The organism is Vallitalea longa, from assembly GCF_027923465.1.
GTDB classification, from domain to species: Bacteria; Bacillota; Clostridia; order Lachnospirales; family Vallitaleaceae; genus Vallitalea; species Vallitalea longa.
Window position 1 is genome coordinate 57,672 of sequence record NZ_BRLB01000003.1, and the last position, 115,343, is coordinate 173,014.

Below are 115,343 nucleotides of genomic sequence, written 5' to 3' on the forward strand. Positions count from 1 at the left end.
TGAAATAATTATTGGCTTCGGTCTTTTATTTATTGGTCTTGATTACATGAAAAATGCAATAGAACCTTTTAAAGATGCCCAAGCATTCAAAGATGCATTTAGATTATTCGGTAGAAATCCAGTTCTAGGAATTCTTACAGGTGCAGTCGTAACAGCAATAATTCAAAGTAGTTCAGCTTCAGTTGGTATTTTGCAAGCAGTAGCAAAGGTTGGATTTGTTCCGTGGAGTGCAGGAGTATATATTATACTTGGACAAAACATAGGTACTTGCGTAACAGCTATGCTTTCAAGTATAGGAGCTAATAAAACTGCTAAGAGAGCAGCATATATCCATTTGTTATTTAATGTTATAGGTACGGTGATATTTGCTATACTTTGTGTAATTTATTTCAAATTCATTAATTCTAATTTTGGAAATAATGTAGCAATTGATATGTTGGGTATAAGTATTTTCCATACAGTTTTCAATATCAGTAATACTTTAATCTTATTCCCATTTGCCAATAAACTTGTAGCGCTATCCAATAGAATCGTTAAGGGTAGTGATGATGAGGTTACAGGTGAAGAACAAGTTGCCCTTAGACATTTAGATGATAGAATCCTAGAAACTCCTAGTTTCGCAGTAGAAAATGCAATGAAAGAAGTAATTAATATGGGAAATATTGCAGTAGAAAATGCAAAACTGGCAACTAGTGCAATATTAGAAAAAGATGCCAACAAAATTGGTAGAGTCTTCGAAGTAGAGAAAAACATTAATAATATGGAGAAGCTTATAACGGAGTATCTGATAAAAATAAGCAATTCTGTTATTAATGAAAGTCAGAATGAAATCGTAACCAATCTATTTCACACGGTCAACGATATAGAACGTGTAGGAGACCATGCGGAAAATATTGCTGAACTGGCTAAATACTTTATCGATAATGACCTTACATTCTCTGAGAGTGCCAATAAAGAATTGGTTGACCTATCAAATAGAGCCCTTGAAACTATAGTCCTAGCTATAAAAGCAAGGGAGAACGATGATGTTGATCTGGTAAGGAAAGTGGAGCAGAATGAAGATATGGTAGATGAGTTGGAAGATGAGTTAAGAGAAAAACATATAAGAAGATTAGCTCAAAACATATGTGATTCAACGACAGGAGTGGTTTTCCTTGACTTGATAAGTAATTATGAGAGAATATCAGACCATGCACTTAATATTGCATATTATGTAAGGGATGAATTATTATAGCTGACAATAATTAATAGAATTTGAGATTTTATTTATGGGTAAAGTAAGTGAACTACCTAAAGTATTGAAAAAAAGGTGGTTCACTATTTTTGTATAATAGACAGATATACATGGAAAATTCAGGCTGTTGATAAATCTAATAGAATTTACAGTTATGATATTATATACTGAAAGCTTGTCTTTTTTTAGAGTAATTAAACTTCTATATTAGAAATATTACATATAGTAAGTATATAATATGTTTGCATCATTCCCATTTGGGGTTCTTTGGCTACTACTATTCCTAAACCAGTTCCAGCTACAGTTACATTCATGATACTTTCAAATTGTGATGTTCCTACAGTATCAATTTCTATAGGATTACCAATCGCTTGCAAGTTATCTAATACAAGCCTTAATGGTGCTTCACATACTGCACATTCACCTTCTATATCAGTCGGTGGGGTTAGTCCCGCCAATACATCACTATCTGTAATTTCATTTACGTTAACCGTAAATCTTAATCCTACTAACTGGCACACAGGGATTATGAAGTTTCCAATAGTAAGAATTGAATTAACAATAGGATTTAATGGAGTTTCATTAGTTTCTTGGGCTTGGTTGTGTGTACAAAAATCAACAGTCGTAATACCTAAATCTATTAAATTGTCAACAAAATCTTCCCAAGGTTCTACACAACATGCCGTTAATCCCGCTCCGTTTCCATCTTTATCAAAATCTATTACAGTACTTCCAGAGCAACAACAGTTACATCCCATATCATCACCTCCTTTCATAAATAAGAGTCAATATAAGTATGCATAATATAGATAATGATAGTTTTGTTGAAATAATTTATTAAATAAAATAATAATTACTAAAGGTTCTATGTTACTATTCTAATAAATTACAAGGTAAATTCTAAATAATATTATTTTATAGTTATTTCTAAACTCCATATTATAAATATCTTATATAATATAATATGTAATTAGCAGTCAACTTGTCCATAAAATTGTTAACGGTATCCTTAGAACAAGATAATAAGGTGGGATAGAGATATTTTATAATAGTACATGTTAATATTTTGTTAAAATAGTAAAAAAAACTTGAAATTCTAAACTACATTGTTTATAATATAAGTTGGGATGAATTGTTGGTTTAATTCCTTTTTTTTGAAGGAATAGGGACTTCAATTGTACACAGGGCCCTATAAGGTACCGAAAGGTGATTAGTTATGGAAAAGACCTTATTAACACTTAAGAAAATTATTCCAAAAGAAATCGAAATACTACAACGAAGATATGAGATATTAAAGGGAATACATATTTATCAACCAATAGGAAGAAGAAGTCTATCCCAAAAATTATCTATATCAGAAAAAATTATTAGGAATGAAACTGAATATTTGAAATCTCAAGGATTCATACTAGTATCAGGTGTGGGAATGAGTACTACTGATTATGGAGATACTACTCTTGATGATTTGAAAAATATTATGCATCATGTAAAAGGACTTAATCATTTGGAGAGAAAAGTTAAAGAACTTTTACAATGTGAAGAAGTTGTTGTTGTACCTGGTAATTCATCTGAATTCGAAGAGATAAAAGAAAATATTGGGAAAGCTGCTTCGGATATTTTATTAAAGCATGTAAGAGATGATATTATTATAGCACTTACCGGTGGAAGTACAGTTTATAATGTTGTCAAATCATTAAATAAAACCAATGCATCCTATAAGGACGTACTAGTTGTTCCAGCTAGAGGCAGTTTAAGGAATAATGTTGAATATCAGGCTAATACAATTGTATCCAAGCTTGCAAAAAAACTAAATGCTGATTATGAACTTCTTAATATACCAGACAACCTAAGTAAAAAAGCACTTGATAGCGTAAGGAAAGAACCTGAGATTCAAGAGACTATATCCAATATATTACAAGCTAATATAATTCTATTCGGTATTGGTAATGCTTATGAAATGGCTAGACGAAGAAATCTATCAGAAACGGTAATTGATTTTCTTCATAGAAGAGAGGCTGTTGCAGAAGCTCTTGGTTATTATTTTAACAAAAATGGTGAAATTGTGTATACATCAAGGTCGATTGGTATAAAATTAGAACATATGAATAAAACTCCTTATCCAATAGCTGTAGCAGGAGGAGCTAAAAAAGCAGAAGCTATAATAGCTGTAAAAAATATAATAAAAAATGGTTCACTTATTATTGATGAATTCGCAGCTAATAGAATAATTGAGATTATGAAAAAAATTAAATGAGTTTATTAACTGTTATACAGTTTAATATAAAAATTAAAATTTATAGGAGGAACAAGAATATGGCAAAGATTGCAATTAATGGTTTTGGACGTATCGGTCGTAACGCATTTAAGATAGCTATGGAACAAGGAGTAGACATCGTAGCTATTAATGATTTAACTGATGCTAATACATTAGCTCACTTATTAAAATATGATTCATGTTTTGGTAGATTTGAAGGAACAGTTGAAGTAGGAGATGGCGTATTAGTAGTTAATGGAAAACAAATTAAAGTATTAGCTGAAAGAAATCCTGCAGACCTTCCTTGGAAAGAATTAGGTGTTGATATTGTTATTGAGTCAACTGGTCTATTCAGACAAAAAGAAAAAGCTCAATTACATATTGATGCTGGTGCAAAGAAAGTAATAATCTCAGCTCCTGGTAAAGGAACAAAATCAATTGTAATGGGTGTTAATGAAGAAGAGTATAACCCAGCAGAAGATAATATCATCGATAATGCTTCATGTACAACTAACTGTTTAGCACCATTTGCTAAAGTATTAAATGATACATTTGGTATTAAAAGAGGTATTATGACTACAGTTCACTCATATACTAATGACCAAAGAATCTTAGACTTACCTCACAGTGACTTAAGAAGAGCTCGTGCAGCTGCTGAGTCAATTATCCCAACAACTACTGGAGCAGCTGAAGCAGTAGCTAAAGTTATTCCTTCATTAAAAGGTAAATTAACTGGTATGGCTATGCGTGTACCTACTCCTACAGTATCTGTTGTTGACTTAACTGTAGAATTAGGAAAAGAAGTAACAGTAGAAGAACTTAATGGAGCTTTAAAAGCTGCAGCAGAAGGAAGTAAAGTACTTGGATATTCTGATGAACCATTAGTATCTATTGATTACAGAAAAGATTCTCGTTCATCAATCGTTGATGGTTTAGCAACACTTGTTATGGAAGGAAGCTTAGTTAAAGTAGTTTCTTGGTATGATAATGAGTGGGGTTATTCAAACAGAATCGTTGACTTAGCAAAATATGTTGCTGAAAGACTTTAATCATAATAAGTTTAGATAGATTTTACTAAGGTCCAATAGGGTCCTCTCTTGTAGGTCAGACTATAGGGAGGACTTTTTTATTAAATAGGAAAGTTCTACGCTAGGCAGTTGAAAAACTACTACTTAGTCGTTTTTTATAAATAGTTTGAAATTTCAAATAGAATTGTAATGTATAACAATTAAAATCAAATCGAAGGGAGACGAATACTAATGCTTAACAAAAAGACAGTTGATGATATAAATGTACAAGGTAAAAAAGTTTTAGTAAGATGTGACTTCAATGTACCATTAAAAGATGGTGTTATTACTGATGAAAACAGATTGACTGCTGCATTACCAACTATTAATAAATTAATTAAAGATGGTGCAAAAGTTATACTTTGCTCACACTTAGGAAAACCAAAAGGAGAGCCTAAGCCAGAGCTTTCACTTGCTCCAGTAGCAAAAAGACTTGCTGAATTACTCGATAAAGAAGTAGTTTTTGCAGCTGATGATAATGTAGTTGGTGACAATGCTAAAAAAGCAGTTGCTGATATGAAAGATGGAGACGTAGTTCTTTTACAAAATACTCGTTACAGAAAAGAAGAGACTAAAAATGGTGATGAATTCAGCAAAGATTTAGGAAGTTTAGCTGAAATATTTGTTAATGATGCATTTGGAACTGCTCATAGAGCACATTGTTCTAATGTTGGTGTAACAAAATATGTTGATACTTGCGTTGTTGGATACTTAATGCAAAAAGAAATCGACTTCTTAGGTAACGCTGTAAACAGTCCTAAGAGACCATTCGTAGCTATCCTTGGAGGAGCAAAAGTTTCTGATAAGATTAATGTAATAAACAACCTTCTTGATAAAGTAGATACATTAATTATTGGTGGAGGAATGGCTTATACATTCTTAAAATCAATGGGTAATGAAGTAGGCTTATCTTTACTTGAAGAAGATAAAGTAGATTATGCAAAAGAAATGATAGATAAAGCAAAAGAAAAAGGTGTCAACTTCTTACTTCCAGTTGATACAGTAGTTGCACAAGAATTCAAAAATGACACACCATTCAAAACAGTAGTAAGAGGTAATATCGAGCCTGATTGGGAAGGTCTTGATATTGGAGAAAAAACTAGAGAATTATTCGCTAATGCTGTAAAAGATGCTAAGACAGTTGTATGGAATGGACCAATGGGAGTTTTTGAATTTGAAAATTTCGCAGGTGGAACAATTGCTGTAGCTAAAGCTTTAGCAGAAACTGATGCTACTACTATAATCGGTGGTGGTGATTCTGCAGCAGCAGTTAACCAACTTGGATTTGGAGACAAAATGACTCATATCTCTACAGGTGGAGGAGCTTCACTTGAATTCTTAGAAGGAAAAGAATTACCTGGAGTAGCAGCGGCTGACAACAAATAAAAATATAATAAATGTGGAGGTTTTTTATAATGCGTAAGATGATTATTGCAGGAAACTGGAAGATGAATAAGACTCCAAGAGAAGCATTAGCTTTAATTGAAGAGTTAAAACCATTAGTAAAGAACGATGATGTAGATGTTGTATTTTGTACACCTTATGTATCTTTAGTATTAGCTGTAGAAGCTACTAAAGACAGTAACATTGAAATCGGTGCACAAAATATGTACTATGAAGAAAAAGGAGCTTATACAGGTGAGATTGCTCCAAACATGTTAACTGAAATAGGAGTTAAATACGTTGTATTAGGTCACTCTGAAAGAAGAGAGTACTTTGGAGAAACTAATGAAATAGTTAACAAGAAAGTATTAAAAGCTATAGAACATGGTTTAATACCTATCATCTGTTGTGGTGAAACATTAGAACAGAGAGAACAAGGTATTACAGTTGATCTTATCAGAACTCAAATAAAAGTAGCGTTAAAAGATGTTGCAAAAGAAGATGCTAAAAATGTAGTTTTAGCTTACGAACCAATATGGGCAATAGGAACTGGAAAGACTGCTACATCACAACAAGCTGAAGAAGTATGTGCTGCTATACGTCAAGTAGTAAAAGAAGTATATGACGAAGAAGTAGCTAATGCAGTAAGGATTCAATATGGCGGAAGTGTTAATGCAGGTAATGCAAAAGAACTGTTCGCTATGGAAGATATTGATGGTGGATTAGTTGGTGGAGCAAGCTTAAAAGCTGATTTTGGTAAAGTAGTTAATTATAAATAATAATGATTATCATATAAGGTTATGAATTTATTCATAACCTTCAAGTATATTACTAGGGTAATTGATTCGATATATGTAAAGGAGTTATAAAATGGCAAAAAAACCAACAGTATTAATGATATTAGATGGATTTGGACTAAATGAAAAGACTGAAGCTAATGGGGTAAAACTAGCAAATACACCTATCATCGATAAGATAATGAAAACTTATCCATGCGTTGAAGGTTTTGCAAGTGGACTAGATGTTGGATTACCTCATGGACAGATGGGTAACTCTGAAGTAGGACATCTTAATATTGGTGCTGGTAGAATAGTATATCAGGAACTTACAAGAATCACTAAAGATATTGAAGACGGAAGATTCTTTGAAAATGAAGCTCTATTAGCAGCAATCAGTAATTGCAAAGAAAATAACTCAGCATTACATTTATATGGTTTATTATCAGATGGAGGAGTACACTCTCACAATAAACACTTATATGCTTTGTTAAAATTAGCTAAACAACATAATCTTGAAAAAGTATTTGTGCATGCGTTTTTAGATGGTAGAGATACACCTCCAGCTTCAGGTAAAGATTATATTGAAGAGTTAGAAGAAAAAATGAGAGAAATCGGTGTTGGTAAGATAGCGACTGTAATGGGACGTTACTATTCTATGGATAGAGATAATCGTTGGGAAAGAGAAAAACTTGCTTATGATGCTATGGTTAAAGGTGAAGGGAAATTCGCAAAAAGTGCCCAAGCAGCTGTACAAGGATCATATCAAGATGAAGTATATGATGAATTCGTCCTACCAACAGTTGTTACGTCAGAAGGTGAACCTACTGGACTTATTAAAGAGAACGATTCAATAATATGTTTTAACTTCCGACCTGACAGAGCTAGACAGATTACAAGAGCTTTTTGTGATGAGAAATTTGATAAATTCGATAGAGAATTCTTTAAATTAACATATGTTTGTTTTACAGATTATGATGTAACCATACCTAATAAGATTGTAGCTTTCCATAAAGTTATGCTTCAAAATACATTAGGAGAGTATATTTCTAATAAAGGCTTAAAGCAACTTAGATTAGCTGAAACAGAAAAATACGCTCATGTAACATTCTTCTTCAATGGTGGTATCGAAGAACCTTATAAAGGCGAAGATAGAATATTAGTACCATCACCAAAAGTTGCAACATATGATTTACAACCTGAAATGAGTGCAGTAGAAGTATGTGATAATCTTGTGAATTCTATCAAGAGCAATAAATATGACCTTATAATAATCAATTTCGCTAATCCAGATATGGTTGGTCATACTGGAATAGAAAAAGCAGTAATCAAGGCAGTAGAGACTGTAGATACATGTGTTGGAAGAACACTTGATGCTTTACTTGAAGTAGATGGTCAAATGTTTATCTGTGCCGATCACGGAAACTCAGAACAATTAGTTGATTATAAAACAGGACAGCCATTTACTGCTCATACAACTAATCCAGTTCCATTTATCTTAGTTAACTATAAAGAGAATGTTACACTACGAGAAGGTGGAAAATTAGCTGATATCGCACCTACGTTACTAGAATTGATGGAAGTTGAAAAACCAGCTGAAATGACGGGTGAATCTTTATTAAAAAATAAATAGCCTTAACTACTTTAAAAGTATTAATAAGATATTATTATGGGTAAAATAATGTATAAGATTTATCTTATGAGAGATAATATATGTTGACTTAATTTTTTATCTTATAGGAAGGTACTACTTTTTTAGCATATGAAATAGAAGCGTTTTCATATGCGTCAAGGAAATTTTCCTAACGATAAATTCGCTTGCGGAACGAGGCATAGCCTCTTTTGTTCTCTGGATATTATCATATATTGAATGTTTACCTTTAACTAATATATTTTTTAATAGATATTGAAAGGAGAAAAAGTATGAAAAGTTTTGTAGAAATTATTGATGTTTATGCAAGAGAAATACTTGACTCAAGAGCTAACCCAACAGTAGAAGTAGAAGTAGTGACAGAAGATGGATATTTAGGACGAGCAGCAGTACCTTCAGGAGCATCAACAGGAGCTTTTGAGGCAGTTGAACTTAGAGATGGTGGCGACCGCTACATGGGTAAAGGTGTAGAAAACGCAGTAGATAATGTTAATAACATTATTGCAGAAGAAATAATAGGAATGAATGCATTAGACCAAGTTAGAATTGACAAGAAATTAATAGAACTAGATGGAACTGATAATAAAGGTAAATTAGGAGCTAATGCTATACTTGGAGTTTCAATGGCAGTTGCAAAAGCAGCAGCAGAAGCTGTCGGTGTTTCATTATATCAATATTTAGGTGGATTCAATGCAAAAGTTATGCCTGTACCAATGATGAACATTCTAAATGGTGGAGAGCATGCAGATAATACAGTTGATATACAAGAATTCATGATTATGCCAGTAGGAGCAAAATCTTTTAAAGAAGCCTTAAGAATGTGTTCTGAAGTATATCACAATCTTAAAAAAGTTTTAAAGGAAAAAGGTCTAGCAACTAGCATTGGTGATGAAGGTGGATTTGCACCTGATTTAGCTACATCAGAAGAAGTTATACAGATTATCATGGATGCTATTGAAAGAGCTGGGTATAAACCAGGTGATGACATAAGAATTGCATTAGATGTTGCTGCATCTGAATTATATAACAAAGAAACTGGTAAGTATCACTTCCCAGGTGAAAGCAAGATGAAAGGTGAAGAAGTAATAAGAACAGCTGAAGAATTAGTTGATTATTATGAAGACCTTATCAATAAGTTCCCTATCATTTCAATAGAAGATGGTTTAGATGAAGAAGATTGGGAAGGATGGGAATTATTAACTGAAAGAGTAGGAGAAAGAATACAGTTAGTTGGTGATGATCTATTCGTAACAAATACTGATAGATTATCAAAAGGAATCGAACTAGGTGTAGCTAACTCCATCTTAATAAAAGTTAATCAAATAGGTACACTAACTGAAACATTTAATGCTATAGAGATGGCTAATAGAGCAGGTTATACAGCAGTTGTTTCACACCGTTCTGGTGAAACAGAAGACAATACTATCGCTGATATAGTTGTAGCAGCGAATGCAGGACAAATTAAGACTGGGGCACCTTGTAGATCTGACCGTGTTGCTAAATATAATCAATTATTAAGAATTGAAGAAGAATTAGAAGATGCGGCTGAATTCAGAGGACTTGATGCTTGGTTTAATTTAAAAGATAAATAAAATGTAATAGACCTCGATTATTCGAGGTCTTTATTTTATCTTATATGAAAAGTACTACTTTTTTAACATATGAAATAAGAGCGTTTTCATATGTGCTAAGGAAGCTGTACGATAATTAACTTGATTTTCTATACATAAAGAAGGTGAAATACAGTGTATAAATATGATTTACATGTACATACGAAAGAAACCAGTCCATGTGGTAATGTATCTGCAAAAGACATGATAAAAATATATAAGGAGAATGGTTATTCAGGAGTTGTTGTAACTGATCATTATAGACCTTCATTTTTTGATAATAGTGAGTATTTGACATGGGATGAAAAAATAGATGATTATCTGAAAGGATATAAATTAGCTTATAGCGAAGGTGAAAAATATGATATAGACGTGTTGTTGGGGATAGAACTTGCTTTTAAAGCAGAAGGCGATAAAACTAATGATTATCTGATATATGGTATAACAGAAGAACTATTGAGAAGTAATACTGATATTCTAGAATTAGGAATTACAGGTCTAAGTGAATTTTGCAGAGAAAATGATTTGCTATTATATCAAGCTCATCCATTAAGGAAGTATTGTTATTTGGCAGATATAACTCTTTTAGATGGAATTGAAGTACATAACGGCAATCCAAGACATGATTCACATAATAACGAAATAGAAAAAATAGCAAAAGATAATGATATGCCTATGATATCTGGTTCTGATTATCATGATCCAGGTGATGAAAATAGAGGAGGTATATTTGTTTCAACTAGAATTACAACTAATGAAGAGCTATTGGTGATATTAAAATCAAAGAATTATACTTTATTTAAAGGATAGAGATTAACACCTTGCTAGTCAAGTCTAATTTATTAATCTATTTTTCAAGAATAATATAATAGTTGAATTAATATATAGTTTGTGATAAAATACTAGTGTTAAACTTTAGGAGGTGTAACCGTGGGAGCATTAATAATAATTGTTGAGATAGTATATTTTGTTTTATGCATTGGATTGATTTCTGTAGTGCTTTTGCAAAAAGGAAAAGCAGCAGGATTATCAGGTGCGATTGGTGGAGCTGCTGAAACTTATTGGGGTAAAAACAAAGCTCGTTCTATGGAAGGAAAACTAGAAAAACTTACTAGAATTGGCGCAATACTTTTTATTGTTTTATCAATAGTATTAAGTTTACTAATCAAATACCAATAATATATATAAAGCACTTTGCAGCGAAGCAGGGTGTTTTTTTATTAATATGTTTCTATGGCTAATATTACCTAATTTACTTATTTTTAACTTGATGCAAGTAAATTTTCAGGTTGGTTTGCAGACATTTTAATTAGCTTTTAAGTGTAAAATATTAAAGTGGGAAAATTGAGAAATTATAAATGGATTGGTTTTAGATAAATAATAAAAATAGATTTAACAAATACTATAAGTAAAAATCTTGCTTAACTATATAAATAATGAAGGTTGAGTAAATTGGTTGAAAGATGAATTTTTAGTCAAGAATAAAAATAAATTAATGAAGGTGAAATATGGAGAATACAATTGAAGAAAAAAGACAAGTCATACTAGACATAATTAATCATAAAGATTATAAACCAATGAAAATTAAAGAACTAGGAATTCTATTAGGTATAAATGGAGATGCTGAAAAAAGAAATATGTTAGAAGAAGTACTTCAGGAATTAATAGCTAGTGGAAAACTCATAAAAACAAAGAGAGGTAAATACGCAAGACCTGAAGCAGTAAATATGATAGTTGGTAAGTTTATTGCGCATGCTAAAGGTTTTGGATTTGTTGAGATTGAAGGCGAAGAACAAGATATTTTCATTCCTGCTTCATACGTTAATGGTGCTTTTAATAATGATATGGTTGCTGTAAAACTCATTAAGAGAGATGCCAGAGGTAAGCGTAAAGAAGGGGAGATAATAAAAATTATCAAACGTAATGATAGTGATGTTATTGGAATGTATGATAAAAGTAGAAACTTTGGATTTGTTATTGCTGATAACAAGAAGTTCACTAAGGATATTTTTATTTCAAAAAGTAAGAGTAAAGGTGCTGTTTCTGGACATAAAGTAGTTGTTAAGATAACCGATTGGGGTAATGAAAGAAGAAATCCAGAAGGAGAAATAGTAGAGATAATAGGTCATATAAATGATCCTGGCACGGATATTCTATCTATAGTTAGAAGTTTTGAATTACCTATGCAATTTCCAGATACAGTAATGAATCAACTTGAATATATACCATCTGAAGTATTAAAAGAAGATACAGAAGGTAGATTGGACCTTAGAGATGTGCAGATGGTTACAATAGATGGAGAAGATGCAAAAGATCTTGATGATGCTATAACAATACAGAAAAATGATGATAATACATTTACTCTAGGAGTTCATATTGCGGATGTAACAAATTATGTTACAGAAGGTTCTCCTCTTGATACAGAAGCATTACGTAGAGGAACCAGCGTATATCTAGTTGATAGAGTAATACCTATGTTACCTCATAAGTTATCTAATGGGATTTGTTCATTAAATATGGGGGTAGACCGTTTAGCACTTTCTTGTATTATGGATATAGATAGTAAAGGTAATGTGATAAATCATAAGATAGCTGAGACTTTAGTTAATGTTGATAGGAGAATGACGTATACTAATGTTAAAAAAATATTAGTTGACAAAGACCCTAATGTGGTCACTGAATACAAAGATTTCATTAAGATGTTCGAGAATATGGAAGAACTGGCTTCTGTTCTTAGAGCAAAAAGGAAAAGAAGAGGTTCAATAGATTTTGATTTCCCAGAAGCTAAAGTAATTCTCAATGAAAAAGGTGAACCTATAGATATCATACCATATGACAGAAATGTGGCTACAAGAATCATTGAAGAATTTATGTTGTTAGCTAATGAGACAATAGCAGAAGATTATTACTGGCAGGAACTTCCATTTGTTTATAGAACTCATGAAGAACCAGATCCTGAAAGGGTTTCTGCACTTGCTTCTTTTATACACAATTTCGGATATAATATAAAAGGAGAGGGAGAAATACATCCAAAAGAGATTCAAAAACTTTTGATTGAAGTTGAAGGGAAACCAGAGGAGGGCATAATCAGTAGATTAGCCTTACGTTCAATGAAAAGAGCTTGCTATACTGTAACAGGTGATGGACATTATGGTCTAGCGACTAAGTATTATACTCACTTTACTTCACCTATTAGAAGATATCCAGATTTGCAGATCCATAGAATCATCAAAGAGAATCTGAATGGTAAGATAGAAGATAAACGTATAAGACACTACAATGCTATATTACCTAATGTAACTAAACAAACTTCAGAGGCAGAAAGAACAGCTGAAGAAGCTGAAAGAGAAACAATAAAACTTAAAAAAGTTCAGTATATGGAAAAACATTTAGGTGAAAAATTTGAAGGGGTCATATCTGGTGTTACTGCATGGGGATTATATGTGGAATTACCTAATACTGTTGAAGGACTTGTTCATGTGACAACTTTAGATGACGATTATTATATCTTTGATGATCAAAAGCATATTTTTATAGGTGAGCATACAAGTAAAATATACAGAATGGGAGATACTGTTGAAATATCCGTTACTAGTGTCAATAAAATTGAAAGAACTATTGATTTTGAATTAGTCGAAGAAGAATCTAATGAAGAAGAATAGAATTTTATAAAAAATTGTTAAAAAATGTAAAATTAATATATTTATGTAATAAGTTGTACAAATTTCATCATCACATTACTTGCAATAATTATAATTTATGATATAATATATCTCACGGCAAGTAATGGTGGTGATATTATGGCAAATAACTATAAATTAATAGCACAAAACAAAAAAGCATGGCATGATTATTTTATTGAAAATACCTATGAAGCAGGAATAGTATTAATAGGTACTGAAGTAAAATCCCTTAGAATGGGCAAATGCAGTGTAAAGGAAAGTTTTATTAAGAATATTGATGGAGAGTTATTTATTTTAAATATGCATATTAGTCCTTATGAAAAAGGTAATATATTTAATAAAGATCCTCTCAGGACAAGAAAACTTTTATTGAATCGATATGAAATCAATAAGATTCAAGGTGCTGTTGCTACTAAAGGTTATACTATTGTTCCATTAAAAGTCTATTTAAAAGGTAGTTTAGTAAAAGTTGAGATTGGTATAGCAAAAGGTAAGAAGAAGTATGATAAACGCCAAGATATTGCTAAGAAAGACCAACGTCGTGAAGCAGAGAAAAAGTTTAAAGTTAGTAATTTATAATAAATTACAACAAACCCAGTTAATAATTTAAGATTAATAGCAATAAATAAGATATTTAGCATTTATTTACTATGAATCTTAATTATCATATACGGGGGTGTACTGGTTTCGACGGGGATCACAGAAGTACGAGCAGCCATTCGCAGATCACTGGGCCTGCGTCATCAACCTGGTAAATTAAATTAAACGCAGACGAAAATAATAATAATTTCGCATTTGCTGCCTAATTAGGTAGCTGTCTCACCTTAGTGTCCCGTAGCTAAGACTGAGGCACAAAGATGAACGGGCAACTTCGATTCCAAAGCTTTGAGGAAGAGAAAGATCTTATGAAGCTACTAAAGTCTACAGCCTGTCGTTAGGCGTTAGATGGAGGGAATGTTAAATTAGCGACTGTAATGGGAGATACTCGGATGGATGGATTTTCGGACAGGGGTTCGATTCCCCTCACCTCCATTAAACAAAGTTACAATTAAATCTATCAACTACATTTTAAAGATGGTTATTCTTTTTACAAAAGAGTTAACTATCTTTTTTGTATTTATATGGTTTGCCTTTAATATTCTTATGTTCTACTAGGTAGTTTTTTATTACACGCCTAGTAATTTTTGATCCATAATTAGATTTTATTTTTAATAGCATTAAAAATACGATTTATCATTATGTTAATTTCTTTTATTTTTTTATTAAATATCTCTAGATTATTGTTGGTTTCCCGGATTTTATATTGGAAATATTCAAATATATTATTAGTAAGTGTATCGATATTTTGCGTTATTTCTTTTCCAATTTGTTCAATGACTATATTATCTAAGACTTCTTTGTTTATATCTTTGTTGTTGCATTTCCGTTTGCTTTTTTAAGCACTACACTAGTATCTTATATATTCTTTATTTCCTCCCTCTATACCACTTGATCCAGTTTTTTTATTGAATTTTAATGGAATATAAGCCTTTGATAATCAATCCTTTTGGCTAGAGTTATAAATCTAAAAAAAGTATTAAATTTGACAAAAAATGTGTTTGCTGCATTGAAAGTATAAGTCAGAATAAAAAAGATGTCAAATTTAATAAAATATTGTTATTATATATTATAATAATACTTTTATATAAATTGTTATTTAATTAATTTGAATTATTCATAATTTTGTTGAAAATAAATAAAACATATGATAATATATACTATAACAAGCTTGTTCAAATATGTTTCAAAAAAATAAGGAGGATTATGATGAAAATATTTTTAAAAAATGTATTAATGAAATGCTTAGTATTGACTTTAGTTATGGGATTATCTACTACGTCTTTTGCAGGAGAAGTAATTACAAGTAATGAAACAACTAATAATAATTTTGAAATTGAAATTCAGAGGCAGAACTTAAATGATAACTCAGAAATAATTGTTATTCAAGAAAATGATGGAACTCTTAGAGCAATAAACAACACAGATGCAATGAGTAGGTCAACAGCAGTTTACTGTACAGTTAAGGTTGCTTATTGGTCATCTAGTTATGTTTATATAAATGTATCTGCTAATGCATCAAGTCCTATAAAAAAGGTTACAGGGACATTAAAAGTAACAACTGCAGGTTGGTTTGGAAGTGACCTTGATACAATTAATGTTAATCTGAGAAATAGTGCAGGTAGTACTACTTTAAATGATCAATACTCTGCATGGGTTGGTAATGAAGATGCAATAAAACTTAAATTCTATAACGTTTATGCAACAGATCTATATGGAGAAACAGGCAGTTTAATTTCATGGAACTCAGGAACTATTAATAGACCCTAAGTATAATTCTTGAATGTCTACATAACTACCATAAAGAGAGCCTATATTAGACCCTCTTTTATGGTAGTCATAATTAATTTGGAAAGGAAGAGTGTGACGCATTAATCTATGCACTCGATAACTAAAGATGCTAAAACAAGTGCCTTTACATGAGATACATAACCAAGATACTGATAATGGGAAAATAACTATAGATTGGGATTTAATCAATGCAAATGATATAGGTTGTTTAGATGGTTCTAAGGTAGAAAAGATAATAATAAACAATATAAATATTCAAATATGTTTAGGGATGCTATTTCCTTTTAAAGATTTCGTAGGGAATGATAACTTTAGGGAAAATATTGGATTTATAAGTAATAAGTCAGTTGCACAAAAAATAAATGAAGTTCAAAAAGTTTTTACTAATTTAGTTATAATTAAATACAATGGAGAACCATGTGCAATACAAGTTTCTATACCTAGTAAAGAGGTATTTCAGATTTTTAATAAACTATCAATAGAGAATAAATTAAATCAGTGGGTACGCTATTTTTTGTTGCGTAAGCCGAAAGATGATGTTACAGAGGTTGTAGGTTATGAATTTATTCTACAGAGTCAGTCATCAATTGTATCCACATATCGCAATGACCTTAATAAAGATGAGTTTTTTAACTATTTTAGATTTAATAAACGAAATATGATCAGTAAGAAATGTATTCCTATTAATGGCTTTACTTTAGATGAAGTTATTTGTGATCCATATATCTCAGCTTTTAATAAAATTGTAAAAAAGATGTATGTTTATACTTCAGAAGGAATAATTCCATCAAAATATGATAAATTTATTACATGGATTGAAAATTAATCAAAGAGTTTAGTATGGTCTTTTTTTATTTTACTAAATGTTATGAAAACGTTTAAGAACTCCCTCTCTCAACTTGTTAGCGCTGATAGGTTAGGGGGAGGAGGATAGTTTATTTATAAACAAAAGTATTATTTTGAATTTAAGAGCTATTCCACTAAGGGATAGTTTTTTCTACCCTCCTGCCAATTATCGAAAAAGGAGAGATGTAACTAAATAGAATAATATGTAAGGGGTGAGTCCAATGATATAGCTATTATATCTTTAACATTCAATATGAAAAATTGAAAGGACAAAAATTATGATATAATCCATAAATCTATTATAAGTATCAATATAACTGCAACTATAAAACATATATTAGCATTTTTTATTAGGAGGGGATAAACTTGCAAAGAAAAAAATGCTTTTTGGCAGCACCATTCAAAAGTTTGGTAGATAATATAACATCTAAAATGAAAGATGAAGATATTATAACAATTACTAATTTAATCCAATATCTGGAGAGAAAGGGATATGATGTGCATAATGCTCACAAGAGAGAGTCTTGGGGTAAAAACTTTATGTCGCCAGAAGAATGTACAAAGATTGATTTTGACGAAATTAAAAGTTGTGATTTGTTTATTGCATTCCTTGGCAAGTCTGCATCTCCTGGTACTCATATTGAAATTGGATGGGCATCTGCGTTTGGTAAACCGATTGTTCTTTTACTATTTAACTCCGAGAAAGATTATGCTTACCTTGTTCGTGGACTATATACTATTGGGAATGTTAAAAAAATTATATACAATAGTGAACAAGACTATGTAAATGCTTTGGATGAGTATTTTAAGGAGATAGAAAATGAAGTTTAATAGATTTCAAGATGCATACTTGTATTACTTAAAGAGAGCATACTATGAGCCACAGTTTGAAAATAGTCCCAGAGGTAACAAAAGTAAGGAGATTCTAGGTATTTCATTTACACTTACTAACCCAATTGATAGAGTTTGTTACATTGCAAAGCGAAAAATTAATATTGTATTTAATTTTGCTGAAGCTATATGGTACTTAACAGGGAGTAATTCTCTTGAATATATATCCTATTACGCTCACAATATGAAAAAATACTCTATGGATGATAAGACATTAACAGGAACAGCATACGGTCCTAAGATATTTGCCTATGGATCGGATAATATCAATCAATGGAATAGAATTATTGACTTATTTAACGAAGACCCTGATACAAAAAGAGCATTCATTTCAATATTTGATGTAAATGAAGAACTGGCTTTATCAAATATTGATGTTTCATGTACTATTGGCCTACACTTTTTAATAAGGGATAGCAATCTTTATATGTCTACTTTTATGAGGGCCAACGACGCATATCGAGGCGTTGTAAGTGATATATTCTCATTCTCTTTTATTCAAGAATTTTTAGCTGCACAATTATCTTTAGGAGTTGGTAACTACTATCATAATGTTTCTACTTATCATGTATATGAACCAGATTATAAGCGAGTTGCAGAACTTCTAAATGTTGAGAAGGAAAAATGTCCTAATTATTCATTCCCCTCGATGCCGCGAAAAGATAATTGGGAGGATTTAAATATTGTTGCCGACTATGAACGGCAATTAAGAGAGAATGTCAGAACAGTTAGTGTAAAAGAAATTAACAATTTGGCAGTTGACGCATATTGGAAACAGGTTGTCTTTCTTTTTGCTGTTTACAATAGTATCCAGTATTGCGGAAAAATCAATCGGGATTATTTCAATGAACTTATACCACAATATCAGTATCTGATTAAAAATCGTTGGAGTGATAAACTAGAGGGAGTATGATAAACAATGAAAACCAGTTGGAAATCTAGAGATGTTTCAAGTAAGTTTGATAAGTACAATGACATGCTCGAAAATATATTGGGTTTTAACTTTTTATTTGACATTATTAAAATTGATAAATCTATAAATACTATTCTTGATTATGGTTGCGGGCCGGGTAAGGTTTCAGCTAGGCTTACGGCGTTAAATCCGGAATACAATATTATTGCTGTAGATGAATCTGAAAAAATGCTTAGCATTGCCAAGTCTAAAAGGAATCACCCTGGTATAAGCTATCAACTTATAAGCAATGATTCTCTTTTATTCCTTAATGATAACTATATTGACTGTGCCATTATTTGCTTTGTCATTATAAATAATAGTGATAAGAATCGGATACAGAAAATAATCAATGAGATTCATCGTGTCTTAAAGCCTAATGGCAAGTTGCTTATTTTGGATTCTAACCCAAATGCGATAGGGATAGATTTTACAACCTTCCGTAATGGAGACTTAGGAGTATGTTATGAAAATGGCTCATGTAAAAAACAATATCTAAAAATCAATGGAGAGCAGAATTTGATATTAAATGACTATTATTGGACACGAGAATTATACGAAGATATATTATGCAATGCAGGATTTGAGTTACAAAAGATAATAGAGCCTAAAATCAGTGATATACCCATTGATGAACTCAGAAGCTTTGAGAGTAAATACAACTTTAGTCAATGGTGTAATGAAGATGCACAGGCTCCGTTTATTATATTTCAATCAACAAAAAGAAAGGAGCAAGAAAAATGAAAAATCCAATTTCTCTTTTATTGTACTATATACTACCTATAATACTTATGTTTAGTGGGTGTAGTACCAATCCGCAACCAGAAAGTTCAACTTTAAATGTCGCATTATATGGTTACGTACCCGACCAAGAACGATTTGAAAAAGCAGTAAGCAACGCATGGGCAGAAGTGCATTCTGATGTAGAACTGAACTTCATAAGCTGGGATTGTTACGAAGAGGATCCTACTAATGATTTGGACGTATTTGTGTTTGATTCAATATTCTTGTTAAGTTTTATAGAGAATGATTATTTGTTGCCAATTCCCGATGATAAAATACAGAATAAGGATGATCTCTTATCATTTGCTATTGATGGTTGTACCATTGATGGAGATGTATACGCAATTCCTCAAATTGTGTGTACAAATCTGCTCTACACTAGAAAAAATGACACAGAATTAACACCTGTCAAAGACGTTGTTACATTGCATGAAATAATTGGAGACAGAATTTTGCAAACTGAAATTCCAGAGGAAAACGAAGGCTTGCTTATTGATATGTCTGGTGGAACATCAAAAATTTGTATGTATTTGGATGCTTTAATTGATGTCAATCAAGAGTACACTGATTACTACGAAACACCCGATTTGAATAATATTTCCTCGGATGTTATTGCATCGTTGAGGCTGTTACAGGCTATGGGTGGTAAGGCACAAGTTAATTACTGGCCTGATGATAATAACGCATATGTGCGTGCAAATTGGTTCCAAGATGGTAAAGGACGTGCGTATATTGGATATACCGAAGCTATGTCTGCTATGGATGATTTCGCCAACGATATAAATTTTTGCCTTTATTCCTATACAAAAGGTGAAAATATACCAACGTACTTTGGTGATATTGTAAGCGTGAATTCAAAGATAAACAATGATAAAAAAGACCTTGCTTTTGAGTTGGTCAATGTCATTACTGCCACTGATACTGTTGTTACGGCAATATCAGCAGATGAGAATAACCAATATCCTCAATATCTCTTACCAGCACGATACAGCATTTATGACGCACTTGATAGTACATATCCGATTTATAACAAACTCAAAGAGATTGCTTCGTACTCAGAAAATTGTCTATTTAAGATAGGACCTAACGCAAGAGAATTTATTGAAGATGCAAAAAAAATAATTCCTGGACTTTTAGATACTACTACTTCTTTGGATATACCCGAAGAAGAAGTAGATATGGCAGCTTAAAACTTTTACAATGGGTTTTAATACTTTTGTGGGCATTACACTATTAGTAATGATTCTAGTAAATATTTTATGCATTACTATGAATAAAATTGTTAATAAACAATTGATGAAGAAAGGTGGGGCATATTATGTCAAATAGTAAAATAATAATTCAGAACGGTATTATCGTTACCTTAAATAGTAACATGGAAATAATTGAAAATGGAACAATTGTAATTGAGGGTAATAAAATCATAGCAGTTGGCACAAATGATTGTCTTGGAGAGCAATTTGACAAGAGTGACTATAAGGTTATTGACGCAAAAGGGCATATTGTAATGCCTGGTCTTGTTGATTTGCATTTTCATAGTGCTATTGGCCGAGGCTATGGAGATAATTTACCCCTGTATGAATATTTAATGCAGTTGTGGTATCCAATGATTAGGGCTTTGACACCAGAAGATGCATATTGGGCAGCTTTATGTAGTTATTCAGAGGCTATTCGATCTGGTACAACCTGTGTAAATGACATGTGGAGACAAATGGAATCATGTGGTCAGGCAGCTATTGATATTGGTATGAGGGCTGTGTTGAGTAATGATGTTGCAATACCAGAAGAAAGACTTGATACTCTTGAGGACAATTTGCTTCTTTATAATAATATGCATGGAAAAGCTGAAGGACGTATTGAGGTTTATATTGGAATTGAGTGGTTACCGCTGGCCTCTAAAGACCTTTTAAAAGAGGTATCTAAAATGGCAAATGAACTAAAGACAGGTATTCATATTCACTTGAACGAATCGCTTTCAGAGGTTGAGATATGCAAAGAAAAGTTTGGCAGACGCCCAACTGAGTTGGCTTATGATTGCGGTATATTGGGAAAGAACACCGTTGCAGCTCATTGCGTTTGGCTATCTGATAAAGAAATTGCTCTCATGGCAGCTACTGGTACTAGTATATCGCATAATCCTTCATCTAATGCCAAACTTGGGAATGGGATTGCTCGTGTACCGGAAATGTTGGCGAAGAATATTAATGTTGGTTTTGGACATGACGCAGCAGAATGTAATAATAGCCGCGATATGTTTGAGGTTATTAAATGGGCATCTCTCATACATAAGGCAAATCGTGTTGACGTATCTTTAATGCCTGCCGAAGATGTTTTAAGAATGGCTACTCAAAATAGCGCCAAGGCTCTTAAACATAACACAGGTTCAATAGAAGTAGGCAAATTGGCTGACATAATACTTATTGACACCAAGAACGAGCATTATGTCCCACTGGTTTTAGGTGAGGATACGAACATTTACGCACATTTAGTATATTCGTCATGTGGCGCTGATGTGGTCACATCCATAATAAACGGAGAAGTCGTTATGGAAAACAGAATACTCACCAAAATTGACCAATACCAAGTAATGGAAAAAGCAAATACTGCCTTTAATCGTATTTTATCAAAGATAAGGTAACTCATAGTAAATGCTCAAAAGAAATGCTCTGTTTCATAATTATAATTACCATTTGTGCGGAAAATTGGATTGTAACTTTACAACTTGGTCCAAATACTTGGTCACATCTTATAGGTAATTAAATACTATTGTTAGTTAATATTCAAGAAATAGTAGTTTTGAGAGGGGCTACTATTTCTAGGGGAACTAGCTATTAAAAACTTTAAACTAGAATATCTATATTCCATATTAATTGTAATATTATGTTAAATGAAACAATTTAATAGAAAATGTATTTAGGACTAGACAGAACAAACGTTCGGTAGTATAATATTAAAATGCACTTGGTAATACATGGAAGAGACAGGAGAATGACTATGAAAGAAATAAAGGAAGAGGAATTAATTATTAAAGCTTTACCTAAATTATCAAGACACCAAATAATAAAATTACATAGTATTATAAAGGGAATGATTAGATATAATTTACATAAAAAAAATAGTCCTATTACATAGGATATTTTTTTGCTATTTTTTCTTAATATGTTCTGTTTTAGATTATCTGTTAATATTTATCGGGAAACATTTCTGTTTCGGAGAAATATTCTATTTCTTCCATAATTAATAAAATTAAATAATAAAATATTTTAGGCTTATATTTTAGATGAATACCATATACAGATACTTGAAGTTTTGTCACAAATGTTTTTATATAATATATCTTTTTGTATCTTAATTTTTTTATTCAATATAAAAAGTACAAATACCAGCGACTTAGTGTATTACTATATACAGAAAAATTCTATATTGTTTTTATGGTATAATATCTCTATAGATAAAAATATTAGTTCGTTTTATAGGATATATAAAAAAATAAACTACTAGAGAGGTTAATACTATGAAAAAAGAAACCTATGTACACAAAAGGAAAATACTTACAAAAATAATACTAATAACAATTTATATTACCTTTATTGGATATTTATTAGGTAACGTACAAAGCATCGCAGATTGGAATTATAGTATTCATGAAATGTTATACATACCATGTTATATTGCATATTATTTATTCCCATTAGAACTGTGTATCTGGTTATATTATGCTATCAAATCTATTAAAGAACCTAGAGATAATATGATGAAATATAATAATATAAAAATGTATTTGAGGAACTCATTATTAGTAGTATCTGTAATGGCGATATTATCATTTTTCTATATTCAATCTATGAATATATCAACAACAGGATTATTTGAAGTAGAAAATAAATTTAACAAAACAAATGCTTATTATATTCAGATTAATAATAAAAACATTAAGTGTAGTAAAAATGAATATAATCTGGTTAAAGAAGGAGACTTATATATGGTTGACTTTTCATGGAATAAAAAATGGCCACAAAAAGGTAGTTTGAAATATATTGAACCAACAGACATATCTGAGTAAGTAATGTTGCAATAATATTAAAAATTTAGTTCTGTAACATTGCCATTAGGTTTGAACAGAAATTATATATAATATAATTGGGGGTGTAATATGGTAACAATAAGTAATAGGATACATGGTAATTTAAGCATATTGAGGGTGATCTCTCTTGTTTTTATACCATCGATACTATTAACGTCAATTTATATCTTAACAGGTTATTTACAAAATACGATTCCATCACTTTTGATATTTTTCCTTTTAGCTTTGTTTATTTTGTTTCCAATAGAGTTGTGGGTGGTATTACATGCAAGCAAAAAAGAATACGGAAAATATTCATTAAAAAGTGCTTTTTCGAATCATCAAAAACAACGATGGTGGATTATATTTGCATATGGTGCTTTGCTATGGGCTTTTGCAGGTATTATGTCTGCAACAATCGCACCGCTAGAAAATATGTTATTTGCCCCAATTACAAGTCGACTAGCACAGATTATTCTAGCATTCTTTGATTGGAATAACATGGATTATTTAAAACAATATTCAAAGAATATTTTGGTATTGACTTGTATTGTATATTTTATTTTGAATGGTATTATTGGTCCCATAGTTGAAGAGATATTTTTTAGAGGTTACCTTACATCAAAAATAAGTAGATATGGGAAATATGCTCCAATCATCATAACAGTATTATTTTCCTTGTACCATTTCTGGCTTCCGTTCAATAATTTATTTCGAATTGTGATTTTTTACCCTGTAGCTTATTGTGCTTGGAAGAAGAAAAACATTTACATATCAATAGTATTTCATAGCCTATGCAATATGATATCAGTCTTCAGCTTTATTGTTACAGTATGGAATTAATCAGTCTATGAATCTAGTAAAAGAATAGGACACAATATTTGTGAAATTATAGTTTTGAAAAATAAAGAACGTTATATCTAGTATGACAAGTAGAAAAGCTTGTCTTTTTTTGCGAATTTTGTTATCAATAATTGACATATATTTTATTAATCAAAGTGTAAAATTATTAGTATACAAATTAATATACAAGGAGGATTTTATATGAAAAGAAACAAAAGAATAATTTGTGTACTCTTAGTATTATTTACGGTATTATCAAGCAGTGTTTTGGTTAATGCTGCTTCATGGCCAGTTCTTAAAAGAGGAGACAGTGGGGTTAATGTGGAAAGCTTGCAATACCTATTAGTTTCTAAAGGTTATACGAAAATGAAAGTCGATGGCACTTTTGGTGATGAGACATATAGAAATGTCAAAGGATTTCAAACAGCAAGAGGACTAGAAAGAGATGGAATAGTAGGGGCAAAAACTTGGGAAAAATTAATAGTAACATTAAAACGTGGAGCAAAGAGTAATGCTGTAAAAGCGGTCCAATGCCAATTAGGTATAGATGAAGATGGTGATTTCGGTAAAGGAACAGAAAGTGCAGTCAAAGTCTTCCAAGAAGGTCATGGTCTTAAGGTTGATGGTATAGTTGGTCCAACAACTTGGCGATATCTTCTTAATTACTAAATCTCTAGTACATAGCATAAGCCTGCGTCTGTTTTTCTAAAAAGCCTGCAGGCTTATATCTTATATAAATACCATATCCCAGTATTATTTCATATCTTAATTCATATTATATCTATAATTATCACAATAAAAAAAAAATTTAAAAGGCTGTATAAAATACAAATAAAATGTTATGAATGTATACTAATTAAAAAAATATTTTGTGTAAAAATTAATCAATTGACTAATGAAATATATTAATGGATTATAACTAACATAATACGTACATTTGATTCCTCTAAAGAGATTGAGTTAATACGAGATAAACTGGATATTTAGTATTTATATCAAAACTATAATTTGAAATGGACATAATATTCCACAATTAGTTATGAATCAATTGAAATATTATCAATAATAAAATATAATAAATAGGAAATGGTTTGAGAGAGATCAGGCATAACCTTAAAGAGAGATATTAAAAGTAATTGAAAGTGGGAGGACAGTATGCGTATTATCTATGGCAGCATTTTAATTTGGGTTTCAATAATAATGGTAATAAGTTACCTGTTATTGAATTGTATTAATTTTAAAAATAAAAAATACTTGAGAATAATAATAGGAAGTATTTTATGTATATATGGATTATTAGGTTCTTTTACTTTGCCAAGTTATTTTTTTAATAGAATTAGCCAGGCATCATGGGCTGACATAGAATTTCTAAAGTGGGCATCTGAAAAGTTTAGTTTTTCTGTTAATGTTTTAGCTAGTATCAGTATTTTAGTTATTATCAGCTCACTAATAATAATATATTTTTCATCAATTAATAAGATATCTTTGGAATGGTCTGTAGTAGTTGTTATGTTGAGCCAAATTTCTTTAATTATAATAGCTTTTATAATGGGAATGTATACAATAAATAAAAGATTTGATATCGCGTCTTATATTTTAGGAGTAGGATATTTTAATTTCTTAACGTTATATGGGATTTACGTATGCAGATGGGTTTTTTATTATAATATGGTAGATGATAAAATCCCAAATAAAACTACAGAATGATTTGTTAAATAAAATAATATTTCCATTTATTCTTTGTTAGTAAAATGTTTGCTATATAATTCATACTATAGCAAACATTTTTGAAAAATTATATTCTGGAATTAGTGACTTGTAGATGTTATTTTTAGACCAATAATTCCTAGGAGTATCAACAACAAGAAAAAAACACGTGTTAAGTTACATGGTTCTTTAAAAAAGAGAATACCTACAATAATTGAACCTAGTGCACCTATTCCAGTCCATATTGCATATGCAGTTCCCATTGGTAATGTTTTTGTTGCAATAGATAAAAGATAGAAACTTATTATCATACCTATTACTGTAATTATTGAGGGGTATAAACGGGTAAAACCATTGGAATATTTTAAGGCTGTAGCCCAAATCACTTCAAATACACCAGCAACAGTTAAATAGAACCAAGACATTTTATTACCTCCTTTAACGATTTTTATAGTATAATGACAAAAAAATAAACCCGGAAAGATATTATAATAATATCCTCCCGGGCTTTTATCCCTCCGTGTACACAGTTCCTGTGCGTTTTCTCTTGGACCAGGCCAGTCTATAACTGCGGAACCCTAGAAAACATATAACTGCTTTATTATGCAATATATATCGACAAATGTCAACATAATAATTCATATGTTCATGACAAAATTATATTAAAATAATATTGGTATTTATAGTCTTATTTTGCGAATTTTATGTTCTGAAATTTACAAAATTTTTAATATTTTAGGAGTATTATATTAGAGTACTAATCATAATAAAGGAGGTAATAAAATGAAAAAACAATTATTTGTGTTATCATTAGTAGTATGTGTTGTACTAACAATTAGTCCTATTACTTATGCTAAAAGTTCTGTAAATGTAATGAAACAGACTAATGATGTACAAGCAGTAATGAATTTGCAAAATGAAGGTTTACCTGCACCTGGATATATAAAAGGTGATAATGTACCATTTAAATCGAGAGCAAATGACTCTTCTGTAACATTAGGTATTTTTGAATTTGGTGAAGAAGTAGTTGTAAATTATTTTACAGGAAATTGGGTTTCAGTATACAGAATTGAGACTGGTCAATATGGATATGTTAACAAAAGATATATATCTTTTGGAGCAGTTTAAGAATTAATCAATAAATAATTGATTAGTACATAGTAAGCAGGCTATTATCAGTAATGGTGATTGTCTGCTTTTGATTTTTTGTTTTAATAACGAATCTAATAATAACCGATAAGTAATGCAAAGTTTGGTCTTTAATATTGTTCATTGTCAAATTATCTGATATTATATAAAAAATTAATCTTTTAATATGAAGAAAATATAGGATAAAAAATATAGAGAGATAATTATAAGATAAAGCATATATAGAGTTTATGAATGGATAGATATTCCACAACAACAAACTATATTATGATATGGGAAGAGGTTTATATGAGTAAAAATACTAAATGTTTGATAGATTTGCTAGCATTAGCGATAATATATTTTAGGTTCTTTTATGGAAAATGGAAGATAGACGGAAAAGATAAGTTGATTATAAATACCACTATGTATATATATATTTCTTTTGTATTATATTTTACATTAATGCCTGTAATTGTATCCATTCCATCTATATTTAATCATCGTTATGTTGTGATGAATATGAACCTTTTAGAAGATTATTTTGCAGGCAGGGGTGATACGGTTCGTCAGATTTTACTTAATATAATTATGATGGTTCCCTTTGGATTTTTACTACCCATTATTAAAAAACGAAATTTATGGTTTTGTATATTATGGACATTTTTATTTAGCTTAGGGATAGAAATACTTCAGCCCCTATTTGTTAGGTCTGGGGATATAACCGATTTAGTAACGAATACGATAGGTGGAATATTGGGATATGTAGTATATTCACTTTTCAAACCAATAATTGAAAGGATAATCTTTTTATTTCATCAATAATTACTGAAATATTTTGCGCATTTTTAATAGAATTCTTAATTTTAGTTTTAATAGACAAAAATTTTGCATCAGTAAAAAAATAAAACACCAATAAAAGACTTATTTGTTTTAATATTTAGCATATGGATTGTTTTGAATTTGAAAAATGTAAGATAATTATATGAGATTGTGTTGACTACTCATAATTATATTGGTATACTTATAATATGCAACCGAGTTTCACATAATGAAACTTAATAGAAAACATAAAAAGGAGGAAGTATCCACAATAATTTGTGGTGCGTAAGAAAAATGATTATTAGAGAACCTGCAAATTCAAGAGATTTTAAACATTATACAACAGACAGATTAAGGGAAGAATTTTTAATCCAAGATTTATTTCAAGTAGGAAAGATTCAACGTGTCTACAGTCATATAGATAGGATAATTACAATGGGTTATTGTCCAGGAGATAAACCTCAAGAACTAGGTGAAGGTTTGGATATTTGGAGTACTCTAGGTACAGATTATTTCTTAGAGAGAAGAGAATTAGGTGCTATCAATGTTGGTGGAAAAGGAACAATTAAGGTTGATGGAAAAGAGTTCACTATGAATCATCAAGATGGTATTTATGTAGGTATGGGAGCAAAAGAAGTTGTTTTTTCAAGTGAAGATGTGAAAAATCCAGCTAAATTCTATACATTAAGTGCACCTGCTCATAAAACATATCCAAATGTACATATAGATATTACCAAAGCAAAGCAAGTTAAATTAGGTGACCAGAGTAATTGTAATAAAAGAACAATATTCCAATTCTTACATCCAGATGTATTGGAAACATGTCAATTAAGTATGGGTCTAACAAAAATGGAAAGTGGAAATGTATGGAATACATTGCCTTGCCATACTCACGAAAGAAGAATGGAAGTTTATTTCTACTTTGACTTGTCAGAAGATGATGTTGTATTCCATTTGATGGGAAAACCTGATGAAACAAGACACATTGTTATGCGTAATGAAGAAGCAGTCATTTCACCAAGTTGGTCAATTCATTCAGGTTGTGGTTCAACAAATTACAGTTTCATATGGGGAATGGTTGGAGAAAATAAAGCATTTACTGATATGGACGGAATTGATATGAAGGATTTGAAATAATAATTAAATAAAAGGACATTGCTTTTAATTTAATAATAGGGTAGATATAGAATAGATATTTTAACATAATTTATCTATTCTATATTTTTCTACATAACATTTATAATAAATAGCAAACCTAAATATGAATAAGTTAAATTGTCACAAGCATTTTATTGAGAAACATAAGGGAAAACTGTATCATTACTTATAGAAATCGGGATCTATACGTGCATCAGGGAATCTTTCAATCCAATTTTTTTCTTTATCGGTAACATGCCCAACTGATGCGCATAGAACTGTATACTCATTCTCGCCATCGACTCCAATTAATGCATCGGCTTTATCTTGATAATATCCACCAATAGTACAACAGCCACAACCTATAGTCTCAGTTGCTAAATATAGTTGATGAGAAATATGTCCTAAATCAATTAACATTATCTTATGTGACGTTTCTTTGTACCTCCATTCTCCACGGTACGGAGTGCATGCCCAGAAGAATATGGCTGCTGCTTTTGAAGTGAATATTTGGTCTTGACTTTTATTTGTAAATACTTCTGATGTTTTTTCTGAAATACGGATGATTTGTTTTTCTAGTATTATTTGATTCGACAATGGCAAATATCTCCATATCCCCTTTTCAAGGCCTTGTACGTTGTTTATGGCAATGTAAGTTTCATATGCATTGATACATCCTCCTGCTGCAACTGGACGAAGATAATTTCTGCCTGAACCATCTTTTATATAACGTCTATACCCACCGATGACTTTTTTAACCCCTTGGGTACACCACAGTAAAAAAGACAACTCTTCAAGATTCATTGGTGTTTTTGAGTAAGACCTTCTACTGATTCTACTTGATATGATTTCAAAAAAATCAGCCTTAGGAACTTTATCTGAAGTAATTATTGGTAGATCAACTGTAATTGAATTCTCATTAACTGATTTTTGAAATTCAGGTTGAGGTATACCTTTGGCAATATCTGCAGTAGCAATTATGTCATTATTACCTAATAAAGATTTCATGAAATCTCTGTTCATATTATAATTAATCATAAATTTGCTCCCTTCAAATATGGAATAATCATATTATATTGGAATATGATGGGTAATACAAGTCTATATTTTGATACTAACAAGTGTTATAATATAGATATAGGGAAGTATATATTTTCAGTATAATAATCATATTCTAGCCAGTGGTTTATTCTAATAAGGGAAGGCGAAAGGAATGTTATATATTATGATTAATTTTAAGATTGACAATGGTGTTTTTAATTTTCGTGTAGCTGGAATATTGTTTCATGATAATAAAATACTTGTACATAGGTTGATTAGAGATGATTTTTATGCTTTTCCAGGAGGAAGAGTAGAAATGCATGAAACTACTGAAAATACAATTATTAGAGAAATGAAAGAAGAATTAGGGATTAGTGTTAGTATCAATAGATTACTATGGGTTTTAGAAAGCTTTTTTACTAATAAAGATGATAAGTATCATGAACTATGTTATTATTATCTGATTGAATGTAATGACAAAAGTATTTTAGATAAAGGAGATAAATTCTATATTACTGAAGGTAAGAACGAATTTGAATTCAGATGGATAGATGTGACTAATATCGAAGATATAAATCTATATCCTGAAGTACTGAAAGATAGAATTGATAAACTGCCTTATAATATTGAAAGGATAGTTGATATTAATTAATATGGGGCAAGATTAAAAGTGATTATGTAATTTTCTTAGATAGAGCACAAAGAAGTTGTGCCTCATAAAAGATTACAAGAAAATAGAAAATAGAACTTTCATATCTTATAAAATAAAAGGTGGTAAATATTATACTTACCGCCTTTTTGTAATGCGAATAGGAAAGTTCTTAATTAATTGAATCTCCCCATATTAGAAATATGGAGGCATGGAATCAAATGAGGCCATATAATATTCTTCGGCAGCCTCAGCATCAGCTTTAGTTTTATGAATAGTTCCAGGTGGATGTTCAGGGGGTGCATAGATTGCGTACAATTTGAGTGGTGTATCACCTGTATTGGTGACATTGTGCCATTTACCAGCAGGTACCATAATTGCAAAATCATCAGCAACTTCTTGTTGAAAATACAACATATCTTCTTTGTCTCCCATCTCAACAAGGCCTTCCCCTTCTTCTATACGTATGAATTGATCTACATCCGGATGTAGTTCTAGACCTATGTCTTCTCCAACAGGGATACTCATTAGAGTAACTTGGAAATTTTCCCCTGTCCATAGAGCTGTACGGAAAGTATTGTTTTCTGTAGTGGCTTCCTCAATGTTAATAACGAATGGTTCTGGACCATAATCCATTAACTGGGTATGTCTTGAATTGCGTGGTGAAGCATTGTTTTGATATGCAGGATAAGGTTCATATTCATTGCTTCCTCTAGATGATTCATATATTGGCATATCAATCCAGTAAGGAGACGGATAGGGTTCATAATCTCTATATATGATGATCAGTCCTTTATTCTACTTTACAATATCATATGATTCACAATTATTAGTGGTGAATAATTAAAATTTTTATTGACCAGAGTGGTTTGTTGGTGTATAATTAAAACAAACAACTGACTAACTTGGTCGGTAATTAATTGGAGGTGAATGGCATGGAAGATGTATTAAATCATATGGAACCCGAGAAAAAACTAAGATTGATAAACAGTGCAATGAAAGAATTTGGTGAAAATAGGTTTGACAAAGCATCAACTAATGTAATAGTCAAAGATGCAGGAATTTCAAAAGGATTACTATATTATTATTTTAAATCCAAAGAAGAACTTTTTGAATATCTCATAGCTTTTTCCATGACACTAGTTGGAGAGAAAATTGCCAACGATATTGATTGGGATAAAGGAGATCTGTTTGACAGAATTATTGATATATCAAAAGTTAAAATGAAAATTATGGAACAATATCCATATCTAGTAAGTTTCAGTAAAAATATGTATGAAGGTAAATCTATGGCTGACATCAAGAAACTTGTAGAGACCTATATACCTAATATCTATGTAAAAGCATACACTTACAATATTGATTATTCGCTTTTCCGTGAAGGAGTAGATGTAGAAAGAGTAGTAAAAATGTTCGAATTGTTTTTAAATGGATATGCAGAAGAACTTCTTACCAAACTAAAACATGCTAACATTGGTTTTGATATAAAAGAGATATTCAATGAACTTAATGCTTATTTGAAAATTTACAAGGAGGCTTTTTATAAGTAAAAAATAAAAATCTAGGAGGAATAAAAAATGATATCAGTTAAGAATCTTTCACATTCGTACAATAATGATGGAAAATTGGCAGTTAATAATATTAGTTTTCAGGTTGAAAAAGGAGAAACTTTTGGTTTCCTAGGACCATCAGGTGCTGGGAAATCAACAACTCAAGGTATACTGACTGGATTATTAAAACAACAAGATGGTGAAGTCATAGTTGCAGGCTATGATTTGAAAAAGGTACAAAATGAGCGTTTCAATAAAATAGGTGTTTCTTTTGAACAATCTAATGTATATAGTAAACTGACAGCTCTTGAAAATCTGAAATATTATGCTGATTTGTTTGATGTTCCTACTAGAGACCCTATTGAATTGCTTAAGATGGTAGGTCTAGAAGATAGAAAACATGATCGAGCAGGTGAATTTTCAAAAGGAATGAAACATAGATTGACTTTTGCTCGTTCCATGATTAATAGTCCTGAGTTATGGTTTCTTGATGAACCTACAACTGGACTCGATCCAGCTATTGCAGCTGAGATTAAAGATGTCATAAGAGAGCAAAAATCAAAGGGAATCACTTCTTTTTTGACAACTCATAATATGTATATCGCAGATGAATTATGTGATAGGGTAGCATTCATCATTGATGGTGAGATTAAACTTATTGATACACCTAAGAACTTGAAGTTACAATATGGCAAGAAACTTGTAGAAGTGGAATATGTGGATAATGGTAAACTTATCAAAGAAACTCTTAAGACTATTGATGATAAAGATAAAAACAGAATCGCCAATATAATTAAAAATTATGATATTCAAACAATGCATACGAAAGAGGCAACCCTAGAAGAGATATTCATTCAAGTAACTGGAAGGGGGCTTATATAGCATGAAATTGATGAGTACCTATATAAAAGAAATGAAGATTGCTTTTCGTGGCTTTTATTTCTATATAGAGATTGCTGTAGCCTTAATTCTACTTGTTATTCTGCTAGTGGCTGTAGATACTAAACCAGATAGTGCTGATAAGGAATACGTGTATTATGATATGCCAGAAGAAGTATATGATAGCTTATATGTTGAGGATATACAAGAAGGTAAAATCGTAGATATCAAGGATAAGGAATTTAAACTTAAACCTATTAAGTTCCAATTGACTAATAAGGAAACTGGAGAAGTAACAGAATATGATTTTGTGGATGAGAAAACTATCACTACAGAAGCTAAACAAGCTATAGATAAAGATACTGGTAAAGTTATGAAAACTATATATAGAACCAAAAATGAAGAAGATATGCTTCGCTTATCATACCAGACAGGTAAAATAGGTGCTACAACTACTATGAGTGATACAGGTGAGTTCAGTTACCGTTATATACTACAAGGTTATGAAACAGAGCGTTATTCCGATTTACTATATATTCTGCATACGCTTCCAACAGATGAGATTAGAGCTCAGAGAGATAAACAAGTCATTAGAGAATTAGGGTCAACAGATAGGTTAAATACTAGAGAAGCGGTAGTACCAGTGTTTGTAGCTTTTGCAGGTTCGTTGATGGGATTTTTCATTATAATGTCTTATGTGTTTCTAGATAAGGCAGAAGGAGTCATTCGTGCTTTTGCAGTGACACCATCAGCGGTATGGAAGTATTTGTTAAGTAAGATATTTGTAATATTGACTACAGTGGTCATATCATCAAGCATTATTGTAATTCCTGTAATGGGATTAAAGCCTAACTACATTTGGTTTTACATCTTTTTGCTTATTACAACATTTGGATTTGCAGCATTTGGCTTATTAGTAGCTAGCTTTTTTGATTCTATCAGCAAAGCTTTTGGAGTGTTGTACCTTATCATGATTGCATTGATGTTACCTGGATTCTCCTACTATATTAGTAGTTTCGATCCTCTATGGCTTAGATTTTTCCCAACTTATCCAGTACTTCAAGGTTTTAAAGAAATATTGATTGGTAATCCTGATATAACATATTTGGGAACTTACTCAATTGTATTTTTACTTGGCGGTGCTATATTGTTGTTCCTAGCTAATCTAAGGTTCAAGAAAACATTGACGGTGTAAGGGGGATGAAATGATGAGTAAAATTTTTAGAATATTCCGCAAAGATACTAAAATAGCAACAAGAGATGCGATACTGATATACATTATTATAATCCCAATTATATTAGCCGTAGGTATTCTTTTGTTTGCGCCAGGATTGAATGATAGTAGTGTAAAAATAGCTATGTTGAAAAGTGATGAAGCAGAACATGTTGCATATATGGAGAAATATGCTCAAATAGAGTTGTTCAATAACATTGAAGATCTGGAGAGACGTGTTAACAAAAGAGATGATGTTGTTGGGATAGCCCCTACAGACAATGGATATGAGATAATCGTGCAAGGTAATGAAGCGGAGGGTTTAGCAGATTATCCAGAAATATTGAATTCACTGTATGAATTAGGTGTGACGGAAGAAAATACAACTGCGACTAATTTATCATTTGAGAAAACAGTACCACCTCTTAAGACTAAATTGGTGAATATGCTTATACTATTGGTAGTTATGTTGGCTGGAATGATTATTTCATTAGGCATCGTAGAGGAGAAGTCTGATAATACTATAAGTGCTGTTAATGTAACGCCAGTTTCACAGACAGGTTTTGTTTTAGGTAAAAGTGCTCTCGGTAGTATCACATCACTTGTGAGTATTATTTTGGTACTTTTGATAACTGGATATCATGATGTTAACTGGCTGATGATTATACTTGTAGGTTTCACTTCAATGCTACTAAGCTTGATTATTGGATTCTTACAAGGCTTAAGCTCAAGCGATGTAATTGAAGCAGCGGCAGGAGTTAAAATAATGATGCTACCTATAGCTGGTTCCATAGCAGGATATGAACTGCTATCAGACAAATGGCAATGGACAATGTATTGGAGTCCTTTCTACTTTGCATACAAAGCTAATGATATGATTCTATCAAAAATCGCTGATTGGGGTACAGTAATAATATGCGTAGTAGCAGTTATTGTCTTAACTTTACTGGTTTATTTAATTTCAATACCAAAGATAAGAAGAGGCTTAAGTTAGAATTAATGGTATCTAATTAATTATCAAGAAGGTAAATAAGTACCTTTAAACCTAAATTTAAGAAGGAGAGATATTATGGGTATTGGATATTTGTTAGGAGCAATCTTTTGTTTTTTATATGCCATACTAGTTGGTTATTTTGGAGGCATCAAAAAATCACCAGGATTAATAAGAATAACTAAGATGAAGATAAATAAAAATATGAAGGATGAAACAGCAGCTAAATTATGTATTGGAGCAAGTATCGTCGTATTAGCGATTGGTATATTTCTAATTGTTTATGGAGCTATACAAGGTTAATATATAATTGCATTACTAAAAATAATACGAAAATAAGTAAAGTGAGACATGGAGATATGTCTCACTTTATTTAGGTGAAAAAATTAATGACGATCTTGCTTAGATGCTATTTTAATCATGCTTTTTAACACTATTTTTGTTGATTATAATGGAATTATCTGTTAACATTGAATATGTAAAGATAATTATAGTACTATGGATAGGAAGGGATAGTGGAGAGAAACTACTTATTTGCTTTTTTATCTTATTGTGATAGGTATACTTTTATCAAAATTAGGGAGATATATAGGTTCAAGAATTTCTTTATTATTAAAGAACTGAGACTATACTATTATCAGTCAAGTTGCTTTTAGTTTTAATCAATTTTGCATTTGATAATCTTAATACTTATGAGATTGAAACAGGATGTGTAATTGACAACAGGGTTCTGAAATGGTAATGATGAAATTAGGAATGAAAAAAGATGAAGAATACAAAAAACGACAATTGCTAAAGGGTAAAACTTACGATAGAATTAAATATAAATTAAATATAGAAGAGTGGAAAGAATTGTAATGTATAACTAAAAAATGACTATAGGAGAGATTTTCTTGAAAAGTAAGTTGCTGAGAATAAAAGGAACATGGAGGGATGTAGCTGATTCAGCTAGAACCACAATAAATAAAGAGGCAGGTACTGGAGAACCTAGTTCAAATTGGAAAAGGAGAATGCTTTTATCAGAACATTCACCAATTAGACAAATACTGATTAATGTAAAATGGTATGAATTGAAATATTGGGTATCTGTACATATAACAAGACATAAATATGGAATTGAACATTGGGTTAGGACACAAAGAACAGATAGGACTGGTTTAGATAGAAATGAATTACCCCAAAGTAATTATGTTGAACACGAATTTCTAGCTTCTGCACAAGCGATGATAAATATATCCCGTAAAAGATTATGCATGCAAGCATCAAAAGAAACAAGAGAGGCATGGGAAAACATGTTAGAGACAATAAAAGAAAATGAGCCTGAATTATACAAAGTATGTGTACCTGATTGCATATATCGTGGTTGGTGCTATGAATATAAATCTTGTGGATACCATAAAACTAAGGAGTATCAAAGAAAATTAAAAGAATATAGAGAAGGAATTAATGAATAATAAATAACCTATAATAAATACTGAACTTAAAATTATTATAACTATAAAAAGTAATAATTGTTAATGTGTTTTAGAGAGGAAGTATAAAATGGATGATTTAATAGAATGTATTTTTGATTTAATATTATTACCACTAGAAGGATGGGATGATCTAAAATTAAGACATAAAATTATCATAACATCAATATCTTTAGTCATGATAATTGTTGCTATTAAATTTTATAGTTAAACTAATATCTATTATAGTTGAGAAAAGTTATAATTAGGAATTAATGGAAGGAGATTGAATTATGAGTAGATTTGATATAAATAAAGCTAATGAATATATACATAAGTGGCAAGAAATATTGAGGTTACGAGACTGGGATATCAAATTATATGAAGTCAAACAGGAGTGGAGAAAGACAGGAGATATCAAAATAGATGAGAATGATAGAAAAGCTATAGTAATGCTTAATAACTTTAATCCTAAGCAGGATAATCTAGAGGCATTAATGATTCATGAATTACTACATCTGAAATTATGGGGTATGGACCAAATGATTGAAGAGTTGATAGAAAAAGTATTCGGAAGTGATATTGATGATAAGAAATATGAATTTGCCTACAAGAAATTTATGGAGGTGCTAGAACCAACTGTAGAAGATTTAGCTAAAGGTTATCTATCTTTAGGAGGAGATAAGAAAGAGATTTCATTTGGGAGAGTGCAGAAACAAGTAGATAAGGAATTAGGATTATAACAGGATATCAACTACAGTTTTGAGAAAGGAAATTATGAAGAAATTATTTATTATTATAACGATTATAGTCCTGCTAACAGGTTGCACTAATAGTATGGAAGAAAAATACAATGATTTAAATACAAAATATAACGAACTAAAAGAAGAAAAAGAATTAATGCTTGAAGAACTTCAAACAAAAGAATCAGATGTTCAAATAACTGACCAAGAAAATATTGCAATGGATATTTTAGAAAAACAAACAGCCAGTGAAATTGTTTTTACATGGAGTAACGAGGGAGCACCATTTGGTGAATCAATAGAATATTTTAACGAATGGTTACAAGAACTTCAACAAAAACATGAGTATTTTAATGACGGGTTTAGTCTTGATGTTTTGTCGGATAGTGAAGTGGAAATGTTAAATATATTTAAGCATTTATGCGAAAAAGAATATTCAGTATATGCTAATAATGAGTTGTTAGGGAAGACAAATGGTAAACTGTCGATTGGAGAATATGATGGGTATGAAGGTGTTGAGGCTATAATGACATATGATAATCCCAATCTACATGGTCTTTTTGTAACAGGTGATTATAATCATATACCAACAAAGGTTAATACCATATTGGATACTACTTCAGAGAATGATAAAAATCATATAGTTCCAGAAAGTTCAGAGAGAGTTGAAAAATATAAGGAAGTAGGTAAAAACATTGTACCAAGTAATATGGAGGTAAATATCACTCAGATATTTGAAGGAGATTTAGATGCTGATGGTAAGATAGAGAGAATAGTTAATTATAGTAATGCACCTAAAGATAGCGATGATATTGCTGGAAATTGGAATAACATTGATTTTACTAAGTATTATACTATCATTGTTGCATTAGATGAGAATTACCAATTAATTGATTATGTACATAATATAATTAATATTGAAGATAATATGGTTTACTCTAATTTGTTCACGACTATCGATTATTTTTTAGATATGGATAATAATGGAGAAATGGAAATAATATCTATTAAGCCATCATGGGAAAGCGCATATTTATATGTTGATAAAATACTAAAATACGAAAGAAGAGTTCAAGGGAAAATATATTTTTTTTGAATCATGGAGGTTATACAACCAAACATAGATGACTTAGCTAAAGGTTTTAGGAGGAGATAAGAAAGAGATTTCATTCGGAAGAGTAACAAGTAGACAAGGAATTAGGATTATAGTACATAGGAGCAAGTATAATGGTAATAAGAAATTACAGAAAAACAGATGAAAAAGAATGGTTGAAATGTAGAGTATTATCTTTCTTCGATTGTTCTTACTATGATGATATAGTTAGAAAAAAACCAACATATCAGAATGAGACAATAGATTTAGTAGCTGAAGAAAAGGGAACAATTATTGGTTTTATAGAAGTTGAAATTGAAAAGAAGATAAAAGATGTTTGTTACCTTCATGGAGAACTAGGCGGTGTGATATGGAATTTAGGAGTACTGCCAGAGTATAGAAACAAAAACATCGCAACACTTCTATTAGAAGAAACTAAAAAAATAGCTATAACTAAGAATATAACAAGGTTTGAAGCATGGACTCAAGATGATGTAAGTGCTAATAACTGGTATATTGGCAGAGGATTTAAATATATTGAAGGATACTTGAATGTATATGCATCAGGGAAACAATGTAAAGAGAATAATCTAATAAATAAAGACGAAAGTACTAATTCAATCAGGTCTTTGAATTTTGAAACTACACTTGATAGGAAAACAGAAATGGAACAAAAATATTATAGAGTGCATGAAGTGCGTTTGTACCAATTGGAACTTAATAAATGATTATAAGGATAACACTATAATGTAATCTTTGGAGGTGTATCATTTATGTTTTCTAAGAACAGTAGATTAGGAGAAGTAATGAAGAATCCTCTTGGCGTGGACATAATAGAAATGTTACTAGGTCAAATGAACATAAATAAATTGATAGTTAATAATCTGATAAGACAAATAAAATTGAAAAGTCTTATAAGGTTGAGTAAAGGAAAGATTGATGACAAATTCATTAATATGTTAATAGCTAAACTGAATCATTATGATAATCTGCTTCTACCTAAACAAGCTGAAGAAATTAAACCTACATGGTGGAAAGAAGCAGTTGCATATCAAATATATCCTAGAAGCTTCAAAGATAGTAATCAAGATGGTATTGGTGACTTATGTGGAATCATAGAAAAGCTGGATTACCTACAAGAGTTGGGAATTAATCTAATTTGGCTTTCGCCAATATATGATTCGCCAAATGATGATAATGGCTATGATATCAGGGATTACAAAAAAATTATGCAAGAATTCGGTACAATGCAAGACTTTGATAGATTGCTCTTGGAAACACATAAAAGGGGTATCCGCTTGATAATGGATTTAGTCATTAATCATACGTCAGATGAACATAAATGGTTTGTGGAGTCAAGTAAAAGTAAGGATAATCCTTATAGAGAATATTATATTTGGGAAAAAGGGAAAAACGGGAAAGAACCAAATAACTGGACATCTTTTTTCTCTGGACCAGCTTGGAATTATGACTACAAAACTAATGAATGGTCAATGCATATTTGGTCCAAAAAACAAATGGACCTTAATTGGAATTATAAACCTATGCGTAATGATTTATATGAAATGATAAATTGGTGGCTGGATAAAGGTATAGATGGATTTAGATTAGACGTTATTAATTTCATTTCCAAAGAATCTCAATTACCAGATGGTCACACTATGATTGAAGAGTTAATAGGTGTTTGCGGAGTTGAGAATTATGCTTTCGGACCTCACGTACATAGTTATTTACAGGAATTGAATAAAAACACATTCAGTAATTATGATGTTGTTACAGTTGGTGAAACACCTGGTCTTGGACTTAATACAAGCAAATATTTTACCCATGAAAGCAGAGAAGAGCTAAATATGATTTTCAATTTTGAACATATGGACAATCCAGGTAAAGATAGATTTGATGATTACCAATATGATTTAAACATTCTAAAAAAACAATTGGTAAAATGGCAGATGGATTATGGCAATAGCTGCTGGAATAGTCTTTTCTTAGAGAATCATGATTTTCCACGAATGATATCAAAAATAACTAATGAGTCCAAGTATTATGGTGTTGTCGGGAAATTACTAGCAACATTACTTCTCACTTTAAAAGGAACACCATTCATTTATCAGGGGCAAGAAATAGGTATGATTAATGCGGGTTTTGATTTATTGGAAGAATATAGAGATGTGGAAAGCATCAATATGTACGATAAATTAATAAAAAAGGGTATGACCAAAGAAGAAGCTTTAAGAAGAATAAAAATAGGTTCGAGAGATAATGCAAGAGTTCCTATGCAATGGTCATCCAACAATTTTGCAGGGTTTTCTGATGTCAATCCATGGATTGGTGTAAGTCAGAATTACAAAACAATTAATGTAAAATCTCAATTAAAAGATAACAATTCAGTGTATCATTTTTACAAGAGTTTAGTTGAATATAGGAAAGGATATAAGACCCTAGTTTATGGTGATTTTATTCCATACAAATTGAATAAGAAAAATAGATTTGCATATTATCGTAAAGATAATGAATCAACATTTTACATTGAAATCAATTTATGTTCTGCTAAGCAAAAAAGGCTAAAAGAAATAGATCCAACAAAATTACTTTTAAGTAACTATATTAATCATATCACAGATTTTCTAGAACCTTATGAAGTAGATATATATATGCTTAATAATCACTAGTAAAAGGTTTATTAACTTTAGTGTATATATTATTCTGGGGCTAAAGATTAAAAGGAGATATATTCATGTCTTATAAAGAACATAATAAAACAAAGGATTTTGATAGGAAATCCATGTATAAGGATTATCTTTATTCAATGCAAAAAGAATTAGAATGTACTATTGAAAATGATTGTTCATTTTTACTATTACATGATGAATTCTTGATGGACTACACAAAAAAACTTACAGAACAACATAATCATAAAGAGTTAGCTTCGTTATACGAACTTATTGGAATGCATTATAAAAATACTAACAACTTATTTTTTGATAATTATATCATATCAAATTATATGGCTATCAATCTATTAAATGTTAGCTGTTATTATTACTATGTAATGAAAAATGATTATTATAAAATTCTAGCTCAATTAGTTGTATATTCACAAGAAAAATCTATTAAGCAGTATGAAAATATTGATAATGGGATGGCTACTGAATATGCTATGAACGTAGAATTATTAGGTGATATATTCTTATTGTCGGACCAAGAAAAATCCGATATATATTATTCTAAAGCGAAAGAATTGTTTTCAAAGATAGATGAATGCGATCAATATTCTTGTTATAATGAATTTTGGTGTGATTATTCTTTTATGGAAACCAGAATAGCATTAAAGGCATGTTTTGGTATTGACATTAATTTTGAAGCTTTGGGAATTAAGAGAATTCAACAGAAGAAGGAAATATATGATTTAATACATAATGAGAAAATACTTTAATACTGTAAAACCTTTTAATTAGCTTACCTGCATAGAATATTGAAATGGGAAAGTTGAGTAAATAGGATTTTCCAATTTTGTTTATCATTGACGATATAAGAACCTTCTAGATGTTTTTAATCCAAAAGGTTCTATTTGTTTTTGAAATTAATTCTTTAATAAATGCTATATATCCTTATCCAATTTATCAATAACACTCTTCCAAAATCCAAGCAATGTTTTCTTAGAATCATTATCCAATTTTAGGAACTCTATAATAAATGCTTTATCCAGGTCAGTAGCATCTTGAGTATAATAACCTAAGTCATAGAAAAAATCATCTTCTTTAAACATTTCATTTTGACCAGTTTTCAACCATTCTTCATTTACATTAAATTCTCTAGAAATAAGTTTTATATTTTTATCTGTTAAATTAGCTCTATTATTTTCTATATCGGAATATCCACCTTGCGACATTTCAATTCTGCTAGAAAATTCTTTTTGTGAGAGGTTAAGCTCTTTTCGTAACAATTTCAATCTTTCATTAGATGTCAATATAATCACCTCCAGAACTATAATAACATAAAAAATAACGATATGCTATATTTTTTAATAGACATTAAAAGAATATCGTTTGACATTAAAAGATAATCGTTATATAATGAATTCAAATAATATGTAATCAGAGAAACATATTATTATAACTACAGAAATCGATAGGAAAATTAAAGAGGTGTTTAGTATGGATACAAAAGAAAATATCATGACAGAAATAGAACAAGCAGCCATAATGGCAGCAGATCAAGCAATCAAAAAATATACTATGCAGGAAATGAAAAAGAAAAAAGATTATCGTTTTAGAAATACAAAATTATTACTCAAGAACTATAATTCATTAAAAGCGCATCTTCAAAATGCAAAAGATGACATTAACGAAATCAGTGATATCATTAATGATGATAATATTGAAATAAGTAGAAGGGATGAACTATACATAAAATCCATTAGACAATCTAAATTTCGAACATTAATAATGTTAGCACATATTGATACGGCTATGTCACAGTTAAAGAAAAAAATGAGAACTAAAGATCAATATGACAAATATAGGGCTGTTGAAGAGATATATATGAAAAACAAGACATATGAAAGAACAGCAGAAGAACTCAATTGTGGAAATGCAACAGTCAGAAGATGGGAAAAAGAAGCAACCAATGAATTGAGCATATTATTATTCGGTGTTGATGGCATGAAAATAGACTTGTGATAATAACATGAGAAAAAGATGATATTTTAATGATAAACATAACGTGATAATATGTTATTAGTAAAAAATATAGCAAAGGAAAAATAAGAGCCTAAACAGCTCTTTTTTGTTTCTTATCCATTATTATATTTTTTATAGAAAATGATTAAAGCTATAAGCATCCCCAAAATTCATATGATATCAATCATTATAAAATCATGTTGATAGCTTTAATCATGAAAGCTGCTAAATGTTACTTATAAAATGTTTTTAATCTGAAATTCAAAGATAATTTACTGGATAAAATCATTTTGAAAATAAGGTATTCAAACATTAAGGTAGCTATAAAAAGAACAACAATATAATGAAAGGAGTGGTTGAAAATTAAATCAGTAACTCTAAGGGGGTTATTACATGATTACAAAAGATGTAATTGAAAAATTAAAATCTTCATATCCTGATATTCCAATATATCTTGAAGAATCCACACAGAAATTTGAAGCACCTTGTTTCTATGTGAAACTTCTCGACAGCACTCAGAATCAGTTGATAAGCAATAGATATATCAGGAAGAATAGCTATGAATTACTTTATTATTCTATAAATACAGAAGAGTGTGAAGTAGTAGCTAATGATTTATATGAAAAGATGGAGTTCTTATTTGATATCAAGGCAAAAGGCAGAAATATGCATTATAAAATTGATAATAAGGTACTTCATTTTTTTGTTGAGTACAAAATCAGGTTAATAAAAGAATGTGAAGAAATGCCAAAATTACAAAATATGGAGGTGAATGAATATGGCAGGGAAAACAACCACCAGGAAATATAAAAAAGATCAAATACTAAGAAGTAACCAATTTACAGTTACAGATAAGTATTTGATAGAAGCAATTTTGGAAGATAAAGATTATTCATTAGAGCAAGTCAAAAGCCTATTAGAAAAAGAAAAGAAAAGGAGTGTTAAATAATGGCAGGAGGATCATGGACAACACAAAACAAGGTAAGACCAGGAGCATATATCAATTTTGAATCAAATACAGGTTCATTTGGAACTATGGGAGACAGAGGTATAGTGACTATGCCTATGGTAATGAGTTGGGGAGCTAAAAAACAAGTAATGGAATTAGAACCAACAAATAATTTTCAAGAAATACTAGGATACAGTTTACTAGATGATGAATTACTACTTATAAAAGAAGCTTTCAAATGTGCAAGTAAGATTCTGCTATATCGTGTTAATGGCGGTTCAAAAGCTACTAAAACAGTTGAAAATCTAACAGCTACTGCAAAATATGAAGGTGTAAGAGGTAACGATATCACAGTAAGAATATCTGAGGATATTAATGCAAAAGGAGAATTTATTGTTACTACATATCTTGATAAATCAGTAGTATACGAACAAACAGCTTCAAGTATTGACAGTTTGAAATCCAATCCATACGTTGATTTTACAGGAACAGGAGCATTGTCAGAAAGTGCTGGTATCGTTCTAGAAGGTGGAAGTGATACAACTCCAGTAACACAAGATTATATGGATTATTTTACTGCTATAGAAGTATTCGACTTCAATACAATGGCGTTACCAGTTGATGATGATACTATCAAATCAACTGCGGTATCTTTTATCAAGAGACTAAGAAATGATGAAGGCAAGAAAATACAAGCTGTACTTTCTGATTATACATCAGCAGATTACGAAGGAATAATATCAGTTAAAAATGGTGTCAAACTTGCAGATGGAACTGTAATTGATAAAGTGAAAGCCACTGCATATGTTGCTGGTATAACAGCCGGAGCTGACGTTAATGTTTCTAATACTTATAAATCATATGCTGGAGCTGTGGATGTAGATACCAAATATACCAATTCACAAATTGTCAAAGCACTGAATGCAGGAGAGATAGTGTTCGTAGCCAATGGAGAAAAAGTTGTTATAGAACAGGATATCAATACACTTACATCATTCTCATCTGAAAAAGACAAGAGTTTCAGAAAAAATAGAGTAATAAGAGTTCTTGATTCTATAGCCAATGATATTCAGAAGATATTCAGTAACTATTATATCGGTAAAGTGACTAATGACGATGATGGAAGAAACCTATTCAAATCAGAGGTTGTCAATTACATGAAAACTTTACAGGGAATCAATGCAATACAGAATTTCAATTCAGATAAAGACATAATTGTACAAGCTGCAAACGAGAAAGATTCTATCATTGTTGATGCTTATATACAGCCAACAGATAGTATGGAAAAATTATATATGAAAGTTACATTAAACTAGGAGGATGAACTATGGGATATTTAAGAGCAAGTGATACAATTAGCGGTCAGGAAGCAAGGGCATATATAAAAATTGATGGTCATACGGAAGAAATGTTCTACGCTAAAAATTTTAAAGCAACTGCAGAAAAAAGTAAAACTGAACTTAAGACATTAGGTAAAAGAGGCGTCCAAAACAAAGCGATAGGATGGAAGGGTTCAGGTAGCATGACAATATATTATGCTACAACTAAATTTAGAGATATGATGTATGATTACATCCAAAAAGGTAAAGATTTATATTTTGATATTCTAGTTGTTAATGAAGATCCTATGTCTTCTTTGGGAAAGCAATCTATAGTAATAAAGAATGTTAATCTAAATAGTGTGATACTAGCACAATTTGATGTGGATGCAGAAATTCTAGAAGAAGATATGGAATTCACTTTTGATGATGTAGAAATAGTAAATAGATTCAATGAACCTAAATTAGGATAAGAAGGAGGAATGTAAAATGAGTAATTTACAAGCTTTTTTTGCACAAAATGTAGATCAGACTATAACAATAAAACAAGTTATCTCCACTAGATTCAAAGATGAAGAGGGTAATCCAATTCCTTTTGAATTTCAAGCTATCAGTAGAGAAAGAGAAAAAGAAATCAGAAAATCATGTACCAAAAAAGAAAGAGATAGAAAAAGAGGTATGAAAACCATAATAGACGAAGATTCATTTATTGATAAATTCGTTGCAGCATGTACCGTATTTCCTAATCTAAAAGATTCTGATTTACAAAAAAGTTATGGTGTTATGGGCGAAGTAGATTTGTTAAAAGCTATGCTACTTCCAGGAGAATTCACTGAAGCATTATTGGTGGCTCAAGAAGTAAATGGCTACGATAAAGATATGAATGACCTGGTGGAAGAAGCAAAAAACTAATTAATGAAGGGGATAGTGAGGCTAATTATGCTCATTATGCCCTTCACAAGTTAAGAATACTGCCAAGACAATTTGTAGAAATGGATAGATACGAAAAAGCATATGTAATGGCAAGTATTGATATTCATGTACGAAATGAGAAAAGAGCACAGAAAAAAGCTGAAAGGAAAGGTAGGTGATAACATGTGGCTACGTTAACGCAGAGTTTAAAATTAAATGATGGATTTAATCCTGTGTTGAACAATATTACTCAAAACACAAATGTGGCGATTGCAAATTTTAAGAAATTCAAGCAGGTAACGAAAAACACTTGTAACATAAAAAATTTCAACCTTGCCAATATTAATATAAACGCTATGGGTATAGGGATAAAAGAAGCAGGAGAACGACAAGACGAATTCAATGATAAGGTTGCTGAAGGAGAAAAAAAATCTTTTAAATTACTAAATGTGATTGATGCTGTTAAAAAATTAAAATCTAATGATAAAGTGACAAAATTTATAAATTCAGCAGATGAATATGTAAAGTCACAGAGTAAAATACAGCAAATTAATGATAATTTACAGACTACAGAAGAATTAAATAAAAAAATATTTAAATCAGCAGGTAGAAGCAGAAGTAGTTATTCCCAAATGGTAGATACTGTAAGTAAAATAGGATCTACGGCATCTGGTTCATTTTCTAACAATGATGAAATGATTGCTTTTTCTGAACTAATGACAAAATCATTTAACCTTGCCGGTATAAGTGCTAATGATCAGAGTAAAGCGATGAATCAGTTAGCTGAAGGGATGGCTAAAGGAAGTATACAAGGAAATGCATTTAACACGATTCTTCAGAATTCGCCTGCGCTTGCTCAATCTATTGCTGATGAAATGGGAGTACCTTTAGATAAACTTGATGAAGTAAGTTCTAAAGGGCGTATAACTTCTGATGTAGTAAAATCAGCATTATTTAAATCAGCAGATGATATTAACTCGCAATTTGACCAAATGCCTATGAAATTCAGTGATATTACAACGAATATAAATGATAATATCGCTTATGGATTACAACCAGCGTTTCAAGCGTTTTCTGATTTTATTAACTCAAGTAGTGCTCAAGAGCTATTTACTACTATCGCCAGTGGTTTAAGAGTATGTATGGGTGCTGTTGGTGAATTCATAGATGCGATAGCACTTATAGCTACTTTTTTTATTGATAATTGGTCTCTTATTAGTCCCTTGTTATTTGCAATACTAATACCATTATTGTTATTAAAAGGAACAACAATGGTTCTAAATGGTATTATGGCAATTAGTAATGGTATAAAAGCAGTGGGGACTACTATAAATACTGCTCTATCAATAGCTAATCGTAGAGCGGCAGAAGCTACTATAGAACAGACTACTGCTCAATGGGGATTTAATAGTGCTTTATTAGCATGTCCTATAACATGGATTATACTTGCTGTAATAGTACTTATCGCATTAATATTTTTAGTAGTTAATGCTATCAACCATTTTGCTGGGACTTCAATAAGTGCAATAGGTGTTATATGGGGGGCTATTTGTACATTAGGGGCATTTATTCAAAACCTTTTATTCGGGGTGTTGGAGTTAGCTCTTGGTATGATAAATAGACTGATTAATCCCTACATTAGATTTGCAAATTTCATTGGTAACGTATTTACTAATCCTATATCATCAATTATATATCTGTTTCAGAGTATGGCAGATGGAGTATTAGGTGTTCTAGAAAAAATAGCATCTGCTATGGATTTTATCTTTGGTACTAAAATGGCTGATACGGTTTCAGGTTGGAGAGCAGGACTAAAAGATATGGCAGATGATGTAGTACAGGAATATGCTCCTGACGAAAATTATACTAATATTATCGATGAATTAGATCTTTCCGTTGATGATCTCGGACTGAAAAGAGCAGATTATGGTAAGACATGGAATAGTGCCTATGATTCAGGAGAAAAATTTCAAAATAGTATTGCTGATAAATTCAATTTTGATACTGGTATGGAAGATTCCATAAATGATATATTAAAAGACTCCATAGACAAAGATCTTCTAGATAATTTTGGTAATCAAGAAAATCCAGTATATACTAATTCCACTGTTGATAATACTGTCGATGTATCCAGCGAAGACCTTAAGATTATGAGAGATATAGCAGAGATGCAAGCTATTCAGAATTTCGTTACACTTACACCAACAGTTAAAGTCACTACTGGAGATATCCACAAAGATGTAGATGTAAACACTGTAGTTGATAAAATAACCAACTCTCTTAATGAAGAAGTATCAGCAAATGTAAAGGGGGCGTACAATGTATAGCATAATTCTAAAATCAATTAATAATAATGAAGAACAAGAGATTGAATTACCTGTTTTACCTGAAAAGATAGAGGTTAGAGAAAGTAGTAATAATAAAAATTTTAATCTACAAAATATAGGTGAAATCACAATAATCAATAAAATAAAAGCTCCTACATTAAAAATCAGCAGTATTTTCCCCTCGCATCGTGGACCATATGTAACAAGCATTGATTTCAAAGAGCCTAGTGAATACATAAAACTCATACAAAAATGGAGAGATGGAGATAAGGAAAATAACTTTCAAAAATATCCTTTTGAATTAGTCATAAGTGGTTCAGCTTTCCCATTGAGATGGGTATGTACAATTGAAAACTTTACTTATAGTGAATCAGCAGGTTCTGTTGGAGATATTGAATATAGTATAGAATTTAAAAAATATCGTAAATATGAGTTGAAAATAGCTACTGTTGATGATTTGCATGGTACGTTAAAAAATACAAGAGAAGAACAAAAAAGTACACCTAAGAGTTACACAGTAAAATCTGGAGATACCTTATATGGTATATGCAAGAAACTCTTGGGAGACGGTAATAAATACAAGGAAATAGCATCAAAAAATAACATTAAGAATCCTAACCTAATATTTCCAGGGCAGGTGTTACAGCTATGAAAACACAAATATATGTTGACGACAGATGCGGCAATGTGTATGAAATACCTCATGGACAGATAACACTAAAAAGAGCTCGTAACGGTAGAGCTGCAAGTATGGAATTTGAATATTATGAAGATTCTACAGTAACAGAATTCCCTATTAATACTGGATATGTCGTTCTCATGAAAGCAGATGATATGAGAATCTTTTACGGCTATGTTTTCAAGGTAAGCATGACTAAGATTACATGTTACGACCAATTAAGGTACCTTAAGTTCAAAGATAGCAAAGTCTTTGAAAATAAAACTCTGACGGAAATTGTAAATATCATCGCAGGCGAAAACTTAATGTTACTTGGCAATGTAGCGGATACGAAATATGTTATACCAAAACAAATCAGTGATAATACAGAATATCTGGATATGATAGTGAAAGGTATAGAAACTACACTACTGTCTACAGGTAGATTATATTTTATACAAGACAATGTAGGGTTCTTGGAGCTAATGGATATAGATGATACTAAGCTTGATATTCTGTTAGATGGAAATGGTAATATAACAGATTATGATATAACAACTGACATAGATACAGATACCTATAATTGTATAAAACTCGTACAAGATAATAAGAAGACAGAACCCAGAGAATATCCATATCAAGATTTTGCTAGTATCGCTAAATGGGGTAAATTACAATACTTTGAAGTTGTGGATGAAAAATATAACATGGCACAGATTAATGAAAAAGGAAATAATCTGTTGAAGCTCAAGAATAGGGAGAAGAAAACTTTCAAGCTGAAAAATGCAATAGGCGATATAAGATGTAGATCTGGTTACAGTGTATATATCAATATGCCAGAACAAGGTATTGATGGTTGGTATTTAATTGATTCTGATACACATAAATTCAATGATAACGAACATACGATGGATTTAGAATTGGTGGTGGTTAATTGTATAACAGCATAAAGAAAATAGTAAAAGAGACAATGGATGGGATTAATGCAAGAATACTTGTTGGAACAGTTTCTAGCACTGATCCTTTTTTGGTTAATGTAGAACAGCGTCTCCAATTGCCTTTAGGAGTATTGACTTTTCCCGAACATCTTCAAGAAGTTAAGCTAACAATAAAAGGTTATGAAGATGATGTTGAAATTGAAAAAGAATACATACTAAGGCCGAAACTAACAACTGGAGATAAACTCATTTTAATTAATCTAGGAGAAGAATATATAATATTTGACAAGGTGGGTGATTACGGTGAATCAATCCTTATTACCCAAGAGTAATCTGAAAGACATAAAATTCGTTGATAACATGGCAAGTAAAACATGGTTAATTAAGAACAATAAAATAATAGGGATGGATGATGGATTAGAAGCTGTAAAACAGTCTATCACTATGATGCTGAATATTCCTAGATATGATTATATTATCTATTCATGGGATTATGGTCATGAACTTAATAATTTGATTGGTAAAGATGTTGAATATGCCGAGCTTGAAGCACCAAGGCTAATCAAAGAATGTCTGCTTCAAGATGACCGAATATCCAATGTCAATAATTTCATATTCACTAACACGAATGATGGTCTGCTTGTGAAGTTTGATGTTACAACGATTCATGGAACAGTTGAAAGTGAGGTGACTATCTAACCTATGACTTATGAAGAGATATTGAAAAGAATGCTGAACAAAATACCAAATGACGTAGATAAGAGAGAAGGTTCTATCATATACGATGCCTTCGCTCCTACGGCTTTTGAATTAGCTCAGATGTATGTTGAAATAGAGAGTATGTTAGATATGGCTTTTGCTAATACAAGCTGTGGTAAATACCTTGATTACAGGTGTAACGAAAAAGGAATAGAAAGAAGAAAATCAACGAAAGCAATAAGAAAAGGTGTTTTCAATATAGATGTTCCTATAGGTTCAAGATTTGGTATGGATTCATTGGTTTATACAGTTATTAAAAAACTTAATAAAGAAAGTAATGAATACTCTCTAGAATGTGAAACAACTGGAGAAATCGGTAACAAAAGTTTCGGTACTCTGCTTCCTATCGATTACATAGCTGGTCTTACACAAGCTGTGTTAAGTGATGTAATTGTACCGGGTGAAAATGAAGAATCCGATGAAGAACTGCTAAAAAGATATGATATAGAAGTCAAGAAAACATCTACCAGTGGAAATGCAAACCACTATTGTATATGGTCAAAAGAAGTTCTAGGAGTAGGCGATGCTAAAGTTTTCCCACTAGCAAATGGACCTGGCACAGTTAAAGTTGTAGTGATAGACAGTAACAAAAAATCACCTTCTAGAGAATTGATAGACAAAACATATAAACACATAGAAGAAGTACGACCTATTGGAGCAAAAGTAACAGTAGTCGGCGCAAAGGAAAAGCAAATTGATGTAACTGCAAAAGTAGTTCTGGCTAATGGTTACAATATAGGCAAAGTCCAGCAGAATTTCATTAATCTTGTAGACCAATTTTTAAAAGACATAGCCTTTGAGCTTTCTTACATCAGTATAGCTAAAATAGGAAATATACTTCTGAATACTCCGGGAGTACTTGATTATAGCGAATTAAAAATTAATAATATTACAGTTAATATAGGACTGGAAGATGAAGAAATACCAGTTTTGGGTAGTGTTATATTGGAGGTGTGATAGTTGTACCCTAACGACATAGATGAATTTACAGATAAATTAAATAAAATAGACAATAACGTTTATGTAATAGAAGAAGAAATACAGATTGAAGAAGGTAAATACGAGGGACTACTCGCACATGACAATATTAATACCAACTCAATAAAAGTCTATACAGGTTCTAAATTAACAGGTGAAGAAATCAAAAATGTTATTGTATCCGGGATAAGTGAAACTCCATGGAAACGATTGATTAAGATATACACAAGTGTTTCGCCAGTATATGTAACCTATGAGACACAAGGGGATACTGTTGAAGCAGAAGACATAAACAAAGTTCAGGACAGCATTGTTAATACTGAGAAGGCTCTAAACCAAGAAACTTATAGAGCAGAAAAAGTAGAACAAAGGATTGCGAGTGATCTTGAACAAGAAAAAAATAGAGCAGTAGATAAAGAAAATATCATTAGTAATCAACTGAACCAAGAAGTAGGCAGAGCAAAAGAGGCTGAACATAACATTACTAATGAATTAAATAATGAAATCACTAGAGCCACAGAAAAAGAGCAAGTTCTAAGTACTAGTATAAATAATACTAACACTAATCTGGTAAATGAGAAAAATAGAGCAAAAGAAGCAGAAGTAAATATAAATAAAAGCATTGATAGCATCAATAATGATCTTATTAATGAAAAAGACAGAGCAAAAACAAGAGAAAGTGACATAGAAACCGATTTAGATGACTATAAAGGTATCAATAACACTGAAATCCAAAAGCTAAAAGAAAAAGACATTGAGATAGATAATAAAAAAGCTGCTAAAACATATGTAGATTCAGAATTGAACAAAAGATATCTCAAGCAAGAAATTTTTACCAAAGAAGAAGTGTTGAGAAAAATACAAGATGTTATAGGTACTGCTCCTGAGGCACTAGACACTTTATCAGAAATAGCAAAGTCATTAAATAACGATGCTGATTTTGCAGGTACAATAACTAATCAGTTAAGCAAAAAGGTTGATAAAGCACAAGGAAAAGCTTTGAGTGATGAAAATTATACTGGTAAAGAAAAAGATAAACTTGCAGGTATAGAAACTAATGCTAATAAGTATGTCCATCCATCAAAACATACTGCAAATGTGATTACACAAGATTCCAGTCATAGATTTGTTAATGACAATGAAAAAATCAATTGGAATGATGCTAATAGCAAGAAACATCAACACGATAATAAAGCTGTTATCGATAGTTTATCACAAGCAATCATTGATAAATGGAATAGCAAAGCCGAAGGAGTACATACTCATACCAAAAATGAAGTAGGTCTAGATAAAGTTGATAATACAACTGATTTAGATAAACCTGTATCAAAAGCTGTCCAAACTGCTCTAAATAAAAAAGCAAATAGTCACTCACACCCCTATCTGCCATTGAGTGGTGGTAAATTAACAGGCAATCTTACTATTGCTGATGGGAAAAAGTTAGTGTTCATGGATTCTAATGGTGAAGGAATGGCTATGGATTCCAATGGTGAGAATTGGAGATTATTCGAACCGGAAGACGGAAATAAAACATGGCTTGAGTTCAAAGACGACGATGGTCTATATGTTCTAGGTCAAAAGGCCAGTTTAGTCAATCATAACCACAATAAAACCTATGAACCTAAAAATGATAATATTCAAGCTCATATAAAAACAGCACATGCACCAAGTAATGCTCAAAAAAACAGCGATATCACCAAAGGAGAAATTGAGGCTAAGCTAAGAGGAAATATCACATCACATAGTCATAATCCAAACCATATACATAGCAACAAAAGCGTATTGGATAAAATTTCAATGAGTGGTACTGAAAGTGGTTTTGATCTATCACATTTTGTTACCAATGATGACTTAGGTAATGCAGGATATGGAGATATGCTTAAGTCAGTATATGATAAAAATGGTAACGGAAAAGTTGATAAGGCCGAAAAAGCTGATAGTGTAACATGGACAGGGGTTAGTGGGAAACCGTCAAAATATTCTCCAAGTTCACATACTCATCTGATTAATGATATGAATTACAGAACAATTGATTTTTATGTTGAAGGAAAAGCCAATACATACTATCCAGTTGTTTTGAGTGGAATAAGTGACTACGGTTCTTCAGGATTACCTAGCAAGAAATATTTTGAATTAATTAGAGGTTATTCATGGACCGCTCCTAATACATGGAATACATCTACCCACAAAGGCGGACTACAAATATACATGGATACTTATGCATATGGCTGGGGTGGCATGAATTATTTCATGGAGTTCTCAATGGCTCAATTATATTCTAAGATGGTTGCTGATATAAGGATACCTGAACCAGATACTAATCTAATTATCTTCTGGTTAAGAGGTGGTCATGCATTATATAGAATTATAGCCTATGATAAGGATATCGCAATAACAGCGCATATTGGAGACTTCGTTCATAAGAAAGGTACTAAATACGAAAAAACTCATTCACCAAGAACCAGTATTGAACCAGTCTATAATTTCGTAGGTGGTGACTTCCGTAAATTTTCTACTATAGATTATCAGTATATAGGTGGCTCTTATAGGGATCCTAAAAATGGTTCGAGAGTATGGACAGCCAAGAATCTGAATCCCAATAACTATATAACCAAGAAGGCTTTAACATGGAATCAGCTTAAGGGGGTATATTAATGAGTTATGGAGAATCTATATATGGAATATCAAAATATGGACAAGAACAAGAGAAAGAAAAAGATATCTCTATTTATACTCCTGATTTAATTAGATATTTACCTCCATTTTTACATAACGTTAGAGAAATTATAACTCTTGAAAAAACATCAGCAGATGAAGTAGGGGCATTAAAATACGAGATAGAAGATGTAATCAATCAATTTTTTATCAATACGGCAACATGGGGATTGGACTTGTGGGAGAGTGAACTGGGATTAATGACAGATCCAAGCAAACCTTATAGTCTAAGAAGAGAAATAATAATAGCAAAAATAAGAGGTGCTGGAACTACTACCAAACAATTAATTAAGAATGTAGCTGTTGCTTATTCAGGTGGTGAAGTAGATGTTATTGAATACCCTGATGAGTATAGATTCGAAATCCAGTTCATTGGAATCAAGGGAATCCCTCTGAATATGGCTGGATTAATCAAATCCATAGAAGATATTAAACCGGCTCATCTTACTTACAGCTTCAAATATACTTATACAGTATGGAATATGTTATCAGATCTAAACTGGCAGCAAGCTAATAATAAAACATGGAATGAGATAAAAGTATATGAATAGATAGGAGTGATAAAATGCATACAACAAGTAATCTTAAATTAAAGAAACCAGAAGGAACAGATGTTGTCAATATTGAGGACATCAATAGCAATATGGATAAACTGGATGTAGAAGTTGCGAAGAAAGTTTCTCATTCCACAGATGGAAGAATGTCAAAAGAAGATAAGACCAAATTAGATGGAATAGCTAGTGGAGCAAATAAATATGTTCATCCTAGTACACATTCTATAGATATGATAAGTGAGACATCCAGTAAAAAAGTCATGACTTCAAGTGAGAGATCTAAACTTGCAGGTATAGCATCAGGAGCTAATAAGTATGTACATCCTAGTACACATTCTATAGACATGATAAAGGAGACATCCAGTAAAAAGGTCATGACTTCAAGTGAGAGGTCCAAACTTGCAGGCATAGCATCAGGAGCCAATAAGTATGTACATCCGTCCAAACATAGTGCAGGTGTTATTACACAAGATTCAAGTCATAGATTTGTGACGGATAGCGAAAAGAGTAGTTGGAATAGTAAGGCTGATGGTGCCCCAATAAAAGTGGATGATGATGTTGAGGCTAGAAATACAATAATAGGTTATTCTACGTTTGAGAATAATACTACTGGTGTGTATAATACAGCAATAGGGTACGGTACTCTTAAACACAATACTACCGGTTTTAATAATGATGCATTAGGTGTAAGTGCACTTAATAGCAATACTACTGGTGTGCATAATACAGCAATGGGATCAGTAACGCTTAGTTGCAATACTACTGGTAGGTGTAATACAGCAACAGGGAGTTGTGCACTTAAAAGCAATACTACTGGTACGTATAATACAGCAACAGGACGTTGTGCACTTGAAAACAATACTACTGGTGCGTATAATACAGGAATTGGGTACAATGCACTTGAAAACAATACTACTGGCGATGATAATATAGCAATCGGGTACGATGCACTTGAACACAATACTACTGGTAATAGGAATACAGCAATCGGGTACAATGCTCTTTGGAGTATAATTAATGACAAAATTGAAGAAAATTTTTCAAATTGCAGTGGATTAGGTGCCTTTGCGCGGGTAAGTGCATCTAATCAAGTTCAATTAGGTGATTCTGATACAACGACTTATGCCTTTGGAAGCGTTCAAAACCGTTCTGACAAAAGAGATAAGGCAGATATACAAGACACTAATTTAGGACTAGATTTTATATTGAAATTAAGACCTGTAGAATATCGTTGGGATTATAGAGACAGCTATATCGAAGAAGTAGAAGATGAGAACGGAGATAAAACATTAAAACCTATCCCAAAAGATGGTTCAAAAAAAGGTAAAAGATTCCATCAAGGATTTATAGCCCAAGAAGTAAAAGATGTAATAGATAATACCGGAATAGATTTTGCAGGGTACCAGGATCATAGTATCAATGGTGGCTGTGATGTATTAAGTCTAGGTTATACAGAATTTATTGCTCCAATGGTTAAGGCTATTCAAGAGCAACAACAAATTATAGACGATCTTAAAAAAAGAATAGAAATATTAGAAAGTAGATAAATGGATGAATGGTAAGTGATACATTAATAGATGTATTAGTATATTTAAGGTGAATTAATCAATATTACCCAGACTAATCTATAAAGACATTTATCAAAAGTTAATAATATTCCATAAATAAAAACAATGATGTTCTACGGACAAAATTTATATTACAACAATCTATAAAACAGTAGAAAGTGAGGTGACTATCTCTCAATGACTTACGAACAAATACTAAAAAGAATGCTAAACAAAATACCAAACGACATCGATAAAAGAGAAGGTTCCATTATATACAATGCCATTGCTCCCGCTGCCTTCGAATTAGCCCAGATGTATGTCCAATTAGAATATTTTGATAGCATATCATACGCAGATAAAGCTACTGGAAAATATCTAACATACAGATGTGGTGAACGAGGAATAAACAGAAAAGATGCAACTAAAGCAATAAGAAAAGGTGTATTTAATACTGAAATACCTCTTAACAGCAGATTTGGTATAGAAAACACTACTTACATAGTGATAGAGAAGATTAAGGATAAAGAGTACAAATTACAATGTGAACAAGTTGGAACTATAGGTAACACTTATGCAGGAACATTACTTCCTATAGATTACATAAAAGGACTAGAAAGTGCTGTATTATCAGACATATTAATTCCCGGAGAAGACATTGAAGATGATGAGAGTCTAAGAAAAAGATACTTTGATTCCCTACAAAGTGAATCTTTCGGAGGAAATGTAGCTGATTATAAAAGCAAGACAAAAAAATTAGATGGTGTCGGTGGTGTAAAAGTATATCCAGCTTGGAATGGAGGAGGAACAGTTAAGATTGTTATAATAGACAGTTCCCTTAATAAACCCAATTCCAGTCTAGTGGACAAAGTTCAAACAGACATGGATCCAGTTAAAAATAAGGGCAATGGTGAAGGAATAGCTCCTATCGGACATATTGTAACAGTAGAAGGTGTGGACGAGACTCCAATAACCATTAAGTGCAATCTGACTCTTTTACCAAACTATACTATCAATGATGTAAAATTCCAATTAGAAGAAGTTATAAATGAATACTTCAATGATCTAAAAAAGACATGGGATGATAAGGATAATATAATTGTCCGAATAGCTCATATAGAAACTAGGATATTAGAAATAAAAGAAGTAATTGATATTAATGATACCAAACTTAACGATAAAGCTAAAAATCTAATATTAGAGCCAAATTGCATACCAGAGTTTGATGAAATAATAGGGGTGATATCTAATGACTAACATAAAATCCTATTGGATAGACCAGTTACAGAATATAAGAGAATATCAGGCTATAGCATCCATTGAGGATAAAGAACTCACAGATATAAAAGAACATTTAGATAACCTTATTGATGACCAATTCATCAAAACAGCAACTGAAAAAGGTATCCTAAGACGTGAAAAAATACTCGGTATAGCACCTTATGCAGATCATAGTCTTGAAAGCAGACGTTTCAGAACATTAAGCAGATGGAACAATAAATTACCATATACATTAAAAGCTCTAAAAGAAAAGCTAGATGAATTATGTGGTAAAAACAACTACATCTTTGATTTGCAAAACAATGATTTTATTTTCAAACTTGTAGTTCATCTAGGACTATATGGATCATTGGATGAATTACAGTTGATGTTAAAAAAGGTATTACCCTGCAACCTAGTACTGGATTTAGATAATGTTCTATACGAGAAGAAAGAGAGTGGAATATATTCAGGAAGTTCAATATCCAGTGGAACTCATTATGTTCTTACCTCTGATATTAATGATACATATGATCTGGATGGAGATTCTTATACTGCATCTGCAATGGTCGATTCAGCAGCCTATCAGTTAACCAATGATATCAATGAAGTAATGAATTCAACAGCAACAGTAAGGAATGCAAGTGTTCCAATAACCGGAACACAAATAAAAATTACATAAGAAAGGCGGTATATATATGGCAAGTTTCAAGCCAACTATAATTACTAAAAAAGGTCATGCACTAATGGCAAAAATTGTGGCTGGAAAAGCTACACCCAAGTTCACTAAGATAAGTGTATCAGACCATGAATATTCTAGTTCAACTAATTTTGAATCTGTAACCAATTTGTCAAGTATTAAGCAGACAACTCTCGTTTCATCAGTATCAAAAATTAATAGTGCAGCAGTAAAAGTTAGTGGAGCATTAAGTAATGCTGAATTGTCAACTGGTTATTATTTAAGAACCATAGGACTATATGCAACTGATCCAACAGAAGGTGAAATATTATATTCAATAACCACTGCAACTAAACCTGACTGGATACCACCTAACAATGGTGTCAGCGCATCTAGCATAATGATAGACCTAATCACAGTTGTATCCAATGCCTCAAATGTAAGTATTGACGTAGACCCTAATGCTACAGCAACGGTGGCACAGATAAATGAGTTGAAGGATGAGATGGATAAGAATAAGACTGTTCCTTTTTCGACAGAAGGTAAGTCGGTGACGTCGTATCAAGGGGGGACTAAAGGGTTATTTTATCCTGAGGTTAAAGGGGTAAAACCCATTTATCAATCTATGGAAAATGGAAATTTTTCAGATGGTATCAATGGGTGGAATGCTTCTTTTAGTACATTAGCATTAAATGGAAAAGTTTTAAGTGTTAGTGGTAATGGCACTAGTAACAGAATAAGAACTTATAAGCTTATGCCCTTTAAATCAAATAGTAAATATTTTATTTATGTTAGAGTTAGAATGTTAGATGATAATGCTACAAGTCTACAAGGATATACATCAGGTGCAGAAACTTTACATTTACCTTCAATTGTTAATCCAGAAAAAGATAAATGGTATGAACTGAATGGTATTGTTACTACAGGAACAGGAACAACTTCAGGTAATTTTTTAATGATGTTTAACTATGATGATGCTCAAGCAGCTAATGGTAAAACTATGCAAGTAGATGGAAATACTGGTTTAGTTGTAATTAACATGACTCAAAATGGAATACAAGATTATACAGAAGAACAAATGCTAAAGATTGTTCGTAGAGGATATTGGGAAGGATTAAAAACTCCTGTCCTAAGTTTCGATTTAGTGAGTAGAGGCAAGAACATTTGTCCATCATTTGAAAAATGGAAAATTGATAATGCTACTTTGAATGGTAATCAAGTGGAATTAAATCAAACTACAAGTAAAATTACTTCACCATTTATAGCACTTAATAAAAAATTTCAAGCTTATGCTATATTTACACCTAATATTAGATATATGGCAAATTGTGTTTATTATTCTAGTGATTTCAAAAAAATAGGTTGTAATGGCGAAGCACAATTAACATCAGGAAATGTGCAAAAATTTTTATATTCAATGGGTACTAAAGCTATGGAAGTAAATGCTAAATATATTAAGATTATAATTCAACGAGATCCTAATTACGCAACTAAGAATTATTCAATTAAAGATTTAGTAATTGTAATAGATAATACAACTCCTATTAAATATATAAAATATAATAGTACAAAAACAGGGTTTAGCGTGCCAAGACCGCTTATAAAAATTGATAATGTTAAAGATGAAATACTAGATAATGGAGATTTGGTTTATAGAAATAGTGGTAAAATTGTTTTAGATGGTAGTCAAAATGTAAGGTATGCAAGTAAGACGCCTGATGGACATCAAGTAGAAATCAGCGTAAATAACGCCTTGCCATCAGCAGGAACAGGTGTTCAGACTGCTATTTTAAATAATTATTCATATAAATGGGGAACGATATCTAATAATGTTGGACGAAATTTTAATATGTATGTTGGTGATTTATGGCTCAATTTAGTATCTGATGATACACCTTGGAGTGATACACATATTCCTTCAACTAGCGAGCTAAAATTATATTTTAAATCTTTATTTGATAGTGGAAATCCTTTAATCGTATATTATCAACTTGCAGAACCAGAAATAATCCACCACGGCGAACAAGGCTACCAAGCCCCATCCCCTCTCCCAGCCTACCAAAATGGAGATTTACTCGTGATACCTAAACATCATAAAAAATATCTAATTAAGAATGGTGTCACAATAACCCTCGACGAAGAAATCTGCGACCTAGACTACGCCCGAACCGAAATAAACGGAAAAGTAGTTGACCTAGATTGCACACTAGAATCCGATGGAAAAACAGTCACAATCCCAGAAACAACCGGCTGGGTAGACATAAAAGGAACAGTCCCTTCCAAAAACTGTCTTAACCCCGAAATTTGTGCAGATATGCCAGCTAACCTAGGAACAATAACCAGTGCCAATACTACAAGTATAGCAAACCTACAACAGAAATATGACAAGCATGAAAATATCCAAGATCTTATCAACTTAGAAATGGATTACAGATTAACCATATTAGAAAACAAATAGGAGGAAGCAATAATGAACATTGAATTTAATAGAGTAACAGCAATCAAGAGAGCCTTTGATGGAGGTAAGAAAACTAGAGAAGAACTAGCGAAAATAACACTTGACTATTGTCTATTTAACGCTATAACCGAAGAAGATAAAGAAGAATTACTTGCTTACATGCAATCAGAAGATAATACAGAAGAAGTATAAGACTAGCAGAAAGAGGTTGTAGAATGCCCGATATAGTAACGCAAAAAGAATTCTATGAAACAATGCAAAAAGTAAGCACAGAAATTAATGATCTTACAATAGAAATGGCGGAAACCAAAACACTAATAAGAGATTATAACGGACTTAGAGAAACCATAAATGACGTAGGCAACAGAGTTCAGAAATTAGAAAACAATACAAACAACAAAAAAGAATACAGGCAGTATCTAGGATGGCTAATAGGGTTAATCAGTACCTTGTTGGCCATTGCTGCTTATATCCGGTAAAGGGTGATTAGATGTTTATATATCCAACAAAAAGTAGAAGAGTTACCAGTAGATATGGTGTAAGAGGTTCAGGCTTCCATAATGGAGTGGATTTTGGAGCTGTAAAAGTTGGTGTGGAAGGTGATGCCATATATGCCTCAGCAGATGGAAAAGTTGTAATTTCAAAAGTAAATGGTGGTGGAGTGAATAAAGGATATGGTTATTATGTAATCATACAACATGATAATGGTTACTGTAGTCTGTATGCACACTTACAAAAACTAGAATTGAAGGCAGGTAAAACTGTCAAACAGGGAGAAATCATAGGTCATATGGGAAACACAGGTAATAGTACAGGAGTACACCTTCATTTTGAAATAAGAAAATCCAATTATGATAACAGATTCTTCTATAAAAACTCTAATGGACAATTTATCAGTAGCATAGACCCACTACCATTATTACAAGAAAAAACAACTGGTGAACATACAGAAATACCTTCGTGGTACTTAGACGGTTTCAATGGATTAGTTTCCAAAGACATAATTCAAAGCCCAGAATATTGGAAAGACAAGTTATCACAACCAATAAAAGCAGGAGAGGTATTTGCTGTTATCAACAAAGCAATGACAAGGAGAGATAATAAATGAATTGGGAATCCATTATTAGTTTTATAAAACCAGAATTATTTATTCTTATCATATTTTTATATTGTCTAGGGCTTTTCCTTAAGAAAATACCGATATTTAGAGCAGAATGGCTGATACCTATTATAATACTTGGTGTAAGCCTATTTATTACAATAATTTATATGGCTGTAGTGACAGTAGGGGAATTTACAGGGGAAGTGCTTGTTACAGGTATTATACAATCAGTTATTATTGCAGCATCAGCTGTATTTGCCAATGAAATAATTAATCAGATTACTTACAAAAGACATTTTGATAGATAGTATAGTTATAGGATAAATTAATTGACTCAGTGATAAGCTGATGACTTATTATGTGTGACAAGCCTATATTGTGTCTATAGGCTTGTCAACTACTCTAATTGAATATTACAGGTGTATACTTTACCACTCCCTATAAACCCAATATGATAAATACATCATGAGGCTACTAGGGGTGAATATATTGTATAAGATTTTATTGAGAGAAATTAGAGAGTCGAGGAATATAAGTCAATCAAAACTTTCAAGACTAACGGATATTCCCCAACCTACAATCTCATGTATGGAAAATAGGACTTTAGTTTGTGACCTTGATAGACTTGATAGGATAGCAAAAGCTTTAGGAGTTAGTATAAAAGATCTATTTGTTGAATTATGAAGCGGATGTATTGTCTGATAACTATTAGTATGGTAATAGAACATAGACTGTGGAAGAATAAAAGTCTCATATTCAGAAACCCATGGAGCATTAGCCATGTTATAATATATATACATAACAGCTGTTAATATTATTAAAGAGTTTATTTTATAAATAATTAATTATTTATTGGTGTATATCATAAGATTATAAACTAACACATCATAACTGGAATTAATATACATATGTAAATAATGCAATAGACTTATTCGAATTAATATATATATATGAGGATTAAGTATATCAATAAAATATCTGCTGATTTGAAAATAGACAGGGGAGGTTCCAATGCAGAACAAGGATTCATTAGATGAGGAAATAATCATGAAAGCTCTTTCTAGATTATCTAGAGACCAGTTATTTCAATTATATAGTATAATTATAGGAATGATTACTTATAACAAAAATAAATAATACTAATTGATAGGTAATGTATTTAGAAAAATCACTGAATCTCAATAACGGATTTGGTGATTTTTTTGCATATAGTATTTCTAATAACTCAACTCTCCCACTTCAATATTCTATGTAGATAAGCTAATTAAAAGGTTCTGCAGAATAAAAATATAGGTGTTTCTTCTATCTTTTTTATTCTGCAAACCAACCTATAACCCTTTATTTACCTGCATTAAATTAAAGGTGGGAAAGTTGAGTAATAATTTATTTTGATTGAATAATATTGAAAAAAATAATCCATACTACAATTAACAGTTAAAGGAATATTCAACAATATATAAAAGAACTAAAAATTGTTATTAGACATTAATATTATTGAAACGTATCGAATAAATATGACTATCCTTATTTAAATGTGCTTAAAATAATAATGACGATTAAGGCAAAATATAACAAGTAAAATGATTTTTTAATAAAAAATATATACAAAACATAAAAAAATACTTGCATTATTCAAAATGAGATGTTATTATACTATCAAGCTTTAAAATTTTTTTTGGCTAACAGTTTAAACGTTTCGAAGAAAACATACAATGATATTAAAAGGAGGAAACAATAATGAGTAAAAAATTTTTAGTAGGAGTCCTAAGTTTGTTATTAACTGTATCACTTTTTTCAGGATGTGGTAAAAAAGATGAAAAGACTCCAGACGAAAATGGCTCAAATAATGAAGGTGTAGCAGGTGAAAAAGTTACATTAAATATATGGGGTATGGGTGAAGAAGCAAAGTTATTATCAAAAATCGAACCTGATTTTGAGAAAGCTAATCCTGATATCGATATGGTAGTTCAAGCTATACCTTGGGACCAAGCTCATGATAAGTTATTAATGGCTGTTGCTTCACAAAAAGGTCCAGATGTAATCCAATTAGGTACAACTTGGATTCCAGAATTTGCAGAAGCAGAGGTATTAAAAGATCTAACACCTTATATTGATGAATATCCTAATCTTGACCCTAAGAACTACTTTGAGAGTTCAGTAGGTACTACTAATTTTGATGGAAAATACATCGGTGTTCCTTGGTATGTTGATACTCGTGCATTATTCTACAGAACAGATTTATTAGAAGAAGTAGGATATCCAGAAGGACCAAGCACATGGGATGAATTAAAAGACGCTTCAACTAAATTAGCAGCTAGAGGCGATGGACAATATGGTATAAGTTTTGACCTAAAAGACCAAGTGTTCTCAATTCCTTACGGATGGCAAAATGGTTCAGAAATAATTAAAGATGGTAAACCATTATTCAATGAACCTGAATATGTTGATGCAGTTAAATACTTAGATAGTTTCTTCAAAGAAGAATTATCACCAGTGCAAGATGATATGGATGCAATTCAAGCATTCAAGAATGGTTCAAGACCTATGTTTGTTAGTGGACCTTGGATGATTAATATAATTAAAGACCAAGCTGCAGATATAGATGGTAAATGGGCAGTACGTACTGTTCCAGCAAAAGAGAACAATTTATCTTCTGTAGGTGGTTCTAACCTTGTAGTGTTCGAATACACTAAGCAAGAAGAAGCAGCATTAAAATTCATCAACTACATGACAGAAGTTGAAACACAAGTTAAATGGTTTGATGTAGCAAAATGTTTACCAGCAAGAACTGAAGCTTGGAATGATGAAGCACTTTCAAGTGATCCATTTTTCAGTGCATTCGGAGAGCAAATGAAAAATTCAAAAATAGCACCATTTATTCCTGAATGGGAAGCAATAGCAATGGAAGTTAGAAAAAGTCTTGAAGAAATTAGTATTGGTGGCGCTGATATTCAAACAGAATTAGATAAGTTAAATAAAACAGTTGAAAAAATGTTAGAAAAGTAATTAATGATAAGTAAGGTATAAGATTTATTTGCTATAAATAAGCCCCAGAAGATTGAGAATAATGTATTCTGAACTTATGGGGCATTTTAATTAGGGAATCAGGTGATTAAGTGAAAAATTTAGTTAGAAATTTAAACAAGTATAAATACCCTTATATATTCCTTGCTCCTGCTATAATAGTACTTTTGATATTTTCCATAGTACCGATCTTCTTATCTGTAGGAATCAGTTTTACAGATATGAACATCAAAGGATTAGCTAATTTCAATAATATTGATTTCATAGGAATCAGTAATTACATTGAACTATTTCAGGACAAAGATTTCACGCAGGCAATATTGAATACGGTATTTTATGTTGTAGTAGGTGTACCATTTGTTGTTCTATTATCACTTACTGCTGCATTATTGATCAATTATGGTACATCCAAGATATTTTCTTTCTTTAGAGTAGTATATTATGCTCCAGCTGTAACTAATATCGTTGCAGTAGCAGTAGTTTGGGGATTTTTATATAATACCAATTATGGTCTTCTAAATACTATACTGAATGGAGTCGGAATAGATGGATTGAGATGGTTGCAAGACCCATTGCTCGCAAAAGTATCATTGGTCATTTTGGCAGTATGGAGAGCAATAGGACTTAATATGCTTATTTTCTTAGCGGCATTAAAAGGTATTCCAAAATCTTATTATGAAGCAGCTAAGATAGATGGTGCTAAGAAATTCCAATGTCTCAGATATATTACGTTACCTCAATTAAGGTTCTCGACTTTCTTTGTAACCATAACAACATTGATTGGTTGGATACAGTTCTTTGAAGAACCAATGATAATGACTGAAGGTGGACCTCTTGGACAGACTAATTCAATGGCATTGTTCATTTACCAAAATGGATTCAAGCAAAGTCAATTCGGTTATGCAGCAGCAGGTTCATTTATACTGTTCTTGATAATTATCATAGTAACCCTTATTCAATTCAGAATGAACAAAGAAAATGTATGGGAATAAAATCTTATGACTGAGGTGAGAAAATGAAAACACGTAAAATTAAATTAGATAAAATTATTGTAATAGTATTACTTACTCTAGGCGGTATTGTGATGTTCACCCCATTTATATGGATGATACTTACTTCATTTAAACATTCTAGTGAAGCTGTACTTATTCCGCCTACATTATTCCCTAATGTTCCAACATTGGACAACTACAAGAAACTATTTGAAGAACTTAATTTCTTGGTTTATTTGAAAAACACTATAATTGTTGTATTATTGTTCTTTATTGGAATGTTGATAAATGCAATGGCAGGATATGCTTTCGGAAAATTCAAGTTCCCAGGTAAAAAAGTATTATTTATATTTGTTCTTGCTACAATGATGATACCGTCACAAGTTACAATGATACCAGTATATCTGATTCTTAATCAGATGGGACTTATAAATACCATGCTGGGTATTGTGCTTCCGGGACTTGTAGTAGCATATAATATTTTCTTATTCAAGCAATTCATGGGAGGTATTCCCAATGAATTAATGGAAGCGGCACGTATTGATGGAGCGGGAGAGTTTTATATATTTTTTAAATTGATTATGCCTATTTCCAAGCCGATATTGGCTGTACAGGGTATATTGACATTCATAGCAGGATGGAACAACTTCTTATGGCCGTTAATAATAGCCAACGACGAGAAATATTATACATTATCAGTAGGATTATCCTTATTAAAAGGACAGAATACTGCCAACTTCGCACTACAAATGGCAGGTGCTTCAATTATGGTAGTACCTATAATGATTATTTTTTGCATATTCCAGAAACACATCATGGAAGGATTTGTTACGTCAGGAATAAAATAGGAGGATGCACATATTGAGATTAAAACAAGAAAATAATCTTATAAGTATTAAAAAAGGATGTACACAATTTACTTTTTTAGATACAGGAGATTTAAGAGAAATAAAAAACAATGAAATAATGATTAATCAAATGATAGGTGATCCTGTCTTTGGTTCATTAAGTAATATATATCTTCGTATACACAATGGTAAGAAGATAAGATTCTATAAATTATTAGGAATTAATTCTGATAGTAAGTTCTTCTACAATAATGAAAGCGTTAAGTGGGAAGGAAAACTAGAAGGAATATCATATAAAATAATATTAACCTTGGTTACCGAGAATACATGGTGTTATAAGATTTCACTAGACGGTAACGGTGAAATGGTGGATGTTGTTTATGGTCAAGATATAAGCATTGCCGATAAAGGTGGAGTATTGGCCAATGAACTTTATATCAGTCAGTATATTGACCATAAGGTATTAGAAGGAAAAGATGGTTATGTTGTATGTTCAAGACAGAACCAAAGACAATCTTGTGGATATCCTTATTTACAATTAGGTACTAAGGATGTAAAAGCTGTAGGATATTCAACTGATGCAACACAATTTTTTGGAAAGTCTTACAAAAGAACTAATAGAGAAGATGCTTTGGAGCATGAATTATCAAATGAAAATTATCAATACGAATTGAGTTATATAGCTCTTCAAACAGAAAAAATGACTCTAGATGCTAACAGGAGTTTTGGTTTCTATGGAGTATTCAATAATAATTATGAAAAAGCCGTTAGTGAAATAGAATTTGATGAAGACAAACAAAAAGCATGGAAATATACAGAAGCAATAGTTAATGAAGATTTTGTACTAATTGAAAAAGTTAAAAAATCAAAGATGATAGGTGAACCTATAACAAGTAATCCTTTTGATGAAGAAGAACTTGATAGATATTTTCCAGACAGGATATTAGAAGAAAAAGCAGAAGGCAAATTACTTTCATTTTTCACTAATGAACATAGGCATGTAGTCATGCAAGATAAAGAAATATTGGAAGAAAGACCGAGTGGACATATAATCACTAATACTGTAGATGAAAATAATATCAATACTGAAATGATTACTTCTACTAATTATATGTATGGAGTTTTCAATTCTCAGCTTGTAGTAGGTAATACATCTCTCAACAAAATGCTTTCTCAAACAAGAGGAACACTTAATATACAGAAGAATTCTGGACAGAGAATTTATATTAAGTTGGAAGGAAAATACCGTATATTGACCTTGCCGGCTGTTTATGAAATAGGGCAGAACTATAGTAAATGGTATTATAAAATAGATGAGGACATATTGATTGTAACAACTTATAGTGCTGCCAATAATCCTGATATCATATTAGAAGTTGAATCTGAGGCAAAAAAATCATACCATATGATTATCACTAATCAATTAGTTATGGGTGAACACGAGTATCAAAACGATTCTTTAGCTGAAATAGATAATGATAGGGTAATACTTAGATTGGATGATAGTAGTCTATCATCAAAAGTTTATCATAATCTTCATTATATAATGAAGTTGACTGGTTCAGAGATGGAAGTTGAAAAGGATAATATATTCTATGAAGATAATAAGGTTAGGAATGGAAGCTTCCTAACATTCAAAATCAAACCTACGTCTTCTATTAAACTTACAATATCAGGTAATTTAGGAAAAAGAGAAGATGTAATACCTGATTATGTATTCGAAGAAGAAAAAAACAAATTTGATGAGTTCTATAAAAGACTTACCTGTGGATTCGAACTTGATATGGAGAATAAAGATAATGATGATCTGACGAAAATCAATGAAATCTTCTGGTGGTATACCCATAATGCAATGGTTCATTATGCTGTACCTCATGGATTAGAACAACCAGGGGGGGCAGCTTGGGGAACAAGAGATATATGTCAGGGACCTGTAGAATATTTTATGGCTACACAGCATTTCGATTTAATTAGAAATATAATCATTGAGATATTTTCACATCAATTCATAGAAAATAAAGAATGGCCTCAATGGTTTATGATAGATGACTACCATATGCAACAGGAAGATTGTCATGGAGATGTTGTTCTATGGCCGTTAAAAGTCGTTGGTGATTATCTGAGGGTGACAGGCGATTACGATATCCTTAACGAACTTATTAAATACAGAAATACAGATGGAAGCATAACCGGTGACGAAGAAACATTGTTGGAACATGTAAAACATGCTGTTGATACTATCAAACAACGTTTTATGTATAATACGACTTTAATATCTTATGCTGGTGGTGATTGGGATGATACTCTTCAGCCTGCTAATGAAGAATTAAAGAAAAAACTAGTAAGTTCATGGACAGTAGCACTTGCTTATCAGGTGATACAGCAACTAGGAGAAGTTCTTCAGCCAGTTGACGGGATTTGGTCAAATGAACTTATAGGACTTGCAGAATCTATGGATAAGGATTTTAATAATTTGTTGATAAAAGATAAAGTTGTTGCAGGTTTCGCATATTTTGAAGAAGAGGATCATATGGAATATATGCTTCACCCAGATGATAATAAGACAGGTATATCATATAGGTTGCTACCAATGACGAGAAGTATAATTTCTGAGTTGGTTACAAAAGAACAAGCTGACACTAATATGAAGCTGATTGACGAGAATCTCAATTGTACTGATGGTGTTAGACTCATGAATCGTCCTGCTAGATATAAAGGCGGAGTCATAGAATATTTCAAGAGAGCTGAGCAAGCATCTAATGTAGGTAGAGAGATAAGTCTTAACTATATACACGCACACATCAGATATATAGAAGCTGTTGCGAAATTAGGACTTGCAGATGAAGCATGGAATGCAATGATGAAAATTAATCCTATCCTTATTGACGAAAAAGTTCCTAACGCTCAGATTAGACAAAGCAACACATATTTCAGTAGTTCTGAAGGTATGTTTAATGATAGATATATATATCAAGATAATTTTGATATGCTTCGTAATGGTGAAATTGGTGTGAAAGGTGGCTGGCGTATATATTCAAGTGGTCCAGGAATATATCTTAATCAGTTGATAAGTCATATATTGGGAATAAGGATTACATCTGATTCAATAATTATTGATCCTGTTCTTAGTGAAGAATTAGATGGGCTTGTATTAAACTATAATTATAAGGATATACCTATAAAATGGATTTATCATATAAAAGGGAATGCAGGAAAAGTTACTAAAGTTATGATTGATGGCAAAGAAATGTATCTTAAACTAATCAATAATAACTACCGTCAAGGTGGAATCAGTATTGACAAAAATACTTTTGAAAATATTTTAAAACAAAAGGGTATTGTCGATATTTATGTTGAATAAGTTTAACCTTTTGGAAAGTTAATCCAATGTGATATAATAAGAAAAAATCTAGGGATAAAGAGAGTGGTGATTGTATGCCTACTATTAAAGACGTCGCAAAATTAGCAGGAGTTTCAATTTCAACTGTATCATATGCTATAAATGGAACAAGAAGTATCAGTGAGGAAACTAAGAAGAAAGTATATGCTGCAGTGAAAGAATTGGATTATAAACCAAACGGTATAGCAAGAAGTTTGAAAATGAAACAAAATCATATGATAGCAGTAGTAGTCAATGAATTTATAGGACCTGTTTATCAACAAATCATTCATGGTGTGACCAAAGCAGCCAAGAAATCGGGGTATGAAGTTATTGCTTCTGAATGTTTCTCTGAAAAAACTGAGATTACGAAAGTTCTATCTCAGAGATTTGTGGACGGAGCAATAATCTTGGCCTCTTATTTAAGCGATAACATGATTAAAGACCTAGCAGGAGATAATTTCCCAATTGTGGTTTTAGATAGAAAAATTAGAAATAAAAATATTACAAGCATACTAATCAATAATGAACTAGGGGCATACGAAGCTATCAAATATTTTTATGAAAAAGGACATAGAAAGATTGGTTTTCTAAGTGGACCAAATAATTCTTATGACAATAATACTCGTTACAAAGGATTCATAAACGCCATGAAAAAATTCAACTTGAACGTAGAAAAAGAATGGTGTCTTACTTCCAATTTTACGGAAGAAGGAGGGTATGAAGTCATCAAGGATTTTGTTAACAATATACCTGATGAACATCTACCTACAGCATTTTTTGTTAGTAATGATGAAATGGCAATAGGTGCTATGCGAGCCTTTCAAGAGTATGGAATAAACATTCCAAAAGATATGTCGATAATAGGTTTTGATGATATAGAATTATGTAAATACGTTACTCCTAATCTAAGTACCATACATAGACCATGTTATGGGCTTGGGACTATGGCAGCAAACAGTCTTATCAGCAAGTTGGAAGGCGAAAAAGTTTCGAACTTAATAAGTCTATCATCAGAACTTGTTATAAGAGAAAGCTGTCAGTAAGATAGCGTATAAGTCAATTTTATGAAAGGTGCAATAATAATGAATAAAGAAGTTAATATAAAAGAATTATTGAAAGAGCTTTCACTATCAGAAAAAATAGGGCAATTACAACAATTAGCTTCAACATTTTTTATAGAAAATTCAAAGGGAGAACTCACAGGACCATTAAAAGACTTAGGAATATCTGAAGATGAGATATGGACAGCCGGTAGTGTCCTAGGAGTTAACAGTGCTGAGGAAGCTTATGAGATTCAAAGTAAATATCTAGAAAAAAGCAACAGCAAGATACCACTTTTATTCATGGCGGATATTATTCATGGTTATCGCACTATTTTCCCTATTCCATTAGCTATAGGATGTTCATGGAATCTTGAAAATGCGGTTCTATGTGGACAAGTATCGGCTAAGGAAGCCTCACTTTCAGGTGTTCATGTGACTTTTTCTCCTATGGTAGATTTGGTAAGAGACCCTAGATGGGGTAGAGTCATGGAATCTACAGGAGAGGACACATACCTAAATGGTGAATTCGGAAAAGCTTTTGTAAAAGGATATCAAGGTGATCTATCATCTCCATATAATATAGCATCATGCGTAAAACATTTTGCTGCTTATGGTGCAGTTGAAGCTGGTAGAGAATATAATACTGTAGATTTATCTGATAGACAATTAAAAGAATACTATCTTCCTTCTTATAAAGAATCTATTGATGAAGGTGCTAAGATGGTTATGACTTCATTTAATACGATTAATGGAATTCCTGCTTCAGGAAACAAGTATCTTATGAGAGATATCTTAAGAGATGACTTTGGTTTTGAGGGTGTTGCCATTTCCGATTGGGGAGCAGTACTGGAATTAATGGTACATGGTGTTGCAGCCGATGATAAGGAAGTTGCATACAAGGCTATTGAAGCTGGAGTAGATATAGAGATGATGACTTCTTGCTATAATAAGGAATTAGAAAAACTTGTTAGAGAAGGAAAAGTAAAAGAAGAATTAATAGATGAAGCCGTACTTCGTATATTAAAGCTGAAAAAAGAACTAGGATTATTCGTAAATGCATATGGTGCTATAGATGAACGAAAAGCAAAAGAAATGTTCTCATGTGATAAACATAGAGAAGCAGTCAAGAAAGTAGCCAGAGAATCTATGGTACTTCTGAAAAATGATGATGTACTACCTTTAAAAGAAAATAAAAGAGTAGCTGTTATAGGTCCAAAAGGTAATAGTATAGACCTTCTTGGAGGTTGGTCATGGCAAGGGAAAAAAGAGAAAATAGCAACTCTAAAAGAAGCTTTGACTAATAGATTAGGAGAGAATCTTGTTTCATATGCAGAAGGTTGTCATATAGATGATAATGATGAATCTGGTTTTACAGAAGCTACAAGAGTTGCAAGTGAATCAGATATAGTTATACTTGCATTAGGTGAAACTTCAGAAATGAGTGGTGAAGGTGGAAGTAGGGCTAATATTGGACTTCCTGGTGTACAAGAAAAACTTGCTGATGAGATATTGAGGCTGAATAAACCTACTGTAGTTGTTCTTTTTAGCGGTCGTCCTCTAGAAATAACCAGTCTGAGTGCAAAAGCGCCAGCTATATTGGAAGCATGGTTCCCTGGCACAGAAGGTAGTACTGCTGTTACAGAAGTCCTATATGGAGATTATAATCCTTCTGGAAGATTGACAATGAGTTTTCCTTATGCAGTAGGGCAGATACCTGTTTATTATAATTACTATAATACCGGAAGACCTAAATTACCTGATGGTGAAGAGACTAGGTATATCTCTCAGTTTATTGATATTCCAAACGAACCTCTATACCCTTTTGGATATGGACTGAGTTATACTAGGTATGAATACACAGATCTAAAACTTAGTTCCAATGAAATGACAAAAGATGAAGAAATAGTAGCATCTGTAAAAGTTAAGAATGTGGGAAAACGAGAAGGAACGGAAACAGTTCAATTATATATTAGAGATTTGGTTGGCAGTACTGTAAGACCGATGAAAGAATTAAAAGGGTTCAAGCAGATAACTCTAGAACCACAAGAAGAAGTAATAGTTAACTTTACCATTACAGAACGAATGCTTAGGTATTATGATATGAATTGTGAATTGGTAAGTGAGCCAGGAGATTTCTATGCAATGATAGGAAGTAGTTCAGAAAATACTCACAAAGTGAAGTTTGAACTAGTATAATGAAGATAATTTAACTTTTCTACATTTACTAGTGAAAGTAAATAAAACAATACAAAAACGTCTAATAATTAAATTGATGATTTAATTATTAGACGTTTTTCTATTTTGTAAGAAAATCCAACTTTTTAAGCATATGATATAGGAGCGTTTTCAGATGCGGTTACTCTGATAGTGTATTCATATTATTGAAGAAAATATCATTTTTAAGTAAGAATAGAGTTTATATGCGATGTTTCATATTGCATTGAAGAAAATTGTTTGATAATATTATATAATATATGTATTTTTATAGAGACATATGATGATAATTTGAAGTATGATAAGGGGGATGCGAAGAGGGTACATAATTATAGACAATAAGATTAGGAGGGCGTTGCAATATATGAAAAAGGCTATTATTTGGTATAGCATATTAACAGTTGCTAGTATAGTGTTGACTGGAGACATTATTTATCTGTTTACACAAAATGGTATAGCTTCTAATTGGGGAGGCTTGATTATTCCAAGTTTTTTGATAGGAATTAATGTGGGTAGAAATAATATCCATGAATACTCTACTAAGTTCATTAAGATATTAGCAGTAGCAGCAGGAGTTTCCCAATTGGTTTTGAACATTATAAAAATGGGTAATTTATTAGTTTTAACAATAATACTTATGCCTATATTTTATTCTTTTGTGTCATACTTGTTCTTGAAATTAGGTATAAAAGCATCTAAAAAAATTAAATTTCAAATAAAAAACAAAAAAATTTATAAGTGGATGATTATTGGGATAATCATGTTATCTGTAATTGTTTATTCTATAAGAGGGATGAACAGTAAAATCCCTTTGGAAGAACAATCATATATTGATACTGTATTATTACAGATCGATGCTGATACTACTAGAGATGATGTTATGGATATATTGGGTAAACCAAGTAAGTCTCTTGGTAATAAAGTTGATTGGAATGTAATTATCAATGGAAAAAGAATAACCATTAGTGTATATTTCTCTCATGGGAATGCAACTAGAATTAATTTTGACGGTGGCGTAGGAAGATTTTATTATGATCAAGATTTATAATGTATCAGTAGTCTTTTTTATTAATGAATCATATGATTTTTGGCTTAATTATGAGAATTATAAATAACAAAAATATTTAGATATTCTTGTCTTAGATGCTATTATCTGATATCATTATGATAATATTATAAATATGTACATATTTAAATTAACTATTATAGGGAGGAACAATATGAAAAAATTTAAGAATTTTATTATGGGATTTATTACAGCAACATTATTACTGGTTAGTGTGATGGGGGTATTCGCTAATGGAGTATTAAAAGATATTACTGCCCAGTTATCATATGAGATAAAAACAAAATTTAACGGTGAAGAAGTCAATTTGACTGATACTGATGGTAATGAGCTGGAACCGATATTATATAATGGAAGAACTTATTTGCCTGTACGTTCATTATGCGAAAAAATAGATATTAATCTGGATTGGGAAAATGAAACCAAGACTATTTTGCTTTCTACAAAATCTTCTGAATTACCTTTAGAAGAACAAATAGTCGCTACTATTAATAGTGATACTGAAATTTATCTTGGAGAAGTTAATTTATATTTGTTAGAGATGAAAAATAACTTGGAAGCAATGTTTGGACCTAATGTTTGGGAACAAAACTTGGAAGATGGACAATCAATAAAAGAGATGGCTGAAAATGATGCATTAGAATCGGCTAGAAATTCTAATGTTGCAGCTATGATAGCTAAGGAAAAGGGAATTAAATTAACTGATAGTGAAATGGCTGTAATAAATGAAACAGCTCAAAATTATATGAGTAACTATAATGAAGAAGCTTCAAAAATAAATGGTATCAATTCATCTACAGTTAAAATAACATTAATAAATCAAAAACTTTTAGAGAAACTATATAGTAAAGAAATGGATAACTATAAAATAGATGAAGAAACTCTTAATACGGCATTAAATCTAAACACTGAATACAAAGGTTATCAAGACAACGGTTATGAATATTATGGCGTCAAAGCGAAAGTAAAACATATATTATTTAGTACTTTAGATGATAATAATAAGAATCTGACTGAGGAACAAAAAGCTGAGGTTGAAAAACAAGCAGAAAAAATCTTAGCCAAAGCTAAGAAAGGTGAAGATTTTGCTGAATTAGCAAAAGAATATTCACAAGATTTTGCTTCAAAAGATAATGGAGGAGAATATACATTTGCAAGAGGTCAAATGGTTCCAGAATTCGAAGAAGCGTCATTTAGTATGAAGCCTGGTGAAATAAAATTGATAGAAACAATGTATGGATATCATATAATCAAATTAGAAGAGATTATTGAAGCAACAAGTGATGATATAGAGAAGGTAAAAGCTAAAGAACAGGCGATTATTGAAATGATAACAAATAATGTTAAAATACAGGAATTCAATAAAAAAATAGAAAAATGGGTATTAGATTATAAAATAGAAATAAATAATGAAATATGGGATAAAGTTGATGTTGTTCAACTGGAAATGTAGTATATAGCATCCATTAGGATGCTCTTTCTTTATCTTATAAGAAAGTCTTACTTTCAAGCATTATGTAGATATATCCATATAAGTTGAGTTAATTAGAAAGCTCTTTATTTTTTAGTCTAGATAGTAAGTTTAATCAATATTTTCAGGAAAAAATTATTATATAAAATTCTTTAATAGATTTTCGAACCTTTTACTATCTCAAGCGTAGTAATATATGTAGACATAATAATACAGGTTGAATGAGGGTGGAAAATTGGATGAAAAAATAATAATAGAAAGATGTAGAAACGGATGCAATGAGTATTTTGAGATATTAATCAAAAAATATGAAAATATGTTATATAAGTATTGTTTTTATCTCACTGGATCGAAAGAAGAAGGAAATGACCTTTTTCAAGAGACATGGTTAAAAGCCTTCACTAAAATTAAAACATATTCGGATGATTATTCATTTAAAAATTGGTTGTTATCTATTGCATCCAACACCTACAAGGACTGGTATCGTAAACAAAAGCGGTGGTCTAAAAAAATAAAAAGTTATTTTAAATCTGATAGAATGGACAAAGAAATGGAATCTATACCCTCTAATCAGAATTTGCCAGAAGAAGAGTATATCACTAAGGACATATCTAATGAATTAAAAGAACTAGTGATAAAGCTAAAAACTCATTACAAAGAAGTCATAATCCTGTATTATTTTGAAGAGAAGTCTATAAAAGAAATAAGTTTCATATTAAGTATTCCAGAAGGAACAGTAAAATCCAGATTGAGCCAAGCTAAAAAAATATTAAAGCAAAGAATGGAGGTGAAACAATGAACCAGAAGACAGTCAAAACAGGAAGAATAGATATAGATATAGAGAAAGAACTAAAAAGTTTAGGGAGACAAGAAATAACTGTACCAAAGGGATTATCACAGACAACATATGAGACAATTAAAGAAAAACATGATGATGTAGATAGGGCTATTCCATGGGTAATGGCATTTATAATAGCATTTAATTTTTTAATAACAGTTGCAGCTATTATAGGTATAGGTTTCGGTCTATCTCTTAATATTTATCAATGGCTCATTGTTTTATCTAGTACTATAGCTGTGAATACAATAATATTAATTGTAACTATAATTTTTAAAGACGATATCATTAAACAAATATCAAGATTAACATAAAAATAGGGAGGTCATTATATGTATGAAAAAAGTAAATTTAAAGTTATATTTTGGGTTATCACTTGTATTATAATAGCAGGTATTACAGGGCTTGGAGTTCTGATGGGCCTTAGCAGTTTAATTACTGAGAGAGATGTTATGCCAATGATGATAATGGGTATATTTTTATTAATTATAGTACTTGTCATAATATTAGCAGGTATAACAGTCTATAAAGATGCTAAGAAGTTACAGCTAGATCCATGGATGTGGATATTAATTGTAATGTATGTGCCTTATTTTATAGGATTAATCATTTATCTTGTAGTTAGAAGTAATGAGAAAAAAAGGGTCAGGTGTGTTCATTGTGGAAACCCAGTAGAATCTGATTATAATATTTGCCCACATTGCGGACACGAACTTGCGAAGGTGTGCAGTAACTGCGGAAAATACGTTAACAAACAATTTAATATATGCCCATATTGTGGTAAAGATTTATAAATAATAAAAATCCATGTAGTCATTATTCGGCTATATGGATTTTTTTAAATCTGGTTTAACATGTCCAAAATATATATAAATATTAAGAGGTGAGTTTGGATTATGTTATCAATCGTCTATAGTTAGTGATGTGCATTTCTTATCGCCGAAATAAGGAATTATCTGTTTATATGGTGGAGGTGGCAGCTTAGGATTTTTGCTAACTCGTATTGGATAATCTATCTGTGAAAGATTAATATCATATTGTTTCTTTAATTGTTCTACGACTATTTGTCCTATTTGTCTACCTAATCTTAAACCTTCTGTTAGGTCAACGGGGTAATGAACCCCACCATAGAGTCTTGATATTGCACATTGCTTAGCTAAATCATTAAGCCTTTCTTTATCCGCTTCAAAAAAATAGCTTAATACTACCTCAGCACAACCTGCTATCGTTGCATGTCCTGCTGGATAACTTGGATGTCTTGGTGTACATAAGAAAGTTCTTAATCTCTGGTCGTATTGGTTAGGCCTTGGTATTTGCCATTTAAATTTGAAATGCCACGCAATAGCAAAGGCATCATTCAGCGCTCCTTGTAAAGCTGCAAGTATTCTAGCCGCTCTTGGTGCTGAGATGTTATACGTAGTAATCAGTATATCAGCTATAGGAGTAAATTGCTTGGTTGCAGGACCTGTTCCCCAGTAGGTTGCTACTTTTTTCTGGAATTCTGTCAAATGTGCAAGAGTTTTCTTAACAATACATAGTTGTTTTCCTTGGAAATCAATACCTTGGTCAGGACTTCTTATTTCAAAAGCTACTACATTACCTTCAGGATCTAGAAATCTTCCTTCCTCATCTCTGCCGAAAAAGTATGTAGGCCATGAACTTGCATAAGGTTCTTCTTTGGTTGGAACTCTATTTTCTCCTGCATATGAAAGCTGTTCCCATTTGCCAGGTACATTAACCTTTTGTGTACATGTTTTCGTCATGTCATATATCACCACCTTTTAAAAACTTGTCCATTATCTGGACAAAGTTATCTCTTGGTATATTCTATGTTCTGATAGGAGTATTTGTTACTATTGCATATACTTTAATAAACTGATAACAAAAATAATATTTAGTGAAATATTAGACAAAATATGATATAATCTTTATTATATTTCATCCTTAGCAACGATAAATTTAGCATATTAATTTATTGGTGAACGATACTGAAAGAAAGAGTAAAGGGGGAATTAATCATGTGGGAAAATAAAATATTTACAGATAAACCAAACTTAGATTTTTACATCGTCAGCGAGCAGTGGTGTTAACGCGATTACAGGTATGTTTATTTAGATAATAGCATAGTCACATCAATTCAGAATTAAATAACAGTGTATGCAGGAGGAAGCAAGATGAAGAGCAGTAAGAGTGAAATCAAAAAAGCAGTTATTATCGGCGTATTAATAGGCATACCGATAATGATAGGTATAATAATCGGCAATTATTTATTACATATGAATGATATAGACTTAAATAAATTACCTTGTATTACAGCTACAGAGCTATTTAAAACTAACGAGAGATATGTTGGTGAATTAGTTATCGTGTATGGAGAAGTAGAGCAGAAAGAAGATTATAACATCGTGTTAAAACACGGAGCAGATTCTTTAATCTCGTGTGGTTTTAATGATGACGCTGAGACAATAGAAGATATAACAGTTGGCAACATGGTTTATATAGTGGGAAAATGCAAGGGTAAGCTCGGTTTAGTAGTCATGACAAATTGCAAACGAATTGAGCCTAAGAAATAACAGCGTATTAATACATGGATCGCACTTTTGGAAAAATGTAAAATTGTCTCCAACGAGCGCTACGATAAGTTGTGTTATTATATTAAAATAATTTTAAATGCACGCTACAGTATACAGCGGTTAGCTAGAAAATAAAAATTATGTTAAATGATGGTGATAATATGAGAATCGGGAAATTCGCAGAATATAACAAAGTCACTAAAGATACGATAAGACATTATATGGATATGGGATTAATAATACCTGAGAAAAAATCAGGTAAGTATCATTTTAATGAAAGATGTCAAAAGAATCTAGAGCAGGTATTAGCTTTAAAAAGCATGGATTTCTCATTGAATGACATAAAAAATATATTCAGAATGCAATTATTAGGCAAATACTCAGATTATGAAAAAGATGAATACTATAGAAAATTGTTTTTAGATAAACGCAAAACCGTAGAAGAGCAAATTGTTTATTATACCAATGTTAAAGGAAGGTTAAATAATGAGATAAAAAAAATAGCACTTACGAGAAATAAGACTGATAATATTATTGGTATCAATATAGAATGTCTAGAAATGTTTACATGCTTAAAATGCCGTAGTGATTTAATACTATATGATGGACGAGTTAATAATAATCAAATAATTGAAGGAAAACTAAGATGTAAATGTGGTGAAGAATATATTATAAAAGATGGTATTTTAATTACAGATGATAACATGGTAAACTATTATGATGAAGATCAGTATTGTATTAGTGATTTCATTAACAATACAGATACTGAGTTCATAAATAATTTATATAAAGGTATAGAATCATGGCATCAAAAAATCAAATGGAGTGATTTTAGCAATAAAGTTATTCTGGAATTGGGAACAGGCTATGGATTTGTATTAAGAAATATCCTTGACGATTTATCAGATGATACTATTTATATTGCTGTTGATCATGATTTGACCATGCAAAAATATCTAAAAAAGATGTTGGAAAGTGCGAATTGTAGTAAAAATATAATATTCCTCTGTTGTGACTTTTCACATATACCTATAAAAAATGAATCGGTTGATATTCTTATGGATATAACAGGTACAAGTAATTATAGTTTTAATGATACAAGGTTTTTGTTAGAGATAATTGATAGGTATGTTAAAAAAGAAGCATATCTCATGGGGGCTTATATCTTATTTAAGAATTTTAGTGAAAGAAGTTCTATTGATAAAACATATAGAAAAAATTTCATGATAGATAATATTATTAAGGGTATTAATGATTTAGGCTACAAAAAGATAACCGAAGATTATATATATGATTATATTAAAAAGGCTGATAAATACGAAAACTATTTTACAAAAGGTGAAAAAGTCTATTTATATACATTTCATGGTAAAAGATAAGATGGGGTTAACCCTATCTTATATAATAATTCTTTTGAAATCAGGCATAATTAATGTATTGACATTGGCTTAACTCCTTTAAATATAATAACTATATTATTTAATATAAACAGGAGGATATACATATGTTTAAAAAAATAACTAACGTATTTTCACAGTATAGGGGCTTGTCTAGATCAGCTTATGTTATATTTTATGCCAGAATAATTACTAATATGGGTGCATTCATATGGCCTTTGTTGACTTTACTATTAAAAAGGAAAATGGGCTATTCAGAGTTGACTATAGGGTATATTTCATTAGGGATAGGCTCTATTTTTGTTGTTGCCAATATAATCGGAGGAAAACTGGCGGATAGATTTAATCGTAAGAAGTTAATAGTCATATTTGACCTGATAAGTGTATCGTTTTTCATATCCTGTGCTTTTGTAGAACCAGGTACCATAATGGTTGTACTGTTTTCTATAGCAGGAATTTTCGCTAATATTGAAAACCCATCTTTTGAAGCATTGATAGCAGATATATCTAAATCCAAAGATAGAGAAAAAGTATACTCGCTATCTTATTTGGGACATAATTTAGGATTTATGGTAGGGCCACTAATTGGTGGATTGCTATTCGAAAATTATCTTAGTCTGGCATTTGTAATAGACGGTTTGACAACTCTTACATCGACAATATTGATTATCCTATTTGTCAAGACAAGTGATGCAGAACAGATTAAAGAGCAAGAAATTGAAATGCAAGAAATCAATGAATATGAAAATGATGAAGATGACAGGTGTTCAACATTTAACGTTTTGCTAAGAAGAAAATCGGTATTATTACAATTAGTCATATTTATATTCTCCTCTTTCATCTATGAACAGTGGTCATTTGCTGTTCCGCTATATATAGAAGAATTATATATGGAAAAGGGAGGAATGTATTTTGGATTCATATCAGGTTATAATGGCTTCATTGTTATATTGTTTACACCAATACTCACTTGGTTATTAAGAAAATTCCGTGAATTACAGAAAATTTTTATAGGAGTGGCTCTATATTCATTTAGTTTCCTACTTATAAGAAATGCACCTGCATTATCTATATTTTTCGTGATGATTTTTGTATTTACCATAGGGGAAATCGTAAATATGTTAGGATCATCTCCATACCTAAGCAGACGAATTCCAGCATCTCATAGGGGAAGAGTCAACAGTTATGCTAGTGTATGTTATTTTGTTGGAGGTGTAGGTGGACGCGCACTGATTGGATGGGTAATCAATGATTATTCATATGCTACAGCTTTTACAGTAATTACTTGTGTAGGTGTTGTTGCACTATTAATCATTCTACTTAATTATAAACTCGATAAAAAAACTTTCCCACTACTTTATCAAAAAAAGGCTGTTTAGACAGCTTTCTTACAATAAAAAATATTGCTTCTGGATTGATTTGCTTTTTAGAAATATTTCAGTCCGAAAGATATGTTGATATAATTTATTTGAATTATGTATAATTTATATATGGGTTGACTAAAACTAATTGTATAGGTTATTATAAACATATTGAAAAAAAATAATAAGCAAATTAGATTAGAGGAGAATTCATTATGAAAGATAAAGTACAAGAAGTATTAGACCAAGTACGTCCAGGATTACAAGGTGACGGTGGTGACGTTAGATTAGTTGAAGTAACAGATGACGGTATCGTAAAAGTTGAATTAGAAGGTTCTTGTAAAGGATGTCCTTTTTCACAATTGACTGTTAAAAACTTCATTGAAAAAACATTAAAAGAACAAATTCCAGAAGTAAAAGAAGTTGTATCTGTTAATTAATCCAACAAAAGACTGTACAACGATTGATAATTAAAAGTATTGTATCTATAAACCTTAGATAATTTTCTAAGGTTTATTTTGGATTGGAAAAAATTTTAGACATGTCATACTAATTTGTGGTAATATAATTAGTAGAGCATACCAAAACAAATGATAGGAGGGTAAACATGCAGTATAATCCGTCATTACCAGTTTATATTCAAATAAAAGAAGATATAATAAAAAAAATACGAATGGGTATTTGGAAAGAAAATGAAAAAATACCCTCGGAATTAAAATTGATGGAAGAATATCACGCAGGAAGAGGAACAGTCAGAGAGGCTATCAAGTTAATAATTGACGAAGGATATCTATATATCAAAAAGGGCATAGGAACATTTGTAGCTCAGAGGGAAGTCGGAATCTCTATTGAACCATTTGTAAGTTTGACTTATTTTATTAAAATGCGTGGATTGAATATAAATACTAGGATATTAGAAAAAAAAGAAGTAATAATAAATAAAGAGTTAGCTGAAGAAACAAGTATAAAAGAAAATACCAAGTGTCTGTTTGTAAAAAGGCTTAGAATGATGGACCAACGTCCTATTGGACTTGAAATATTTCATTTTGTCTACGGAGAAGAAAACTTTTTTAAAGACTTCAATTTTGAAAATGGGATATCTCATTATTTATTTGAGGATCTGAAAGTATCTGTAACCAAGTTGAACATGGATTTAGAGATTGTCAAAGCTTCTGGAGAAGAAAAAGAATTATTGCAATTGAGTGATGATAGTAAAATGATGATTTCTAATAGAGTCGTATATGTTAATAAAGAAAAAGATATTCTCTACCATCTCAAATTCTATTGTGGTGAGCAATTAAGCAAAATAGGAATGGATAACTTTGTGTAAATAGAACTTTGCAGAATAAAAGTAATCCAATTTTATTCTGCAAAGTTTGTAATAAATATAAATTATTATCATTCATTAATTATAGTCTAACTTTTTGGAGGTATTCCGTAATATCCTGTTGTGGAATCTCTGAAGAAATCAGTTTTTATAGGTCTAAAAGTAAATAAGGTAATTGCTATAAACAGGAATAAGAAGATATAAAAACCTATCATATTTTTACATTTACTCTTTCTAGTACATCTCAATAGGAAATAGCTGACTAACTGTCCTGCAAAAGCTCCAACAAAAAACGAAATAAAATGAAGTGCCATAGGATTATCATTGAATATCAATTCATATAAGAAAATAATCAGGTAAGTTGTTACAATAAAAACAATTACTGAAATGGCTTTAGCGAAAACAAAATTGTTTACGTCATGTTTAATGAAAAAATATTCAATAATGCTTACTATGATTACTGGATAGAACATTATCTTGATATGCTCCCATTGACTTTCGTTAACGGGACTGAATAAACCTATGAATGTACATTCTGTCCATTCATACAAAAAATGAAATAAACTTCCAATAAGTATGATTGCTACTGCTGAAATAATCTCAGCTATTATAACTTTCTTACGGTCGTTCATAAAAAACACCACCTTCATATGTCTATAGTATATGTCAATTACATTAAAAAAATAGTTCTAATTAATAAAAAATTAATAAAAAACTTGATTTTGTTTTATTTAAATTACCAATTAATAAAAAATAATTTTAATTACTAAAAGTGTTATGAGAATAATTGAATATTAAAATAGAAGATGATAATATAAAAACATAACCCTAAGTCTTCTAAAAACAATAATAGAAATTAGAACATTGTACTTATTGATAGTCTGATAACATATTAAAATGACCTTTTATTAACTATATCTCATTATATTTATCTATGTAAATATAGTAATATATACAAACACAACTGAATATGAATTGAATATGATTATTATATAGATAGTGGTATAACGATCTATATAAATATTATATAAAACATGAATAGAGGCGCGAAGGAGAGGGTAATCTTTAATTGTCAAGGAGAAGAACCTCTAATATTAAAGACGAATGGATCCTTTGCCGAAAGAGTATGTTTGTTCTTGAACTTATTCTTGGTGATAATGTTAATCCCTTATCACTGCCATAAAGGATGATTAGTATATCCTGTGTTTATGGAGAGCTATTTATGTATTGAAAATAAGATTTCATTACATAAATAGCTTTTTTAATGAAAAAGCACTGAAATCTTATTTTCAGTGCTTTTCTTGCGTTATCAGATGAGAATTAGGGTGAAATCACTAGAAAGGAGTGGATATTTTATTTAGGGTTAAAACTTAACTGTTAGTTAAGTAAAGAAAGGAGTTAAGGTATATGAAATCATTAATCAGAATCAGAATGAGTACTCATGATGCTCACTACGGTGGAAATTTAGTTGATGGTGCCAAGATTTTACAGCTTTTCGGTGATGTGGCAACAGAACTATTAATTAAAAATGACGGAGACGAAGGATTATTTAAGGCGTACGATAATATTGAATTCATGGCTCCTGTGTATGCTGGTGACTATATAGAATGTGAAGGACAGATTACAGGATTTGGTAAAACTTCTAGAAAAATGGTATTCGAAGCTAGAAAGGTCATAAGACAAAGACCAGATATCAATGATTCAGCAGCTGAGATTATGGAAGAATCTGTGATTGTTTGTAAAGCAAGTGGAACATGTGTCGTTCCTAAGGATAAACAAAGAAAGTAGGTAGTGGTTATGGAGAAATTAATAATTACAGCAGCTATTTGTGGAGCAGAAGTAACTAAGGAACATAATCCTAATGTGCCATACACTGTAGAAGAGATTGTAGAAGAAGCTTATAATGCTTACAAAGCAGGTGCAAGTATCATTCACTTACATGTAAGAGAAGATGATGGTACTCCTACACAAGATAAAAATAGATTCGAAAAATGCATTAACGGGATAAAAGAAAGATGTAAAGACGTTATCATTCAACCATCCACTGGTGGGGCAGTAGGTATGACTAATGATGAAAGATTGCAACCTATTTATCTTAATCCTGAAATGGCTACTCTTGATTGTGGTACTTGCAATTTTGGTGGGGACGAGATTTTTATAAATACTGAAAACACTATAATAGAGTTTGCTAACAGAATGAATGAACTTGGTATAAAACCTGAAATAGAGGTCTTCGATAAAGGAATGGTAGATATGGCTGTCAGGTTACATAGAAAAGGCTATATCAAAGCACCGCTTCATTTCAACTTTGTTTTGGGAGTAAACGGAGGTATAACTGCTACACCTAGAGACTTGATTTATCTTGTGAACAGTATTCCAGTAGGTTCAACATATACTGTAACAGGTATTGGAAGAAATGAGTTCAACATGGCTGTCATGGGTATCATTATGGGCGGACACGTTAGAGTAGGTTATGAAGACAATATCTATATGAGTAAAGGTGTTTTAGCTAAATCTAATGGGGAACTTGTTGAGAGAGTCGTAAGATTGGCTAAAGAACTAGGTAGAGAAATAGCAAGTCCAGATGAAGCAAGAAAAATATTGAATATCTAGATTGATATATTTTGGAGAAGGTATATGAATCAATAAATTAAGAGAAGGTGAAAAGGTGAATAAACTAGTCAGTGAAAACCAAATAAAGCCTTTATTAAAAAATGGGTTAGTCATTATGATAGGAGGTTTTTTGGGGTGCGGAACTCCTGAGAAGATTATCGACTTGATAATTGAATCAGGAATCAAGGATTTGACTATCATTGGTAATGATACTAGTTATGAAGATAAAGGAATAGGAAGACTTATTGTTAATAGACAGGTAAAAAAAGTCATAACTTCACATATAGGTACTAATCCTGTAACAGGACAATTAATGAATAGTGGTGAATTAGAAGTAGAATTATCACCACAAGGAACTCTTATAGAAAGAATAAGAGCAGGTGGTTATGGTCTAGGTGGAGTACTTACTCCTACTGGGGTTGGAACATTGGTTGAAGAAGGGAAAAAAGTTCTTGATATAGATGAAAAAGAATATTTACTTGAAATGCCTATCAGAGCAGATATGGCTCTTGTGCGTGGAAGCATTGTTGATACATTTGGCAATACCATATACAAAGGTACAACAAGGAATTTTAATCCAATGATAGCTATGGCAGCTGATACAGTTATTGTAGAAGCTGAAGAATTAGTTAAGCCAGGCGAGCTTGACAAAGAAAGTATTATAACACCGGGTGTTCTGGTTGATTATATAATTAACTAAAGTGGGGTGAGTCATATGATAGATAAGAAATTAGGAAAAGAAATTATTGCAAGAAGAGTGGCGAAAGAATTAAGAGATGGTCAGCTTGTTAACTTGGGCATAGGACTTCCTACTAAAATAGCTAATTATATTCCAGAAGGTATAGAGGTTAGTTTCCAATCGGAAAATGGTATGACAGGTTTGGAAAAATTATCCGAAAGTGATAAAGAAAATGAAGATATAATAAATGCAGGCGGAGGATATGTAGGCGTATTAGAAAATGGAGCATTCTTTGATACTAGTTTTTCCTTTGGACTTATAAGAGGTGGACACGTGGATTTGACTGTTCTTGGAGCACTAGAAGTCGACAAGATGGGGAATCTTGCAAGCTGGATAATTCCAGGTAAACTTGTTCCTGGTATGGGTGGAGCTATGGACCTTGTGACAGGTGCCAAGAAAGTGATAATAGCCATGCTCCATACAGCAAAAGGAAAACCAAAGATATTAGAGGAATGTACATTACCATTAACAGCAAAAGGAGTTATCGATTTAATAGTTACAGAACTAGGGGTTATGGAAGTAACAGACGAAGGTATAGTATTAAAAGAAATAAATAAAGATACAACAATAGAAGAAATCAAATCATTGACTGCTTGTGAATTAATCATAGATGATGATTTACAAGTAATGGAAATATAGTTTTGTTTATAAGTTTTTATGGGTTTTTCAGTAATACTTTAATTGATGACTTATTGTAATTTGATTATATAGTTTATAACATTTAGAAAGGATTGATTAAAAATGATAGGATGCAAATACGGAACACATAGAGTAATAGAGCCAAAAGGAGTATTGCCACAAGCAGCTTATAAGATATCTAATGACATGAATATATATGACAATGAAATGCTCATAGATATTCAGGCTCTCAACATTGATTCAGCTAGTTTCACTCAAATAAAAAATGTATGTGATAAAGATAAAGATAAAATGGAAAAAATGATACTTGATATAGTTGCCGAAAGAGGTAAAATGCAGAATCCTGAAACTGGTTCAGGTGGAATGCTTATAGGAACTATAAAAGAAATAGGAAAAAACCTTAAGGATCGTGACCTTGAAGTCGGAGATAAAATTGCTTCACTAGTATCACTTACACTTACTCCATTGAAAATCGAAGAAATCATAGATATAAAAATGGACATAGACCGTGTAGAAGTAAAAGGAACAGCTGTATTATTCGAGAGTGGTATATACGCAAAGCTTCCAAAAGATATGGAAGAAACACTCGCACTTGCAGCACTTGATGTAGCAGGAGCACCAGCTCAGACTAGAAAATTAGTTAAGAAAGATCAAACAGTCCTAGTTCTTGGAGCTAATGGAAAATCAGGATTATTATGCTGTTACGAAGCAAGAAAACAAGTAGGAGAAAATGGTAAAGTAATCGGATTGGTTAGAAGTGAAAAAAGAAGAAAATTCTTGGAAGAAACAGGATTCTGTCATGAGATTATCCTTGCTGATGCAACTAATCCTACAAAAGTATTAGAAGAAGTCATGAAGGTAACAGATGGAAAAGAAATAGATGTTGCAATTAACTGCGTTAACATTCCAAATACAGAAATGTCTACAATACTTCCTGTAAAAGAAGGAGGAATAGTATATTTCTTCTCAATGGCTACAAGCTTTACTAAAGCTGCACTTGGAGCAGAAGGTATTGGAAAAGATGTTAACATGATTATTGGTAATGGATATTCTAGAAATCATGCTGATATTACTCTAGAAGATGTTAGAGAAAGTAAAACAATCATGGATATATTCGAGAAAATGTATATTAATTAAGTTTACGTGTGGGGTGTAAAATGAAAAAGAGTAGAAGGTATGAATATTATAGTAATGTAAGTGATAGCGATTGGAATGATTGGAAGTGGCAGATTAGAAATAGAATCAAGAATGTAGAAGAACTCAAGAAATTTCTACCACTATATGAATCTGAAGAAGAAGGAATAAAGAAATGCTTGCAATCACTTAGAATGGCCATTACTCCATACTACTTATCTCTTATTGATAAGAATGATGAGAATGACCCTATCAGAAAACAAGCTGTACCAAATAGTTTAGAATTGCACAGATCAGAAGTTGATTTCGTAGACCCATTATCAGAAGATGCGCATTCGCCTGTACCAGGATTAGTACATCGTTATCCAGATAGAGTACTGTTTCTAGTAACAGACCAATGTTCCATGTACTGTAGACATTGTACCCGTAGAAGATTTGCAGGACATACAGACACTGAATTACCAATAAATAGAATAAATACAGCAATAGATTATATTGCTAATACACCCGTAGTAAGAGATGTATTGTTATCAGGAGGAGATGCTCTTCTATTATCAGATGATAAATTAGAATATATCATTCAGAAGTTAAGAGAAATCCCTCATGTAGAAATAATAAGAATCGGTACCAGAACACCAGTAGTGATGCCTCAGAGAATAACTGATAATCTTGTTGATATGTTGAAGAAATATCATCCAATATATATAAACACACATTTCAATCATCCTAACGAGATTACAAAAGAATCTAAAGAAGCATGTGAAAAATTAGCGAATGCAGGTATTCCTTTAGGTAATCAGTCAGTTTTATTAAAAGGTGTGAACGATTGTGTTTTCGTTATGAAGAAGTTGGTCAATGAATTAGTTAAGATAAGAGTAAAACCTTATTACCTATACCAATGTGATTTGACAGTTGGAATTGAGCATTTCAGAACATCTGTATCAAAAGGTATTGAAATAATAGAAGGGCTTAGAGGACATACAAGTGGATTATGTGTTCCTACTTTCGTTATTGATGCACCTGGCGGAGGAGGTAAAATTCCTGTAATGCCTAATTATGTAATATCCCAAGGATACAATAAAGTAGTTCTTAGAAACTTTGAAGGTGTCATAACAACATATAAAGAACCTGAACATTATGAGCCTGGATGTAATTGTGAAGTGTGTAGACATGAAAAAGAATCGCATCTGGTTGGTGTTGCAGAACTTATATCAAATAATGAAAAATCATTGATGGAACCAGAAGGTCTCGAAAGGAAAATGAGAGGATATGGACATCTTGACAAAGCTGTTTCAAAGGCTAACTGAGTACAATAGCATATCAATAATAGGCATGGATAAAAATGTTGGAAAAACGACGACACTAAATTTTATTATAAACAAGGCTAGGGGTATATATACCCTTGGCCTTACCTCCATCGGAAGAGATGGGGAAGAGAAGGATATGGTGACAGGAACAAAAAAACCGAGAATATACGTTAGCAGAAATACTTATATAGCTACAGCAAAAAAATGTATAATATCAAGTGATGTGACTAAGGAGGTAATTGATACTACTGGTATTAATACACCAATAGGAGAAATTGTTATTATCAAATCTCTCAGCGATGGCTATATTGAACTTGCAGGACCCTCACTGAATACCTATATGAAAGAAATATGTATGAAGCTAAGTAGCTATGGATGTGATTATGTCTTGTGTGATGGTGCTGTTTCAAGAAAAACATTTGCATCTCCTGTTATAACTGATGCAACTATACTGTGTACTGGTGCTTCTGTCAGCAATGATATCCGTAGAGTTGCTTGTGAAAGTCTTCATACCATTACTCTATTATCAATTAATAAAAATACAGATGATAAATTAAAGAAAACTTTAAAAAATAATGAGCGTTGTAAAGTATGTCTAGTAACCAAAGATTATGAATTAAGAGATCTTAATATACTTACATCTTTAGAAGCTTCAGGTGATATAGTCAATAATCTGGATAAATCTATCAAATATATAGTGATAAGAGGCATAATATCTGATAGGTTGATTCTTGGAATTATCGGTAATACAGAATTATATAGAGATATAGCAATAATAGTAGAAGATGGAACTAAATTATTCTTAAGTAAAAAGGTCTATGATATTTTTACTAGAAGCGGCGGAACCATTGAAGGGTTAAATAAGATTAATGTTGTAGGAGTATCTGTCAATCCAGTTTCTCCTTATGGTTATGAATTCGATAAAGGTAAGTTGGAATCCATAATAAAGGAAGGAACAGAATTACCTGTGTTTAATGTATATGATGCAAAAATCAGCTAGGGGGCGATTAATATAATGAATATAGACAATAAGATGAAACAAGAGATTGGTCTTAACTATATACTTAACGAATTAGCTATAATAACTCCCTACGGAATTGATATGAAAAGAAAATTGAAGGTTTTTAAAAGAAATGAAAAGAAATTACTAGTAGATGAACTGGATAATGTTGAATGTATAATAGAAAGTCTGAAAAAGAATCAATGTTTATATAGTGATATAGAAAGAACAATGATGGAGTTCAAAGATATAAGCAATCTGATTAAAAGATATAATGAAAATTATATTTTAGATGAAGTAGAATTATATGAGATAAAGAATTTTGCAATAAATATACAAAAATTAATAAGTATATATAAAGCTCTTAGTTTAGATATAGATGTTAAGTTCTATTCTTTGAAGAATATAGTTGAATTACTGAATCCAGTAGGAAAAGTTACAAAATCTTTTTATATATATGATGCTTATAGTAAAGAACTTAGTGATATACGAAATAAAAAGACGAACATCGAAAAACTTATATTTAAAGAAATTGATGAAGAAAAAAATAGAGTGTTAAAAAATAAAAGATTAGATTTAGTAGTTATGGAAGAAAAAATCCAAAGGAAAATCCAAAAAAGATTGAGCCAAAAAATATACTTGTGCATTAAAGATATAAATAAAAATATTGTTGCTCTGGGAAAATTGGATATGCTTATTGCTAAGGGTAAAATTGCAATAAAATATTGTGCAGTAAAACCTGAACTAGACGATAAGATAAATATATTATTTCACGAGATGAAAAATCCCAAGATCATAAATTACTTAGAAAAGGATAATAAAAAATATATTCCCGTATCTATTGAGTTAAAGCAAGGCGTTACTGTCATAACTGGAGCTAATATGGGAGGGAAAAGTGTTACTATCAAAACGATAGTCCTCAATCTGATCTTAGCTCAAATGGGATTCTATGTATTTGCAGTAAAAGCGTCATTTTCTATGATGGATTTCATTTATTTGGTATCAGATGATATGCAGTCCATAAGTAGAGGACTCAGTTCGTTTGGTGCAGAGATAATTAAGATAAATGAAGCGGTAGAGGATATTAAGAAAAGTAATGGTTTCATTGGATTAGATGAATTTGCACGAGTAACTAATCCTAGAGAAGGTTTTATTCTTTTAAAAGCTTTATGTAAATTTTTGAAAGACTATAATACCATAAGTCTAGTATCGACTCATTATGATGGTATTATAGATAAAGATATCAAACATTATCAAGTTGTAGGGTTGAAGAATGTTGATGATAACATACTTAAGAGACACATTAGTATAGATAAAGAAGATTCTATTAGTATCATTCAAGAAAAGATGGATTATAGATTAGAGATTGTAGATGAAAAATGTACTGTTCCCAAAGATGCATTGAAAGTAGCTAAAATGATGGGACTGGATGAAAAGATAATTGAGTATACAGAGTCAGGGTAAAGTGTTATTTGAGATATAATAACTTAATTGTATATGTTCAAATGAATAAGCATTATAGATATATGGCACTTAGTAATATAAAAGAAAGTTGGTGGGGATTTATGGAAAGTAAGATAAATCTTGATACGAAGCTAGTGAATCTATGTAGGAATTCTGCAAGGAATATAGCTAAAGAGACGCAGGAGTTTATTGAAAAGCATACGACAGTATCTGTAGAAAGAACAGTTTGTAGGTTGTTAGGAATTGATGGGATCAATGAGTATCAGGTTCCCCTTCCTAATGTAGTAGTGGATAACATTAAAAAGGGAAATGGTTTGTCGGTAGGAGCAGCAGTCTATATTGGTAATGCTATGATTAGATACTCTCTTACACCACAACAGATAGCAGAAAAAGTGTCTAGTGGAGAATTGGATCTGACCAAGATTCCTATGGAAGATATATTTGATATTAAGTTGGAAGTATCAAAGATTGCAAAAGAAACAGTGGCTAAGATAAGGGAAAACAGTAATAAAAGAGAAGATATGTTAAAAGAATTTGGAGATAAGACAGAACCATATCTCTATGTAATTGTCGCAACAGGTAATATATATGAAGATATTACTCAAGCAGTTGCAGCAGCAAAGCAAGGAGCGGATATCATTGCTGTTATCAGGACAACAGGACAAAGTCTTCTTGATTACGTTCCTTATGGAGTAACTACGGAAGGATTTGGAGGTACTTATGCTACTCAAGAAAATTTCCGTCTGATGAGAGAAGCTCTGGATGAAGTTTCTATGGAATTAGGAAGATATATAAGATTATGTAATTATTGTTCTGGTTTATGTATGCCTGAAATAGCTGCTATGGGAGCTATTGAAAGATTGGATGTAATGCTCAATGATGCTTTGTACGGGATATTGTTCAGAGATATCAATATGCAGAGAACCATGATAGATCAGCATTTTTCAAGAACCATAAATGGATATGCGGGAGTTATTATCAATACAGGAGAAGATAATTATCTTACTACTTCTGATGCTGTTGAAGAAGCACATACCGTTCTGGCTTCACAGTTCATTAATGAACAATTTGCTTTGCTGGCAGGATTGAAAGAAGAATTAATGGGTCTGGGTCATGCATTTGAAATGAATCCAGAATTAAAAGATGGTTTTCTACTGGAATTGGCACAAGCCCAAATGGCAAGAGAGATTTTTCCAAAGGCTCCTTTGAAGTATATGCCTCCAACTAAATTTATGACAGGAGATATCTTTAAAGGACATGTGCAAAATACCTTATTTAATATGGTTTCCATATTGACTAACCAGAGAATTCATCTGTTAGGTATGTTGACAGAAGCTATACATACACCATTTATGGCTGACAGGGCTCTTTCTATTGAAAATGCAAGATATGTTTTCAATAACATGCATTCTTTGGGAGATGAAATTACATATAAAAAAGATGGTATCATTCAAAACAGAGCTAAAGAAGTTTTGATGAAAACGAATGATTTGTTGTTGGAAATTGAAAAAGAAGGACTTTTCAAGACTCTTGAAAAAGGTATTTTCGCAGGAGTCAAGAGACCAATAGATGGTGGTAAGGGATTAGATGGTGTTATACCAAAAGATAGGGAGTATTTTAATCCTTTTATAGAATTGATGTTAGATAAATAGAAAGGGTGGTATATATGAGTAGTGGTTTATACTCTATGGAGAAGAGGGATTATGATACAACATTCGACCCAAGTAAGTTAGCACCTTATGGAGATACAATGAATGATGGAAAAGTACAGATAAGTTTTACACTACCAGTTGTTGATGATGAGAATGCAATGGAAGCAGCTAAGATTCTAGCTAAGAAAATGGGAGTGTCAGAACCATCTGTAGTCTGTCATAATGCATTGGATAAAGAATTTACTTTCTATGTTGTATACGGTGGAGTAAGTCATAGGGTTGACTATACTAAAATTCATGTTGAACGTATTGAAGTTGATACAATGAATATGAAAGAGATAGATAATTATATAAGGGAGCATATCAAAAGGAAAGTTGTTGTTATAGGAGCAAGTACGGGTACTGATGCCCATACTGTAGGTATAGATGCAATCATGAACATGAAAGGATATGCAGGACATTATGGTTTAGAAAGATATGAGATGATAGAAGCATATAATCTGGGAAGTCAAGTTCCTAATGAAGAATTCATTAAAAAAGCAATAGAATTGAAAGCTGATGTACTACTGGTATCTCAGACAGTTACACAAAAAAATATTCATATCGCTAATCTAACTAATTTGGTGGAACTTCTGGAAGCAGAAGGACTGAGGGATAAAATAATACTTGCATGCGGTGGACCAAGGATTACTCATGAGCTTGCAAAAGAACTTGGATATGATGCTGGATTTGGACCAGGAAAATATGCTGATGATGTAGCTTCTTTTGCTGTAACTCAGATAAAGGAAAGAGCAAATAGATAAATCAATAAAATAAAGAGGTTATTAAATCTTGAGTATATAATTTAATAACTTCTTTTGTTTTGATGTATTAAATATTAGAAGTGATTATATTGTAAATAAATTAGAAGTGATTATTTGGTTGGTTTGAAATTTCTACAAGCTTCCACGTAAGCAAGTATATTTTCCCAAGGTACTTCTGGTTCTAATAAATGTGTTGGAGCACAAATTAATCCACCTTTTTTCCCTGCTAAAGTTAAATTTTTGATTACTTCGTCTTTAATCTCTTTGGGTGTTCCAAATGGCATTGTTGTCTGAGTACCTATAGTTCCAAAAAAAGATATCTGGTCGCTATATTTTTTATGGATTTCATCAAAAGCCATACATTCTGGTTGAATTGGATTGAGCACATCTACACCTGCGTCTATAAGATGTGGTATAAAAGGTGTTATGAAACCGCAGCTGTGGTAGAAAATTATTATATCGGGATTAATTTTCTTAACGGTATCTATAATTTTTTTTAGTCTGGGTTTTAGCCAATTTACATACATATCTTCGCTGAGCATTATACTATTTTGCATACCTACATCATCCCCAAAGAAAAGTATATCTGCACCAGCTTCAACGAATGATATTGCTCTTATAATTGATAATTCGGTTACACGGTCAAGGATAAATGCTGCTTTATCAGGATCAGCAATCATATCCATCATCAATTGTTCCATGCTGCGTAAATACCAAGATAATTCCCAAATGGTACATTGCATATTTCCCATAGCGGCTAATCCCATTGAGTGATAAGCATCACATTGTGATCTTTGATGGGATGAATCAGCATTCGCAAAATCAGGAAATGGATATGATTCAAGTTCTTCCATAGTTGTCAGGTCTTTCATAGGATGACGCATATAAGTCATATGCATAGCTGCTTCACTACCTGGTTCATGAGCAACTCCCCAATCATCAATAGTAGTTCCTTCTTTTAATGGAAAGTTATAGTAGGAACGATATTTTTCTGTATCATGATTGATGAGTTTCCTATCTTCGATATCTCTCCAAGACATATCAAAATATTCTTGATAAGGTATATTAGATTTTGTTTTCTCTTCATATTTTTTTACTAAAGATGGACATAAGTTGAAAAAAACAGGTGCTTCCTCATAACCTTTCCTTTGGATCAATGAGATCAAATTATCTTTTTTGGTCATTATAATACCTCCTTGTATGTATTATATGGTAATATATATATTAGTATAAATTTTATTATAATAAGAAAAAATGATATTAGTGGTAAAAATAATGTAAAAAATGGTATGGAGATGGTTGGGTGTATATTCCAGAGGAACTTTTTAAGACGGATACTTGTTATTATCATATTAATCAAAAATCTATTGAGGGAATAATATCATGTGGGTTTCTAACAAAAAAAACAGAAAGAAGATTACATAATTTCATATACTACGGTGGACTTATAGTCCTAAGTGGTAAAGGCAAATATATTAGTGAAGATGGACAAATAATAGAATTGGAACCTGGTTATTTCGTTCAGCGTAGACCGAATATAAAACATACGACAGTTGTAGATGGATCGGAACCTTGGTTGGAGTTTTATGTATGTATGGGACCATCAATATATAATATATTAGGGCAGATAGGTATTATTAATACAGTTGAGCCGGTTTTTAAAATTAAACCGAGTCCTATAATCCTTAATCAATGTATTAAGTTGTTGACAAGTTTCAAAGAAGCAAAAGAAAAAGATATAAAGGAATTATTTATCAAGGTTCAAAGTTTTTTGATATCAATTAATTCTTTTTATGAGCAGCTAGATTTATTTAGTGAAGAAGATAGCAGTATTAATATGTTATGTGATACATTGAGTCATGGGTTTGATAAGATGATAGATATAAAAGAAGAGGCTAAGAAATATAATATGAGTTATGAAAAGTTAAGGAAAATTTTTAAGAAAAGAATAGGAGTCTCTCCACATAAATACTTAATAATAAAACGCATAAATGAAGCTCAGAGCATGTTACACAACCCAAATCTTACAATATCACAAATAGCTGAGATGTTGGGATTCTACGATCAATATGCATTTTCTAATCAATTCAAAAAAATAGTTGGCATGTCACCAAAAAAATTTAGAAGTGAAGTTAGTTGATTATATTCTTGAGAAATGTTACAAAAATATTACATTCCAAATAAAGGTTGCAATTTACCAGTTAATAGTATATAATAGTTATCGGTTAAGATATTGATGAACATGAAAGAAAAAAATACAAAAGGAGTTTATGTACAAATGTTAAATAAAATAATAATGAACATCAAAAAAACTTCATATTTTAGTAACGTTATACACGACTTAAACTCTTTGAGATTGTATAGATAATAATATAAATTATTGTAGATAGATATAGCCATAGGTCATGTATATGCCCTATGGTTTTTTTATGCTTATGTACAAATAAACGATAAAGCCATGGGTAGACTACGCCTATGGCTTTTTATATTGTTTGTAACCTTATTAGGATTACATATAAATCTTAAGATGAAGGAGGTTAATAAATATGATGGTGATGAAATTTTAACTAGAAATAGCAAAGGTTAAATGTTTATGGGAGGAATACGTATGATTACAATAAACAGAACATTAGGATTAGAAATTGATTAGAATAACATTAGAGAAAAATGTAGAAAAATAATTTAAAAAATATAAAAAATGACTGGAGTTGATATTATGAGTGACTTATCAATAATACAAGGAATCAGTAATATAAATGATACAGATCGTGGAAATGACATCAAGGAGGGATTACGAATGTCGGTTATAAGTATGGCAATGAATATTGGAACATTTAAAGTCAATTTAACTGTGAATAAAAGTTACAAGCTCGAAGATAAAAAAAATAAAAGACATATGAATACATCTAGAATCAGAAAAGCCATAAGGACTAAAGATGAAAAAATGATTGAACATTGTATGTGCAATTATATTAGATAATAAAATAAAAATAATATAATATTTAAATTGAAAAATGAGAACTAGATATACTTTTTGGTATATATTTAGTTCTTATTTTAGTATAATAATAGTTATAGAGTATAATAAACCTTTTTATATAAGTTTTAAATACTGAAAGGACGATAAAAATGAAAATAGATTTACATGTACATGCCAAGGAACGTTCAGCTTGTAGTATAGCCAGTGAGAAAGAACATATTGAATCTGCAATAAGGTTTGGGTTAGATGGTCTGGTTTTTACAGACCATAATAAAATATCTTCTGAAGAGCATATAGCTGATTTGAACAAGAAATACAGCCCATTTAGGATATATAGTGGAATAGAGATTACTATAAAAGATAAAGGCGAAGATATTTTAGTTATTGGTATTAACGATAGTATATTAGAAGAAAAAAATTGGTCATATGAGGAACTATATACATATGTTAAAAAAAATAGTGGATTCATTGCATTAGCACATCCCTATAGATATAAAGATCATGTAAATGTAGATATAGAGAATTATATACCAGATGCTATAGAAATACACTCAACCAATATAGGCAAAGATGATGAGCAAAACATTAAAAAATTAGCAAAAAAATTAAAAACAAGATTGATAAATAATTCTGATGGACATGATTCTAGGCATGTAGGAATTTATTACAATGAATTAAATTATACTCCAAAAGATAATGCTGAATTAGTAGAGATTCTAAAAACAGGAAAATATAAATATTCATCAAGTATTTATAGAATCAAGATGTTTAATGAAGAAGTCAGAAAGAAAGAAGAAATAATAAGAAAATTAATTAAAGAAGGTAAGGATAGGGAATTTTATCGAAAATTAACAGGAAACTGGGAAGGTGAATTTGATAGGGTTGCAATGGGTAAATCTTATGAAATATAATTTGTTGAATAAAAATTAGAATAAATTATTGAGAAAAGGAAGAAGGAATATTATGGAAAAGAGAATGAAATGGTTAGCTGAAGATAAAATTGCACATAGAGGATATCACAATGACAAATACCCTGAAAATTCTATAGGAGCTTTTAGAAGAGCTATCGACTACGGTTTTTCTATCGAATTGGACATACATCTGTTATTGGATGGAGAAATAGTCGTTTTTCACGATGACAATCTAAAAAGAGTAACAGAGATAGATAAAGATATCGAAAAATGCACATATGAAGATATTAGAAATATTAAGCTAATGAATACTCAAGAGAAGATTCCACTGTTTCAGGATGTATTAAATGAAGTTGATGGAAAAGTAGGAATTATGGTTGAACTGAAAAATAGAGGGAAAGCAGGAGCGTTAGAAGAAAAGGCTTATGATATGTTGAAAAAGTATAAAGGCAGATTTGTAGTACAGTCTTTTAATCCTTTATCGATGGAATGGTTTCATAAAAATGCACCACACATTGTTAGAGGACAGTTAGCTGGATACTTCAAACATGAGAAGGTATCATTAATCACTAAAATTGCTTTAAGGAATTTGTTGTTGAATTGCTTAAGTAAACCTGATTTCGTTAATTATGATATTGATTATTTGGACCGATTACCAATTAAGATATTAAAACTTAAAGGTAAATTTCTATTCGGTTGGACTGCAAAGAATGAGATAGAATATGAAAATGCATTAGGAGTATGCAAAAATGTAGTGTTTGAAAATTTTAATCCTATGAAAAAAAGTTTAGTGAAAAATAATACATTATAGAAAATTATGTTAATTTCACAATGGGCTTATAAACTTAGCTTGAAAGGGTTTTATGATTAATAAAAGTTACTAACTGGTATACCTATTTAATTATAAATAAGATGTTGACTTATTTAGAATATTCGTATAAATATTACTCAATCACCTCTTTATCGTGGTAAAACTCTAACTTATAATATAAATTTCAAAATATATTGATTATATTTATTGGATGGTTTACAATTTATATAGGCTATAAGTTATTTGCTTATGTTGATTACTTATAGTTACAATGTAGAAGAAATTTTTTTCTGTTACTAAACAATATACAAAAAATAAGTGGGGTGTTTTTATTGAATACTATTTATGTTGACGGTAATAATTTAACTCTAGAAGAACTAGTGAAGGTAGCAAGAGGTTATTGCGAAGTCGAAATTTCACAGGAAGCGATTCAAAAAGTTAATAAATCCAGAAAATATGTTGATAAGATAGTTGAAAAAGAAAAAATTGTTTATGGCATAACTACTGGATTTGGTAAATTTAGTAATGTAGTTATCTCTAAAGATCAGGTTGAGACTCTTCAATCTAGTTTAATCAAAAGTCATGCTTGCGGTGTTGGTAATCATTTTCCAGTAGAAACAGTAAGAGCAATTATGCTTCTTAGAGTTAATGCTTTAACGAAAGGTTATTCTGGTATAAGGTTATCAACGTTGAATACATTAGTTGAAATGATTAACAAACAAGTTCATCCAGCTATTCCGGAAAAAGGTTCACTAGGTTCAAGTGGTGATTTAGCGCCTCTAGCTCATATGGTATTAGTCATGTTGGGTGAAGGGGAAGCTTATTATAAAGGTGAGTTGTTAAGTGGTAAGGAAGCAATGGATAAGGCTGATATTAAACCTATTACCCTAAGTGCAAAAGAAGGTCTGGCATTAATAAATGGAACTCAAGTTCTTACAGCAGTAGGAGCATTAGCTACATATGATGCAATCAAACTTGCCAAATTATCAGATGTATCAGCATCACTTACTTTTGAAGCCTTACGTGGTATTACGGATGTTTTTGATGAAAAAGTACACCTATTAAGAAATCATATAGGTCAGATGAAATGTTCTAAAAATATGTTGAAGATTTTGGAAGGAAGTAATCTTACAACAAGACAAGGTGAAATAAAAGTACAAGATCCATATTCATTACGATGCGTTCCACAGATACATGGAGCAAGTAAGGATGCTATAAACTATGTATTAGATAAAGTAAACAAAGAAATAAATGCAGCAACAGATAATCCATTAATATTCTCTGACGAAGATGAAGTGATATCATGTGGTAATTTCCATGGTCAACCTATGGCTCTAGCATTTGATTTTCTAGGTATAGCTTTAGCAGAATTAGCTAACTCAGCAGAAAGAAGAATCGAAAGATTGGTCAATCCAGCTCTTAGTGGATTACCAGGATTCTTAACAGAACATGGTGGATTGAACTCAGGTTTCATGATTGCTCAATATACAGCAGCATCACTAGTTTCGGAAAACAAAGTGTTAGCTCATCCGGCTAGTGTTGATTCAATACCTTCATCAGCCAATCAAGAAGATCATGTAAGTATGGGATCTATAGCAGCAAGAAAAGCTAGAGATATTCTGTATAACACAACTAGGGTTATAGCAATTGAGCTATTGACTGCTGCACAAGGTTTAGAATTCAGAGAAGACAGAAGACTTGGAAAAGGTACAAGAATTGCCTATGAAATGGTAAGAGAAGAAGTAGATAAGTTATCAGAAGATAGAATCATGTATGTTGATATCGAGAAAATCATTAACTTAGTTACTAGTAATAAAATGATTAATCAAATAGAATCAAGTATTGGAGAATTATTGTAAAAATAAATTATTTTAAGGGGATGGCTTTTGTGTTAAGTAATCAAGAAATATTTAATATGATGGACATTAAATTAGACTTTGAAGGTGGTTTGCCAGAATATCCAGAATTTCAAGAAGGAGTAAGGAGAGCTCCTAAAAGAGAGTTTACATTAACAAAAGAAGAGACAGAACTAGCCCTTAAGAATGCATTGAGATATATACCAGAAGAATATCACAAGGAATTGGCACCAGAATTTTTACAAGAATTATTGACAAAAGGAAGAATATATGGTTATAGATTCCGTCCAGAAGGTAAGATAACAGGAAAACCTATAGATGAATATGAAGGAAAATGTACAGAAGGTAAAGCATTTCAAGTTATGATAGATAATAATCTGGATTTTGATATAGCTCTATATCCATATGAACTAGTTACTTATGGTGAATCGGGAAGCGTGTTTCAGAATTGGATGCAATATAGATTAGTTAAGAAATATCTACAAGAATTGACCACAGACCAAACTTTAGTTGTAGCTTCAGGTCATCCACTTGGACTATTCCATTCCAAATTAGAGGCACCAAGAGTAATAATAACCAATGGACTTATGGTTGGAGCATTTGATGATTATGAAAACTTCAATAGAGCTGCAGCATTGGGAGTTGCTAATTACGGACAGATGACAGCGGGTGGATGGATGTATATTGGTCCTCAAGGGATTGTTCATGGTACATACAGTACTCTTCTCAATGCAGGGAGATTAAAACTCAATATTGATGAAGATGAGGACCTGGCAGGTAAGTTATTCGTTTCTTCAGGACTTGGAGGTATGAGTGGAGCACAAGGAAAAGCAATAGTAATATCAGGTGGGGTTGGTATTATAGCTGAGGTGGATTATTCACGTATCAAAACTAGATATGACCAAGGTTGGATAAGTGAAATCACTAATACTCCAAAAGAAGCTTTCTTGTTAGCCAAGATATGCAAAGAAAATAATAAACCTTTTGCAATAGCTTATCATGGTAATATTGTTGATTTATTACAATACGCAGTTGAAGAAGATATACATATTGATTTGTTATCAGACCAAACATCTTGTCACGAAGTATATAACGGTGGATATTGTCCACAAGGTATTACTTTTGAAGAAAGAACCGAAATGTTGGAGAACGATAAAAAGAAATTCAAAGGTTTAGTTGATAAATCTCTTAAAAAACATTTTGAAATAATCAAGGAACTAGTGGAGAACGGAACTTATTTCTTCGACTATGGCAATTCCTTCATGAAAGCGATATACGATTCGGGAATAATAGAAATTTCTAAAAACGGAAGAAATGACAAAGATGGATTCATATGGCCATCATATGTTGAAGACATACTTGGACCACAATTATTTGATTTTGGATATGGACCATTTAGATGGGTTTGCTTAAGTAGAAAAGAAGAAGATCTAATAAAAACTGATAAAGCTGCTATGGATTGTATTGATCCTTCTAGAAGATATCAAGATAGAGATAACTATAATTGGATAAAAAATGCAGAAGAAAACAAATTAGTCGTAGGAACTAAGGCTAGGATATTGTATCAAGATGCTTTTGGAAGATTAAAGATAGCTCTCAAATTCAATGAATTAGTTAGAAACGGTGAAGTCGGTCCTATAATGCTTGGACGTGACCATCATGATACGGGAGGAACAGACTCACCATTTAGAGAAACTTCCAATATAAAAGATGGTAGCAACATTATGGCTGATGTTTCCACTCATATATTTGTAGGCAACAGTGCAAGAGGAATGAGTTTAGTGACTCTACACAATGGCGGAGGCGTCGGAATAAGTAAAGCCATAAACGGTGGATTCGGTATGGTACTTGATGGCAGCAGACGAGTAGATGAAATTCTTAAAAACGCTATTCTATGGGATGTTATGGGAGGTGTTGCAAGACGAGCTTGGGCGAGATGCGAAAATGCAGTTGAGACATGTATAGAATATAACGATATCATGAAAGGACTAGATCATATTACACTACCATTTATTGCTGATGATAAGATTGTTAAAGAAGAAGTTGAGAAAGCTTACAGTTAATAAGGAGGAAAGTTATGCAAAACAAGATTGTTGAGTGTGTACCTAATTTCAGCGAAGGAAGAGATTTAGATAAAATCGAAAAAATAGTAGAACCACTTCGTGGTAAAGAAGATGTGAAATTATTAAATTATGAAGCTGATAAAGATTACAATAGAGTAGTTGTTACTGTTATGGGTGAGCCTGAAGCTGTAAAAAACGCAGTTATCGAGGCTGTTGGTGTAGCAACTGAACTTATTGATCTTAATCACCATGAAGGACAACATTCAAGAATGGGTGCTACAGATGTTATTCCATTCATCCCAATTAAAAATATGACAACAGATGAATGCGTGAAACTAGCTAATGAAACTGGGAAAGAGCTTGCTGATAAATATGATATTCCAGTATTCTTATATGAAGATGCAGCTGTAACACCAAATAGAGTTAATCTAGCTAAGATCAGAAAAGGTCAATTCGAGGGGATGAAAGACAAGATCAAGCAACAAGAGTGGAAACCGGATTTTGGAAAGGCTGAGATACATAAAACTGCAGGAGCTACAGCAGTAGGTGCTAGAATGCCTTTAGTAGCTTACAATATTGACTTGGACACTCAAAATATTGATATCGCCAACAAGATATCTAAATGTATAAGACACTCTAGCGGAGGATTCAGGTATATTAAAGCAGGTGGTGTTAAAGTAGAGGAAAGAGGTATAACTCAAGTTACTATGAATATAACTAACTATACCAAAACTTCTATTTATCGTGTATTCGAAACAGTTAAGATGGAAGCGAAGAGATATGGTGTTAACGTTCTCGGAAGTGAAATCGTTGGATTGGTTCCTATGGAAGCTTTAGTTGATACAGCTTCATATTACTTAGGATTATATGGCTTTTCAATGGATAAAGTTATAGAAACAAATTTAATGGAATAAGTAAAGCGTAAACATGTTTCTAGTAATAGAGTTAGTAGTTAGTAAAGGGGATTAGGTATGAAAAGAATGATTATCAAAAATGCTAGTCAGCTAGTAACATGCAGTGGATTTACGGCAAAAAAAGGAAAAGATATGAATAATCTAGGTATAATAGAAAATGGTGCTGTTGTTATTCAAGAGGGAATAATAAAATGGGTTGGAAGAACACCTGACATACCTAGACAATATGAAAAAGTTGCAGAGGTCATTGATGCAACTGGTAAGACAGTCCTACCGGGATTTATTGATTCACACACCCATTTTGTATTTGGGGGCTATCGTGAAGAGGAATATTCATGGCGGCTGAAGGGTGACAATTACATGGAAATAATGCAGAAGGGTGGAGGAATAGTAAATACTGTAACTAAAACAAAAGAAGAAACCAAAGAATATTTAATAAGAATAGGTATGAAAAGGCTAGATTCCATGCTTACTTTTGGAGTCACTACCGTTGAAGGAAAGAGTGGTTATGGCTTGGATTATGAAACTGAGATTAAGCAGTTGGAAGTCATGAGAAAACTCAATCTTAGGCATAAGATTGATGTAGTACCCACTTTTCTTGGAGCACATGCTGTACCAAAGGATTATAGAGGCAAGGAAGATAAATTTATTGACTTGATGATTGATGAAGTATTACCTTATGTAGTAGATAAAGGATTGGCAGAATTTTGTGATGTTTTTTGTGAAAAAGGAGTTTTTTCTATAGAACAATCCGAGAAATTATTATTAGCAGCAAAAGAACAAGGGTTGAAATTAAAAATGCATGCAGATGAGATATATGATCTAGGAGGAGCTGGTTTGGCTGCTAAACTGAAAGCTGTTTCTGCAGATCATCTACTTATGGCTTCTGATGAAGGGATAAAAGAAATGGCAGAGAATAATGTGGTGGCTACTCTTTTGCCTGGTACGGCATTTAGTTTGAGAGAAGATTTCGCGAGAGCTAGATATATGATCGATAATAATTTAGCTGTAGCACTTGCCTCTGATTTCAATCCCGGAAGTTGTTTTACCGAGTCAATACCACTAATCATTGCATTAGCCACTCTTTATATGAATATGACTATAGAAGAAACCATAACAGCCCTAACCATTAATGGTGCTGCTGCTCTAGATAAGGCAGATTATATTGGAAGTATTGATGTTAACAAGAAAGGTGATATTGTCATACATGAATACCCTTCATATAAATTCATTCCTTATCATATAGGAGTTAGTACTGTTGAAACAGTAATTAAAGATGGGCAAGTAGTTTATTACAAATACGAACAATAGGTATGTAATTACGAAATCATTAATATTGAGGAGGTCAGTAAATCATGTTAGTTGATAAAAGTTTAGGTGAATTCCTAGATGCTACGGCATCGAATAATCCAGTACCCGGTGGAGGATCCATAGCTGCCAGCAGTGGTGCAACAGCTGCCGCATTAGTTGAAATGGTTGCGAACTTAACTATAGGAAAGAAAAATTATGAAGATGTTATGGATGAAATGACAGATATATCCAAGAAAGCTCATGACCTAAGAGAACAGCTGTTGAAATATGTTGATATCGATTCAGAAGCATTTAATAAAGTCATGAACGCATATAGATTACCAAAAGATACTGAGGAACAAAAAGTAGTAAGAAAAATGACAATTCAAAATGCAATGAAGTATGCTGCATCTGTACCATTAGAAGTTGCAAAAAAATCCTTTAGTATTATACAATTATCAGAAAAAGTTGTTGAGAAAGGAAATAAAAATGCTGTAACTGATGGAGCTGTATCAGCAATGATGGCACGAACTGCTGTATTGTCAGCTATATATAACGTAAGGATAAATCTGTCTTCAATAAAGGATAATGCTTATGTGGAAAAAATAGATAATGAAGTTAACAAAATCCAATCAAACACAATTGACTTGGAAAAACAGATATTGGATAAAGTAAAATTATAATATTTAATTATTTTTCTAAATATAGTTTCGGAGTTTATTAGGAGAATACATGTATAAATCAGCTTTTTGTTAGAATATTTTATCGAGTTGATATTCTATAAATGATTTAATATTAGCTATTTTGTATATATATTCTTCTACTATATCTGAGACTATTTTTTTTGTTGTTGTTTTATATAAAAAATGAGTTGTAATTTGCATTTGATTAGTAAAAAATTCTGAGAGGTATTAATTGCATGTATAATCATTGACAAAAATTATATTTGCATAAAATAGGTAATAATTATATAATGAAAGTATTGATTTGCATTTTTGACAAAATAGGTAACATTATAGGGATAAACAGATATTATGACATAATCTTGACAGTTGATTTTACTGGAGGTATTAAAATGAGAACCTTTTTAAGAGTAAAACCCTTATCTTATATAAGAGAAATTATATCCTTATTGATAATCATTATATCATTAGCTATAACTATTTTTATTGTGACCATGTCTTATAACAGATATGAATCTGATAGTAAAAAAATAAGAGAACAATATTATTCATACCACAAAAGAATAATAAAAAACGAAGTACAAAATATATGTAGGTATATGGATTATTACATAAGTAAATCAGAAGAAATATATATGGAGGACATTAAACAGCAAGTATATACAATATACGATATTATCGCTAATGAACATATTAATGCTAAAAATTCAAGACAAGATGTCAAAAACAAGATATCTAGTATACTGGATAATGTTACACCATATCCGTTGACTAGCTATTTTTTGGTAGAGTTGGATTCTGATAGGATGATTATACCTAGAGCTAATTCTAGTAATATAGATTTAGGTATATTGGAATTCCAAAACTATAGTGAGTTCAATAATATTATTGATCAGGTGCAAGAAAAGGGAGAAGGGTTTTACAATATAAATTGTATATTAGATGATAACAATGATGATAATTATAAACTATCTTTCGTTAAATATCTGGAACCTTTAAATGTAATCATTGGTTCGAGTGTAAATACTAAGGACATTGATGGAGTCATAAAAAAAGAACTGCTAGAAAGAATTAGAAGTTTTACATATGATATTGATGGTTATTTTTATGTGACCAATAAGGAAGGTAAGGCTTTAGTTTTTTCAAACAAAGATTATGTTGGAAAAGATATAAGCAATTTAAAAGATGATGATGGTTCTAGTATCTATGATGAAATAATTACTGATGTAGATAGAAATGGAGAAGGCTATATTGAATATAATTGGACTAAACCAGAAGCTGATGGTATGTTTTCTAAATTATCATATTTCAGAACATATGATAAATGTGATTGGATTATAGGAACAGGTGTTTATGAAAATGTTATCGAAGAAAATATATTAGCACTTGAATCTGATCTTAAAAATGAAATTAGGAGTAATTTGTTTCGGGTGTTATTAGTTATTGGATTATTGATATTCATATTATTGCTGTTTCAATTTTATTCTACTATCACTGAATTATCAGTAGACGGTATAATGATTATTGATTCAATGGGACAGGTACTTGATGTTAATAGAAAAGGTCTTGAACTTATAGGCATAACCCGTAGAAACATCAATGATATAAATGTCAATGATATTTTTAGGGATGATATTTCTACTAAAATGGGTATTAAAAAACATGTTAATATAGAGAGTGTATTGGACAATAGAAAAGGTAAAGAAATTCCTGTTGAGATACATATTAAGTTAGGCAAAATAAGAAAAAGAGAATATTATATTGCTTATCTCAGAGATTTGACAAAAAGGATTAGTTATGAGAAGAAATTAGAAGAATTAGCCCTTGTTGATGAATTAACAGGTATCCATAATAGAAGATTTATAATAAATGAAGTGAAATCAGTTATTAACGATCAAAAAGAGAATAAGAAGCCTGCTTCTATAGCTATGATAGATCTGGATTTGTTTAAGAATATAAATGATACATATGGTCATACATACGGAGATGAAATTCTAAAATATCTTGCTAACACTATTAAAGACAATATCAGAGAAATGGATTATATAGGAAGATATGGTGGAGAAGAATTTATAATTGTTTTTCCTGGAACTAACATAAAGTCAGCATATGTAATTTTAAATAGAATTAAAAATATTATTAAAAATCATACTTTTGAAGAAAAGAAATTGAAATTATCTTTCAGTGCTGGTATAGTAGAGATTAATAGAACTGATGTTCATAATAGTGCATCAGACTATATCAAAAAAGTTGATAAATTATTATATAAAGCAAAGGAAAATGGCAGAGATAGAATTGAAATATAAATATGCATAATAAAAATTAGCAGTAATAAATTTATTATGTAATAAATCTATGAAAGGAGAGAGTGAATGGAATATAAAAAATTCGGAAACAAGTATGTAATAAGATTTGACAGAGGTGAAGAAATCGTTGATTCACTTGCAAAACTATGTAAGAAGGAAAAGATAAATTTAGGTTCTGTAAGTGCTATTGGTGCAGCTAGCGAGGTTACATTAGGTATTTTTAATACTTTGGACAAATCATATAACGCTTCAACATTAAAAGGTGATCATGAAATTACAAGTATTGTAGGGAATATCTCTACAATGGATGGAGAGGTTTATCTGCACTTACATATTAATGTTTCCAATCATGCTAAACAAGTGTTTGGTGGACATCTTAATTCAGCTATTGTCTCAGCTACATGTGAGATGATCGTTGATGTTATTGATGGAGAAGTAGATAGGAAATTCAGTGATGAAATAGGACTTAATCTATTTGAAGTTTAATTAATATACATAAAAGGCTATCTTGTAATATGTTAGATATAATTACAAGACAGCCTTTTCTTATTAAATATCAATGTTCTATTTTCTTTTTTATTGAAATATTTTATCGATGACATTAGGCTACAATAATACTTCGCTGATTGCTCCAACAAGGTCTTTATCTAAATCGTATGTGTTGATGGAAGTTAATAATTTTAACTTATCAGTGGTGCAACGACATTCTGAGTAAACTTGATCTTTTAAGTCATATTCTATTTCTGCGTTATTTAAAATGGTAAATATTTTTTCTATATAGTCTTTGTTATCATCTAAAATATCATTATCGAGTAGATTGATAGTGTATGTCAAATCTTTTTTATAGTCAAGAATCGTTATTGTTAGAGAGTTGGTTTTGTCACAATAATCTATAGTGTATGGTGTATTACCTATATCAGTATTAATAGAGATATTGTTTGTTTTCTTGACACCTCTTAAGATGATTCTTATGGTTCTATTAGCAGGTATACAATCTGAATTACCTTTTACTTTATCAATTACAATTTTACCACTTGATTCAAATGTAGTAGTAATATTGGTAATAGCCTTAGAAGAATCAGTTTTAGTACCATTATCTTCAAAAAGGGTAAATGAATTGTTCTGTCCAGGGAAAACTAATATGTCTAGATTAATAGGGTTATCAATAGAATTATCACTTGTATCACTATTCATTGGTATTATAGCGCCAGCCTTAGCTAGAACGACTTGATTTTCTAAGCCTCTGTACATTAATATTTTTCTATTACCGTCATATACCTTACCTGTAAAGAAATCAATCCATTTCCCTTCTGGAAGCCATACTGTAGTCTTTGCTAATTTAGTCATAGGATTAATTTTTTCTGTTATGGCACTAACCATTAATTCACTTCCAAAGAAATATTGATTTTTCATGTCATAGCTGTTTTCAATAAAAGGATAGTGATAATACATAGGTCTTATAAAAGGAATACCTTCATCAGCTAGTTTATAATTCATAGTATATAAATAAGGTACTAATGAATGCCTTAATCTTAAGTAATTTTTTATTATCTTCTCTTCTTCCATATTATAATTCCAAGGTTCTTTTGACATAAAAGGATTGGAAGAACTATGTAATCTATTGATTGGACTGAATACACCGAATTGAACCCATCTTACAGTAAGCTCTCCATCTTTGTTTCCAAACATGTGACCACCAATATCATGACTCCACCAACAAAAACCAATATTTGAAGCTGTAGAAGTAAAATAAGGTTGAAAAGCATATGAATCCCATGAAACTATCGTATCACCAGAAAAACCAATTGGATATCTATGACTTCCGATACCAGCATATCTTGAGAATATTAATCCATTTTTGTTATTTCTATTTATATCTAGAAAATGATAGTGATTAAGCATCCATAATGGATCAAGACCTTCTATTGCCGTTACACCACCTTGTTGCCAATCAATCCACCAAAAATCAACACCTTGTTCTTCAAGAGGATGATGAAGATATTTGAAATAAGCTTCCATGAATCTGGAATCAGTTATATTAAAAGGAATAGGATCTTCGTTCTCGTAATCAACTCCAAGATCTTGAGCCATTGGTTGATACATATCTTCAAAACCTCTGACTCCACTTGCAGGATGAAGATTAAGTGTTACTTTATAGTTTTCATCATGAAGCCAATTAAGCATTCTGTCAGGATCAGGAAAGAAATCTTTATTCCAAGTATATCCTGTCCAGCTACTTCCATATTTAGGATCAATATCTACTAAGTGCCAGTCCATATCCATTACACATACTGAAAATGGAACATTTTCATCTCTGAATCTTGTCATTAGGTTCTTTAGTGACTCTTCGGTATATTTCCAATATCTACTCCACCAGTTACCTAAAGCATAGCGAGGAAGTAAAGGAGTGTGACCACATAATTCAAAAAAGTCTTTCATACATTGGAAGTAATCTCTTCCGTATCCAAAAAAGTAATTATCAATAACATCTTTTTCTCTTGGTTCCACCCAACCGTTTTCTTTGATAATCAGTGATTTGGAATCATCGAAATAGGAAAAACCATCTCTTGACAATATTCCATCTTCAAGAACCGTATCACCGTCTATATTATCAAGAGTTCTGCAGGTACCACCCAAAGTGTTGCACTTATCGCCATAATACCATGTGCTGCCATGATGAGTGAATTGACCTATAACATCAATATATAGGTTATTTTTACTGAATATACCTTTGTTATAATATAAGTGAAGGTTATTAGTTATAATTTCTAAATGATCGTCTTCATCAATAACTCTATAATCAACTAATGGAAAGGCTCTATTTACTACTGATTGAGTTGTTCTATCTTCAAATTCATTTTTCTCAGAATATTCTAGTCTTATGAGTTTTGAAGTCAGGACAGTAAATCTGTAATTTTGTCCTTGAACTATAGCTTCTTTTTTAGAAGTACCATTATAATTGTTTTTAAAATGTTTTTGTAATTTTTCCATTTTGTTCCTTTCTAGTGTAATAGGAAAATCCCTACTATCTATTTTATTGAAATCTTTAATGATTTTTACTCTTATCCTTTAACTGAAGATGCTGCTATACCGTCGATAAATCTTTTTTGGAAAATCAAGTATACAATAAGAACAGGTATGATGGATATAGTTGTTGCTGCAAACAATCCGCCGTAATCTGTACCATATCTGCCGTTAAACATTTTAAGTCCAACTGATAATACTTGTTTTTCTTCTGAGCTTATAATCAAATAAGGCCATAGATAATCTTCCCAAGACCAGAGAAATTGGAATATCGCTATACTTGATATAACATTCTGGGATAAAGGAAAAACTATTTTATGAAATATGAACCATTCAGAAGCCCCATCTATTCTAGCCGCTTCCAACATTTCATTAGGTATAGTTGAAATCGACTGTCTCATCATAAATATACCGAAACCACTTACGGCTGCAGGTATAATAATTGCCAAATAACTATCAAGCCATTTAAAATCCAACATCATACTGTATCTTGGAATTATAGTAACACACCAAGGTATCATCATAGTACCTAACACAAGACCAAACAGTAGATTTTTACCCCTGAATTTGTATTTGGCGAATACGAATCCTGATATTGTACTTGTGTAGATGACAATAGCTGTAATCGCAACGGATAAAAATAAACTGTTAGCGAAGAGTCTTAGAAAATTAAAGCTTTTCTGCACATTCACGTAGTTATTGAAGGTAAACAGTTTCGGTAAAAATGTAGGTGTTATCGAAGTAATTTCCGAATTGGTTTTAAAGGATGAGAATACCATCCATAAAAACGGAATTATAGTTATAACTACTAGAATTATAAGGACAAAATGTAATATTAGTGATTTTGCTTTTTTGCTCATTATTTCGCCCCTCCTTTTTCTTTATCTGATGTAATCTTGAATGCAAATACAGTAAATATAGCTATCACTATAAACATAACAAATGATATTGCTGATGCATAACCGAAATTATATTTTACGAAAGCTTCATCGAATATCAAGTATGAAGTAACGTAAGTTGATGTACCTGGACCTCCTTCGGTCATAACGAGTATCTGTATATAAGTCTGTAAATAAGATATGATAGAGGTAATTACAACAAATAATGTCATAGGTTTCAATAGAGGTAAAGTTATGTATCTGAATAAACTAAACCCAGAAGCACCATCAATTTCAGCAGCTTCATAACAGTCTTTTGGTAGTCCGTAAAGTCCAGCTAAAAATAAAACTACTGCATAACCATAATCTTTCCAGATTGTCATTGCAATTACTGAACCTAGGGCAGTATCCTTATTCAGTAACCAATTTATATTAGTACCCAATATTTGATTGATTAATCCCATTTGTGGATTGTACATCCAAACCCATACAAATGATACCGCTACAAGTGGTGTGACCACTGGCATATAAAATGCGGCTCTAAAGAATGTTTTACCTTTTACAATACTAGAATAAAGAATCAATGCTATTCCTAGTCCGATGACTATTCTAAAAAATATAACTACAATAGTAAATATAAGTGTATTACTTAGACTACTCCAGAAGAGGTCATTAGTAAATACTCTTGTATAATTTTCGAAACCAGTATAAATGAAATCTCCTTTTAGAGGATTCCATTTGTGAAAGCTACCAACAAAAGCCATTATTATAGGTATAACAAGAAATACTGCATAGAATATTATTAATCCTGTAACAACTATATTTTTTAGGGAGAAGATAGATTCTTTACGTAACGTCTTTGTTTTAGCCATTTTTTTCTCCTTATCTTTAATGGGGGCAACATGTAGTTGCCCCTAATATATTCTATTTATTTTCTATATGTTTATATTGACTTTCTACAGATGAAAAATCCACACCTTCCATATCTGCTTTGATTTTGTTATTACCATTTTCCAGTGAGTCTTCTATACTGGAATCATTATATATGATATCTTCAAATGATTGCTGTAAAGTTGTTTCAATCGTACTAGGAAATGGACCAGGCCAAATCAAATAATCCACAGTTGTTGATAGTGTTTTAAGTACTGGATGAGATAAAATATCAGCATCTTCAGCTAGTGTTTTCTTAGATGGGAAGATTGAATATTTTATACATAACTCTTTTAATGCTTCATCATTAGACATGAAATATCTAATAAAAGCTTGTGCTATTTCTTTAGAAGCATCATCAACAGTTGAACTTATACCAATAGTTGATTCACCGTTATAACGGTCGTAAGCGAAAGGTACATCTTTATCAGGTGTAGGTATTCTGAATACACCAAAGTTGATATCAGGATAATCATTTGATAATTGATTATAGTACCATCCCCATTTGTATACCATTGCAGATTGTCCTTGACCAAAACTTTCGGCATCTGTAACACCAAAATCTTTTGAACCTATGCCATGAACATTGTATAGATCAAGAAGGAACTGCATATTTTCTTTCATTGTATCATTGTTGATGTTTGGAGTCTTTCCGTCTTCTTTGAATAAAAGTTCTCCTTTCTGATAATTAAGTCCCATAATCATTGACTTGACATCAGAATTATAATTGAATCCTGCTTGAGTAATATTTCCTTTTGAATCTTTCTTAGTTAACTTTTTGGCAACTTCAATAAATTCATCCCATGTTGCTGGAATATCTTCATCAGTTAATCCTGCCTCTGTCCACATGTCTTTATTATAGAAGATACTACCTGTCATCATACCATAATCAATGTAATATACTTTATCATCGATAACGTGATTTTCAGCTCCTGTGAAATCAGCAGTAAGATCTTTTATATCAATATCATAAGGTTCCATATTGTTGATTAAATTATCATGTTGAGAGTTGTGAACACAAAATAGTGCAGGTCCTTCTCCGTTTTGAAGAGCTAGAGGAAGTTTAGTCCAGTAATCTCCCCAAGGATGAGATACTATTTTGATGCTGATGTTTGGATATATTTTTTCAAAACCATCTACTATAG

At 31.3% G+C, this 115,343-nt stretch carries 113 protein-coding genes, 1 other RNA gene and 2 riboswitches (2 of these 116 cut by a window edge); of the genes, 102 read left to right on the forward strand and 12 right to left on the reverse strand.

All coding sequences use genetic code 11. From position 1 onward, the window contains the following. Positions 1 to 1,234 carry the 3' portion of a Na/Pi cotransporter family protein gene (locus tag QMG30_RS08185; RefSeq protein ID WP_281814382.1) on the forward strand. 437 nt of this gene lie to the left of the window's left edge, so 1,234 of the gene's 1,671 nt are visible here — the last part of the coding sequence; its start codon lies beyond the left edge, outside the window; the stop codon is at positions 1,232 to 1,234. 194 nt (positions 1,235 to 1,428) lie between these two features. Here the strand turns inward: QMG30_RS08185 and QMG30_RS08190 are convergent, their stop codons facing one another. Continuing rightward, positions 1,429 to 1,992, reverse strand: coding sequence for a hypothetical protein (locus QMG30_RS08190; RefSeq protein WP_281814384.1), 564 nt, complete (start codon positions 1,990 to 1,992; stop codon positions 1,429 to 1,431). Positions 1,993 to 2,450: 458 nt separating this feature from the next. Here QMG30_RS08190 and QMG30_RS08195 point away from each other — a divergent pair, with 458 nt between their 5' ends. From QMG30_RS08195 to QMG30_RS08305, 23 genes are all read left to right on the forward strand, one after another. Further along, positions 2,451 to 3,488 carry a sugar-binding transcriptional regulator gene (locus tag QMG30_RS08195; protein ID WP_281814386.1) on the forward strand — a complete coding sequence of 346 codons (1,038 nt, stop codon included), beginning with the start codon at positions 2,451 to 2,453 and terminating at the stop codon, positions 3,486 to 3,488. Between the two features lie 59 nt (positions 3,489 to 3,547). Continuing rightward, entirely contained in the window at positions 3,548 to 4,537 is a 990-nt protein-coding gene (gene gap, locus QMG30_RS08200) for a type I glyceraldehyde-3-phosphate dehydrogenase (RefSeq protein ID WP_281814388.1), read from the forward strand. A gap of 210 nt (positions 4,538 to 4,747) precedes the next feature. Continuing rightward, on the forward strand, positions 4,748 to 5,941 hold the full coding sequence (locus tag QMG30_RS08205) for a phosphoglycerate kinase (RefSeq protein ID WP_281814390.1): 1,194 nt from the start codon (positions 4,748 to 4,750) through the stop codon (positions 5,939 to 5,941). A gap of 26 nt (positions 5,942 to 5,967) precedes the next feature. Continuing rightward, on the forward strand, positions 5,968 to 6,717 hold the full coding sequence (gene tpiA, locus QMG30_RS08210) for a triose-phosphate isomerase (RefSeq protein ID WP_281814838.1): 750 nt from the start codon (positions 5,968 to 5,970) through the stop codon (positions 6,715 to 6,717). A gap of 91 nt (positions 6,718 to 6,808) precedes the next feature. Then, on the forward strand, positions 6,809 to 8,347 hold the full coding sequence (gpmI, locus tag QMG30_RS08215) for a 2,3-bisphosphoglycerate-independent phosphoglycerate mutase (RefSeq protein ID WP_281814391.1): 1,539 nt from the start codon (positions 6,809 to 6,811) through the stop codon (positions 8,345 to 8,347). A gap of 290 nt (positions 8,348 to 8,637) precedes the next feature. Beyond that, positions 8,638 to 9,957: a phosphopyruvate hydratase gene (eno, locus tag QMG30_RS08220; RefSeq protein WP_281814394.1), complete on the forward strand. Its 1,320-nt coding sequence runs from the start codon at positions 8,638 to 8,640 to the stop codon at positions 9,955 to 9,957. A 153-nt stretch (positions 9,958 to 10,110) separates the two neighbouring features. Further along, positions 10,111 to 10,785, forward strand: coding sequence for a PHP domain-containing protein (locus QMG30_RS08225; protein WP_281814396.1), 675 nt, complete (start codon positions 10,111 to 10,113; stop codon positions 10,783 to 10,785). A gap of 120 nt (positions 10,786 to 10,905) precedes the next feature. Next, positions 10,906 to 11,154, forward strand: a complete 249-nt coding sequence (secG, locus tag QMG30_RS08230) for a preprotein translocase subunit SecG (RefSeq protein ID WP_281814398.1) — start codon at positions 10,906 to 10,908, stop codon at positions 11,152 to 11,154. Between the two features lie 329 nt (positions 11,155 to 11,483). Beyond that, entirely contained in the window at positions 11,484 to 13,637 is a 2,154-nt protein-coding gene (rnr, locus tag QMG30_RS08235; RefSeq protein WP_281814401.1) for a ribonuclease R, read from the forward strand. Between the two features lie 138 nt (positions 13,638 to 13,775). Then, positions 13,776 to 14,237, forward strand: a complete 462-nt coding sequence (gene smpB / locus QMG30_RS08240) for an SsrA-binding protein SmpB (protein WP_281814403.1) — start codon at positions 13,776 to 13,778, stop codon at positions 14,235 to 14,237. Between the two features lie 93 nt (positions 14,238 to 14,330). Continuing rightward, positions 14,331 to 14,693: a transfer-messenger RNA gene (gene ssrA, locus QMG30_RS08245) on the forward strand. Positions 14,694 to 15,464: 771 nt separating this feature from the next. Then, positions 15,465 to 16,025: a hypothetical protein gene (locus QMG30_RS08250; protein WP_281814405.1), complete on the forward strand. Its 561-nt coding sequence runs from the start codon at positions 15,465 to 15,467 to the stop codon at positions 16,023 to 16,025. Between the two features lie 139 nt (positions 16,026 to 16,164). Continuing rightward, a complete protein-coding gene (locus QMG30_RS08255) occupies positions 16,165 to 16,872 on the forward strand; it encodes a hypothetical protein (RefSeq protein ID WP_281814408.1) in 708 nt (235 codons plus the stop codon). Between the two features lie 386 nt (positions 16,873 to 17,258). Continuing rightward, on the forward strand, positions 17,259 to 17,723 hold the full coding sequence (locus tag QMG30_RS08260) for a nucleoside 2-deoxyribosyltransferase (RefSeq protein WP_281814411.1): 465 nt from the start codon (positions 17,259 to 17,261) through the stop codon (positions 17,721 to 17,723). Beyond that, positions 17,713 to 18,696: a thymidylate synthase gene (locus tag QMG30_RS08265; RefSeq protein ID WP_281814414.1), complete on the forward strand. Its 984-nt coding sequence runs from the start codon at positions 17,713 to 17,715 to the stop codon at positions 18,694 to 18,696. Before QMG30_RS08260 ends, QMG30_RS08265 begins: the two co-directional genes overlap by 11 nt. A 6-nt stretch (positions 18,697 to 18,702) precedes the next feature. Continuing rightward, entirely contained in the window at positions 18,703 to 19,479 is a 777-nt protein-coding gene (locus tag QMG30_RS08270) for a class I SAM-dependent methyltransferase (RefSeq protein WP_281814416.1), read from the forward strand. After that, entirely contained in the window at positions 19,476 to 20,708 is a 1,233-nt protein-coding gene (bcmE, locus tag QMG30_RS08275) for a thiamine pyridinylase (protein ID WP_281814419.1), read from the forward strand. The genes QMG30_RS08270 and bcmE overlap by 4 nt, the downstream gene beginning before the upstream one ends. Positions 20,709 to 20,836: 128 nt before the next feature. Next, the gene (locus tag QMG30_RS08280) at positions 20,837 to 22,156 is read left to right on the forward strand and encodes an amidohydrolase family protein (protein WP_281814422.1); all 1,320 of its coding nucleotides are present in this window, start codon (positions 20,837 to 20,839) and stop codon (positions 22,154 to 22,156) included. 356 nt (positions 22,157 to 22,512) lie between these two features. Further along, on the forward strand, positions 22,513 to 22,650 hold the full coding sequence (locus QMG30_RS08285) for a hypothetical protein (protein WP_281814425.1): 138 nt from the start codon (positions 22,513 to 22,515) through the stop codon (positions 22,648 to 22,650). 382 nt (positions 22,651 to 23,032) lie between these two features. Beyond that, complete coding sequence (locus QMG30_RS08290; RefSeq protein ID WP_281814428.1) at positions 23,033 to 23,581, forward strand: hypothetical protein; 549 nt, start codon at positions 23,033 to 23,035, stop codon at positions 23,579 to 23,581. Between the two features lie 90 nt (positions 23,582 to 23,671). After that, complete coding sequence (locus QMG30_RS08295; RefSeq protein WP_281814430.1) at positions 23,672 to 24,424, forward strand: CPBP family intramembrane glutamic endopeptidase; 753 nt, start codon at positions 23,672 to 23,674, stop codon at positions 24,422 to 24,424. Positions 24,425 to 24,625: 201 nt separating this feature from the next. Continuing rightward, positions 24,626 to 25,093, forward strand: a complete 468-nt coding sequence (locus QMG30_RS08300; RefSeq protein ID WP_281814432.1) for a peptidoglycan-binding domain-containing protein — start codon at positions 24,626 to 24,628, stop codon at positions 25,091 to 25,093. Between the two features lie 486 nt (positions 25,094 to 25,579). Next, positions 25,580 to 26,131 (forward strand): hypothetical protein, encoded by a 552-nt coding sequence (locus QMG30_RS08305; protein ID WP_281814435.1) that lies wholly within the window; start codon positions 25,580 to 25,582, stop codon positions 26,129 to 26,131. A 101-nt stretch (positions 26,132 to 26,232) separates the two neighbouring features. On the opposite strand, the gene sugE is transcribed toward QMG30_RS08305, so the two are convergent. After that, the gene (gene sugE, locus QMG30_RS08310) at positions 26,233 to 26,556 is read right to left on the reverse strand and encodes a quaternary ammonium compound efflux SMR transporter SugE (protein ID WP_281814439.1); all 324 of its coding nucleotides are present in this window, start codon (positions 26,554 to 26,556) and stop codon (positions 26,233 to 26,235) included. Positions 26,557 to 26,628: 72 nt separating this feature from the next. Further along, positions 26,629 to 26,724, reverse strand: a riboswitch (guanidine-I (ykkC/yxkD leader). A gap of 190 nt (positions 26,725 to 26,914) precedes the next feature. On the opposite strand from sugE, the gene QMG30_RS08315 reads away from it, so the two are divergent. From QMG30_RS08315 to kduI, 3 genes are all read left to right on the forward strand, one after another. Beyond that, a complete protein-coding gene (locus QMG30_RS08315) occupies positions 26,915 to 27,259 on the forward strand; it encodes a hypothetical protein (protein WP_281814441.1) in 345 nt (114 codons plus the stop codon). A gap of 309 nt (positions 27,260 to 27,568) precedes the next feature. Further along, entirely contained in the window at positions 27,569 to 28,084 is a 516-nt protein-coding gene (locus QMG30_RS08320) for a VanZ family protein (protein ID WP_281814443.1), read from the forward strand. A 291-nt stretch (positions 28,085 to 28,375) separates the two neighbouring features. After that, entirely contained in the window at positions 28,376 to 29,218 is an 843-nt protein-coding gene (gene kduI, locus QMG30_RS08325; RefSeq protein ID WP_281814445.1) for a 5-dehydro-4-deoxy-D-glucuronate isomerase, read from the forward strand. 183 nt (positions 29,219 to 29,401) lie between these two features. Here kduI and QMG30_RS08330 read toward each other — a convergent pair whose 3' ends face one another. Further along, entirely contained in the window at positions 29,402 to 30,256 is an 855-nt protein-coding gene (locus QMG30_RS08330; RefSeq protein ID WP_281814448.1) for a SagB/ThcOx family dehydrogenase, read from the reverse strand. A 175-nt stretch (positions 30,257 to 30,431) separates the two neighbouring features. On the opposite strand from QMG30_RS08330, the gene QMG30_RS08335 reads away from it, so the two are divergent. Continuing rightward, a complete protein-coding gene (locus tag QMG30_RS08335) occupies positions 30,432 to 30,911 on the forward strand; it encodes an NUDIX hydrolase (RefSeq protein ID WP_281814450.1) in 480 nt (159 codons plus the stop codon). Between the two features lie 192 nt (positions 30,912 to 31,103). Here the strand turns inward: QMG30_RS08335 and QMG30_RS08340 are convergent, their stop codons facing one another. Next, positions 31,104 to 31,643, reverse strand: a complete 540-nt coding sequence (locus QMG30_RS08340; RefSeq protein ID WP_281814452.1) for a cupin domain-containing protein — start codon at positions 31,641 to 31,643, stop codon at positions 31,104 to 31,106. A 200-nt stretch (positions 31,644 to 31,843) separates the two neighbouring features. Between QMG30_RS08340 and QMG30_RS08345 the strand changes: the two genes are divergently transcribed. The 13 genes from QMG30_RS08345 (at position 31,844) to QMG30_RS08405 (ending at position 42,264) form a co-directional block, all read left to right on the forward strand. Then, positions 31,844 to 32,458, forward strand: coding sequence for a TetR/AcrR family transcriptional regulator (locus tag QMG30_RS08345; protein ID WP_281814454.1), 615 nt, complete (start codon positions 31,844 to 31,846; stop codon positions 32,456 to 32,458). Between the two features lie 27 nt (positions 32,459 to 32,485). Further along, complete coding sequence (locus QMG30_RS08350; RefSeq protein WP_281814457.1) at positions 32,486 to 33,340, forward strand: ABC transporter ATP-binding protein; 855 nt, start codon at positions 32,486 to 32,488, stop codon at positions 33,338 to 33,340. Between the two features lies 1 nt (position 33,341). Further along, entirely contained in the window at positions 33,342 to 34,532 is a 1,191-nt protein-coding gene (locus QMG30_RS08355; protein ID WP_281814459.1) for an ABC transporter permease, read from the forward strand. Between the two features lie 13 nt (positions 34,533 to 34,545). Next, on the forward strand, positions 34,546 to 35,544 hold the full coding sequence (locus tag QMG30_RS08360) for an ABC transporter permease (protein ID WP_281814461.1): 999 nt from the start codon (positions 34,546 to 34,548) through the stop codon (positions 35,542 to 35,544). A gap of 75 nt (positions 35,545 to 35,619) precedes the next feature. Beyond that, on the forward strand, positions 35,620 to 35,844 hold the full coding sequence (locus QMG30_RS08365; RefSeq protein WP_281814463.1) for a hypothetical protein: 225 nt from the start codon (positions 35,620 to 35,622) through the stop codon (positions 35,842 to 35,844). 432 nt (positions 35,845 to 36,276) lie between these two features. Continuing rightward, positions 36,277 to 36,399 carry a GNAT family protein gene (locus QMG30_RS08370; RefSeq protein WP_281814465.1) on the forward strand — a complete coding sequence of 41 codons (123 nt, stop codon included), beginning with the start codon at positions 36,277 to 36,279 and terminating at the stop codon, positions 36,397 to 36,399. Positions 36,400 to 36,434: 35 nt separating this feature from the next. Next, positions 36,435 to 36,995, forward strand: coding sequence for a hypothetical protein (locus QMG30_RS08375; RefSeq protein WP_281814467.1), 561 nt, complete (start codon positions 36,435 to 36,437; stop codon positions 36,993 to 36,995). Positions 36,996 to 37,083: 88 nt separating this feature from the next. Further along, entirely contained in the window at positions 37,084 to 37,224 is a 141-nt protein-coding gene (locus QMG30_RS08380) for a hypothetical protein (RefSeq protein WP_281814469.1), read from the forward strand. A 61-nt stretch (positions 37,225 to 37,285) separates the two neighbouring features. Then, positions 37,286 to 37,735 carry a hypothetical protein gene (locus QMG30_RS08385; RefSeq protein WP_281814471.1) on the forward strand — a complete coding sequence of 150 codons (450 nt, stop codon included), beginning with the start codon at positions 37,286 to 37,288 and terminating at the stop codon, positions 37,733 to 37,735. Positions 37,736 to 37,769: 34 nt separating this feature from the next. Next, a complete protein-coding gene (locus QMG30_RS08390; protein WP_281814473.1) occupies positions 37,770 to 38,831 on the forward strand; it encodes a hypothetical protein in 1,062 nt (353 codons plus the stop codon). 131 nt (positions 38,832 to 38,962) lie between these two features. Next, on the forward strand, positions 38,963 to 39,556 hold the full coding sequence (locus QMG30_RS08395; protein WP_281814475.1) for a GNAT family N-acetyltransferase: 594 nt from the start codon (positions 38,963 to 38,965) through the stop codon (positions 39,554 to 39,556). Positions 39,557 to 39,601: 45 nt separating this feature from the next. Beyond that, positions 39,602 to 41,500 (forward strand): alpha-glucosidase, encoded by a 1,899-nt coding sequence (locus QMG30_RS08400; protein ID WP_281814478.1) that lies wholly within the window; start codon positions 39,602 to 39,604, stop codon positions 41,498 to 41,500. Between the two features lie 65 nt (positions 41,501 to 41,565). Beyond that, entirely contained in the window at positions 41,566 to 42,264 is a 699-nt protein-coding gene (locus tag QMG30_RS08405) for a hypothetical protein (protein ID WP_281814480.1), read from the forward strand. Between the two features lie 165 nt (positions 42,265 to 42,429). Here the strand turns inward: QMG30_RS08405 and QMG30_RS08410 are convergent, their stop codons facing one another. Continuing rightward, the gene (locus QMG30_RS08410) at positions 42,430 to 42,798 is read right to left on the reverse strand and encodes a helix-turn-helix domain-containing protein (protein WP_281814482.1); all 369 of its coding nucleotides are present in this window, start codon (positions 42,796 to 42,798) and stop codon (positions 42,430 to 42,432) included. A 187-nt stretch (positions 42,799 to 42,985) separates the two neighbouring features. Here QMG30_RS08410 and QMG30_RS08415 point away from each other — a divergent pair, with 187 nt between their 5' ends. The 35 genes from QMG30_RS08415 to QMG30_RS08585 all read left to right on the forward strand — a co-directional run bounded on the left by QMG30_RS08415 (position 42,986) and on the right by QMG30_RS08585 (position 78,337). Then, positions 42,986 to 43,510, forward strand: coding sequence for a hypothetical protein (locus QMG30_RS08415; RefSeq protein WP_281814485.1), 525 nt, complete (start codon positions 42,986 to 42,988; stop codon positions 43,508 to 43,510). Between the two features lie 393 nt (positions 43,511 to 43,903). Further along, a complete protein-coding gene (locus QMG30_RS08420; RefSeq protein WP_281814488.1) occupies positions 43,904 to 44,320 on the forward strand; it encodes a phage tail terminator family protein in 417 nt (138 codons plus the stop codon). Next, the gene (locus QMG30_RS08425) at positions 44,289 to 44,459 is read left to right on the forward strand and encodes a hypothetical protein (RefSeq protein WP_281814490.1); all 171 of its coding nucleotides are present in this window, start codon (positions 44,289 to 44,291) and stop codon (positions 44,457 to 44,459) included. The genes QMG30_RS08420 and QMG30_RS08425 overlap by 32 nt, the downstream gene beginning before the upstream one ends. Further along, entirely contained in the window at positions 44,459 to 45,775 is a 1,317-nt protein-coding gene (locus QMG30_RS08430; RefSeq protein ID WP_281814492.1) for a phage tail sheath family protein, read from the forward strand. Before QMG30_RS08425 ends, QMG30_RS08430 begins: the two co-directional genes overlap by 1 nt. An 11-nt stretch (positions 45,776 to 45,786) precedes the next feature. Beyond that, complete coding sequence (locus QMG30_RS08435) at positions 45,787 to 46,251, forward strand: phage tail tube protein (protein WP_281814494.1); 465 nt, start codon at positions 45,787 to 45,789, stop codon at positions 46,249 to 46,251. Positions 46,252 to 46,267: 16 nt separating this feature from the next. Then, positions 46,268 to 46,690: a phage tail assembly chaperone gene (locus tag QMG30_RS08440; protein WP_281814497.1), complete on the forward strand. Its 423-nt coding sequence runs from the start codon at positions 46,268 to 46,270 to the stop codon at positions 46,688 to 46,690. Positions 46,691 to 46,875: 185 nt separating this feature from the next. Next, entirely contained in the window at positions 46,876 to 49,017 is a 2,142-nt protein-coding gene (locus QMG30_RS08445; RefSeq protein ID WP_281814499.1) for a tape measure protein, read from the forward strand. Next, positions 49,010 to 49,669, forward strand: coding sequence for a LysM peptidoglycan-binding domain-containing protein (locus QMG30_RS08450; RefSeq protein WP_281814502.1), 660 nt, complete (start codon positions 49,010 to 49,012; stop codon positions 49,667 to 49,669). The genes QMG30_RS08445 and QMG30_RS08450 overlap by 8 nt, the downstream gene beginning before the upstream one ends. Next, positions 49,666 to 50,625, forward strand: coding sequence for an XkdQ/YqbQ family protein (locus tag QMG30_RS08455; RefSeq protein ID WP_281814505.1), 960 nt, complete (start codon positions 49,666 to 49,668; stop codon positions 50,623 to 50,625). The genes QMG30_RS08450 and QMG30_RS08455 overlap by 4 nt, the downstream gene beginning before the upstream one ends. Beyond that, positions 50,610 to 50,945, forward strand: a complete 336-nt coding sequence (locus QMG30_RS08460) for a DUF2577 family protein (protein WP_281814508.1) — start codon at positions 50,610 to 50,612, stop codon at positions 50,943 to 50,945. Before QMG30_RS08455 ends, QMG30_RS08460 begins: the two co-directional genes overlap by 16 nt. Then, positions 50,917 to 51,312 (forward strand): DUF2634 domain-containing protein, encoded by a 396-nt coding sequence (locus tag QMG30_RS08465; RefSeq protein WP_281814510.1) that lies wholly within the window; start codon positions 50,917 to 50,919, stop codon positions 51,310 to 51,312. Before QMG30_RS08460 ends, QMG30_RS08465 begins: the two co-directional genes overlap by 29 nt. A 3-nt stretch (positions 51,313 to 51,315) precedes the next feature. Next, positions 51,316 to 52,329, forward strand: coding sequence for a baseplate J/gp47 family protein (locus tag QMG30_RS08470; RefSeq protein WP_281814512.1), 1,014 nt, complete (start codon positions 51,316 to 51,318; stop codon positions 52,327 to 52,329). Between the two features lie 3 nt (positions 52,330 to 52,332). Continuing rightward, entirely contained in the window at positions 52,333 to 55,005 is a 2,673-nt protein-coding gene (locus tag QMG30_RS08475; RefSeq protein ID WP_281814514.1) for a coiled-coil domain-containing protein, read from the forward strand. Beyond that, entirely contained in the window at positions 55,005 to 55,616 is a 612-nt protein-coding gene (locus QMG30_RS08480; RefSeq protein ID WP_281814516.1) for a YmfQ family protein, read from the forward strand. Before QMG30_RS08475 ends, QMG30_RS08480 begins: the two co-directional genes overlap by 1 nt. 14 nt (positions 55,617 to 55,630) lie before the next feature. Beyond that, positions 55,631 to 57,166 (forward strand): tail fiber domain-containing protein, encoded by a 1,536-nt coding sequence (locus QMG30_RS08485; protein WP_281814517.1) that lies wholly within the window; start codon positions 55,631 to 55,633, stop codon positions 57,164 to 57,166. 198 nt (positions 57,167 to 57,364) lie between these two features. After that, entirely contained in the window at positions 57,365 to 58,423 is a 1,059-nt protein-coding gene (locus tag QMG30_RS08490) for a baseplate J/gp47 family protein (RefSeq protein WP_281814520.1), read from the forward strand. Next, on the forward strand, positions 58,416 to 59,108 hold the full coding sequence (locus QMG30_RS08495) for a putative phage tail protein (RefSeq protein WP_281814522.1): 693 nt from the start codon (positions 58,416 to 58,418) through the stop codon (positions 59,106 to 59,108). The genes QMG30_RS08490 and QMG30_RS08495 overlap by 8 nt, the downstream gene beginning before the upstream one ends. A 16-nt stretch (positions 59,109 to 59,124) precedes the next feature. Next, entirely contained in the window at positions 59,125 to 61,563 is a 2,439-nt protein-coding gene (locus QMG30_RS08500; protein ID WP_281814525.1) for a phage tail-collar fiber domain-containing protein, read from the forward strand. A gap of 12 nt (positions 61,564 to 61,575) precedes the next feature. Further along, positions 61,576 to 61,755, forward strand: coding sequence for a hypothetical protein (locus QMG30_RS08505; RefSeq protein ID WP_281814528.1), 180 nt, complete (start codon positions 61,576 to 61,578; stop codon positions 61,753 to 61,755). 23 nt (positions 61,756 to 61,778) lie between these two features. Continuing rightward, a complete protein-coding gene (locus tag QMG30_RS08510; RefSeq protein ID WP_281814530.1) occupies positions 61,779 to 62,042 on the forward strand; it encodes a hypothetical protein in 264 nt (87 codons plus the stop codon). Positions 62,043 to 62,053: 11 nt separating this feature from the next. After that, positions 62,054 to 62,671: a M23 family metallopeptidase gene (locus tag QMG30_RS08515; RefSeq protein ID WP_281814532.1), complete on the forward strand. Its 618-nt coding sequence runs from the start codon at positions 62,054 to 62,056 to the stop codon at positions 62,669 to 62,671. Continuing rightward, the gene (locus tag QMG30_RS08520; protein ID WP_281814535.1) at positions 62,668 to 62,973 is read left to right on the forward strand and encodes a phage holin family protein; all 306 of its coding nucleotides are present in this window, start codon (positions 62,668 to 62,670) and stop codon (positions 62,971 to 62,973) included. The genes QMG30_RS08515 and QMG30_RS08520 overlap by 4 nt, the downstream gene beginning before the upstream one ends. Before the next feature lie 181 nt (positions 62,974 to 63,154). Beyond that, entirely contained in the window at positions 63,155 to 63,349 is a 195-nt protein-coding gene (locus QMG30_RS08525; protein WP_281814537.1) for a helix-turn-helix domain-containing protein, read from the forward strand. Between the two features lie 327 nt (positions 63,350 to 63,676). Beyond that, positions 63,677 to 63,802 (forward strand): hypothetical protein, encoded by a 126-nt coding sequence (locus QMG30_RS08530; RefSeq protein WP_281814540.1) that lies wholly within the window; start codon positions 63,677 to 63,679, stop codon positions 63,800 to 63,802. A gap of 600 nt (positions 63,803 to 64,402) precedes the next feature. Continuing rightward, positions 64,403 to 65,671, forward strand: a complete 1,269-nt coding sequence (locus tag QMG30_RS08535) for a sugar ABC transporter substrate-binding protein (RefSeq protein ID WP_281814543.1) — start codon at positions 64,403 to 64,405, stop codon at positions 65,669 to 65,671. A 110-nt stretch (positions 65,672 to 65,781) separates the two neighbouring features. Then, positions 65,782 to 66,681 carry a carbohydrate ABC transporter permease gene (locus QMG30_RS08540; protein ID WP_281814546.1) on the forward strand — a complete coding sequence of 300 codons (900 nt, stop codon included), beginning with the start codon at positions 65,782 to 65,784 and terminating at the stop codon, positions 66,679 to 66,681. A 23-nt stretch (positions 66,682 to 66,704) separates the two neighbouring features. Continuing rightward, positions 66,705 to 67,529: a carbohydrate ABC transporter permease gene (locus tag QMG30_RS08545; protein ID WP_281814548.1), complete on the forward strand. Its 825-nt coding sequence runs from the start codon at positions 66,705 to 66,707 to the stop codon at positions 67,527 to 67,529. Between the two features lie 13 nt (positions 67,530 to 67,542). Further along, entirely contained in the window at positions 67,543 to 70,890 is a 3,348-nt protein-coding gene (locus QMG30_RS08550) for a GH36-type glycosyl hydrolase domain-containing protein (RefSeq protein WP_281814550.1), read from the forward strand. A 74-nt stretch (positions 70,891 to 70,964) separates the two neighbouring features. Beyond that, complete coding sequence (locus QMG30_RS08555; RefSeq protein WP_281814552.1) at positions 70,965 to 71,954, forward strand: LacI family DNA-binding transcriptional regulator; 990 nt, start codon at positions 70,965 to 70,967, stop codon at positions 71,952 to 71,954. A gap of 39 nt (positions 71,955 to 71,993) precedes the next feature. Next, entirely contained in the window at positions 71,994 to 74,150 is a 2,157-nt protein-coding gene (locus tag QMG30_RS08560; protein ID WP_281814554.1) for a glycoside hydrolase family 3 N-terminal domain-containing protein, read from the forward strand. Positions 74,151 to 74,532: 382 nt separating this feature from the next. Continuing rightward, the gene (locus QMG30_RS08565) at positions 74,533 to 75,216 is read left to right on the forward strand and encodes a hypothetical protein (RefSeq protein WP_281814557.1); all 684 of its coding nucleotides are present in this window, start codon (positions 74,533 to 74,535) and stop codon (positions 75,214 to 75,216) included. Positions 75,217 to 75,388: 172 nt separating this feature from the next. Further along, positions 75,389 to 76,687, forward strand: coding sequence for a peptidylprolyl isomerase (locus QMG30_RS08570; RefSeq protein ID WP_281814559.1), 1,299 nt, complete (start codon positions 75,389 to 75,391; stop codon positions 76,685 to 76,687). Between the two features lie 253 nt (positions 76,688 to 76,940). Continuing rightward, complete coding sequence (locus QMG30_RS08575) at positions 76,941 to 77,504, forward strand: RNA polymerase sigma factor (RefSeq protein WP_281814562.1); 564 nt, start codon at positions 76,941 to 76,943, stop codon at positions 77,502 to 77,504. Further along, positions 77,501 to 77,857, forward strand: coding sequence for a hypothetical protein (locus QMG30_RS08580; protein ID WP_281814564.1), 357 nt, complete (start codon positions 77,501 to 77,503; stop codon positions 77,855 to 77,857). The genes QMG30_RS08575 and QMG30_RS08580 overlap by 4 nt, the downstream gene beginning before the upstream one ends. 18 nt (positions 77,858 to 77,875) lie before the next feature. Next, positions 77,876 to 78,337, forward strand: coding sequence for a zinc ribbon domain-containing protein (locus tag QMG30_RS08585; RefSeq protein ID WP_281814567.1), 462 nt, complete (start codon positions 77,876 to 77,878; stop codon positions 78,335 to 78,337). Between the two features lie 108 nt (positions 78,338 to 78,445). Here the strand turns inward: QMG30_RS08585 and QMG30_RS08590 are convergent, their stop codons facing one another. Further along, positions 78,446 to 79,306 (reverse strand): vanadium-dependent haloperoxidase, encoded by an 861-nt coding sequence (locus QMG30_RS08590; RefSeq protein WP_281814569.1) that lies wholly within the window; start codon positions 79,304 to 79,306, stop codon positions 78,446 to 78,448. A gap of 411 nt (positions 79,307 to 79,717) precedes the next feature. On the opposite strand from QMG30_RS08590, the gene QMG30_RS08595 reads away from it, so the two are divergent. The 5 genes from QMG30_RS08595 (at position 79,718) to QMG30_RS08615 (ending at position 84,204) form a co-directional block, all read left to right on the forward strand. After that, positions 79,718 to 80,116 carry a hypothetical protein gene (locus QMG30_RS08595; protein WP_281814571.1) on the forward strand — a complete coding sequence of 133 codons (399 nt, stop codon included), beginning with the start codon at positions 79,718 to 79,720 and terminating at the stop codon, positions 80,114 to 80,116. Between the two features lie 140 nt (positions 80,117 to 80,256). Then, entirely contained in the window at positions 80,257 to 81,495 is a 1,239-nt protein-coding gene (locus tag QMG30_RS08600) for a MerR family transcriptional regulator (RefSeq protein ID WP_281814573.1), read from the forward strand. Positions 81,496 to 81,620: 125 nt separating this feature from the next. Then, positions 81,621 to 82,892, forward strand: coding sequence for an MFS transporter (locus QMG30_RS08605; protein ID WP_281814575.1), 1,272 nt, complete (start codon positions 81,621 to 81,623; stop codon positions 82,890 to 82,892). Positions 82,893 to 83,089: 197 nt separating this feature from the next. Beyond that, positions 83,090 to 83,314, forward strand: coding sequence for a NifU family protein (locus QMG30_RS08610; protein ID WP_281814579.1), 225 nt, complete (start codon positions 83,090 to 83,092; stop codon positions 83,312 to 83,314). 167 nt (positions 83,315 to 83,481) lie between these two features. Beyond that, entirely contained in the window at positions 83,482 to 84,204 is a 723-nt protein-coding gene (locus tag QMG30_RS08615; protein WP_281814581.1) for a GntR family transcriptional regulator, read from the forward strand. An 86-nt stretch (positions 84,205 to 84,290) separates the two neighbouring features. On the opposite strand, the gene QMG30_RS08620 is transcribed toward QMG30_RS08615, so the two are convergent. Then, positions 84,291 to 84,833 (reverse strand): DUF6512 family protein, encoded by a 543-nt coding sequence (locus tag QMG30_RS08620; RefSeq protein WP_281814583.1) that lies wholly within the window; start codon positions 84,831 to 84,833, stop codon positions 84,291 to 84,293. A gap of 399 nt (positions 84,834 to 85,232) precedes the next feature. Beyond that, positions 85,233 to 85,428: riboswitch (Lysine riboswitch) on the forward strand. 180 nt (positions 85,429 to 85,608) lie between these two features. Here QMG30_RS08620 and kal point away from each other — a divergent pair. The 10 genes from kal (at position 85,609) to kamE (ending at position 95,552) form a co-directional block, all read left to right on the forward strand. Continuing rightward, the gene (gene kal / locus QMG30_RS08625; protein ID WP_281814585.1) at positions 85,609 to 85,989 is read left to right on the forward strand and encodes a 3-aminobutyryl-CoA ammonia lyase; all 381 of its coding nucleotides are present in this window, start codon (positions 85,609 to 85,611) and stop codon (positions 85,987 to 85,989) included. Between the two features lie 9 nt (positions 85,990 to 85,998). Next, positions 85,999 to 86,814 carry a 3-keto-5-aminohexanoate cleavage enzyme gene (kce, locus tag QMG30_RS08630; protein WP_281814587.1) on the forward strand — a complete coding sequence of 272 codons (816 nt, stop codon included), beginning with the start codon at positions 85,999 to 86,001 and terminating at the stop codon, positions 86,812 to 86,814. A gap of 55 nt (positions 86,815 to 86,869) precedes the next feature. Next, entirely contained in the window at positions 86,870 to 87,514 is a 645-nt protein-coding gene (locus QMG30_RS08635) for a 3-oxoacid CoA-transferase subunit A (protein ID WP_281814589.1), read from the forward strand. A 15-nt stretch (positions 87,515 to 87,529) separates the two neighbouring features. Then, the gene (locus QMG30_RS08640) at positions 87,530 to 88,192 is read left to right on the forward strand and encodes a 3-oxoacid CoA-transferase subunit B (RefSeq protein ID WP_281814592.1); all 663 of its coding nucleotides are present in this window, start codon (positions 87,530 to 87,532) and stop codon (positions 88,190 to 88,192) included. Positions 88,193 to 88,294: 102 nt separating this feature from the next. Beyond that, entirely contained in the window at positions 88,295 to 89,329 is a 1,035-nt protein-coding gene (kdd, locus tag QMG30_RS08645; protein ID WP_281814594.1) for an L-erythro-3,5-diaminohexanoate dehydrogenase, read from the forward strand. Between the two features lie 20 nt (positions 89,330 to 89,349). After that, positions 89,350 to 90,633: a lysine 2,3-aminomutase gene (kamA, locus tag QMG30_RS08650; protein WP_281814596.1), complete on the forward strand. Its 1,284-nt coding sequence runs from the start codon at positions 89,350 to 89,352 to the stop codon at positions 90,631 to 90,633. Beyond that, positions 90,605 to 91,633 (forward strand): lysine 5,6-aminomutase reactivase subunit KamB, encoded by a 1,029-nt coding sequence (kamB, locus tag QMG30_RS08655; RefSeq protein WP_281814599.1) that lies wholly within the window; start codon positions 90,605 to 90,607, stop codon positions 91,631 to 91,633. Before kamA ends, kamB begins: the two co-directional genes overlap by 29 nt. A 15-nt stretch (positions 91,634 to 91,648) precedes the next feature. After that, on the forward strand, positions 91,649 to 93,097 hold the full coding sequence (gene kamC, locus QMG30_RS08660; protein WP_281814602.1) for a lysine 5,6-aminomutase reactivase ATPase KamC: 1,449 nt from the start codon (positions 91,649 to 91,651) through the stop codon (positions 93,095 to 93,097). 101 nt (positions 93,098 to 93,198) lie between these two features. Further along, entirely contained in the window at positions 93,199 to 94,749 is a 1,551-nt protein-coding gene (gene kamD, locus QMG30_RS08665; protein ID WP_281814605.1) for a lysine 5,6-aminomutase subunit alpha, read from the forward strand. A 14-nt stretch (positions 94,750 to 94,763) separates the two neighbouring features. Continuing rightward, positions 94,764 to 95,552, forward strand: a complete 789-nt coding sequence (gene kamE / locus QMG30_RS08670; RefSeq protein ID WP_281814608.1) for a lysine 5,6-aminomutase subunit beta — start codon at positions 94,764 to 94,766, stop codon at positions 95,550 to 95,552. A gap of 110 nt (positions 95,553 to 95,662) precedes the next feature. Here the strand turns inward: kamE and QMG30_RS08675 are convergent, their stop codons facing one another. Beyond that, a complete protein-coding gene (locus QMG30_RS08675) occupies positions 95,663 to 96,736 on the reverse strand; it encodes a uroporphyrinogen decarboxylase family protein (RefSeq protein WP_281814610.1) in 1,074 nt (357 codons plus the stop codon). Positions 96,737 to 96,855: 119 nt separating this feature from the next. Here QMG30_RS08675 and QMG30_RS08680 point away from each other — a divergent pair, with 119 nt between their 5' ends. From QMG30_RS08680 to QMG30_RS08730, 11 genes are all read left to right on the forward strand, one after another. After that, complete coding sequence (locus QMG30_RS08680; protein ID WP_281814612.1) at positions 96,856 to 97,692, forward strand: AraC family transcriptional regulator; 837 nt, start codon at positions 96,856 to 96,858, stop codon at positions 97,690 to 97,692. A gap of 576 nt (positions 97,693 to 98,268) precedes the next feature. After that, on the forward strand, positions 98,269 to 98,532 hold the full coding sequence (locus QMG30_RS08685; RefSeq protein WP_281814614.1) for a hypothetical protein: 264 nt from the start codon (positions 98,269 to 98,271) through the stop codon (positions 98,530 to 98,532). A 149-nt stretch (positions 98,533 to 98,681) separates the two neighbouring features. Next, positions 98,682 to 99,443 carry a PHP domain-containing protein gene (locus tag QMG30_RS08690; RefSeq protein WP_281814617.1) on the forward strand — a complete coding sequence of 254 codons (762 nt, stop codon included), beginning with the start codon at positions 98,682 to 98,684 and terminating at the stop codon, positions 99,441 to 99,443. A 52-nt stretch (positions 99,444 to 99,495) separates the two neighbouring features. Beyond that, positions 99,496 to 100,254: a glycerophosphodiester phosphodiesterase family protein gene (locus tag QMG30_RS08695; RefSeq protein WP_281814620.1), complete on the forward strand. Its 759-nt coding sequence runs from the start codon at positions 99,496 to 99,498 to the stop codon at positions 100,252 to 100,254. 332 nt (positions 100,255 to 100,586) lie between these two features. Further along, on the forward strand, positions 100,587 to 102,113 hold the full coding sequence (gene hutH, locus QMG30_RS08700; RefSeq protein ID WP_281814623.1) for a histidine ammonia-lyase: 1,527 nt from the start codon (positions 100,587 to 100,589) through the stop codon (positions 102,111 to 102,113). A 56-nt stretch (positions 102,114 to 102,169) separates the two neighbouring features. Continuing rightward, on the forward strand, positions 102,170 to 104,173 hold the full coding sequence (gene hutU / locus QMG30_RS08705) for a urocanate hydratase (RefSeq protein WP_434784552.1): 2,004 nt from the start codon (positions 102,170 to 102,172) through the stop codon (positions 104,171 to 104,173). Positions 104,174 to 104,187: 14 nt separating this feature from the next. Next, a complete protein-coding gene (gene ftcD, locus QMG30_RS08710; RefSeq protein ID WP_281814629.1) occupies positions 104,188 to 105,087 on the forward strand; it encodes a glutamate formimidoyltransferase in 900 nt (299 codons plus the stop codon). Positions 105,088 to 105,144: 57 nt separating this feature from the next. Next, entirely contained in the window at positions 105,145 to 106,398 is a 1,254-nt protein-coding gene (hutI, locus tag QMG30_RS08715) for an imidazolonepropionase (RefSeq protein ID WP_281814632.1), read from the forward strand. A gap of 44 nt (positions 106,399 to 106,442) precedes the next feature. Beyond that, the gene (locus QMG30_RS08720) at positions 106,443 to 107,060 is read left to right on the forward strand and encodes a cyclodeaminase/cyclohydrolase family protein (RefSeq protein ID WP_281814635.1); all 618 of its coding nucleotides are present in this window, start codon (positions 106,443 to 106,445) and stop codon (positions 107,058 to 107,060) included. A 392-nt stretch (positions 107,061 to 107,452) separates the two neighbouring features. Beyond that, a complete protein-coding gene (locus QMG30_RS08725) occupies positions 107,453 to 109,366 on the forward strand; it encodes a cache domain-containing protein (RefSeq protein ID WP_281814638.1) in 1,914 nt (637 codons plus the stop codon). A gap of 66 nt (positions 109,367 to 109,432) precedes the next feature. Next, positions 109,433 to 109,852 (forward strand): PPC domain-containing DNA-binding protein, encoded by a 420-nt coding sequence (locus QMG30_RS08730; protein ID WP_281814641.1) that lies wholly within the window; start codon positions 109,433 to 109,435, stop codon positions 109,850 to 109,852. Between the two features lie 120 nt (positions 109,853 to 109,972). Here the strand turns inward: QMG30_RS08730 and QMG30_RS08735 are convergent, their stop codons facing one another. The 4 genes from QMG30_RS08735 to QMG30_RS08750 form a co-directional block, all read right to left on the reverse strand. Continuing rightward, positions 109,973 to 112,357 carry a glycoside hydrolase family 31 protein gene (locus QMG30_RS08735; RefSeq protein WP_281814644.1) on the reverse strand — a complete coding sequence of 795 codons (2,385 nt, stop codon included), beginning with the start codon at positions 112,355 to 112,357 and terminating at the stop codon, positions 109,973 to 109,975. A gap of 71 nt (positions 112,358 to 112,428) precedes the next feature. Continuing rightward, positions 112,429 to 113,250 carry a carbohydrate ABC transporter permease gene (locus QMG30_RS08740; protein ID WP_281814647.1) on the reverse strand — a complete coding sequence of 274 codons (822 nt, stop codon included), beginning with the start codon at positions 113,248 to 113,250 and terminating at the stop codon, positions 112,429 to 112,431. Continuing rightward, on the reverse strand, positions 113,250 to 114,140 hold the full coding sequence (locus QMG30_RS08745) for a carbohydrate ABC transporter permease (protein WP_281814650.1): 891 nt from the start codon (positions 114,138 to 114,140) through the stop codon (positions 113,250 to 113,252). The genes QMG30_RS08740 and QMG30_RS08745 overlap by 1 nt, the downstream gene beginning before the upstream one ends. A 52-nt stretch (positions 114,141 to 114,192) precedes the next feature. Further along, a protein-coding gene (locus tag QMG30_RS08750) for an ABC transporter substrate-binding protein (protein ID WP_281814653.1) crosses the window boundary here: on the reverse strand, positions 114,193 to 115,343 show its 3' portion. 229 nt of this gene lie beyond the right edge of the window; the window shows 1,151 of its 1,380 coding nt (coding positions 230–1,380); its start codon lies off the right edge, out of view; the stop codon is at positions 114,193 to 114,195.

Coding starts and splice junctions, on each gene's coding strand:
- QMG30_RS08190 (WP_281814384.1), bottom strand. CDS start 1,992: ATGGGATGTAACTGTTGTTGCTCTGGAAGTACTGTAATAGATTTTGAT.
- QMG30_RS08195 (WP_281814386.1), top strand. CDS start 2,451: ATGGAAAAGACCTTATTAACACTTAAGAAAATTATTCCAAAAGAAATC.
- gap (WP_281814388.1), top strand. CDS start 3,548: ATGGCAAAGATTGCAATTAATGGTTTTGGACGTATCGGTCGTAACGCA.
- QMG30_RS08205 (WP_281814390.1), top strand. CDS start 4,748: ATGCTTAACAAAAAGACAGTTGATGATATAAATGTACAAGGTAAAAAA.
- gpmI (WP_281814391.1), top strand. CDS start 6,809: ATGGCAAAAAAACCAACAGTATTAATGATATTAGATGGATTTGGACTA.
- eno (WP_281814394.1), top strand. CDS start 8,638: ATGAAAAGTTTTGTAGAAATTATTGATGTTTATGCAAGAGAAATACTT.
- rnr (WP_281814401.1), top strand. CDS start 11,484: ATGGAGAATACAATTGAAGAAAAAAGACAAGTCATACTAGACATAATT.
- smpB (WP_281814403.1), top strand. CDS start 13,776: ATGGCAAATAACTATAAATTAATAGCACAAAACAAAAAAGCATGGCAT.
- QMG30_RS08250 (WP_281814405.1), top strand. CDS start 15,465: ATGAAAATATTTTTAAAAAATGTATTAATGAAATGCTTAGTATTGACT.
- QMG30_RS08265 (WP_281814414.1), top strand. CDS start 17,713: ATGAAGTTTAATAGATTTCAAGATGCATACTTGTATTACTTAAAGAGA.
- QMG30_RS08270 (WP_281814416.1), top strand. CDS start 18,703: ATGAAAACCAGTTGGAAATCTAGAGATGTTTCAAGTAAGTTTGATAAG.
- bcmE (WP_281814419.1), top strand. CDS start 19,476: ATGAAAAATCCAATTTCTCTTTTATTGTACTATATACTACCTATAATA.
- QMG30_RS08280 (WP_281814422.1), top strand. CDS start 20,837: ATGTCAAATAGTAAAATAATAATTCAGAACGGTATTATCGTTACCTTA.
- QMG30_RS08285 (WP_281814425.1), top strand. CDS start 22,513: ATGAAAGAAATAAAGGAAGAGGAATTAATTATTAAAGCTTTACCTAAA.
- QMG30_RS08290 (WP_281814428.1), top strand. CDS start 23,033: ATGAAAAAAGAAACCTATGTACACAAAAGGAAAATACTTACAAAAATA.
- QMG30_RS08295 (WP_281814430.1), top strand. CDS start 23,672: ATGGTAACAATAAGTAATAGGATACATGGTAATTTAAGCATATTGAGG.
- QMG30_RS08300 (WP_281814432.1), top strand. CDS start 24,626: ATGAAAAGAAACAAAAGAATAATTTGTGTACTCTTAGTATTATTTACG.
- QMG30_RS08305 (WP_281814435.1), top strand. CDS start 25,580: ATGCGTATTATCTATGGCAGCATTTTAATTTGGGTTTCAATAATAATG.
- sugE (WP_281814439.1), bottom strand. CDS start 26,556: ATGTCTTGGTTCTATTTAACTGTTGCTGGTGTATTTGAAGTGATTTGG.
- QMG30_RS08315 (WP_281814441.1), top strand. CDS start 26,915: ATGAAAAAACAATTATTTGTGTTATCATTAGTAGTATGTGTTGTACTA.
- QMG30_RS08320 (WP_281814443.1), top strand. CDS start 27,569: ATGAGTAAAAATACTAAATGTTTGATAGATTTGCTAGCATTAGCGATA.
- kduI (WP_281814445.1), top strand. CDS start 28,376: ATGATTATTAGAGAACCTGCAAATTCAAGAGATTTTAAACATTATACA.
- QMG30_RS08330 (WP_281814448.1), bottom strand. CDS start 30,256: ATGATTAATTATAATATGAACAGAGATTTCATGAAATCTTTATTAGGT.
- QMG30_RS08335 (WP_281814450.1), top strand. CDS start 30,432: ATGTTATATATTATGATTAATTTTAAGATTGACAATGGTGTTTTTAAT.
- QMG30_RS08340 (WP_281814452.1), bottom strand. CDS start 31,643: ATGCCAATATATGAATCATCTAGAGGAAGCAATGAATATGAACCTTAT.
- QMG30_RS08345 (WP_281814454.1), top strand. CDS start 31,844: ATGGAAGATGTATTAAATCATATGGAACCCGAGAAAAAACTAAGATTG.
- QMG30_RS08350 (WP_281814457.1), top strand. CDS start 32,486: ATGATATCAGTTAAGAATCTTTCACATTCGTACAATAATGATGGAAAA.
- QMG30_RS08355 (WP_281814459.1), top strand. CDS start 33,342: ATGAAATTGATGAGTACCTATATAAAAGAAATGAAGATTGCTTTTCGT.
- QMG30_RS08360 (WP_281814461.1), top strand. CDS start 34,546: ATGAGTAAAATTTTTAGAATATTCCGCAAAGATACTAAAATAGCAACA.
- QMG30_RS08365 (WP_281814463.1), top strand. CDS start 35,620: ATGGGTATTGGATATTTGTTAGGAGCAATCTTTTGTTTTTTATATGCC.
- QMG30_RS08370 (WP_281814465.1), top strand. CDS start 36,277: ATGGTAATGATGAAATTAGGAATGAAAAAAGATGAAGAATACAAAAAA.
- QMG30_RS08380 (WP_281814469.1), top strand. CDS start 37,084: ATGGATGATTTAATAGAATGTATTTTTGATTTAATATTATTACCACTA.
- QMG30_RS08385 (WP_281814471.1), top strand. CDS start 37,286: ATGAGTAGATTTGATATAAATAAAGCTAATGAATATATACATAAGTGG.
- QMG30_RS08390 (WP_281814473.1), top strand. CDS start 37,770: ATGAAGAAATTATTTATTATTATAACGATTATAGTCCTGCTAACAGGT.
- QMG30_RS08395 (WP_281814475.1), top strand. CDS start 38,963: ATGGTAATAAGAAATTACAGAAAAACAGATGAAAAAGAATGGTTGAAA.
- QMG30_RS08400 (WP_281814478.1), top strand. CDS start 39,602: ATGTTTTCTAAGAACAGTAGATTAGGAGAAGTAATGAAGAATCCTCTT.
- QMG30_RS08405 (WP_281814480.1), top strand. CDS start 41,566: ATGTCTTATAAAGAACATAATAAAACAAAGGATTTTGATAGGAAATCC.
- QMG30_RS08415 (WP_281814485.1), top strand. CDS start 42,986: ATGGATACAAAAGAAAATATCATGACAGAAATAGAACAAGCAGCCATA.
- QMG30_RS08420 (WP_281814488.1), top strand. CDS start 43,904: ATGATTACAAAAGATGTAATTGAAAAATTAAAATCTTCATATCCTGAT.
- QMG30_RS08425 (WP_281814490.1), top strand. CDS start 44,289: ATGGCAGGGAAAACAACCACCAGGAAATATAAAAAAGATCAAATACTA.
- QMG30_RS08430 (WP_281814492.1), top strand. CDS start 44,459: ATGGCAGGAGGATCATGGACAACACAAAACAAGGTAAGACCAGGAGCA.
- QMG30_RS08435 (WP_281814494.1), top strand. CDS start 45,787: ATGGGATATTTAAGAGCAAGTGATACAATTAGCGGTCAGGAAGCAAGG.
- QMG30_RS08440 (WP_281814497.1), top strand. CDS start 46,268: ATGAGTAATTTACAAGCTTTTTTTGCACAAAATGTAGATCAGACTATA.
- QMG30_RS08450 (WP_281814502.1), top strand. CDS start 49,010: ATGTATAGCATAATTCTAAAATCAATTAATAATAATGAAGAACAAGAG.
- QMG30_RS08455 (WP_281814505.1), top strand. CDS start 49,666: ATGAAAACACAAATATATGTTGACGACAGATGCGGCAATGTGTATGAA.
- QMG30_RS08470 (WP_281814512.1), top strand. CDS start 51,316: ATGACTTATGAAGAGATATTGAAAAGAATGCTGAACAAAATACCAAAT.
- QMG30_RS08480 (WP_281814516.1), top strand. CDS start 55,005: ATGAGTTATGGAGAATCTATATATGGAATATCAAAATATGGACAAGAA.
- QMG30_RS08485 (WP_281814517.1), top strand. CDS start 55,631: ATGCATACAACAAGTAATCTTAAATTAAAGAAACCAGAAGGAACAGAT.
- QMG30_RS08490 (WP_281814520.1), top strand. CDS start 57,365: ATGACTTACGAACAAATACTAAAAAGAATGCTAAACAAAATACCAAAC.
- QMG30_RS08495 (WP_281814522.1), top strand. CDS start 58,416: ATGACTAACATAAAATCCTATTGGATAGACCAGTTACAGAATATAAGA.
- QMG30_RS08500 (WP_281814525.1), top strand. CDS start 59,125: ATGGCAAGTTTCAAGCCAACTATAATTACTAAAAAAGGTCATGCACTA.
- QMG30_RS08505 (WP_281814528.1), top strand. CDS start 61,576: ATGAACATTGAATTTAATAGAGTAACAGCAATCAAGAGAGCCTTTGAT.
- QMG30_RS08510 (WP_281814530.1), top strand. CDS start 61,779: ATGCCCGATATAGTAACGCAAAAAGAATTCTATGAAACAATGCAAAAA.
- QMG30_RS08515 (WP_281814532.1), top strand. CDS start 62,054: ATGTTTATATATCCAACAAAAAGTAGAAGAGTTACCAGTAGATATGGT.
- QMG30_RS08520 (WP_281814535.1), top strand. CDS start 62,668: ATGAATTGGGAATCCATTATTAGTTTTATAAAACCAGAATTATTTATT.
- QMG30_RS08530 (WP_281814540.1), top strand. CDS start 63,677: ATGCAGAACAAGGATTCATTAGATGAGGAAATAATCATGAAAGCTCTT.
- QMG30_RS08535 (WP_281814543.1), top strand. CDS start 64,403: ATGAGTAAAAAATTTTTAGTAGGAGTCCTAAGTTTGTTATTAACTGTA.
- QMG30_RS08545 (WP_281814548.1), top strand. CDS start 66,705: ATGAAAACACGTAAAATTAAATTAGATAAAATTATTGTAATAGTATTA.
- QMG30_RS08555 (WP_281814552.1), top strand. CDS start 70,965: ATGCCTACTATTAAAGACGTCGCAAAATTAGCAGGAGTTTCAATTTCA.
- QMG30_RS08560 (WP_281814554.1), top strand. CDS start 71,994: ATGAATAAAGAAGTTAATATAAAAGAATTATTGAAAGAGCTTTCACTA.
- QMG30_RS08565 (WP_281814557.1), top strand. CDS start 74,533: ATGAAAAAGGCTATTATTTGGTATAGCATATTAACAGTTGCTAGTATA.
- QMG30_RS08570 (WP_281814559.1), top strand. CDS start 75,389: ATGAAAAAATTTAAGAATTTTATTATGGGATTTATTACAGCAACATTA.
- QMG30_RS08580 (WP_281814564.1), top strand. CDS start 77,501: ATGAACCAGAAGACAGTCAAAACAGGAAGAATAGATATAGATATAGAG.
- QMG30_RS08585 (WP_281814567.1), top strand. CDS start 77,876: ATGTATGAAAAAAGTAAATTTAAAGTTATATTTTGGGTTATCACTTGT.
- QMG30_RS08590 (WP_281814569.1), bottom strand. CDS start 79,306: ATGACGAAAACATGTACACAAAAGGTTAATGTACCTGGCAAATGGGAA.
- QMG30_RS08595 (WP_281814571.1), top strand. CDS start 79,718: ATGAAGAGCAGTAAGAGTGAAATCAAAAAAGCAGTTATTATCGGCGTA.
- QMG30_RS08600 (WP_281814573.1), top strand. CDS start 80,257: ATGTTAAATGATGGTGATAATATGAGAATCGGGAAATTCGCAGAATAT.
- QMG30_RS08605 (WP_281814575.1), top strand. CDS start 81,621: ATGTTTAAAAAAATAACTAACGTATTTTCACAGTATAGGGGCTTGTCT.
- QMG30_RS08610 (WP_281814579.1), top strand. CDS start 83,090: ATGAAAGATAAAGTACAAGAAGTATTAGACCAAGTACGTCCAGGATTA.
- QMG30_RS08615 (WP_281814581.1), top strand. CDS start 83,482: ATGCAGTATAATCCGTCATTACCAGTTTATATTCAAATAAAAGAAGAT.
- QMG30_RS08620 (WP_281814583.1), bottom strand. CDS start 84,833: ATGAACGACCGTAAGAAAGTTATAATAGCTGAGATTATTTCAGCAGTA.
- kal (WP_281814585.1), top strand. CDS start 85,609: ATGAAATCATTAATCAGAATCAGAATGAGTACTCATGATGCTCACTAC.
- kce (WP_281814587.1), top strand. CDS start 85,999: ATGGAGAAATTAATAATTACAGCAGCTATTTGTGGAGCAGAAGTAACT.
- QMG30_RS08640 (WP_281814592.1), top strand. CDS start 87,530: ATGATAGATAAGAAATTAGGAAAAGAAATTATTGCAAGAAGAGTGGCG.
- kdd (WP_281814594.1), top strand. CDS start 88,295: ATGATAGGATGCAAATACGGAACACATAGAGTAATAGAGCCAAAAGGA.
- kamA (WP_281814596.1), top strand. CDS start 89,350: ATGAAAAAGAGTAGAAGGTATGAATATTATAGTAATGTAAGTGATAGC.
- kamC (WP_281814602.1), top strand. CDS start 91,649: ATGAATATAGACAATAAGATGAAACAAGAGATTGGTCTTAACTATATA.
- kamD (WP_281814605.1), top strand. CDS start 93,199: ATGGAAAGTAAGATAAATCTTGATACGAAGCTAGTGAATCTATGTAGG.
- kamE (WP_281814608.1), top strand. CDS start 94,764: ATGAGTAGTGGTTTATACTCTATGGAGAAGAGGGATTATGATACAACA.
- QMG30_RS08675 (WP_281814610.1), bottom strand. CDS start 96,736: ATGACCAAAAAAGATAATTTGATCTCATTGATCCAAAGGAAAGGTTAT.
- QMG30_RS08685 (WP_281814614.1), top strand. CDS start 98,269: ATGAGTGACTTATCAATAATACAAGGAATCAGTAATATAAATGATACA.
- QMG30_RS08690 (WP_281814617.1), top strand. CDS start 98,682: ATGAAAATAGATTTACATGTACATGCCAAGGAACGTTCAGCTTGTAGT.
- QMG30_RS08695 (WP_281814620.1), top strand. CDS start 99,496: ATGGAAAAGAGAATGAAATGGTTAGCTGAAGATAAAATTGCACATAGA.
- hutU (WP_434784552.1), top strand. CDS start 102,170: ATGATGGACATTAAATTAGACTTTGAAGGTGGTTTGCCAGAATATCCA.
- ftcD (WP_281814629.1), top strand. CDS start 104,188: ATGCAAAACAAGATTGTTGAGTGTGTACCTAATTTCAGCGAAGGAAGA.
- hutI (WP_281814632.1), top strand. CDS start 105,145: ATGAAAAGAATGATTATCAAAAATGCTAGTCAGCTAGTAACATGCAGT.
- QMG30_RS08720 (WP_281814635.1), top strand. CDS start 106,443: ATGTTAGTTGATAAAAGTTTAGGTGAATTCCTAGATGCTACGGCATCG.
- QMG30_RS08725 (WP_281814638.1), top strand. CDS start 107,453: ATGAGAACCTTTTTAAGAGTAAAACCCTTATCTTATATAAGAGAAATT.
- QMG30_RS08730 (WP_281814641.1), top strand. CDS start 109,433: ATGGAATATAAAAAATTCGGAAACAAGTATGTAATAAGATTTGACAGA.
- QMG30_RS08735 (WP_281814644.1), bottom strand. CDS start 112,357: ATGGAAAAATTACAAAAACATTTTAAAAACAATTATAATGGTACTTCT.
- QMG30_RS08740 (WP_281814647.1), bottom strand. CDS start 113,250: ATGAGCAAAAAAGCAAAATCACTAATATTACATTTTGTCCTTATAATT.
- QMG30_RS08745 (WP_281814650.1), bottom strand. CDS start 114,140: ATGGCTAAAACAAAGACGTTACGTAAAGAATCTATCTTCTCCCTAAAA.